This is a genomic window from Sphingobium yanoikuyae (assembly GCF_034424525.1).
GTDB classification, from domain to species: Bacteria; Pseudomonadota; Alphaproteobacteria; order Sphingomonadales; family Sphingomonadaceae; genus Sphingobium; species Sphingobium yanoikuyae.
Genome location: NZ_CP139979.1, coordinates 2,789,952 through 2,903,650 on the forward strand (window position 1 = coordinate 2,789,952; position 113,699 = coordinate 2,903,650).

The 113,699-nt window shown below is 64.8% G+C and carries 111 protein-coding genes, 2 tRNA genes and 1 other annotated feature (2 of these 114 cut by a window edge); of the genes, 46 read left to right on the plus strand and 67 right to left on the minus strand.

Annotated elements, in window-relative coordinates:
* On the plus strand, window positions 1–245 hold the 3' end of the coding sequence (locus tag U0025_RS12805; protein ID WP_004207782.1) for a glutathione S-transferase. The gene continues 412 nt to the left of window position 1, outside the view; only the last 245 of its 657 coding nucleotides appear in the window; its start codon lies off the left edge, out of view; its stop codon occupies window positions 243–245.
* 43 nt (window positions 246–288) lie between these two features.
* Window positions 289–1,956, plus strand: a complete 1,668-nt coding sequence (locus tag U0025_RS12810) for a M28 family metallopeptidase (protein WP_004207783.1) — start codon at window positions 289–291, stop codon at window positions 1,954–1,956.
* Between the two features lie 140 nt (window positions 1,957–2,096).
* On the opposite strand, the gene U0025_RS12815 is transcribed toward U0025_RS12810, so the two are convergent.
* Complete coding sequence (locus U0025_RS12815) at window positions 2,097–3,455, minus strand: glycoside hydrolase family 27 protein (protein ID WP_037490309.1); 1,359 nt, start codon at window positions 3,453–3,455, stop codon at window positions 2,097–2,099.
* A gap of 470 nt (window positions 3,456–3,925) precedes the next feature.
* On the minus strand, window positions 3,926–4,627 hold the full coding sequence (locus U0025_RS12820) for a glutamine amidotransferase (RefSeq protein WP_004207785.1): 702 nt from the start codon (window positions 4,625–4,627) through the stop codon (window positions 3,926–3,928).
* A 115-nt stretch (window positions 4,628–4,742) separates the two neighbouring features.
* Here U0025_RS12820 and U0025_RS12825 point away from each other — a divergent pair, with 115 nt between their 5' ends.
* The 3 genes from U0025_RS12825 to U0025_RS12835 all read left to right on the plus strand — a co-directional run bounded on the left by U0025_RS12825 (window position 4,743) and on the right by U0025_RS12835 (window position 8,642).
* Complete coding sequence (locus U0025_RS12825) at window positions 4,743–7,082, plus strand: GH92 family glycosyl hydrolase (protein ID WP_004207786.1); 2,340 nt, start codon at window positions 4,743–4,745, stop codon at window positions 7,080–7,082.
* Window positions 7,079–7,309, plus strand: coding sequence for a phosphotyrosine protein phosphatase (locus U0025_RS12830; protein WP_037491666.1), 231 nt, complete (start codon window positions 7,079–7,081; stop codon window positions 7,307–7,309). The genes U0025_RS12825 and U0025_RS12830 overlap by 4 nt, the downstream gene beginning before the upstream one ends.
* Window positions 7,310–7,400: 91 nt before the next feature.
* A complete protein-coding gene (locus tag U0025_RS12835; protein WP_004207788.1) occupies window positions 7,401–8,642 on the plus strand; it encodes a hypothetical protein in 1,242 nt (413 codons plus the stop codon).
* Window positions 8,643–8,889: 247 nt separating this feature from the next.
* On the opposite strand, the gene U0025_RS12840 is transcribed toward U0025_RS12835, so the two are convergent.
* A complete protein-coding gene (locus tag U0025_RS12840) occupies window positions 8,890–9,426 on the minus strand; it encodes a hypothetical protein (RefSeq protein WP_037490311.1) in 537 nt (178 codons plus the stop codon).
* Between the two features lie 367 nt (window positions 9,427–9,793).
* Here U0025_RS12840 and thpR point away from each other — a divergent pair, with 367 nt between their 5' ends.
* Window positions 9,794–10,351 (plus strand): RNA 2',3'-cyclic phosphodiesterase, encoded by a 558-nt coding sequence (gene thpR / locus U0025_RS12845; protein ID WP_004207789.1) that lies wholly within the window; start codon window positions 9,794–9,796, stop codon window positions 10,349–10,351.
* Between the two features lie 24 nt (window positions 10,352–10,375).
* Here thpR and U0025_RS12850 read toward each other — a convergent pair whose 3' ends face one another.
* The 11 genes from U0025_RS12850 to U0025_RS12900 form a co-directional block, all read right to left on the minus strand.
* Complete coding sequence (locus tag U0025_RS12850) at window positions 10,376–10,912, minus strand: superoxide dismutase family protein (RefSeq protein ID WP_004207790.1); 537 nt, start codon at window positions 10,910–10,912, stop codon at window positions 10,376–10,378.
* A 490-nt stretch (window positions 10,913–11,402) separates the two neighbouring features.
* Window positions 11,403–12,479 (minus strand): OmpA family protein, encoded by a 1,077-nt coding sequence (locus U0025_RS12855; RefSeq protein ID WP_004207791.1) that lies wholly within the window; start codon window positions 12,477–12,479, stop codon window positions 11,403–11,405.
* 182 nt (window positions 12,480–12,661) lie between these two features.
* A complete protein-coding gene (locus U0025_RS12860) occupies window positions 12,662–13,165 on the minus strand; it encodes a DUF2793 domain-containing protein (RefSeq protein WP_037490314.1) in 504 nt (167 codons plus the stop codon).
* 10 nt (window positions 13,166–13,175) lie between these two features.
* Window positions 13,176–15,368, minus strand: coding sequence for a phage tail protein (locus U0025_RS12865; protein WP_004207794.1), 2,193 nt, complete (start codon window positions 15,366–15,368; stop codon window positions 13,176–13,178).
* A 15-nt stretch (window positions 15,369–15,383) separates the two neighbouring features.
* Window positions 15,384–15,785, minus strand: coding sequence for a C40 family peptidase (locus U0025_RS12870; RefSeq protein WP_004207795.1), 402 nt, complete (start codon window positions 15,783–15,785; stop codon window positions 15,384–15,386).
* A complete protein-coding gene (locus U0025_RS12875; protein WP_004207797.1) occupies window positions 15,782–16,594 on the minus strand; it encodes a DUF2163 domain-containing protein in 813 nt (270 codons plus the stop codon). Before U0025_RS12875 ends, U0025_RS12870 begins: the two co-directional genes overlap by 4 nt.
* On the minus strand, window positions 16,591–18,957 hold the full coding sequence (locus U0025_RS12880; RefSeq protein ID WP_004207798.1) for a DUF2460 domain-containing protein: 2,367 nt from the start codon (window positions 18,955–18,957) through the stop codon (window positions 16,591–16,593). Before U0025_RS12880 ends, U0025_RS12875 begins: the two co-directional genes overlap by 4 nt.
* On the minus strand, window positions 18,954–19,505 hold the full coding sequence (locus U0025_RS12885; RefSeq protein WP_004207799.1) for a hypothetical protein: 552 nt from the start codon (window positions 19,503–19,505) through the stop codon (window positions 18,954–18,956). Before U0025_RS12885 ends, U0025_RS12880 begins: the two co-directional genes overlap by 4 nt.
* Before the next feature lie 195 nt (window positions 19,506–19,700).
* Window positions 19,701–19,922 (minus strand): phage tail assembly chaperone, encoded by a 222-nt coding sequence (locus U0025_RS12890; protein WP_004207800.1) that lies wholly within the window; start codon window positions 19,920–19,922, stop codon window positions 19,701–19,703.
* Window positions 19,919–20,233: a GTA-gp10 family protein gene (locus tag U0025_RS12895; protein WP_004207801.1), complete on the minus strand. Its 315-nt coding sequence runs from the start codon at window positions 20,231–20,233 to the stop codon at window positions 19,919–19,921. The genes U0025_RS12890 and U0025_RS12895 overlap by 4 nt, the downstream gene beginning before the upstream one ends.
* Window positions 20,230–20,637, minus strand: a complete 408-nt coding sequence (locus U0025_RS12900) for a phage tail tube protein (protein ID WP_004207802.1) — start codon at window positions 20,635–20,637, stop codon at window positions 20,230–20,232. The genes U0025_RS12895 and U0025_RS12900 overlap by 4 nt, the downstream gene beginning before the upstream one ends.
* A 56-nt stretch (window positions 20,638–20,693) precedes the next feature.
* Between U0025_RS12900 and U0025_RS12905 the strand changes: the two genes are divergently transcribed.
* The gene (locus tag U0025_RS12905) at window positions 20,694–21,020 is read left to right on the plus strand and encodes a hypothetical protein (RefSeq protein ID WP_004207803.1); all 327 of its coding nucleotides are present in this window, start codon (window positions 20,694–20,696) and stop codon (window positions 21,018–21,020) included.
* Here U0025_RS12905 and gp17 read toward each other — a convergent pair whose 3' ends face one another.
* The 11 genes from gp17 to U0025_RS12960 form a co-directional block, all read right to left on the minus strand.
* On the minus strand, window positions 21,021–21,431 hold the full coding sequence (gp17, locus tag U0025_RS12910) for a tail completion protein gp17 (RefSeq protein ID WP_004207804.1): 411 nt from the start codon (window positions 21,429–21,431) through the stop codon (window positions 21,021–21,023).
* Complete coding sequence (locus tag U0025_RS12915; protein ID WP_004207805.1) at window positions 21,428–21,634, minus strand: hypothetical protein; 207 nt, start codon at window positions 21,632–21,634, stop codon at window positions 21,428–21,430. Before U0025_RS12915 ends, gp17 begins: the two co-directional genes overlap by 4 nt.
* Window positions 21,631–22,164 (minus strand): head-tail connector protein, encoded by a 534-nt coding sequence (locus tag U0025_RS12920; RefSeq protein WP_004207806.1) that lies wholly within the window; start codon window positions 22,162–22,164, stop codon window positions 21,631–21,633. Before U0025_RS12920 ends, U0025_RS12915 begins: the two co-directional genes overlap by 4 nt.
* A complete protein-coding gene (locus U0025_RS12925; protein WP_004207807.1) occupies window positions 22,164–22,442 on the minus strand; it encodes a phage fiber-tail adaptor protein in 279 nt (92 codons plus the stop codon). Before U0025_RS12925 ends, U0025_RS12920 begins: the two co-directional genes overlap by 1 nt.
* Window positions 22,439–22,609 carry a hypothetical protein gene (locus tag U0025_RS12930; protein ID WP_004207808.1) on the minus strand — a complete coding sequence of 57 codons (171 nt, stop codon included), beginning with the start codon at window positions 22,607–22,609 and terminating at the stop codon, window positions 22,439–22,441. Before U0025_RS12930 ends, U0025_RS12925 begins: the two co-directional genes overlap by 4 nt.
* Window positions 22,596–24,422 (minus strand): tail fiber domain-containing protein, encoded by a 1,827-nt coding sequence (locus U0025_RS12935; RefSeq protein WP_004207809.1) that lies wholly within the window; start codon window positions 24,420–24,422, stop codon window positions 22,596–22,598. Before U0025_RS12935 ends, U0025_RS12930 begins: the two co-directional genes overlap by 14 nt.
* 123 nt (window positions 24,423–24,545) lie before the next feature.
* Window positions 24,546–25,664: a phage major capsid protein gene (locus U0025_RS12940; RefSeq protein WP_004207810.1), complete on the minus strand. Its 1,119-nt coding sequence runs from the start codon at window positions 25,662–25,664 to the stop codon at window positions 24,546–24,548.
* Window positions 25,665–25,769: 105 nt separating this feature from the next.
* Window positions 25,770–26,315 (minus strand): GNAT family N-acetyltransferase, encoded by a 546-nt coding sequence (locus tag U0025_RS12945; protein WP_037490318.1) that lies wholly within the window; start codon window positions 26,313–26,315, stop codon window positions 25,770–25,772.
* A 19-nt stretch (window positions 26,316–26,334) separates the two neighbouring features.
* A complete protein-coding gene (locus U0025_RS12950; protein WP_218916886.1) occupies window positions 26,335–26,517 on the minus strand; it encodes a hypothetical protein in 183 nt (60 codons plus the stop codon).
* A 315-nt stretch (window positions 26,518–26,832) separates the two neighbouring features.
* Window positions 26,833–27,258: an HK97 family phage prohead protease gene (locus U0025_RS12955; protein WP_004207812.1), complete on the minus strand. Its 426-nt coding sequence runs from the start codon at window positions 27,256–27,258 to the stop codon at window positions 26,833–26,835.
* Window positions 27,255–27,575, minus strand: a complete 321-nt coding sequence (locus U0025_RS12960; protein ID WP_004207813.1) for a DUF6127 family protein — start codon at window positions 27,573–27,575, stop codon at window positions 27,255–27,257. Before U0025_RS12960 ends, U0025_RS12955 begins: the two co-directional genes overlap by 4 nt.
* 45 nt (window positions 27,576–27,620) lie before the next feature.
* Here U0025_RS12960 and U0025_RS12965 point away from each other — a divergent pair, with 45 nt between their 5' ends.
* A complete protein-coding gene (locus U0025_RS12965; protein WP_004207814.1) occupies window positions 27,621–27,788 on the plus strand; it encodes a hypothetical protein in 168 nt (55 codons plus the stop codon).
* Window positions 27,785–27,922 (plus strand): hypothetical protein, encoded by a 138-nt coding sequence (locus tag U0025_RS12970; protein WP_004207815.1) that lies wholly within the window; start codon window positions 27,785–27,787, stop codon window positions 27,920–27,922. Before U0025_RS12965 ends, U0025_RS12970 begins: the two co-directional genes overlap by 4 nt.
* Here the strand turns inward: U0025_RS12970 and U0025_RS12975 are convergent.
* Entirely contained in the window at window positions 27,919–29,064 is a 1,146-nt protein-coding gene (locus U0025_RS12975) for a phage portal protein (protein WP_004207816.1), read from the minus strand. The genes U0025_RS12970 and U0025_RS12975 overlap by 4 nt on opposite strands.
* A gap of 195 nt (window positions 29,065–29,259) precedes the next feature.
* On the opposite strand from U0025_RS12975, the gene U0025_RS12980 reads away from it, so the two are divergent.
* The gene (locus U0025_RS12980; protein WP_004207817.1) at window positions 29,260–29,982 is read left to right on the plus strand and encodes a tetratricopeptide repeat protein; all 723 of its coding nucleotides are present in this window, start codon (window positions 29,260–29,262) and stop codon (window positions 29,980–29,982) included.
* Between the two features lie 60 nt (window positions 29,983–30,042).
* Here U0025_RS12980 and U0025_RS12985 read toward each other — a convergent pair whose 3' ends face one another.
* Window positions 30,043–30,381, minus strand: a complete 339-nt coding sequence (locus U0025_RS12985; RefSeq protein WP_004207818.1) for a hypothetical protein — start codon at window positions 30,379–30,381, stop codon at window positions 30,043–30,045.
* 134 nt (window positions 30,382–30,515) lie between these two features.
* The gene (locus U0025_RS12990) at window positions 30,516–31,148 is read right to left on the minus strand and encodes an NAD(P)H-dependent oxidoreductase (RefSeq protein WP_004207819.1); all 633 of its coding nucleotides are present in this window, start codon (window positions 31,146–31,148) and stop codon (window positions 30,516–30,518) included.
* Window positions 31,149–31,632: 484 nt separating this feature from the next.
* Here U0025_RS12990 and U0025_RS12995 point away from each other — a divergent pair, with 484 nt between their 5' ends.
* Window positions 31,633–31,857 (plus strand): DUF7660 family protein, encoded by a 225-nt coding sequence (locus U0025_RS12995; protein ID WP_037490322.1) that lies wholly within the window; start codon window positions 31,633–31,635, stop codon window positions 31,855–31,857.
* A 22-nt stretch (window positions 31,858–31,879) separates the two neighbouring features.
* Entirely contained in the window at window positions 31,880–32,194 is a 315-nt protein-coding gene (locus U0025_RS13000) for a hypothetical protein (protein ID WP_139278727.1), read from the plus strand.
* A 233-nt stretch (window positions 32,195–32,427) separates the two neighbouring features.
* Here U0025_RS13000 and U0025_RS13005 read toward each other — a convergent pair whose 3' ends face one another.
* The 6 genes from U0025_RS13005 to U0025_RS13030 all read right to left on the minus strand — a co-directional run bounded on the left by U0025_RS13005 (window position 32,428) and on the right by U0025_RS13030 (window position 37,545).
* Window positions 32,428–33,735: a DNA-packaging protein gene (locus tag U0025_RS13005; protein ID WP_004207820.1), complete on the minus strand. Its 1,308-nt coding sequence runs from the start codon at window positions 33,733–33,735 to the stop codon at window positions 32,428–32,430.
* Window positions 33,736–33,927: 192 nt separating this feature from the next.
* Window positions 33,928–35,244, minus strand: a complete 1,317-nt coding sequence (locus U0025_RS13010) for a M28 family peptidase (RefSeq protein WP_004207821.1) — start codon at window positions 35,242–35,244, stop codon at window positions 33,928–33,930.
* Between the two features lie 78 nt (window positions 35,245–35,322).
* Window positions 35,323–36,141: a phosphatase PAP2 family protein gene (locus tag U0025_RS13015; RefSeq protein ID WP_139278728.1), complete on the minus strand. Its 819-nt coding sequence runs from the start codon at window positions 36,139–36,141 to the stop codon at window positions 35,323–35,325.
* Between the two features lie 262 nt (window positions 36,142–36,403).
* Window positions 36,404–36,613, minus strand: a complete 210-nt coding sequence (locus U0025_RS13020) for a hypothetical protein (RefSeq protein WP_004207823.1) — start codon at window positions 36,611–36,613, stop codon at window positions 36,404–36,406.
* A complete protein-coding gene (locus U0025_RS13025) occupies window positions 36,610–37,179 on the minus strand; it encodes a hypothetical protein (protein WP_004207824.1) in 570 nt (189 codons plus the stop codon). The genes U0025_RS13020 and U0025_RS13025 overlap by 4 nt, the downstream gene beginning before the upstream one ends.
* Window positions 37,180–37,206: 27 nt before the next feature.
* Window positions 37,207–37,545, minus strand: a complete 339-nt coding sequence (locus U0025_RS13030; protein ID WP_004207825.1) for a hypothetical protein — start codon at window positions 37,543–37,545, stop codon at window positions 37,207–37,209.
* A gap of 357 nt (window positions 37,546–37,902) precedes the next feature.
* Here U0025_RS13030 and U0025_RS13035 point away from each other — a divergent pair, with 357 nt between their 5' ends.
* Entirely contained in the window at window positions 37,903–38,457 is a 555-nt protein-coding gene (locus U0025_RS13035; protein WP_139278729.1) for a hypothetical protein, read from the plus strand.
* Window positions 38,458–39,439: 982 nt separating this feature from the next.
* A complete protein-coding gene (locus tag U0025_RS13040) occupies window positions 39,440–39,631 on the plus strand; it encodes a hypothetical protein (RefSeq protein WP_037490329.1) in 192 nt (63 codons plus the stop codon).
* 72 nt (window positions 39,632–39,703) lie between these two features.
* Here the strand turns inward: U0025_RS13040 and U0025_RS13045 are convergent, their stop codons facing one another.
* Window positions 39,704–40,249, minus strand: a complete 546-nt coding sequence (locus tag U0025_RS13045; RefSeq protein WP_004207826.1) for a hypothetical protein — start codon at window positions 40,247–40,249, stop codon at window positions 39,704–39,706.
* A 552-nt stretch (window positions 40,250–40,801) separates the two neighbouring features.
* Window positions 40,802–41,443 (minus strand): glutathione S-transferase family protein, encoded by a 642-nt coding sequence (locus U0025_RS13050; RefSeq protein WP_004207827.1) that lies wholly within the window; start codon window positions 41,441–41,443, stop codon window positions 40,802–40,804.
* A gap of 181 nt (window positions 41,444–41,624) precedes the next feature.
* Here U0025_RS13050 and U0025_RS13055 point away from each other — a divergent pair, with 181 nt between their 5' ends.
* A complete protein-coding gene (locus U0025_RS13055) occupies window positions 41,625–43,424 on the plus strand; it encodes an FAD-dependent oxidoreductase (RefSeq protein WP_254792240.1) in 1,800 nt (599 codons plus the stop codon).
* Between the two features lie 116 nt (window positions 43,425–43,540).
* On the opposite strand, the gene U0025_RS13060 is transcribed toward U0025_RS13055, so the two are convergent.
* Window positions 43,541–43,765 carry a hypothetical protein gene (locus U0025_RS13060; protein ID WP_004207829.1) on the minus strand — a complete coding sequence of 75 codons (225 nt, stop codon included), beginning with the start codon at window positions 43,763–43,765 and terminating at the stop codon, window positions 43,541–43,543.
* A 317-nt stretch (window positions 43,766–44,082) separates the two neighbouring features.
* Between U0025_RS13060 and U0025_RS13065 the strand changes: the two genes are divergently transcribed.
* From U0025_RS13065 to U0025_RS13080, 4 genes are all read left to right on the plus strand, one after another.
* Window positions 44,083–44,268, plus strand: coding sequence for a hypothetical protein (locus U0025_RS13065; RefSeq protein WP_037490333.1), 186 nt, complete (start codon window positions 44,083–44,085; stop codon window positions 44,266–44,268).
* A 358-nt stretch (window positions 44,269–44,626) separates the two neighbouring features.
* Window positions 44,627–45,553 (plus strand): hypothetical protein, encoded by a 927-nt coding sequence (locus U0025_RS13070; protein ID WP_004207830.1) that lies wholly within the window; start codon window positions 44,627–44,629, stop codon window positions 45,551–45,553.
* A 158-nt stretch (window positions 45,554–45,711) separates the two neighbouring features.
* On the plus strand, window positions 45,712–46,236 hold the full coding sequence (locus U0025_RS13075) for a tetratricopeptide repeat protein (RefSeq protein WP_004207831.1): 525 nt from the start codon (window positions 45,712–45,714) through the stop codon (window positions 46,234–46,236).
* Between the two features lie 280 nt (window positions 46,237–46,516).
* Window positions 46,517–47,734 carry a calcium-binding protein gene (locus tag U0025_RS13080; protein WP_004207832.1) on the plus strand — a complete coding sequence of 406 codons (1,218 nt, stop codon included), beginning with the start codon at window positions 46,517–46,519 and terminating at the stop codon, window positions 47,732–47,734.
* Window positions 47,735–48,311: 577 nt separating this feature from the next.
* On the opposite strand, the gene U0025_RS13085 is transcribed toward U0025_RS13080, so the two are convergent.
* A complete protein-coding gene (locus U0025_RS13085; RefSeq protein WP_004207834.1) occupies window positions 48,312–49,910 on the minus strand; it encodes a M28 family metallopeptidase in 1,599 nt (532 codons plus the stop codon).
* A 108-nt stretch (window positions 49,911–50,018) separates the two neighbouring features.
* Here U0025_RS13085 and U0025_RS13090 point away from each other — a divergent pair, with 108 nt between their 5' ends.
* From U0025_RS13090 to U0025_RS13105, 4 genes are all read left to right on the plus strand, one after another.
* Window positions 50,019–50,813 carry a head GIN domain-containing protein gene (locus U0025_RS13090; protein WP_037490337.1) on the plus strand — a complete coding sequence of 265 codons (795 nt, stop codon included), beginning with the start codon at window positions 50,019–50,021 and terminating at the stop codon, window positions 50,811–50,813.
* Entirely contained in the window at window positions 50,765–51,496 is a 732-nt protein-coding gene (locus U0025_RS13095) for a GIN domain-containing protein (RefSeq protein WP_004207836.1), read from the plus strand. Before U0025_RS13090 ends, U0025_RS13095 begins: the two co-directional genes overlap by 49 nt.
* A gap of 105 nt (window positions 51,497–51,601) precedes the next feature.
* Window positions 51,602–52,873 carry an ammonium transporter gene (locus U0025_RS13100; RefSeq protein WP_004207837.1) on the plus strand — a complete coding sequence of 424 codons (1,272 nt, stop codon included), beginning with the start codon at window positions 51,602–51,604 and terminating at the stop codon, window positions 52,871–52,873.
* 7 nt (window positions 52,874–52,880) lie between these two features.
* On the plus strand, window positions 52,881–53,744 hold the full coding sequence (locus U0025_RS13105) for a glycosyltransferase family 2 protein (protein ID WP_004207838.1): 864 nt from the start codon (window positions 52,881–52,883) through the stop codon (window positions 53,742–53,744).
* Window positions 53,745–53,793: 49 nt separating this feature from the next.
* On the opposite strand, the gene U0025_RS13110 is transcribed toward U0025_RS13105, so the two are convergent.
* Entirely contained in the window at window positions 53,794–55,125 is a 1,332-nt protein-coding gene (locus tag U0025_RS13110; RefSeq protein ID WP_004207839.1) for an MFS transporter, read from the minus strand.
* A gap of 187 nt (window positions 55,126–55,312) precedes the next feature.
* On the opposite strand from U0025_RS13110, the gene cyoA reads away from it, so the two are divergent.
* The 8 genes from cyoA (at window position 55,313) to U0025_RS13150 (ending at window position 62,190) form a co-directional block, all read left to right on the plus strand.
* Window positions 55,313–56,428 carry a ubiquinol oxidase subunit II gene (gene cyoA / locus U0025_RS13115; RefSeq protein ID WP_004207840.1) on the plus strand — a complete coding sequence of 372 codons (1,116 nt, stop codon included), beginning with the start codon at window positions 55,313–55,315 and terminating at the stop codon, window positions 56,426–56,428.
* A gap of 5 nt (window positions 56,429–56,433) precedes the next feature.
* The gene (gene cyoB / locus U0025_RS13120; RefSeq protein ID WP_004207841.1) at window positions 56,434–58,434 is read left to right on the plus strand and encodes a cytochrome o ubiquinol oxidase subunit I; all 2,001 of its coding nucleotides are present in this window, start codon (window positions 56,434–56,436) and stop codon (window positions 58,432–58,434) included.
* A gap of 5 nt (window positions 58,435–58,439) precedes the next feature.
* The gene (cyoC, locus tag U0025_RS13125; protein ID WP_004207842.1) at window positions 58,440–59,063 is read left to right on the plus strand and encodes a cytochrome o ubiquinol oxidase subunit III; all 624 of its coding nucleotides are present in this window, start codon (window positions 58,440–58,442) and stop codon (window positions 59,061–59,063) included.
* Window positions 59,060–59,476 carry a cytochrome o ubiquinol oxidase subunit IV gene (gene cyoD / locus U0025_RS13130; protein WP_004207843.1) on the plus strand — a complete coding sequence of 139 codons (417 nt, stop codon included), beginning with the start codon at window positions 59,060–59,062 and terminating at the stop codon, window positions 59,474–59,476. The genes cyoC and cyoD overlap by 4 nt, the downstream gene beginning before the upstream one ends.
* Window positions 59,473–60,198, plus strand: a complete 726-nt coding sequence (locus tag U0025_RS13135; protein ID WP_004207844.1) for an SURF1 family protein — start codon at window positions 59,473–59,475, stop codon at window positions 60,196–60,198. The genes cyoD and U0025_RS13135 overlap by 4 nt, the downstream gene beginning before the upstream one ends.
* The gene (locus U0025_RS13140; protein WP_004207845.1) at window positions 60,195–61,529 is read left to right on the plus strand and encodes an ATP-binding protein; all 1,335 of its coding nucleotides are present in this window, start codon (window positions 60,195–60,197) and stop codon (window positions 61,527–61,529) included. The genes U0025_RS13135 and U0025_RS13140 overlap by 4 nt, the downstream gene beginning before the upstream one ends.
* Window positions 61,519–62,052 (plus strand): response regulator transcription factor, encoded by a 534-nt coding sequence (locus U0025_RS13145; protein WP_004207846.1) that lies wholly within the window; start codon window positions 61,519–61,521, stop codon window positions 62,050–62,052. Before U0025_RS13140 ends, U0025_RS13145 begins: the two co-directional genes overlap by 11 nt.
* 64 nt (window positions 62,053–62,116) lie before the next feature.
* Window positions 62,117–62,190 (plus strand) — tRNA-Gly (locus U0025_RS13150).
* Window positions 62,191–62,357: 167 nt separating this feature from the next.
* Window positions 62,358–62,443, plus strand: a sequence feature (AL1L pseudoknot).
* A 297-nt stretch (window positions 62,444–62,740) separates the two neighbouring features.
* On the opposite strand, the gene U0025_RS13155 is transcribed toward U0025_RS13150, so the two are convergent.
* The 13 genes from U0025_RS13155 to U0025_RS13215 all read right to left on the minus strand — a co-directional run bounded on the left by U0025_RS13155 (window position 62,741) and on the right by U0025_RS13215 (window position 80,926).
* Window positions 62,741–67,264 carry a beta strand repeat-containing protein gene (locus tag U0025_RS13155; RefSeq protein WP_004207847.1) on the minus strand — a complete coding sequence of 1,508 codons (4,524 nt, stop codon included), beginning with the start codon at window positions 67,262–67,264 and terminating at the stop codon, window positions 62,741–62,743.
* 161 nt (window positions 67,265–67,425) lie between these two features.
* Window positions 67,426–69,165 (minus strand): pectate lyase family protein, encoded by a 1,740-nt coding sequence (locus tag U0025_RS13160; RefSeq protein ID WP_004207848.1) that lies wholly within the window; start codon window positions 69,163–69,165, stop codon window positions 67,426–67,428.
* A 58-nt stretch (window positions 69,166–69,223) separates the two neighbouring features.
* The gene (locus U0025_RS13165; RefSeq protein ID WP_004207850.1) at window positions 69,224–69,607 is read right to left on the minus strand and encodes a GtrA family protein; all 384 of its coding nucleotides are present in this window, start codon (window positions 69,605–69,607) and stop codon (window positions 69,224–69,226) included.
* The gene (locus U0025_RS13170; protein WP_004207851.1) at window positions 69,604–70,599 is read right to left on the minus strand and encodes a glycosyltransferase family 2 protein; all 996 of its coding nucleotides are present in this window, start codon (window positions 70,597–70,599) and stop codon (window positions 69,604–69,606) included. The genes U0025_RS13165 and U0025_RS13170 overlap by 4 nt, the downstream gene beginning before the upstream one ends.
* Window positions 70,596–71,528 (minus strand): NAD-dependent epimerase/dehydratase family protein, encoded by a 933-nt coding sequence (locus U0025_RS13175; RefSeq protein WP_004207852.1) that lies wholly within the window; start codon window positions 71,526–71,528, stop codon window positions 70,596–70,598. The genes U0025_RS13170 and U0025_RS13175 overlap by 4 nt, the downstream gene beginning before the upstream one ends.
* 13 nt (window positions 71,529–71,541) lie before the next feature.
* Window positions 71,542–72,762, minus strand: coding sequence for a DegT/DnrJ/EryC1/StrS family aminotransferase (locus U0025_RS13180; RefSeq protein WP_004207853.1), 1,221 nt, complete (start codon window positions 72,760–72,762; stop codon window positions 71,542–71,544).
* Window positions 72,753–73,886, minus strand: a complete 1,134-nt coding sequence (rfbG, locus tag U0025_RS13185) for a CDP-glucose 4,6-dehydratase (protein WP_004207855.1) — start codon at window positions 73,884–73,886, stop codon at window positions 72,753–72,755. The genes U0025_RS13180 and rfbG overlap by 10 nt, the downstream gene beginning before the upstream one ends.
* Complete coding sequence (gene rfbF / locus U0025_RS13190; RefSeq protein WP_004207856.1) at window positions 73,879–74,688, minus strand: glucose-1-phosphate cytidylyltransferase; 810 nt, start codon at window positions 74,686–74,688, stop codon at window positions 73,879–73,881. The genes rfbG and rfbF overlap by 8 nt, the downstream gene beginning before the upstream one ends.
* A gap of 89 nt (window positions 74,689–74,777) precedes the next feature.
* The gene (locus tag U0025_RS13195) at window positions 74,778–76,439 is read right to left on the minus strand and encodes a glycosyltransferase family 39 protein (protein ID WP_004207857.1); all 1,662 of its coding nucleotides are present in this window, start codon (window positions 76,437–76,439) and stop codon (window positions 74,778–74,780) included.
* A complete protein-coding gene (locus U0025_RS13200) occupies window positions 76,426–77,736 on the minus strand; it encodes an O-antigen ligase family protein (RefSeq protein WP_004207858.1) in 1,311 nt (436 codons plus the stop codon). The genes U0025_RS13195 and U0025_RS13200 overlap by 14 nt, the downstream gene beginning before the upstream one ends.
* A complete protein-coding gene (locus U0025_RS13205) occupies window positions 77,733–78,863 on the minus strand; it encodes an acyltransferase family protein (protein ID WP_180275759.1) in 1,131 nt (376 codons plus the stop codon). The genes U0025_RS13200 and U0025_RS13205 overlap by 4 nt, the downstream gene beginning before the upstream one ends.
* 16 nt (window positions 78,864–78,879) lie before the next feature.
* The gene (locus U0025_RS13210) at window positions 78,880–80,052 is read right to left on the minus strand and encodes a glycosyltransferase family 4 protein (RefSeq protein ID WP_004207860.1); all 1,173 of its coding nucleotides are present in this window, start codon (window positions 80,050–80,052) and stop codon (window positions 78,880–78,882) included.
* A 1-nt stretch (window position 80,053) separates the two neighbouring features.
* On the minus strand, window positions 80,054–80,926 hold the full coding sequence (locus U0025_RS13215) for a hypothetical protein (RefSeq protein WP_004207861.1): 873 nt from the start codon (window positions 80,924–80,926) through the stop codon (window positions 80,054–80,056).
* A gap of 159 nt (window positions 80,927–81,085) precedes the next feature.
* Between U0025_RS13215 and U0025_RS13220 the strand changes: the two genes are divergently transcribed.
* On the plus strand, window positions 81,086–82,423 hold the full coding sequence (locus tag U0025_RS13220) for a lipopolysaccharide biosynthesis protein (RefSeq protein ID WP_157225187.1): 1,338 nt from the start codon (window positions 81,086–81,088) through the stop codon (window positions 82,421–82,423).
* An 89-nt stretch (window positions 82,424–82,512) separates the two neighbouring features.
* Here the strand turns inward: U0025_RS13220 and U0025_RS13225 are convergent, their stop codons facing one another.
* The 9 genes from U0025_RS13225 to U0025_RS13265 form a co-directional block, all read right to left on the minus strand.
* A complete protein-coding gene (locus tag U0025_RS13225; protein WP_072893652.1) occupies window positions 82,513–84,681 on the minus strand; it encodes a GumC family protein in 2,169 nt (722 codons plus the stop codon).
* A 253-nt stretch (window positions 84,682–84,934) separates the two neighbouring features.
* Window positions 84,935–85,669, minus strand: coding sequence for a response regulator transcription factor (locus U0025_RS13230; protein ID WP_004207864.1), 735 nt, complete (start codon window positions 85,667–85,669; stop codon window positions 84,935–84,937).
* A 250-nt stretch (window positions 85,670–85,919) separates the two neighbouring features.
* A complete protein-coding gene (locus U0025_RS13235) occupies window positions 85,920–86,603 on the minus strand; it encodes an HAD family hydrolase (RefSeq protein WP_004207865.1) in 684 nt (227 codons plus the stop codon).
* Entirely contained in the window at window positions 86,603–87,553 is a 951-nt protein-coding gene (locus U0025_RS13240; protein WP_257010918.1) for an ATP-grasp domain-containing protein, read from the minus strand. The genes U0025_RS13235 and U0025_RS13240 overlap by 1 nt, the downstream gene beginning before the upstream one ends.
* A 92-nt stretch (window positions 87,554–87,645) precedes the next feature.
* Complete coding sequence (locus U0025_RS13245; protein ID WP_004207867.1) at window positions 87,646–88,329, minus strand: PIG-L deacetylase family protein; 684 nt, start codon at window positions 88,327–88,329, stop codon at window positions 87,646–87,648.
* Entirely contained in the window at window positions 88,326–89,159 is an 834-nt protein-coding gene (locus U0025_RS13250; protein WP_254792241.1) for a methionyl-tRNA formyltransferase, read from the minus strand. The genes U0025_RS13245 and U0025_RS13250 overlap by 4 nt, the downstream gene beginning before the upstream one ends.
* Before the next feature lie 61 nt (window positions 89,160–89,220).
* Window positions 89,221–89,823 (minus strand): sugar transferase, encoded by a 603-nt coding sequence (locus U0025_RS13255; RefSeq protein ID WP_004207869.1) that lies wholly within the window; start codon window positions 89,821–89,823, stop codon window positions 89,221–89,223.
* The gene (locus tag U0025_RS13260; protein ID WP_004207870.1) at window positions 89,823–91,019 is read right to left on the minus strand and encodes a glycosyltransferase family 4 protein; all 1,197 of its coding nucleotides are present in this window, start codon (window positions 91,017–91,019) and stop codon (window positions 89,823–89,825) included. The genes U0025_RS13255 and U0025_RS13260 overlap by 1 nt, the downstream gene beginning before the upstream one ends.
* Entirely contained in the window at window positions 91,016–92,203 is a 1,188-nt protein-coding gene (locus U0025_RS13265) for a glycosyltransferase (RefSeq protein WP_051156878.1), read from the minus strand. The genes U0025_RS13260 and U0025_RS13265 overlap by 4 nt, the downstream gene beginning before the upstream one ends.
* 360 nt (window positions 92,204–92,563) lie before the next feature.
* Between U0025_RS13265 and U0025_RS13270 the strand changes: the two genes are divergently transcribed.
* From U0025_RS13270 to U0025_RS13290, 5 genes are read left to right on the plus strand one after another with little or no spacing between them, the layout of a single operon-like run.
* Window positions 92,564–94,615 (plus strand): nucleoside-diphosphate sugar epimerase/dehydratase, encoded by a 2,052-nt coding sequence (locus tag U0025_RS13270; protein WP_004207872.1) that lies wholly within the window; start codon window positions 92,564–92,566, stop codon window positions 94,613–94,615.
* Between the two features lie 12 nt (window positions 94,616–94,627).
* Window positions 94,628–95,842: a DegT/DnrJ/EryC1/StrS family aminotransferase gene (locus U0025_RS13275; RefSeq protein WP_004207873.1), complete on the plus strand. Its 1,215-nt coding sequence runs from the start codon at window positions 94,628–94,630 to the stop codon at window positions 95,840–95,842.
* Window positions 95,839–96,711, plus strand: coding sequence for a sulfotransferase family protein (locus U0025_RS13280; protein WP_254792242.1), 873 nt, complete (start codon window positions 95,839–95,841; stop codon window positions 96,709–96,711). Before U0025_RS13275 ends, U0025_RS13280 begins: the two co-directional genes overlap by 4 nt.
* Before the next feature lie 35 nt (window positions 96,712–96,746).
* The gene (locus U0025_RS13285; protein WP_004207875.1) at window positions 96,747–97,304 is read left to right on the plus strand and encodes a polysaccharide biosynthesis/export family protein; all 558 of its coding nucleotides are present in this window, start codon (window positions 96,747–96,749) and stop codon (window positions 97,302–97,304) included.
* A 35-nt stretch (window positions 97,305–97,339) separates the two neighbouring features.
* Window positions 97,340–98,569, plus strand: coding sequence for an outer membrane beta-barrel protein (locus U0025_RS13290; RefSeq protein WP_037490363.1), 1,230 nt, complete (start codon window positions 97,340–97,342; stop codon window positions 98,567–98,569).
* Here the strand turns inward: U0025_RS13290 and U0025_RS13295 are convergent.
* From U0025_RS13295 to U0025_RS13310, 4 genes are all read right to left on the minus strand, one after another.
* Window positions 98,566–99,690 (minus strand): glycosyltransferase family 4 protein, encoded by a 1,125-nt coding sequence (locus U0025_RS13295; protein ID WP_004207877.1) that lies wholly within the window; start codon window positions 99,688–99,690, stop codon window positions 98,566–98,568. The two genes, U0025_RS13290 and U0025_RS13295, sit on opposite strands and share 4 nt — an antisense overlap.
* Entirely contained in the window at window positions 99,687–101,078 is a 1,392-nt protein-coding gene (locus U0025_RS13300; protein WP_004207878.1) for an HlyD family type I secretion periplasmic adaptor subunit, read from the minus strand. The genes U0025_RS13295 and U0025_RS13300 overlap by 4 nt, the downstream gene beginning before the upstream one ends.
* The gene (locus U0025_RS13305) at window positions 101,078–103,243 is read right to left on the minus strand and encodes a type I secretion system permease/ATPase (RefSeq protein WP_004207879.1); all 2,166 of its coding nucleotides are present in this window, start codon (window positions 103,241–103,243) and stop codon (window positions 101,078–101,080) included. The genes U0025_RS13300 and U0025_RS13305 overlap by 1 nt, the downstream gene beginning before the upstream one ends.
* Before the next feature lie 642 nt (window positions 103,244–103,885).
* Window positions 103,886–103,960, minus strand: a tRNA-Gln gene (locus U0025_RS13310).
* A gap of 162 nt (window positions 103,961–104,122) precedes the next feature.
* On the opposite strand from U0025_RS13310, the gene U0025_RS13315 reads away from it, so the two are divergent.
* From U0025_RS13315 to U0025_RS13325, 3 genes are all read left to right on the plus strand, one after another.
* Window positions 104,123–104,632 (plus strand): MarR family winged helix-turn-helix transcriptional regulator, encoded by a 510-nt coding sequence (locus tag U0025_RS13315; RefSeq protein ID WP_004207880.1) that lies wholly within the window; start codon window positions 104,123–104,125, stop codon window positions 104,630–104,632.
* A 169-nt stretch (window positions 104,633–104,801) separates the two neighbouring features.
* Complete coding sequence (locus U0025_RS13320; RefSeq protein WP_004207881.1) at window positions 104,802–105,125, plus strand: hypothetical protein; 324 nt, start codon at window positions 104,802–104,804, stop codon at window positions 105,123–105,125.
* 387 nt (window positions 105,126–105,512) lie between these two features.
* Window positions 105,513–105,836, plus strand: a complete 324-nt coding sequence (locus U0025_RS13325; protein WP_270091006.1) for a hypothetical protein — start codon at window positions 105,513–105,515, stop codon at window positions 105,834–105,836.
* A gap of 194 nt (window positions 105,837–106,030) precedes the next feature.
* Here the strand turns inward: U0025_RS13325 and U0025_RS13330 are convergent, their stop codons facing one another.
* Complete coding sequence (locus U0025_RS13330) at window positions 106,031–106,597, minus strand: helix-turn-helix domain-containing protein (RefSeq protein ID WP_247594422.1); 567 nt, start codon at window positions 106,595–106,597, stop codon at window positions 106,031–106,033.
* A 27-nt stretch (window positions 106,598–106,624) separates the two neighbouring features.
* Between U0025_RS13330 and U0025_RS13335 the strand changes: the two genes are divergently transcribed.
* Window positions 106,625–107,527 carry a DMT family transporter gene (locus tag U0025_RS13335; protein ID WP_004207883.1) on the plus strand — a complete coding sequence of 301 codons (903 nt, stop codon included), beginning with the start codon at window positions 106,625–106,627 and terminating at the stop codon, window positions 107,525–107,527.
* A gap of 24 nt (window positions 107,528–107,551) precedes the next feature.
* Here the strand turns inward: U0025_RS13335 and U0025_RS13340 are convergent, their stop codons facing one another.
* Window positions 107,552–108,310, minus strand: a complete 759-nt coding sequence (locus tag U0025_RS13340) for an enoyl-CoA hydratase (RefSeq protein WP_004207884.1) — start codon at window positions 108,308–108,310, stop codon at window positions 107,552–107,554.
* A gap of 98 nt (window positions 108,311–108,408) precedes the next feature.
* On the opposite strand from U0025_RS13340, the gene U0025_RS13345 reads away from it, so the two are divergent.
* The 5 genes from U0025_RS13345 to U0025_RS13365 all read left to right on the plus strand — a co-directional run.
* Window positions 108,409–109,401, plus strand: coding sequence for a bile acid:sodium symporter family protein (locus U0025_RS13345; RefSeq protein WP_004207885.1), 993 nt, complete (start codon window positions 108,409–108,411; stop codon window positions 109,399–109,401).
* Window positions 109,398–109,913 (plus strand): phosphoribosyltransferase, encoded by a 516-nt coding sequence (locus U0025_RS13350; RefSeq protein WP_004207886.1) that lies wholly within the window; start codon window positions 109,398–109,400, stop codon window positions 109,911–109,913. The genes U0025_RS13345 and U0025_RS13350 overlap by 4 nt, the downstream gene beginning before the upstream one ends.
* 83 nt (window positions 109,914–109,996) lie before the next feature.
* The gene (locus tag U0025_RS13355) at window positions 109,997–111,250 is read left to right on the plus strand and encodes an aromatic ring-hydroxylating oxygenase subunit alpha (protein WP_004207887.1); all 1,254 of its coding nucleotides are present in this window, start codon (window positions 109,997–109,999) and stop codon (window positions 111,248–111,250) included.
* Window positions 111,251–111,276: 26 nt separating this feature from the next.
* Window positions 111,277–112,887 (plus strand): phytoene desaturase family protein, encoded by a 1,611-nt coding sequence (locus tag U0025_RS13360; RefSeq protein ID WP_037491684.1) that lies wholly within the window; start codon window positions 111,277–111,279, stop codon window positions 112,885–112,887.
* 54 nt (window positions 112,888–112,941) lie between these two features.
* Window positions 112,942–113,699, plus strand: partial view of an aspartate carbamoyltransferase catalytic subunit gene (locus tag U0025_RS13365; RefSeq protein ID WP_004207889.1) — the 5' portion only. It continues 238 nt past the right edge of the window; the window shows 758 of its 996 coding nt (coding positions 1–758); its start codon is at window positions 112,942–112,944; the stop codon falls past the right edge of the window.

Sequence of the window (113,699 nt, forward strand, 5' to 3'; positions counted from 1 at the left end):
TCGAGACGATCTGGACCGAATGCCTGGACGCCTATGGCGGCCCCTGGCTGTTCGGCGAAAAGCCCACCGTGGCCGACGCCATGTTCGCACCGGTGGCGCAGCGCTTCCTCACCTATGCCGTGCCACTCTCACCCAGGTCGGCGGCCTATTGCGACACCATCAACGGCTGGCCGCTGATGCGCGAATGGATCGACGCCGCCCGCGCCGAACCCGATGATATCGAGGAACTGGACATCGAGTTCTGAAACGGCCCTTTCCCCCGCCCTGTGCGGGGGTTAAGGCACGGGGATGAAACACGCCCTCCCCCTCCTGGCCCTTGGCCTTGCCACCCTGTCCTTCCCCGCCAATGCCCAGACCGACCCGGCGAAAACCGATCCAGCCAAGCTGGAACAGTCGGTCCGCACCATGGCGTCCGACCTGTTCGAGGGGCGCGCGCCCGGCACCGTCGGGGAGGAGCGCACGATCGGCTATCTCGTCGCCCGCTTCGAGCAACTGGGGCTGGAACCGGGCGGTCCGGACGGTCAGTGGGTACAGACCGTGCCGCTGCTCCATACCCGCCTTGGCCAATCGGAAAGCCTGTCGGTCGCGCAAAATGGCGCCGCCACCCCCTGGACCTTCGGCAAGCAGGTTTATCTCTCCACCCTTCAGCCCAAGGACAAGGTCGCCGTTGCCAACGCGCCGATGGTCTTTGTCGGCTATGGCGTCTCCGCCCCGGAACGCGGCTGGGACGATTTCAAGGGCGTGGACCTCAAGGGCAAGATCGCCGTCTTCCTGATCAACGACCCGGACTTTGAAGCCGCCAAGGGCGAAGACCCGTTCGGCAAGTTCGGCGGCAAGACCATGACCTATTATGGCCGCTGGACCTACAAGTTCGAGGAAGCCGCCCGCCACGGCGCGATCGGCGCGCTGATCGTCCATGACACGCCGGGCGCGGGCTATGGCTGGAACGTCGTCGTCAGCCCCGGCGGCGAGAATTACGACCTCGTCCGCCCGGCCAACAAGCTGACCAGCCTGCAGGTGCAGGGCTGGGTCGAGGGCGAGGCGGCAAAGGCCCTGTTCGCCGGCGCCGGTCAGGATCTGGCCGCTCTGCGCAAGCAAGCCCGCTCGGCGAAATTCAAGCCGGTCGAACTCAAGGGTGCCAGCTTCTCCGCCGCCTTCCCGGTGACCCAGGAAGTGGTCAAGAGCGCCAATGTCATCGCCCGCATCCCCGGTGCCAAGCGCCCGGACGAAACGGTCATGTATGGCGCCCATTGGGACGCCTATGGCAAGGGTGCGCCCGACGCGCAGGGCCGCATCTATCGTGCGGGCGCCAATGACGACGCGCTGGGCATGGCCGGCCTGTTCGAGATTGCCCGCATCTTCAAGGCCGGCCCCGCTCCCGATCGCTCGATCGTCTTCGCCGCCTGGACGGCGGAGGAGCGCGGCCTGCTGGGGTCGGAATTTTATGCCCAGAACCCGGTCTACCCGCTCGACAAGACGGTCGCGAACCTCACCATCGACGTGCTCCAGACCGCCGGCAAGGCCAAGGACGTGATCCTGATCGGCAAGGGCCAGAACGTCCTCGAGGACGATCTCGCCAAGTTCGCGGCCAAGCAGGGCCGCGTCATCACCCAGGAAAGCCTGCCCGAACGCGGCCTCTTCTACCGCGCCGACCATTTCTCCATGGCCAAGCGCGGCGTGCCCGTGCTGCTGATGATGGGCCTCGCTGGCGCATCCGACATGGTCGACGGCGGCCGCGCCGCCGGCCAGGCCTGGATCGATGCCTATACCGGCAAATGCTATCACCAGGCCTGCGACGCGGTCGACGATACATGGAAGCTGGACGGCGCCGCGCAGGATGTCGACCTGATGTATGACATCGGCCGCGACCTCGCCTTTTCGGCCCGCTGGCCCGAATGGAAGGCCGGCTCCGAATTCAAGGCCATCCGCGACAAGAGCGCGGCGGTCCGAAAGTAACGCAACATCCTCCCCTCCCTTTCAAGGGAGGGTTAAACGGAGACACGTGTCTCCGTTTAAGGGGTGGGTGCCTCCGCAGGAGGCTCACTTCGTTCGCTACCCACCCCTTGATCCCCTCCCTTGAAAGGGAGGGGAGCCACTTATGCAGCACTCAACCGATACAGCCCCGCCCCATGCGGCGGCAGGATCGCGGCGACTCGGTCGCCTTCCAGCTTCATCACCAAGCCCTGCCAGAGATCGCGCATCTTGGTCGCCCCTGTGATCCCCAACTGGCTCAAGCTGATTTCCACACCGCGCGTCTTTTCGCCCGTGTTGAATAGGGCGACATAGCGGTCTTTGCTCCCCTGGGCACGGGCAGACCAGATACGCGCACCATCCTCCATGAAATGAGGCTGATTGTCGTAACTCGCCTGATTGACCGCGATCACCTCCTTGTTGGTCAGCAGCGCCAGCGTCGCCGCATCCAGATGCCGCAAGTCGCCGCCCATGATCAGCGGCGACCGCGCGATCGCCCACAGGGTCATCAGCGTCCGCTGCTCGTCCGGGGTGAAGCGCGTATCCCGCTCGCCCAGCGCCAGCCGCCCCAGCGGCAGCATGTCCGCATCCGGCCATGATCCCGGCCCACGATAGGGCGTCCAGTTTTCCAGCCGGGTGAATTGCGCCTCCAGCATCGCCCAGTCATCCCAGAAATCGTCGGAGATGCGCCACATCTGCGCATATTTGCGGACATGATCGCCCCGGACCACCGGCGTCTCGCCGGGCGAGAGGCTCAGAATGATCGGCCGCCCGGTGGCAACGATGGCCTTGTGCGCCGCCTCGATCTCCGCCGCATGGGCGTCATAGGGCCGGCTCATATCGTCCATCTTGACGAAATCGACGCCCCAGTCGGCATAGAGGCGGAAGATGCTGTCATAATAGGCCTGCGCGCCCGGCCGCGTCATGTCGACGCCATACATGTCCGGGTTCCAGCTACAGATGCTCCTCCTGTCGGCAATGTCCGCCGCACGATATTTCGTCCCCAATATCGGCAAATTCTGTTCCACCGCCGCGCGCGGGATGCCGCGCATCACATGGATGCCGAATTTCATGCCCAGCGCATGCACATCCTTGGCAAGCTGGGTGAAGCCCTTGCCGCCGGCGCTGGAGGGAAAGCGATTGGGCGCCGGGATCATCCGGCCATAGCCGTCCATCGCCGGCCTGGGCTTGGCGTTATAGGTATAGCTCGACGCCTCGGGCTCATACCACTGAATGTCCACGGTGAAGATGTCATAGCCAAAGGGCAGCAGCTTTTCCGCCATGATCCCGGCGGTCTCGCGCGCCTGCGCCTCGGTGATGGTGGTGGCAAAGCTGTTCCAGCTATTCCATCCCATCGGCGGACGCGGCGCCAGCATCGCTTTTCCCGCTTCCGCCGGAACTGCCCCCGCCCGCACTGCGCCAGCAGCCGCAAGCCCCGCCACGCCACCTGCGAGCATATCGCGGCGGCTGGCCTTCCATGTCATCCTCATCATTTGTCGGAGTTAATAGGAAGGCGACAAAAATAGCAACAGCCGTTCGTTCCGAGCCTGTCGAGACATCTAGAGCCAAGCGGCCTGGACGAGTGCGCCCCCCGAATGGCCAAGATTGCCGGGGAATGGCCCCTTTTCGTTCGTCATTCCCGCGAAAGCGGGAACCCATCTCCCAACGATGCGTCGGGCGGCCAGGCCGGGAGATGGATCCCCGCCTGCGCGGAGGACGACAAAATGGGGTGGAAACAAGGCATGGCCTCTCCCTTCCAGGGAGGAGTTGGGGTGGGTTGCGAGCGCAGCGAGCTTCTGCCCTATCGACGGTAGACCGCCGCTACGCGGCGCCCCCACCCCCTCCCTGGAAGGGAGGGGAGTAAAAAACGTCCGCTTCTGGTCGTTCCATACAATCCGAACTTGTCCACTCCGCCCAATCAGGCGCCCTCTCGCAACCAACGGAGGTCAGCCCCTCACGCCCTGATCCCCGCCAGCCATTCGCCGATCATCGCCCGACCCGCCGCCACCGCGCCCGGCCCATGATCGTCATGATCCTGACGCAGCGCGATGCCGCATTTTCCGGCCACGTCCAGATCGGCCCAGAAATGGGTCAGCCAGTCCTCGAAACGCGGATCCTCGCCCATTTCGGCGTGGAATTGCAGCGCCAGCAGATTGGCGCCGCGCCGGAACGCCTGATGCGCATAGCGATCGGTCGACCCCAGCAGTTCGACCTGATCGGGCAGGTCGAACGTGTCGCTATGCCAGTGCAGCACCGGCACGCCGTCGATATGGCGCAGCGGCGAACCCGCCCCCGCCGCGTTGACGCTGACCGGCGCAAAGCCCAGTTCCATATGCCCGCCCGGATAGACCTGCGCGCCCAGCGCCGCCGCGATCATCTGGCTGCCCAGGCACACGCCCAGCGTCGGCCGGTCCGCCGCCAGCCGCGCGGAAAGCTTGCCGATCTGCACCGGGATCCAGGGATGCACATCCTGTTCATAGACGCCCATCGGCCCGCCCATCATGATGAGCAGATCGGGCTCGGTCAGGTCGATATCGGCGAAATCGGGGCTCGCCACATCGATCCGCTCGATCTGATAGCCGGCCGCCTCGATCGGCTGGAGATAACCTGCCGCACCCTCGCGCGGCACATGTCGGACGATCAACGCTCTTTTCATTACCTCCGATAGCTAGCCAGCCAAACCCGCCGACGCCAGCCCAGCCTTTCTTGGGGACAGAAAATTGCCGCTATCGGCTTGGCCCGGCCGCCCGGCCATGATTTAACCCAGCGCCATGATCCTGACCCGCATCGCCCGCCCCGTCCTGCTGGCCGCCCTGATCGCCGGCACCGCTCTTTCCGCCCAGACCAGCGAAGCGCCTTCCGCGCCGGTCGATGCGGTCGATCCCTTCATCGGCACCTCGGGCGAAGGCCATACCTTCCCCGGCGCCGTCGCCCCCTTCGGCATGGTCCAGCTCTCGCCCGACACCCATGTCGGCCCGGCCCGCCAGACCTATAACTGGGCCGCCGGCTATCGCCACGAAGACCCGGTGATCCTTGGCTTCTCCCACACCCATTTCTCGGGTGCGGGCCATAGCGACCTGGGCGATTTCCTGGTGATGCCGGTCAGCGGCGACAGCGTCCCGCTGGAGGCCGGCGACGACAAGACGCCGGGCTTCCGCTCGCACAAGGCCGATGAGGTCGCCTCGGCCGGCTATTATGCCGTCACCCTGACCGATCCGGGCGTGCGCGCGGAAATGACGGCCGGCACCCGCGTCGGCGTCCACCGCTATGCCTTCCCCACCGGCAAGGCGGCGCATCTGCTACTCGACCTGCGCTCGATCATCTATGATTATCCCGGCAAGATCCTCTGGTCCTCCATCCGCATCCGCCCCGACGGCACGATTACCGGATCGCGCGAGGTGCGCGGCTGGGCCACGCCGCGCCGCATCTTCTTCGCCATCCGCTTTTCCGCGCCGCTGACCGGCCACCGCTTCGTCAGCACCGAGAAGGATATTCTCTACAAGGGCTTCAAGGGCCCCGGTCGCGGCCCAGAGACGCTGGACTCCCTTTCCGGCCGCGCGCTGGTGGCGCAGTTCGACTTCGGCACGCTGACGAAACCGCTGGAGGCGAAGGTCGCGCTATCGGGCGTGGACGAGGATGGCGCGATCGCCAACCTTGCCAGCGAGCCGGGCGATTTCGACGCGATCCGCGCGAAGACCCGCACCGCCTGGAACGATGCGCTGGGCGCGGTGAAGATCGATGCGCCCAAGCCGATGCGCACCAATGTCTATACCGCCCTCTATCACAGTCTGATGGCGCCCAGCGTCTGGAGCGACGCCGACGGCCGTTGGCGCGGGCCGGACGATCAGGTCCATGCCGGGATGCTGGATGGCCGGGGCTTCACCATGCATTCGACCTTCTCGCTGTGGGACACGTTCCGCGCCGAACATCCGCTGCTGACGCTGATCCAGCCCGAAGCGAAGAATGCCGATTTCGTGAACTCGCTGGTCGCGGGGCAAAAGACCAGCCCCTTCGGCATCCTCCCTGTCTGGCAGTTCGGCGGCAAGGAGACCTGGACGATGATCGGCTATCATGCCGTCCCCGTCATTGCCGACGCCTGCCTGAAAGGGATCAGGGGCATCGACTGCGCCGCAGCGCTCAAAGCCATGGTCGCCAGCGCCGACTATGCCCCCTATGGCGGCCTCGGCGACTATATGAAGCTCGGCTATGTCCCCATCGACCACGAACCCGAAGCCGCGTCCAAGACGGTCGAATATGCCTATGACGACTGGACCATCGCCCGCCTCGCCCGCCAGCTGGGCGACACCGCCACGGCAGAGCGCTTCGAGAAGCGCGCCCAATACTGGCGCAACAGCTTCGATGCCAAGACCGGCTTCCTGCGCGCGCGCAAGACCGACGGATCTTTCCGCACTCCCTTCGATCCGACCGCGATCAACTATGGCAGCGACTATACGGAGGGCAATGCCTGGCAATATAGCTGGTTCATGCCGCATGATCAGGGCGGCCTGTTCCGCCTGCTGGGCGGCGACACGAAAACCGTCGCCAAGCTCGACGCCATGTTCGATTATGACAATAGCAAGATCGACTATAGCCATGCCGAGGATATATCCGGCCTGATCGGCCAATATATCCATGGCAACGAACCCAGCCACCATGTCGCCTATCTCTACAGCTATGCCGGCCAGCCCTGGCGCACGCAGGAACGCCTCAAGCAGATCGTCGACAGCCAGTATAAGCCCACGCCCGATGGCCTCGCCGGCAATGACGATCTGGGCCAGATGTCCGCCTGGCTGGTCTTCACCGCCTTGGGCTTCTATCCCGTGGCGCCGGGCAGCAACGAATATGTGATCGGCCGCCCCTTCGTCGATCGCGCCGACATGACATTGCCGAATGGCCAGCGCTTCACCGTGATTGCCGACGGCCTGTCCGACGCCAATCGCTATGTCGGCCAGGTGACGCTGAACGGCAAGCCGCTGGAGCGCGGCTATATCACCGACGCGGAAATCCGCGCTGGCGGCGAACTGCGCTTCACCATGCAGGCCAGCCCCAACAAGACATGGGCGACCGGCGTGAAGGCACGCCCCTTCTCCATGACCGGCTATGGCAAGTGAAGGCGCGGGACCGGCATTATCTCTTCGTCTGCAGCCAGAACAAGCTGCGCAGCCCCACCGCCGAACAGATTTTCGCCGACCATCCCGGCATCGAAGCCCTGTCGGCGGGCACCAACCATGACGCGGAAACGCCGCTGGACGATGAGATGCTGCGCTGGGCCGACACCATCTTCGTGATGGAAAAGACCCACCGCAGCAAGATCCAGCAGCGCTTCCGCAGCGCGTAGGCGGCAGGCCAGATCGCATTTCCGGATTGCGGTCGCCCCGGCGCAGGATCATAGTCGCCCCGACGGCCGCTGACACTCCGATGGAGGATCCATGCTGATCGCGATGATGATGGCCGCGCACACTGGCGCTGCCCCGCCCGCCTCCAAGTGGCCGACAATCATGGCATCCATGACCGTCTCTCGCCCTTCGACGCCCCCTGCACCATCGCCGGCCGACAACGAAGATACCATGCTGATCGTCGACGGCGTGCGCATCGATGCCAGCGCTGCGGCGCTGGCGGCCTGCCTCGCCCGCTCATGCCCTCCAGACGAAGATATGGAGGCCGCCACCGTCCACGCTGAAAATCAGTTGCTGGCAGGCGATCATCAGGGCGCGCGCGATACGCTGCGTCAGGCCCGCGCCCGCAACCACCGCCACCAGCGGGATTATCCGGTTCAGGTCGGCCAACTGCTCGACTTCGATGCCGACGTCGCGTCCTACAAGGGGCTGGCGGACTATAGCCGCACCGGCACCATCGATGCGCTCGACGCGCTCAAGGCCGGGCTGCCCCTGCATGATCGCCGCATCGCCATGCAGCGGATGCGCGTTGGCGACGTCTTTCTGCGTCAGGGCAAGATGCGCAGCGCCACCGGTTTTTACGACCGCGTAGCCAAGGAAGCGAGCGCCCAGGGCTGGCCCGAGATGGAAGGGTTCGCCCTGTTTCGCGGCCTCACCGCCTATGCGACTGCAGCCAGTGTCGACCCGGCCTATGATGACGAGGCGCAACGCCGCTACGCCGCATTGAAAAGCCGGACAGTTCCTTCCATCCGCCCCTATCAGGACGCTGCGCTAATCATGCTGGCGAAACTGGAACTGATGAAAAATGGCCTGTCCGAGGAGGAACTGACGCGCCGCCTGTCGGGCCTGCGTTCCGCGTCGCCCCTGCTGGTGGTCGGCCCGCGGATAGAAGCCCAGGGTAACAGCCTGGTCCTGTGGACCGACGACCGGCGCAAACATGCGCTTCTGCCCGCCAATCCATCGGGCCATTGGGCGGAGTTTCGCTATCTCATCACGCCCGACGGCCGGATCGACGCGATCGAGCAGGTGGGTAGAGGCCGAGCGACCAGCCATGTCAGCCCGGAAGCCTGGGCCGACCTGGTCGGCGAAGCGCTGGCCCAGCGCCGCTATTTGCCTCTCGCTCTGGCGGCCGGATCGCCGGGCCTGTGGCAACGCGAACGCTTCTTGCTGACAGCCGACCTGGAACTTCCGCAAAAAAGCCACACCCGCATCCGCCGCCCCGGCGAGAAACTGCACATCCGCAGCTTCCAGATTACAGAAAACGACGCCGACTGATGGGCCGAAAATGGCCGGCGAGGTTTCGACACGTTTTTGCCGTTCCTTCTCCCTTAGAGGGAGAAAGATGCCCCCCCCCCGCCCCTTGTGTAGTTGGAGGAAAGCGGGGGACGAAAACTGATCCCCCCCGAATGCTGCCCGTTCGGTTTCCACCCCCCGCGAATTCGGTCTGCGGACCGGCACTAAAGGGTGGTTAGCAGAACGGCGGCTTTCAGCCGACTGTTGGCAAAATCGGACACCAATTGGCTTATCCGACGCCTAATAGCATTTCGTAAAAGCGGCCGTATGTTCGCCCTCCTGCAACTTTCACACAGTCTTTGAGAGCCTCTTGTTGAAATGCTGTGCCTGCTCGATCGACGATCATGCACGCGCCCAGATATTCTCCCGCTATGGACAGGGCAGCGAGCAGACTCGCTCCGTTCCGCGCGCATTTCCATATCAGGTGATCTGGGTCAGCATGGTCACGCACTACCAGTTCTCCGGAGGGGGTCTCCAGAGTTAGGTAATCTGCTTCTACATCACCTATGATAAAACCGTTTTGCACTGGCTCAGGAAGGTCGCGGAAACGGACCATACCTATTTCGGTGTTGCTGGCGTCATAGCGCGCAAACAAATCACGCAACGTAGGGTCTGGGAGATTATTAGATTGCGCCATCGTTCGATCGAACATTTCGAAAGACGATGAAATATCAATAACCTCGTCCTTGCTGAGGCCGATGGTGGCAAAGGCTTCTGCGGCAGGCTTCGCGTTCCGAAGAGCATTCTTGAATGACAATGCGTCCACCGAGTTTCCTGTTCGCTTTGATAGGCAAGCTAGGTTTCGATGGCCGCTTTAATGCATTTCGGCAATCTCCATAAGCGGCAATAATTGGTCGCTTTCAGACCATCCTCCCCTGCAAGGGGAGTTCAAGGGAGACCCGTGCCTCCCTTGAACTGGCCGTAGACCAGACGGAGGGATCTCCCCCTCTCTATAGGGCGCGTGCCTCCACCACCTCATAGTCCCTTCCGCAGAGTTGCGTGCCTCTGCGGAGCCTCGCAGGGGAGGAACTTACCGCCGCAAATGATCGTCAGCCTTGAAAGCCCGACGCCCGCATTGCCCCCGCGCCACCCTGCCCCTATCCACCAGCCCCCTTTCTCCCTATCTACCGCCCATGTACCGCCTGTTCGTCGCCATCCGTCCGCCTGCCACGATCCGCAGCCAGCTTCTGGCCCAGATGGCCGGCGTTCCCGGCGCGCGTTGGCAGGATGATGGCCAGTTGCACCTGACCCTGCGCTTCATCGGGCAAGTGGATCGCCATCAGGCGGATGATATTGCCGATGCGCTCGCCGGCGTCCGCTTCCAGCCGTTCGCCCTCGCGCTCGCCGGCGCCGGCTATTTCGAACGGCGCGGCGTGGTCGACACCTTATGGGCCGGGGTGCAGCCGCGCGATCCGCTCGCCCATCTCCATGCCAAGGTGGATCGCGCCTGCATATCGACCGGCAGCGCGCCCGAAGCCCGCGCCTATCTGCCGCACATCACCCTCGCCCGCTTCAGCCGGCACGGCGGCGATATCGCGCCTTTCCTGGCGCTGCACGCCGGCCTTGCATCGCCCGCCTTCACCGTGGACGAATTCAGCCTCTATGAAAGCCGGCTCGGCCATGCCGGCTCGAGCTATCACGCGGTCGAAACCTATCGCGCAGACGGTCATCCCGGCGCCCGCGACGATTGACGCGGACGCCGGGGAAATCATGCCTCAGCCAACGCTCAGCACACCACAGGCGACGCGGCCGCCCGCATTGCCGGTCGGGTCGCTCTTGTAGTCGTCGGCCTGGGCATGGATCACGATGGCCGCGCCATCGGCATCCAGCAGCGGCGTCGCGCCGTCACTGATCGCGCCGCCCGGCACCACATATTCGATCTCTCCGCTGCCGTCCGGCTTGGCCTGCATGTTGGGCATGTCGCCCATATGCATGCCCTGCGGATTATCCTTGCCATGCTGATGGCTGGTCGGGTTCCAATGGCCACCCGCGCTGGTGAAATCCGGACCGGTGCAGACGCCGGTGGTGTGGATATGCACCGCGTGGATGCCCGGCGTCAGCCCCTGCGCCTTGACCACGACATGCAGGCCATCGCCCGCCTGGGTCACGACGGCGGTGCCGCGCGCGCTGCCATCGCCAGCGGCCAGCTTGGCCTTGGCGGTCGGCGCGGCGGGCGCGCTCTGGCTGGTCGCGGCACAGGCCGTCACGGCAGCGAGCAGAGGCAGGGCAAGGAACAGGGCGGCGGTCTTCATGGCAAACTCCCGATCACGGAAACAACTGCGCGAACGCGGCAGACGCGTCTTTGTTGCCGATCCGATCCGGTTTGTCATGACCCTTCTGCATATCGTTCGCAATAAAAGCAGGGAGATAGCATGGCATCCATGCTGACGCCCCTCCTTCACCGCCCCAAAGAGCCGTCCGGAGGCAATAGCCTGAGATCGCGATGTGTCATATGTCAGGCCGAAGCCCGGTAGCAATCCAGATCGCAGCGTTATCGGTTCGCCCCGGCAAATAGCTGGCCGGCCATGAGCGCAGACATGATCAACCGCCCATGCGCCGATCGTCTACGCTGCCCAGCACATGACATCCCGGACATATATCCGTTCCACCCGGATCGCGACAGACTGCAACGCACGACAGGTCAGCGCCCGACAGCCCAGCGCGCGCGACGCAGGACAAGAAAAAGGGGCCGATCTTGCGACCGGCCCCTCTTCATATTCCATCCCGAAGGACGGAAATTTCTTACTGACCCGAACCCGGACCGTAGCTGATTTCCACGCGACGGTTCTGGACTTCGCGAACGCCGTCCGCGGTGTCGACGCGCGGCTTCGATTCACCGAAGGCCTGGGTGGTCATCACGCCGTCAGGGATACCCTTCGAGGCGAGATAGGCCTTGGCGGCGTCAGCGCGACGCTGCGACAGACCGACGTTGTACGAGGCTGCGCCCGAACGGTCAGCGTGACCGGCAAGCATGACCTGGGCGTTGCCGCAAGCGCTGTAGGCCGAAACCGCGTTGTCCAGAATGGTGGCGGCGTCAGGCGTGATGTCCGACTTGTCCCATTCGAAGAAGACAATGTACGGCCCAGGCGAGCATTCCGGCGCCGGCGGGGGCGGCGGAGGCGGCGGCGGGGGCGGCGGGGGCGGCGGCGGCGGCGGCGGCGGCGGAGCAGGCTCAGCCGGAGCGCCGAAGTTGTAGGTCAGGCCGAGCAGCAGGCTGTGCGTACGCAGCTTGGTGCTGGCTTCCGAACCGGCGGGGCCACCGATGGTGGTGTAGGCCGGGATCAGCTTGATGTCGTCCTGGTTGAAGAAGCGATACTTCAGCGAGACGTCGACATTGTTGGTGACCGGGTAACGCACGCCGGCGATCGCCTGCCAGGCGAAACCGGTGTCGCTGTCGTTCACCAGGTCGTTGGCCAGCTTGCCACGCGACACGCCGACACCGCCGCCGACGAAGCCCTGCAGGCCGTCATCGGGACCGAAGTCGAGCAGGCCGTTCAGCATGAACGAGAGGGCCGAGGCCGCACCGCCGAAGCCGCTATCGTCGAGGTCGACCTTGGCGCGCTTGTAGGCAGCTTCGGCTTCGAGGCGGAAGCCGCCGAAGTCGTAGCCGATATTGGCGTCGAAATCATAACCCTTATGGTAGTCAGCCGCTACGGTGTTGCTGGCTGCGGTACCGTTACCGGGGGTGAAGGTGATGTCCTGATCTTCAACGATCATAACGCCGGCGTCGACGCCGACATACCAGCTGTTGTCGCGCGCCAAGGCCGGGGTGGCCAGGGCACTGGTCGCAAGCGCAGCCGCGAGGGCAAGCTTCCGCATTTGAATTCCCCTTTCAAAAGTGTCACGAAGGACTGCTGAAACCATGTATCGGCAAGAAGGTTTCATGGCAAGTCCACAATTCGTGAAACCGTTGCAAAAATAACGCAGTAGGGACATCCCCGAGGCTAGCCTCCAAGCTAATACCTACCCCTCTCCATGAAAAGATCGCCGATACTCCAGAATTACATGGAGATCAGGCCATGAGCCTGCAAAGCGGCCAATATCGCGGCAATTGCGCCACGACTCTCGACATCCACGGTCGTGCCACCGGCCGGCCCGGCGATCGCGGCCAGGCGCGCGCCGACAATTTGCTGCCCTTCGACATAAAATCCGTCGCCGCGCACAGCACTATCCCGCCAGGCCGTACCGTCATATGCCATGCCATGGCCGCGGTCCGCGACTTCCAACCGCAATCCAGGGCGTGGCGCGACAAAACGCCAGCCCCCATCCGTCCAGCCGGCAACATGCGCCTCCCGCCCGGCCCAGGCGCCGCTCGCCCCCGCCGCCACGATCCAGCATTGCCCGGCAACCGGTGCCGTCGGCGGCGCCGCCAGGTCGGCGCTTTCCACCACCCCGTGCAACAGCATGTCGATCCGCGCCAGCGCCTCATTATGCATGATTTCCTTCTGCGCCTGCCCGGCATGGAGCAGCGGCAGCGCCCAGCGATCGCTCGTCTCGTTCATCATCCTCGCCTCCTTACAGCAGCATCTCGATCGTCCCCGGCCGCCCCAGCGCCCGCGTGCCGACCTGCCGCACGTCCATGCTCAGCGGCCCGCTCGCGCCATCCATCGCGATCATCGCCGCATCATAGGTCCAGCCCGGTTCCGTCACCTCGGCCCGCCGCACCAGCCGCGCCCCGTCCAGCACCCGCAGCTCATAGCGCTCTTTTTCCTCGGCCAATGGCACCTCCCCACCGCTGCTCCAGCGCCACCCCGCCCGGCTGCGCCGGGTCCAGCCGATCCGCCATCCGCCCGCCCCGTCCGGCGCCGCGTTCAGATGCACCGGCGCCGGCGGCACCAGCGCCGCGCCGCTGATCGTGATTTCCGCCGTCGCGGGTTCCACGTCCCCGATGCCGATCGCCAGCAGCCGCATCGCCGCGCCGATATCCCCCTCCATCCCCGCCGCCGCCAGCGGATCGACCAGCCGGTCCGCCTCGATCAGCAGGAAGGGCGTGCCGGCCGCCTGCCCCGCCATCGCCCATTCCGTGCCGCGCAGCCCGCGCCGCAGCGCCTCCAGCCGATAGCTGGCCGGCCCGGTCCGCACTGCCCGGCCGAACTGGATCAGTTCCTGCCCCACCAGGCACAAATTGCGCCCCTGCGCCAAGGCCGCGCCGTCCGCGCTCGCCAGTTCCATATCCTCGGCCAGCAATGTCACCGACAGGCTGTTCACCATGTCGAGCAGCAGCGTGCTGCCCGGCGGCAAGGCCGCGTCGATCTGCCCCATCACCGCGCGCGACGCCGTCCGCCCGATCGGCTCTGCGGTCCCGCCCGCGTCCAGCGCATAGAGCGCCGCGCTGCGCCAGCCCGGCCCGCCGCTCGCCGCCGCCACCAGTTGCGGCCCGTTCGCCACCCCCTCGGTCAGGCGCGGCAAGTCCGCCAGCATCAGCCGGGTGGGGCCATGCGGCGCATCCAGCTGCCGCACGATCTGGCCGGATGACACGCTGCCCGGCGCATGCCCGCCGGCCCCCGCCAGCCGCCGCAGCGCCAGCCGCACCGCCATCGCCTCCCATTCCCGTTCCTCGATCCGCCACAGCCCCGGCGCATCGGCCAGCGCCACGATCATCCCCGGCTCCAGTTCCAGAGCCCGCCAGTCGCCGCGCACCATCATCCGGTCGCGCCCGGCCCAGATACCGTCCAGCCTTTGCCGCGCCACCGATCGCGCCGCCCCACCGCTCAGCACCGCCGGCAGTTCGATCCCGCGCTCGATCCGCCCCGGCCCCGGCCGCGTCACCCGCTGCACCCCGGCCTGATAGTCGCGCGCCGGATCATGATGCCGCACCGACAGCGCCAGCGCGACGCTGTCCGCTCCCGCATCGGATCGCTCCACCGGATCGATCGCCCGGCCATTGATCCGGCTGCACCGCATCGCCGGGTCCAGCAGCGCCACCGCCGGCCCGGCCTCCCCCACCAGCTGCGCCCCGTCGCCGCACAACCCCAGCCCATAGGCCTCGACCAGCGGCGCGATCGCTTCGGACAGGTCCGCCCCGCTCGCGGCAAAGCCCTCGACCTGGCTTTCCGCCGCGCACCCCATCTGCCCCTCGCTCAGCGCGCCAACGATCGCATCGATCGTCACCGCGCCCGCATCCGCCTCCACCTCGAAGGTCAGCGATGGAATGCGACTGCCATAATCGGACAGCAGCAGATCCTCGAACACCACATAGGCGATGCCGCAATGCGCCGGCGTCATGCCCGCTCCTTGCGCCGACGCGATCAGCGGATCGGGCGCCTGATCCTCGCCCCCTTCATGCAGGCGAAACGCCCCCAGCTGCGTCTTGAAATCGCCCGCCGCCCCGCGCAGCAGATTGCCGTCGGCCCAGATCCGCCCGATCGATCGCACGCCCCGCGCCGACAGCGCCACCGCAAAACTCGCCGAATAGCTGTAGCTCGTGCTGCTCCCCTGCCCCTTGCCACCGCCGCTTTTCGTGCGGATCTCGCGCAGGTCGGTCGCCCATATCACCGTGCCCGCCACCCGCATCCTGCCGAACAGCCGGGGCATCTGCGTGCCATAGCTCGATGTCTGCAACTGCAGGTCGCTCAGCCGCGCGCCTTCCCGCCCCTTCGCCTTGAACAGCACTTCCCGGTCCAGCACATTGCCGATCAGCCCACCGATCGCGCCGCCGATCGGCCCGCCCAGCGCCGTCCCCACCGCGGTCAGCACCATCGTCGCCATAGCTCTCCCTCCCCTTCACGCGCGCCAGATGCGCAGTATCGGCCAGGGCGGCACGCCCGGCGTCTCCACCACCCGCCGCAACCCGGCATGGGCATGGACGAAGCCGCCCGGCACCAGGATCAGCAGATGCCGGTGCAGCGCGCCCGGCCGCACCAGCATCATGTCGCCCACCGCCCCGGCCGTCACCGGCCGCAAACCCGCCGCCCGCGCCCACTCGTCCGCCCGCCGGTCATCGCCGAAGCGCAGCCCATAATCGCCCGGCATCATCGGTGCGTATCCCGCCGCCCGCATCGCCGCCCCGACCAGCCCGACACAGTCCAGCCCCAGCACCGGATCGCGCCCCTGCAGCCGGAACGGCACGCCCACCAGCGCGCGCGCCGCCGCCGCGATCGCTGCTCCGCTTCTTGGCCCGCTCATCCGCCGGGATAGCGGGTCAACAGGTCGGTGCCCGGCAGATAGGGCTCGCCCCGGAAATTGACCGCATTGCCAAAGCGCGCCGCGCAACTCGCCAATTGCCGGTCGCACCCCTGCGTCAACAGCGCCAGCGTCCCCGGCTCCACGCCAAAGGGCGGCGGATCGGCCAGCCGCAGCGCGCCTGCATCATTGTCGACCACCGCCTGGACGATCCCGGCATTGGCGCCGGTCAGCCAGCGGATCATGCCATAGGCATAGATGCCCGCCTCCAGCCCGGCCGCATCCACCACCATGTCCGCCACGCCCGTCACCGCCACGATCTGCCGCCGCCCGGCCATCGCCACCCGGCATTGCCGGTCGCCCAGCGTCGCGCGGCAATCGGGCGATGTCGATGGCGCCACCGGCTCGGCCAGCATCGCCGCCGCCGCGCCCACCAGTTCGGCGCTGAACGTGCCACCCTTGCGCGCCACCGCGCCGATCGTCCCGCGCGCCAGCAGCCGCCACAGCGCGCCCGGCGCCTCCCACTGGGTCAGCCGCAATTCCAGCGCCGCCCCGTCCCAGCGCCCGGCCATCAGGTCCGCCTCGTTGATCGCATCGGCCACCAGCGCACCGGCGACATCGCTGTCGCTGCCCTCCAGCCCGATGCTGCTGCGGATCGCCGACGGCGTCATGCCCGGCGCCGCGCGATAGCGCAGCCCGTCAATCTCCAGGTCGCGGTCATGGCTCGTCAGGCCTATCGCCACCCCGTCGCGCCGTTCCAGCCGCCAGCAAAAGGCCAGCGTGCAGAGCGCCTCCTCCAGTCCCCCGCTCATTCGCGTATCTCCACCAGCGGCACCGACACTGCTTCCCCCGCAGCGAAGGTCGCCCGATTAATCTCCAGCCGATCCTCGGCAAAGCGCACCGGCACGTCGAAGCGATAGCCGGCCGTGATCAGCGTGCCGTCACCCGGCGCCGCATCGAACGCGATCACCCCCAGCCCGACATGCTGCCAGCCTTCGGCCTGCTCCACCCCGTCGATCGCCACCCGGATCGTGCCCGCCACCGGCCGAGTGATGCGCCGCGCCTGCGCATCCGCGCCGCCGCCATAATGGCGTGTCAGCATAAAATCGGTCGTCACCCCGTCGCCGCTGCCCAGCCGCTGATCCAGCGGCCCCGGCGCGATGCCCGGCGGCCCGCTCCGGTCGTCATAGGGATCGCTGAAGCGAAAGCCGCGCGCCGCCCCGCGCCTTGCCCGGAAGAAGGCGATCAGATCGGCAATGTCCGCGTCGGACCGCACCCCTGGCCCGGCGTCGAAGGACAGGCGCGCGTCGGCCCAGTCGCTGCTGCGCCGCTCATGGCCCGACGGGCTTTCGGCCACCTGCGTCGAAAAGGCCGGCGCCACGCTCGCCTCCCGCCCGATCGCGATCGGAAAGCGCACATCGTCAAAGGCCTGCATCGCATCCTCCCCATCCAGTCTGAAACAGGTAAAGCCGTCGCGCGCGACCTGGGGCAGCGCCCAGATATAGGTCGCCGCCGTACCGCGCCCGACCGACGCTTGCGCCGCCGCCGCGATCGCGCGCCACTGGTCGGTCTGCTCGGGCAACAGCACGAAGCCGGAAAAATAATGCTGCTCGGTGACCGGATAGCCCAGCCGCGCGGTCGCCATCTCGATGCCCCGCTCAGTCAGCCGCGGCCGCCCTTGCGTCACCCAGTCATAATCTTCCAGTTGCAGCACATCGAACGCCGGCGCCGCCCAGCCGACCGGCATGTTCGCCCGCTTGGCCTCGGGCGCCAGCGGGTCCAGCACGGTCGGCAGATAGGCCAGAAGATGCGTCACTGCGTCCGGCGCCAATGCCCGGACCGCCCCGCACAGCGCCGCCGTCGACGCCGCCAGCAAAGCCCCCGCATCGTCCAGCAGATCGCATTGCGCCGCGCTCAGCGGGCCACGCACATCCGGGATCGACACCGGGCTCCCGCCCAGCGCCCCCCGCGCCGCATCGTCATAGATGCAGATCCGCCCATCCGCCGGCATCACCCACCACCAGGGTTCGCCGACCTGAAACAGGATCGGAATCTCCGCGTTCAAGGCAATGGAAACAAAGGCACCCGCCACCGCCTGCAAATAGCCCATCGCCCCGCCATGGGCCGGCGACAGCAAAGTCGATGGCGGCGACCAGCCGGTCAGCGCCGGGTCGCCATTTTCCGCCCGCTGTTTCCAGTCGTTCCAGCAATGGGCGTCGAACAATTCATAGGATAGCGACCAGATGACGCCCAGCCCCATCGCCTTGGCCCGCCGCGCAAAGTCCGCATGCCAGGCCGCACAGGGGGCATTGAGCACCCCGCCGGCCAGGCTGACATAGAGGCCCCCGCCCAGCCGTTCGAGCCGGAAATAATGGCTCATCCCGACATAATGGTTGATCGCCCCGCGATAGCCCAGCGCATGGATCGCCGCGACCAGCCGCTCGGGCGTCTGGTTGAAACTATCGTCATAGCCGGTCGCCATGCTGAGCCCATGCTCCGGCAGCATGACGTCACCCGCCGCCAGCACCGATCCCGCCCCGTCGCAGGCGATGTCGCTCAGTTCCGCCCAGCCTTCGACCGGCACGGCAAAGCCGGTATCGCCCGCATCATAAGCGGGCGGCACCAGCGATATGAACATCCGGTCGACATCGCCGGCCCAAACCGGATCGCTATCGTCGGGCAGCCGAAACCCGCCCTCCAGCGCAGCAAAATCCAGCACGATCTCGGCATCTTCCGGCCCGCCACTGGCATAGTTCCACAGCCGCACATACCAGGCACGCGGAGCACCATCGGCATCGCGCCCCTCGATCGTCAGCGTCGGCCCATGCGTCTCGTCCAGCCGCCGCAGCCCACCACTGCGCCAGCGAAAACGCAGCACGCACTGGCGGAAATCCCGCGCCGTCTCATAGGCCAGCAGCGGATGGCTCCACTGGTCCGCCGCGTCCCAGATCAGCCCCGCCAGATCGCCGGAGCCATAGAACACGGCATCGACGCGCAGGCCCTGTCCTGAGCCTGTCGAAGGGGCGTCTGGCCCGGTCGTCACCACGCTCGCCATCATCGGCCGGGGAAAATTCACCGTCCACCACATCGGATCGAACCGCTTGATGAAGCGGCTCTCCTGTCCCCGCCCATGTGCCGGGCCTCCATCGGCCAGCCAATAATCGATCCCGCTCATTGCAGCGCCCCCCGCACCGCCCGCGCCACCTGCCGCGCGCTGCGCGCTAGCAGCCGCGCCTCGCTCTCCTGCCCACGCCCCTGCACCGCGATGTTCACCCGCACGTCGCGCCCGCCACCACCGCCCGGCACCACCTGCCCGCTCGCCGTCGGCACGAAGAGTTCCGGCCCGCGCTCGCCCACCATATAGGCCCGCCCCGGCGCCACCGGCCCGCCAGTCGCCCGCCCCGGCAGGCCCAGCGCGCTGGTCAGCAGCGACGCCCCCAGTTGCACCAGCCCGCCACTATCACTGCTGCCGCCCACCGCCGACCGCAGCGAACTCGCCGCAATCTCGTCCAGCACCGACAGGGCGATCCGCCGCAGATCCTCGAAGCCGAACTTGCCGGTGCGCACCGCGCGCAACAGCCCCTGCTCGATCCGCCGCCCCGCTCGGTCGGCGCCATCGCCCAACGGCCCTTCCAGCCCCGCGCGCATCGCCTCGACATCGCGCGCCAGCCCCTGCGTATCGGCCCGCACCCGCACCACCAATGTCTCGATGTCCTCGTCCATTCCTCGGCCCCTTCTCCTTGGAAAAGCCCATCCCCTTCAGGGGAGGGGTTTGGGGTGGGGGCTATCCGGCAAGGCCGACATCAGCCTACGCACCGCCCCGACCTCCGTTCGTTTCGAGCGAAGTCGAGAAACGGGAAAAGCGGCGCCAGCCGCTTCTCGACACGCCCGAAGCGAACGGACCTTCTGCATTTGAAGTCAGTCCGGCATCGCCTGCATCAGCCGCGCCAGCGCGCCCGCATCCACCCCGTCGATCGGCGCGTCCTCGCCGCGCATCGCCGCCAGCACGGCGCGCAGTTCCGCCGGGGTGGCGCGCCAGAACTCGTCCGGCCGCCACCCCAGCAGCCAGCCGGCGATCCCCGCCAGCCGCCCAGCCCCCTGCGCGAAGCGCATCACTTCGCCTTCCGCAAAGCGCGTCATCGCCCCGCCAATATCTGTTGCAATATCGCCTTGAGCACCGGCGTCGCCCGCGCGAGGCCCGCCGCCAGCAGCGCCTCGCCCAGCGCCTCCCGGCTCAGCCCCTCGCGCTCGACCAGGCAATGCCAGAACAGCCCGACCAGTTCGGCCAGCGTCAGCTTGCCGTCCGCCGCTCGCTCGACCAGCGCGAACAGCGGCCCCAGCTCTTCCTCCGCCGCCACCAAAGCGGCAAAGCTCGGCCGCAGCGCCAGCGTCTCGCCGCCCAGGTCCAGCGCCGCTTCCCCCCGCACGGGGTTCACTGCCCCGCCGCTCATTCGCTCACCACCGCGCCGCTGCTTTCCAGGCTCAGCGCATAGTTGCGCTCGCCATTATAGTCGCCGGCATAGTCGAGCCGCGTCACCAGGAAGCGGCCGCGCATCCGCTCGCCACTTTCGAAACTCAGCTCATAATCTTCGATCGTGCCGGCCAGCGCATGGTTGCGCACCCGGATTTCGGCTGCCGATCCGGTGAAGATGCCGGCCGCCGACACGCTGACCGATCGCACCCCCGCGCCCGACAGCAGCTCGCGCCAGCCGCCCGAATCCTTGCTGGTGATGTTGACCGCCTCGCCATTCACCGACAGCTGCGTGGTGCGCATGCCGGCCACCGTCTCATATGTTGCCGGGACGTTGCCATTTCCCACCTTCAACAGAAACGCACTTCCTTTTTCGACGCCCATGGCGCATTCTCCCGTCAGACAAAGCGTTCTAAAACGCGGATTAAAGGAGAGGTCTGATGCTCGTGGTTGCTCCCCTTGTGATGATGCTCGCGGCCGCGCCGTCGGCCGACGCCATCGGCGCCGCTCGCAAGGCTTTTGCCGGCTGCCTCTCGGCCCAGGTCCAGCCCTCGCTCGACAAGAAGGTGCCGCTCGGCGAATTTCAGGGTCAGCTCAAAAAGACCTGCGCCGACAAGGAAGCGGCCTTCCGCGCCGCGATCCTCGCGCAGGACAAGGCCGACGGCATGTCGGACAAGGATGCGCAGGCCGATGCCGATGATCAGGTGTCCGAATATGTCGACAAGATCATCGGCGAATATGAGGAATATAATAAGCCCGGCACCTGATCAGGCGCCGATAGCCTCGCGCACCACGCGCATGCGGTAATCCGCCACCGCCAGCCAGCCGCCTTCGCCGCGCGCGCCCGTCCGGGCGATCCGCGACCGCAACAGGCTGGCGGTGACGATCCGCCAGCCGCTCGCCTGCGCCAGGCGGATGACCGGGTCGATCCGCGCCAGCAGCTCGCCCAGCCGCCCGGCCGTCTCCGCCATGTCATGCAGGCTGATCGACAGGCGCAACTCGCGCCCCTCGACATCCTTGGCGCCCCAGTCGCTGCCCAGGCATTCGCCGACCACGCCATAGGGCGCGCTCGCCCGCGCCGGCACGCCGTCGAACAGGCCGTTCAACCGGTCCATCAGGCCGCTATCGGCCTTCAGCGCCGCGATCACCGCGCTGCGTATCGCCACCTCCGCGCTCATGTCCTGCTCCTTCCTGCCTCGCGCAGGCTGAGGTCCGCCATCCAGCGCGCCTTCAGCCCCGGCGCCGACGCCCGCACCGCCTCGCCCTCGATCGCCGCCGCCACGCCCTGCGCGTCCAGCGCATCGACAATCGCCGCCCGCCGCCGCGCCGCCAGTTCCTTCATCCGCCGCGTCAGCGTCACTCGCATGACATCGCCCGTCACGAGAGGCGCATCCTGCGCCACGGCCGCCACAACGCGCTCACGACGGCCGGCGGCGCCGCGCCCTCGTCACCGCGCGCGACGAAATGCTCCGCCGCCAGCCGCATGATCCCCTGGCGCAGCGGCTCGGCCACGCCATTGAGGTCCGTCGCCATCCCCGCCTGATACTCCACCGCCAGCCGATTCCCCGGCCGCACCGCCCGTACCCAGCCATCGCCCGACGCATCGATGTCAATCGCATAGGCCTCGACCGGCAGCGGCGTGACCGCCCCCGCATCGTCGACCGCCGCAACCGCACCGATCGCCACCACCGGTCGCGCCGCCAGCCTGTGCCAGCGCCCGTCCGCCGGCACCGTCTCGCGCGCGCCGCGCCGGATCAGCCACTGGCCGACAAATTGCTCGCACAGCGCCGCCGCACTCCGCAGCAATCCCGCAAGCACCGCATCCTCGCCATCGCTCTCGATCCGCAGATAGGCTTTCAGCTCCGCCATCGACGCCGCCAGCTCCGCTCCATTGTCCGCTTCCGCCAGCATCAGCGCTCCTCCACCCGAAAGCCGATCGACCGCTCATCCACCTGCCCGTCGGACAGGGTGACGCGGTTGGTCAGCCGATAGACATGGCCGGCAATCCCGCCGCCCAGCCGCACGCTGCTGCGCTGGTCCTCGAACGCGTTCGCCTCGACGGCCATGCCGCCCGCCTCCACCGGCGCCACGCTCCACGCGCTGGCGACGATCACCTGCCCGGCCAGATAGGCGGACCAGTCGATGCCATGGTCGATCCGCGCCTGCGGATCCTTGATGTTCAGCCTCATGCCCTGTCGCTCCCCCTGTTCGCCTCCGGCCGCTCGGTCCGCGGCGGCGCCGGCACCCGTGCGCCTTGTCCCGGCCGCATCCCCGCCGCCCATGCCCCGTCCCAGCGCACCACTGCGCCGCGCGCATCGCCCAGCACCGCCGCGCCCAATGCCTCACCCGCCAGCATCGCCACCTCCCGCCAGTAGCGCCTCGATCCGGTCGATCCGCCGCCGCTGCCACGCCGCCTCCAGCGCCAGGCACTCCTCGTAGCGCAGCCCCCAGCGCTCCCCCGCCGCCCGCGCCGGGCGGATCAGCACGCCTTCCCCGTCGCGTTCTTCCGCCTCGGCCGGCCAGGCGTCGTGGCACAACAGCCCCAGCCGCACCGCCGCCCCCTCACCCATCCGCGCATCGATCGCATCGCGCACCGCCTGCGCCACCAGCCCGACATGCCAGCGCGCATCCTCGCCCTTGGCCGCCACCGCATCGACGAAGCGGAACTGGCGCCATTGCACATCGCCCCAGGCATCCAGCAGCGCCTCGGGCACCGCGCCGACATCGCATTTGGCCTGCGCATCCGACGTATTGATCGTCCCGCTCGCGGCATGGATCACCGACCAGCGCTGGCTCGGCAGACCCATCGTGCGCGCATTGTCGGTCAGCGGCGCCACATGGCCGTCGAACAGGCTGTTGCCGCTCGACCGCCGGACCTGCCACGCCGCGCCGATCGCCGTGCCGCTGTCGTCATGGCGGTGCAGCACCAGGTCCGACCCGGCATTGCTGCCGCTTTCGGCCGCATTCGACTTGCGCAGCGTCCAGCGCAGCCCGGTCCCGCTGCGCAGGCTGATGCCGGCATATTGGCCGGCCGCACTGTCGATCGTCAGGGCCGCCGCTGCCGCGCCCTGGGTCAGCCCCAGCGCGCTCAGGCCGGTGACGCTGCCGCCGCTGATCTGCGCATTGGCGCTGGTCAGGCCCGGCGCGCTCACCCCGCTGGCCGACACCGTCATCCAGCTGCCCGTCGACAGATTGGCATTGGCGCCCACGCCAAAGGATGTGCCGTCCCGGTTGCCGATGAACAGCGCCCCGGCCGTCGTGCGAAATTCCATCACCGAATTGATGTTGCTCGTCGTCCGATCCGCCAGGAAGGATGTGGTGCCGCTCCCCTGCCGCGCCACCGTGCCATTGACGCTCAGCCCGCCGGTCATCGTCACCGCCCCGCTGGCCCGCGCAATGCTCAGCGGCGTCGCCTTGTAGCTGCCATTGTCGGCATAGCTGGACAGGATGAAATCGCTGCCGGCATCGCTCCCGCTCTCCGCGCCGCTGCCCCGGCCGATCATCCAGCGTGCGCTGCCCGTTCCCAACGACAGGCCCGCCACCTGGCCCGGATCGGCCAGGATGCTGACCTGGGCGGCGTTCGCCTGGCCCAGCCGGCTCACCCCCAGCGTCGTCAGCCCGGTTGCCGCGCCACCAGCGATGGCGACATTGTCCGCCGCCTGGGTCGCGATGCTGCCCAGTTCCAGCGCAGCCCGCCCGGCCGCGGCATCGGCCCGCTCCAGCCAGCCGCGCCCGAACCCGGTGGTGGCAAGGCCCGCCAGCGCGTCCAGCCCCGCGCTCGCATCCTGCTTGCCCGCCAGCGCATCGCCCAGCCCGTCGATCGCCGCCAGCCCATGGCCATGGCCCTCGACCGCCGCGATCCAGCCGCTGTGCAGCACCAGCCCGACCCGCTTCTCGCCCGGCGCAAAACTGACCGCTCCGCCCCCGGCCGACGACGCCATCGGTTCGCGCACCAGCCGCCCCTCGCCATCCAGCGTGCCGCTGCCCGCCTCCCACGCCGCCGGATCATCGACCCCGACGATCATGTAGGGAAAGCGCGCGCCCGCCCCCAGCGCATCGGCAAAGGCGCGGTAGCCCACCAGCGCCCCGCCCAGCAGCAATGGCCCGTCGCCGACATCGAAACAGACCTCGCGCACCAGGTCCGCCATCACCCATTCGCTGATCACCACGCCCCGCTCCCCCACAAAGCAAAAAAGCCCCTCCCCTTCAGGGGAGGGGTTGGGGTGGGGGCTGTCCCCCACCCCCGACACCGTTACGAAGCAGCAAACTTCATCAGCTTGCCGCCGGCTCGTTTACGAGGCGGAAAACTTCATCAACTTGATCGCCTCCGAATTGGCCACCGCGCCGCCGATCCGCTTGACCGCGTAGAAATGGACGAACGGCTTGTTGCTGAACGGATCGCGCAGGATGCTGGTGTCGCTGCGTTCGGCGATGACATAGCCGGCCTGGAAATTGCCGAAGGCGATCGACAGGCTGTTCGCGGCGATATCGGGCATGTCCTCCGCCTCGACCACCGGATAGCCCAGCAGGGTCGCCGGCTGCCCCGCCGCCAGCCCCGGCTGCCAGATGAAGGCGCCGTCGCTGGTCTTCATCTTGCGGATCGCCGCCAGCGTCGCCGAGTTCATCACGAAGCTCGCCCCCTGGCGATAGGGCGCGCGCAGGCTCTGGACCAGGTCAATGAGCTTGTCCTGCGGATTGGACGCAGCAAAACCACCCGCCGCCCCCGACGCCACATATTGCAGCGATCCGAACGCCCGCACGCTGTCCGCCTCGCTGGTGGTGGTATAGGTCAGGAAACCCTTGGGCTTGTTCGTCCCGTTGCCGTTGACGAAGGCCGCGCCCTCCGCCACCGCGAACTCGCGGGCAATCTCGCCCGCCAGCCAGCCCTCGACATCGAATTGCGCGTCGTCCAGCATCGCCTGGCTCGCCGCCGGATTGGCGTAGAGTTCGCCCGATGGCGGCGCGATCTCGTTGAAGCTGGGCGTGCCGGTCTCGGCCCGCGCCCCGGTCTCGCTGGCCCAGCCCGACACGATGCCGCCCGCCGTCACCAGCTTGCGATAGCCCGCCGTCCCGGTGCGCACGACATTGGCGATGCCGCGGATCGGCGAAATGCCTTTCAGCGTCGCCCCGATCAGCTGGTCGATCTCGCGCGGCACCGCATAGCCGCCCGCCGCCCCGCTGGCGCCGGAAAAGCTCTTCAGCTCCACCCCCGCTTCCAGACCCTGCCGCAGATAGCGCTCGACAAAGGCCCCGCGCGCCGGGTCGACCTCGCCGCCCTTCACCCCATCGAGCGCCGGCCGCCCCATCTGCACCCGCATCGCCCCCAGCTGCGCCTCCAGCGCCGCAATCCGCTCGCCCTGCGCCACCGCCTCGAAAGCGCCCTCCAGCCCGTCCGTCACCACTTCCGTCATAACCATCTCCCGCTTGCCAAAACGAAAAAGGGCGGCCCCAATGGGACCGCCCTGATAAATTTTATGCCTCTTCAACGAAGGACACGAATTTTCGAAATTCGCCGCTTAAGCCGCGTTTGCGTCAATTAGATCACGCAAATCCATGAACATAAGTGGCGTTTGTTTATCCAAGTTCGCTTGGGTATCGAGCAGTCTGAAACCGAGTGATTTATAGAAATCGATCGACTTCCTCTTGGCATCTAAAATGATGAACCGGCATCCCGCATGCGGTACAATGGAAATGAGCACTATCCCAATTGCCGTCTCAACGAGTTGGCGCCCAATTTCCTCACCTCTACAAGAAGCCATGCGCGCCAATCTAGAAATTCGGACCGCCGGCTGATATTCGTAACGATCAGCTCCGATTTTATCGTCAATCTGATAGGCCTTTTCCAACGCGACTTCGGCGCACATGATGCTCACATAACCGATAACTTTTTTGTCACCTTCACGCTTAGCAACGTAGGTTTGAGTAAGGTTGGCTTTTGCAGAGTTAAAGGCATTAGAACGTATGAAAATTTCCAGAGGCTTATCATCCTCATGATCCATACGAAAACGGCTAACCTGATCTTGGCTAGCCGCTTCTAATTTTTTAATGATGATCCCAGCCATTTAGGCTGCGTAACAAAAATTAGGCCTTCTTTACAACCTTCACATGCCCGTTAGCGATGATAGCCTTCGCATTTGCGATACCACTGACTGCTGTAGCTTTCACAGCATCTGACCGATATGCTGATCGGACTTGGTTACGAAATTTCTTGGCATCCTCGCCGGAAAGCTGGAGGCCGCCAAATGTGTTCGAATGAACTGCCATGTGACCCTCCTCTTACGATGCGCGAAATTACGCGAGTCAACCATTGGTTGAATAGCACGTAGGAGATTAACATGGCGTGGACAACGAATCCGGCAATCGATCTATCAAATTACGATGCCAAAGGCTCGTAATTAAAATCGACCAAAATGTCAACATTTTCGCGCTCTTAAAAAAGACAAAAAATACAAAAATCCACAAAATAGGAAATTTCCTATCACATCCTAAACTTTCTTGCATGCCCTCTATTTCTTAAGCCATTTCCTATTTCATGAAGGGTTGAGTCAGCCCACAAGTCACGACATTCAAGTCTAAATTTCAGCTGCTGCCCCCCTCCACCCCGATCACCCGCGCCAGCGGCTGCATCGGGTGCGTGACCAGACTCACCTCCACCAGCTCCAGCGCCAGCAATTCGCGCGGCCCCCTGCCCCGCGCCGCCTTCACGCGGTAGCCGAAGCTCAGCCCATCGACCGCGCCGGCCGCCAGCATCGCCGCCGCCTCGCGCCCCGCTGCGCTTGCCCGCGACACGCGGCCGATCACCCGCAGGCCGCGCCGGTCCTCGCGCGCCATCTCGATCCGGCCGATCGGCGCGCCGGGCCGATGCTGCCACAGCAAGGGCACATGCGCCGCCGTCACCGCGCCGAATGCGCCCGGCCGCACCACATCGCCGCCCCGGTCCACCCGGTCGAAGATCGCGGCATATCCGGCAAAGCGCAGCGCGCCCGCTTCTCCCCGCCCGCTCATCCCTTCACCAGCCCGATGAGGCCCATCTTCACCGCCATCCCCAGCAGCACCAGCGCCATCACGATCCGCACTGCCCAACCGATCGCCGCCCCGCGCGCCGCCTTCTTCGCGTCGCGCCAGGCGCGCAGCAGTTCGCGCAATTCCCGCATGTCGGCCTCAGCCCGCCGGTCCTCCAGCCCCAGCCGCGCCAGCGCCCGCCCGGCGCCCAGTTCGCTCGCCTCCTCGATCAGCGCCCGGATCATGACGATATCCCCCCGCCCCGGCAGCCCTGCGCCCTCGGCCTGCGCCACCAGCCGCGCCAGCATCTCCTCTTTCATGGCCCCACCTTCCCTTGGGCGCCGCGCGCCCCTATCTGGGCCCGCATGAAGCGCACCCCTCGCAAATTGCTGATCGCCCTCGTCATCCTCGCGCTCGGCCTCATCGCCTGGCATTTCGGCCTGTTCCGCGCCGGCGACTGCCTGTTGCAGGGCGGCAGCTGGAACATGGACAACGGCTTCTGCCGTCTCGACAGCCTCGCCCAGCCCCTGTGAAGCGGGCGCTGCTTGGCGCGCTGCTGGTCCTGATCGCCGCCGCCCTCTGCCTCTGGCAAAGCGACTGGCTCGCCCAGGATCGCTGCCTCGACAGCGGCGGCCGCTGGACCGCGCAGGGCCATTGTCAGCGCTAGCCGATCCCCAGCAAGCCCTTCTTCTCCTCGGCGGTCAGGAAATCCGCCCCCGCCACCCGCTCCCACAGCGCCGCGCGCTCGTCCGACAGCGCCGGCACCGCGTCCAGATCCGGCACCAGGCTCAGCCCCGGCCACCAGCCCTGCAATCCCTGCGCCAGTCCCGCGCCGATCTTCCCCACCAGCGGCAATATCGTCTGCCGCCACAGCGCCTTGTTCGCCTCGCGATAATTGGCGTAGCTATTGTCGCCCGGCAGCCCCATCAGCATCGGCGGCACGCCAAAGGCCAGCGATATCTCGCGCGCCGCCGCGGCCTTCAATCCCACAAAGTCCATCTCGGCCGGCGACAGGCTCATCGCCCGCCAGTCGAGCCCGCCCTCCAGCAGCATCGGCCGCCCGGCATTGGCCGCGCCGCTGAACGCCGCCTCCATCTCGCGCCGCACCCGCTCAAACTGTTCCGGGCTCAGCACCGATCCGTCGCCCGGCGCATAGACCATCGCGCCCGAAGGCCGCGCCGCATTGTCGAGCAGCGCCTTGTTCCACACCGTGGCGGCATTGTGGATCGCCACCGCCCCCGCCGCCGCGCCGACACAGCCCAGGCCATAATGATCGTCGAGCGGATGGAGCGCGCGGATATGGAGCAGGCTGGTCCGCCCGGCGCCATCCTCGGGCGACAGCCGGGTCACGCTCTCCCCCACCCGATAGAGATAGGCCGCCGGCCAGCCGCGCGCATCCGCCTCCACGCTGACCCGCTCGGGCCGCAGCGCGAACAGCTCGGCCGGCATCCCGTCCGCGCCCGCAATCACCTGGACATAGCCATTGCCGTGCAGCAGCACATGGCTCGCCAGCGTCTCGATGAGGCCCTGCCCCGCAGACGCCCGCGCCACCAGCGCGCCGACCCGCGCCGCCGCGCCAGCATCCATGCCGGCATCCACCCCGCCAACCTTCAGCACGCACGCCCCCGCCCCCTCGGACACCAGCCGCATCGCCCGCTGTGCCACCGGATTGCCGATCACCCCGGCGCGCAACTGCGCCTCATAGCTGGCCGGCCATTCGCCCAGCGCCACCGCGCCCGATCCCCAGGCCCGCGCCAGCACCGGCCGCCCGGCCTCTCCCGCCGCCGCCTTCATCCCGAACCATTTCATCGGATCGTCCCCATATGCAAAAATCCTCGCCCCTTCGGGGAGAGGATAGTGGAGGTTGGCGGCGCCCAGCCGCCTACCGAGACTTGGAGAGGGGCACGCCCTTCGGACTCGCCCGCCCAAAATATTGCCACCCTGTTTCCAGCGCCGCCCCACCCTGCTAATCAGTCGCAATATCCAATCCAGAGATCTGCCCTGATGACCGCGCCCTCGCCCCTCCTCACCCAGACCGCCGACCAGATGCGCGAACAACTCGCTACCTCGCCGCAGGTCGCCGCCGCGCTGATCCGCGCCGGTGCCGATGCCGGCCTGCCCGACGCCCAGGCCTATTATGGCCAGTTGCTGCTCGACGGTCAGGGCGTCGTCGCCGACCCGGCCGAAGCCTTCCGCCAGTTCGGCCTCGCCGCCGCCTCGGGCCATGTGATGGCGATCAACATGGTCGGCCGCTGCCATGAAAAGGGCTGGGGCACGCCGGTCGATCCGGTCGCGGCCGCCGCCTGCTATCGCCGCGCAGCCGAAGCCGGCCTCGACTGGGGCATGTATAACTGGGGCAGCGCGCTCGGCCTCGGCGCAGGCGTGGTCCAGGATGAACAGGCCGCGCTCGACTGGTTCCAGAAGGCCGCCGCCCTCGGCCATGCCAAGTCGATCAATTTCCTCGGCGCCTTTCATGAGGAAGGCCGCCTCCTCCCCCGCGACCTGCCCCGCGCCGGCGAATGCTATCGCATCGCGGCGGAGGGCGGCGATTTTCGCGGCCAGTTCAACCACGCCCGGCTGCTGGCCGACGCCGGCGACATCGCCGCCGCCACCCACTGGATGCAGACCGCCGCGACCAGCGCCACCCCCGCCTTCCGCGCCATGATGCGCGACCAACTCGCCGCCTCGCCCCACGCCGCCCTGCGCGCACTGGCCGCCAGCCTCTGACGTCGCCCACGAAAAAGGGCGCGGAAATCCGCGCCCCTTTCGTCCGGCCTCAGGCCCGGATCATCTGTTCCGCCGCAGCACCTCGTCGCAGCGGGAATTGGTGCCCGATCCCTTGCCGATGATCCGGCCCGCCGCTGCGCCGCCGGCGCCGGCCAGCACCGTCTCGCCCACGCCGCCGCCGGCGATGATGCTCGCGCCCGCGCCCACGCCCGCGCCGATCGCGGTGCCCTTGTCGCGGCCCTTCTTGCCCTGGAGCAGGCAATAGCGCACATCGTCGCGGTCGCGCGGATCGGCCCGCGCCACCCGCGCCCGGTCCTTGCTGTTCAGGCTCGCCGCCAGCACCGGGGTTGCGACCATCGTAACAGCGGCCACCGCCGCGATCATCCTGACCATCTTCATGTCCGTCACTCCTGATCGGTGCGAAACGAAGCAGGAGAGCGCCTTGTTCCGGCGCCCATCCTCCTTGTTCACAGCCCCATATAGGGGCCGTCACGGATCGCCGCCTATTGCGGTTAATCCCTATCCCGGCGCCATCAATCGATGCGCGAGATGAAGTCGGCGGCCGGGCGGCGCACCTTCTTCAGATTGACCAGCCAGTCGCCCTCGTCCGCGCGATAGCCCAGCGGCATCATCACCACCGATCGCAGCCCGCGCGCCCGCAGGTCCAGTATCTCGTCCAGCGCCGCCGGGTCGAAGCCCTCCATCGGCGTCGCGTCCACCTCTTCAAAGGCGGCGGCGGTCAGCGCGATGCCAAGGCCGACATAGGCCTGGCGCGCGGCATGTTCGAAATTGGTCTGGGCGTCGCGCTGCGGATAGGTGTTGAGCAACATCTGGCGATAGGCTTCCCAGCCCTCGTTGCGGAAACCGCGCTCGTCATTGACCAGGTCGAACATGCCGTTGATCCGGTCGGCGGTATAATTGTCCCAGGCGGCAAAGACCACCAGATGCGACGCGTCGGTCACCTGCGCCTGGTCCCAGGCGATCGCCCGGATCTTGGCGCGGATATCCTTGTTGGTGACGACGATCACCTCGAACTGCTGCAACCCGCTCGACGTCGGCGCCAGCCGCACCGCCTCCAGGATGCGCTCCACCTTGTCCTCGGCCACCACCTTGTCCGGGTTCATCTTCTTGGTGGCATAACGCCAGTTCAGACGGTCGATCAGCATGAGAAATCCTTATATTGCAACGGCGCCAGCCTAAGCCCGGCCCATGACGCTTCGATGTAGCGCCCGCGCGCACAGGAATAAAGGTCTCACATTGAAACCAAATATTGTGCCACGCATCCATGGCCTATTCCGCCCCGGCATGGAGAAGATGGCCTGAAAGCCACCATCGCCCGTCATTGCGAGCGCAGCGAAGCAATCCATCTCGCGCCGGCGGATTGCTTCGCTACGCTCGCAATGACGATGGCGGGCTTTGACGGCTAACGACCATTTTCGGCGGTAAAATCCTCCCCTGCAAGGGGAGGGGGACCACGCAGTGGTGGAGGGTTGTCGCCCTATCGAGAGGGGGACACCCCTCCGTCTTGCCTTCGGCCATCCACCTCCCCTTGCAGGGGAGGATGGTCTTGAAGCGACCATTTCTTGCCTTATACGTCGGCAACTGAGCCTCCCGATTGCAGACATAGCGCTATTGAGGCATCGTGCTTCGATGGAACAAGATGACGTTCACGATAGGGCATCTTTTGCCCTGTTCGCGACCCAGCTACGGGCGGAAATTGAAAACCCGTCTTTGCAGGTGAACTGGGAGAACATTGATCTAGCCAGCTTTCTGGAGGCCATGGCCGCTTGGGCAAGAGACGCGCAGGAGCCAGAGGATTCAAATCCTTGGCGGCATGCTGCTGGCATTTTAGCAGCGGCAGCAGTTTATGAATGACCCAGCGCAGTCGGAAACGTTCATGAGCGAGCGCTGTTATCGAATTGTCATTAGGGAAGTCGGTCAACGGCCTCCCTTTGGCGAGGTGGTTAATCACCTTTATGGGGTCGGGTCCAACATCGACACCGATGGAGATAGCCACACATCCAACGCAACAGATTGGACGTGGCTATATATGTGCGACCGGGCAACGGTAAATGCGCCTGTTGTAGAGGCAATGTTGTCGGAAGATCGTGACGGCGAGATGATCGTGACATCGGCCGATATGCGGTTAGCTCGATTGGCAGCAGATTTTTTGGCAACGCGCTCGGGCGGCAAGATCGAAACTGTTTTATAGGAAAGGCCGCTTTCGGCTGCGGCTCGCCCCAAACACGACAGTCCGTTTCCCACCCACTTCGTCATCCCAGCGAAGGCTGGGATCTCACTTCCTTCTGGGTTCTGAGAAGAACAGAGAGATGCCAGCCTTCGCTGGCATGACGGGATAAGGACCTGTCCGCAACCCACCCTTTCCTTCTCCGCGTCTCCGCGTCTCCGCGCGAAAATCAATCACGCAGCACCCACCGCTCCCCCTCAAAGCCCCCTGACCCGCGCCTCGCCCTTCGGCCCCAGCATCAGTTCGCTCAGCCCCCAGACCAGCGCATCCGCCCGATCGGGCGAGCGCCCCGGCCCGACATAACCGCCCCCCGCCAGCAGCCCGCACATCTGGTCCTCCAGCTCGGGGAAAGCCCCGCGATGCGCCACCCGCCCGGCCTCATAGAGCGCCGCCACCGGCTCAGCCCGCGCCGCCTTGCCCCGGCTGGCATGGACCAGCCGCAGCGGCAGCGCCTCCTGCGCCGCGCGCAGCACGCTCGCCACCATGTCGCCGCCATTATTGGCCTCGGCCACCACCCGGTCGGCGCCATGGCCCTGCGCCGCCTGCGCCACCGCCCGCGCCCAGCCTTCGGGCGAGCAGCCCGCCACGCTCGCGTCCGCGATCACATAGCCGCGCCCGTCCCCGCCCAGGGCGACCACGACGATGCCGCACGCATCGCCGCCCGCCGTCGCCGGCGGATCGACCGCCACCACCACCCGCGCCAGCGCGCCCGGCACATGCCGCACCCGGCACGCCTCCAGCGCCGCGCGGGTCCACAGCGCCCCTTCCGCCTCCTCGATCAGTTCGCCGTCCAGTTCCTGCCGCCCCAGCCGCGTGCCGCCATAAAGCCGCGTCACATCCGCGACGAAGCCGGCCGCCAGATGCGCTGCATTGTCCGCCGTCCGCCCCCGCGTCAGCACCACATCGGCGCCCTCTCTTGCCACCAGCGCCCGCACCAGCGGCACCGGGCGCGGCGTCGTCGTCGCCACCACGCGCGGAACACGCCCCAGCCGCATCGCCATCATCATATTGTCCCAGGCCGCCTGCCCACCCGGCCATTTGCCGATCTCGTCGGCCCAGCCATGGCTGAACTGCGGCCCGCGCAGGCTTTCGGGCTCGGCCGCGCCGAACAGGCGCGCCTGCGCGCCATTGGGCCAGGTCAGCGTGCGCAACGCCGGGGCATAGGCCGGCCTCGCCCACCAGGGCGCCACCGCCAGCACCCCGCTCGCCCCCTCCACCATCACGCTGCGCGCCTCGCCCAGGGTCGCGCCGACCAGCGCGATCCGCGCCTCGGGATCACCCTCGGCAATGGCGCGCACCCATTCCGCCCCGGCCCGCGTCTTGCCGAAACCGCGCCCCGCCATCATCAGCCAGATGCGCCAGTCGCCCGCCGGCGCCAGTTGCGCCGGCCGCGCCAGGAAATCCCAGTCCTGCCCCAGCCGCTCGGCGGCATCGTCGCTCAGCCAGCGCGCCAGTTCGGGCCAGGCCGCCGCCTGCTCGACCCAGTCACAATCGGCCATCTGCATCCCCGCCCCCTCCGCTTCTTCGTCATTCCCGGGAAGGCGGGAATCCATCTCCCGACCCTGCCTCCCGCAGGAGCCGGCACCATGAAGCCGCCGCCCACCCCAAACCACGCGCAACAAAAAAGGCCGCCCGCAGGCGGCCCTCCCAGAAATCTCCGCGTCTCCGCGTCTCCGCGTCTCCGCGCGAACCAAATCCTATTTACGCGGCGCCATCCCGCCGAACGTCACCAGGCTCTCCGCCCCGTCCTTGGCCACCGCCGCGACGCCGATGAAATGATCGTCGACCACGATATCCTTCAGCACCGTCTGCGTCGCGCCAGTCACGACCCGGCTGTCGCTCCAGTCCTGCTTGTCCGCGCGCCGCCAATAGACCTTGTAAGCCGTCGCCCCCGGCACCGCGTCCCAGAAGACCCGCGTGTCCATCGACAGCGCGCCATCGAGCGACACCGTCGCCGGCGCCGCGGGCGCATCGGCCAGTCGCCGCAAGGTCGCGACATTGAGCGCCGTCACCTTCGCCAGATAGGGAAAGTCCATGCCGTCGACCGTGTCGCCATAGACCCGGCCATTTTCGGTGCGCAGGTCCTGATGCTGCCGGTCATAATTCTCGATCCCGACGGAAAAGCGCACCGCCGGAAAGCCCAGGTCCAGGAAGGGCGAATGGTCGCCGCCGCGCCCGAACCGGTCGAACCGCCGCACCGCCAGCACCTCCAGCCCGATCTTCGGGTCCGCCTGCGCAATGCCGTCGATCGCCTTGGCCAGCGCCCGCGACGGGCCGTCATCCTCGCCGCCGATCGCCCGGCGCGTCAGGTTCGCCTTGGCGTCGTCGCCCGCGCGAATCCCCTCGGAAAACACCCGCACGCGATCCGCCACCACCTGGCCATTCTGCCCCACGGTGTTGCCGACAATATCATTGTTCAGCATCGCCCGCACATGCCAGCCGCGCGCCTTGGCCGTGCTGGCAAGCAGCTTGCCACCCCACAGCCCCTGCTCCTCGCCCGACAGCAGCGCATAGACGATCGTGCCGTTGAATTTCTGCCCGGCCAGCACCCGCGCCGCCTCGATCACCAGCGCCGTGCCCGACGCATTGTCATTGGCGCCCGGCGCATCGCTGCTGATGTTCATGACATCGGTCACGCGGCTGTCGATATGCCCCGCGACGATCACCACCTCGTTGGGATCACCCGTGCCCTTCTGGATCGCCAGCACATCGACCACCTCGACGCCATCGGGCGCGCGCGGCCCGGTGAAGCGATCCGCCACCGTCTCGACGCTCAGGCACCCGCCACAGCCCTTGCCAATCTTCTCGAACTCGGCCTTGCCCCAGGCCCGCGCCGCACCGATCCCGCGCCTGGGGTCGGTCGCGCTCGACAGCGTATGCCGCGTGCCGAAGCTCACCAGCCTCTCCACGCTCGCCTTCAACCGCGCCGCATCGGGCGCAGCCGGCGCGGTGGGGGCCGCCAGCACTGGGGTTGCAAGGGCCGAAGCGGCGGCGAGCAGGATCAGTTTCTTCATCTGACCAGTCTCTTAGAGGCTTTTCCCATCAGGTAAAATCATCTGATCGTTCATCCTCGACAGGCCGGCCCGCCATCGTCAGGCAGATGCCAGCCCCGCTTCCCGTCGCCGGACCTGATGCCCGATCGTTTTCCAGTCCAGACGGATATCCTCGCCTCTTCCATGCACGGCAATCGCCGTCCCAATGGCGATGAGGGCCAGCATCAGACCGCCCAACGTATCCACCAGATAATGGCCGCCGACCGGCACGGCCGATGCGAACATCACCATGTTCAGCAGCAGAAACGGCCAGCGCAGCCAGGGGAAGGGCCAGAAGGCAAATATCAGAAGGATCGCCGATGCCGCATGAAAACTCGGCATGGTGATGATCCCCGTCAGCGCATCGCTATCCAGCGTGGCCTTGGCCCCGGACCGCAGTTCCTCCATCAACGCCTCCAAATGCCAGGAAGCCCAGGCGGTCGCACCCGGCATCTGCGCCGGATCGACATTATAATGATGGAATGCAGCCACCGCCGGAAAGAAGGGGAACATCACTATCGTCAGCAACAAACACATGCCCCAGGCGGTCATGAACCGATAGGCCAGCGCTGGATGCCCCAGCCCGCAAAGCAGCAATATATGGCCCAGCCGCTGACCGCTCCCTTCCCGCGCTGCCATGGCAGCATTCCCGGATGGCGTGCGGCGAAGAATATAAAGTCCGCTGGCCAAGAATATGATGATTGCAACATAGAGCGGCGCCAGATCCACGATGTCGACGTGGAAGGACTGCACCGTCGCGGCAGCCGCCAGCAGGATCGTCATCAGCATCGCAAGCAGAATTACCGGCCATGAATGCCGAAAATCGTGGAGACATCCCGCACACACGCTGCGCACGCGAACGACAATATTGCCGATCACCAAAACCCCCACAGATCTTTACCCCGCAGAGGCGGCTATAGCCAATCCATGTATGAAACATTAAGAAACAAATATTGTCATCATTGAAAACTGCACGTTCTATATTGTCCACCGCATAATATAGTGAGCGGCACACCGCGCGCCTTCATTCCTCCATCATCCGATGCGCCGACATCACCGCCGGATCGTTGTTGATCACATGCAGATAGGCGGTGCGTTCCGCCGTCCCACATTGGCGCTTTACCAGCCCGCCGCCTTCCGTTCAGCCGGCGTCCGCCGCATCGCGGCGCCAATGCACGATCGTCACCGCCATCAGCGACAGCACCAGCATCGGCAGCGCCGCCATCGCCTTCGCCACCCACGGATGCGCGACCAGCCATCCCATCATCAGCGCGACCAGCGCCGTCCCGCTCCAGAACAAGGCCCCGCACAAGGCCAGGCTGGCCAGGACGATCCCGATCCGCACCGTCATTCCTCCACCACCCGCTGCGCCGCGATCACCGCCGGATCGCTGTCGATCGCATGCAGATAGGCGGTGCGCTCCGCACTCCCGCGCTTCAGCTTCGCCAGCCCGCGCGCCTGGTCCTGCGTCAGCATGATCCGCACATAGCCGCGATCGACCAGGCACTGGTCCAGCGCCGCCTGCAATTGCGCGCGCACGTCGCTGCGCGTCATCGCTTCATATTTCGCGCCGAAATTCGCCGTCCGCCGCGCCACATTGGCGTCGTCATGATGCATGCCGATATTCGCCGCCGCCATCAGCGGGCTGGCATCGCTATCGCCGCCATAGGTTCGCAGGATCATCGCCAGGTCGACCATGCTCAGCGCATCCAGCGCCTGCGCCGTCTCCGGCCGCACCGTCACCGCCCTGTCCCGCGTCGCCTCCGCGCAGGCCCCCGCATCGCCGGCATAGTCGGCCAGCGACACGCCCGCCTTGGCCCAACTGGTCGGCGGCGCAGCGATCGCGCCAGCGGGCAGCATCATCACCATCGGCGCCAGCAGCATCAGCGCCATCCTGCTCCGGGTCACACGCCGCATCCTCGCCTCCTCAGCCCCAATGCCGGTTCAGTGCCGCGCCTTCGCCCAGCGCCCGATCATCCAGATATGCAGCGCATGGATCGCCACCATGCCCGCCGCGATCGCCAGCAATACCGGGATCACCAGCCCCTCCTGCCCGGCGCGCGGCGGCACCCACAAAGCCATCGCGCCCACGGCCAGGATCAGCATCGTCCCCAGCACCGGCATGAAGGCCAGCGCCACGGCCCGCGGCGCATGCCAGCTCACCGCCCCGGTCAGCGTCCATTGCATCGGCAGCCGGTCGATCGCCCGGAACCGCCGATCGGCGCGCACCGACAGCGCGATCATCGCCCCCACCGCCGCCAACAGGATCAGCCCAACCAGCATCGCCCGATCTCCAAAGCCCGATCTCCAAAACCGCGTTCCGATCCTACCAGAAGAACCGCGCACCAGCAAAAGCCCGCCGCACAAAGGGCGGGCCTCGACGATCTCCCGCCCTTGCTTCGCTACGCTGGCAATGACGATGCCGGACTTTGACGGCTCACGGCCAAGATGCGGCCATCGTCACCCCGGCCCCTTCGACAGGCTCAGGACAGGCTTGCGCCGGGGTCCCGCTTCTTTATCCGTTGCATCGAAAAGCGGGATGCCGGGTCAAGCCCGGCATGACGGATGTCCGTAGGGTGGCTAACGACCAATTGCAGACCTTTGCACTCTGCGGCATCTTGCCCGTAAGGAGCCGCTGAATTGAAAGAAGATCGGGGATACCGCTACGGCATGGCATTATTTTGCCTCATGCTGGCCATCAGCGGGGTTACTGTGATTTATGGCTCACATTGTTGCGCGGCCTTCCCGCCAGAAGATCAGGCTATACGAGAACATTTCGGCGCTCCTGAATGGCGAGGGATAAAGTGGCTGACTGCCGCGCTCATGGACTGGCCTATGGGCTTCCGTCTATGCCTGATGACATTGACGGCTTCGCTCATCGGTCTCGCAGTAGCCTTCTCCGGATTTCTGCTGGTTCGCCATGAGGGCATTGTTCATGTTCGTTTTTCTGCCGCTGTCCGCGCATTTTTGGCCGCCATATTAGTGGGCGTGATCTACATTCTGACGATCTATGCCGCAGGTTTCTACGGCTACCAAGGGTCGCTGATACTGGTGTCTTGGCTGGTAATTTCTCTTCTCGTCAGCTTGATGAATGTCCCAAATCGTTCGGGCGTTATTCTTGCGGTTCCCCTTACGGTGGCAGGATTTGGCTCTGCTGCGATTATTTCCATGCTGATGGACATTCCGTGGGATTAGCTCACGTCTGCTCATCGCAAATGACAGGCAAAACCCGACAGTCTGAAACCCACCCCTTATAGACGCTCATCGCACCGATCCGCGCCAGGCACACCCGATAGCAGTCGGTCCGTTCGTGGGCGGAAAAGCTGCCCGGCAGGAAGCGACCATTTTTTGCCATCCCGTTGATCGTCGGCGGCACTAAAACCGGCCGTCCATCCATATGGCAAGTCGAAGGCTTAGGGATCAAATCGTTCGGGAAGCAGTCATTCGCGGCGATAGCTTGTCGCAGGTTTGTCTATCCCCTGCTCAAAAATAAGAATCCGATCGCATTGAGGGCAGCGGTATGTGGCATGCCCTCGACTATGTAAGGCCCAATCCGCTTTATCTCCGGCAAACTCTGATGTCCAATCAAGCGCCTCCACTTCGTCGAGGGCCTCCTCGAAACCAGCTTCCGATATAAGCAGCCACTGGTAAGGACTCGGTATTTCACCATCGGAGAAGGTATGGCCGCCGGGGCAATGTATGGTTCCCATTCGGCCATCGTAGCTGATCGTTAGATGTCCGCAAACCGGCAAGTGTTGCCAAGCGTCCTTCTCCGCCAGCGTCAGATGTTCCCACTCACCTTACTGAAAGCAGACAGTCTCCAATCCACCCACTTCGTCATCCCAGCGAAGGCTGGGATCTCACTTCCTTCTGGATTCTGAGAAGAACAGAGAGATGCCAGCCTCCGCTGGCATGACCGGATAAGGACCAGTCCGCTACCCACCCATGACCGTCGCTCGCGGGATCAAATGGCGCCAGGCTTCCCGATAGCTGCCCGGCGCGAAGCGACCGGAAACAGGCCTCCCCTTCCAGGAAGAAACTATTCCTTGCCGCCATGCACCCGGCACGATTGTCGCCCGGCAATCCACCATCGCTCAACCACTCGCTTCATCGCCAAAAACGCTCCGCTCACCTTAATGTCATCGACCTGCCGCATCGATGACCTAAGCGCCTTGATATGAAGTATCGTCTTGATTTGCCACGCAATCGCGCGGTTGCCGACACCGATCAACGGTCGCTCTATGACGTCTGGGACACGGTCGAGCGCTACGGCCGCCGCGCACCGGCGCCCACGCCCGACCATCTGCTCATGGATCAACCGGCCGCGCCGACGACACCCGCCATGCCAGCGGACGAGCCGGCCAGCTGACCGCGGCCGCCCGATCCGCGGGCGATCGGCGCCCCCGTTCGCGCATTGTCGCGCGACCTTCTCGCCTTCCCCTCACGTCCCCGCCGCCGCGCGGCGCCGGCGTATCTCTGCCAGCACCCGCTCGACGCTGGCGATCGCTGCGGGACTGCCCGGTCCGGTCGCATCGCCCCGCGCCGCCCGGCGCGCGGCGACCTGGGCGGCATGCAGCTTCAGCAATTGCAGCCCGAGCGACGGATTGGGCGCGCGCTTGACCTTGCGCGTCTTCACCGCGCCCTCGCCATCCTCGATGATCTCCTCGCTCTCGCAGCCATGCAGCGCCAGCCGGATCAGCATCGCCTCGATCTCGCCATAGCCCTGCTCGATCGCCGCATCCCAGTCGCGCGCGAACTCCGCGTCGCGCTGCTTCAGGCCATAGGCCGCCTGCCGGCTCTTCCCCACGGTCCGCGCCGCCTCGCTGACATTGCAGGTCTCGGCCAGCTCCGCCAGGAAGCGCGCGCGGTCCTTCTGCGCCCAGCCATCCCTGCGCAACTGTCGCAATTGCGTCCGCACCCCCTCGCCCGCCGCCTGCCGCTGCGCCACGCGCTCCGGCCGCCCGGCCGCTCCCTTTCGCGCCGCCATCGCCCCCTCCCCAGATTGTCCCGAACCATCGCGCCGCCGCGCGACCACGCGCCGCACGCCGCCATCAGCAACAGCCCCGCGCCGCGCCATCGCTCGACGGCTCCCCGCACACCGCCCCGACAGCGCCAGCTTCAGCCTCAGCCTCAGCCTCAGCCTCAGCCTCAGCCTCAGCCTCAGCCCCGCGCGCTCGCCCAATGCAAAAGGGGCCGGCCCAACCGGACCAGCCCCTTTCGCCTCACCTGAAGGCAATATCCGTCAGCATCGCGGCGCGGCGCCGGCTTTCCAAAAGCTTCGCACCTTCAAGCACCAGCCCGCAAAACCGGACTGCAAATCCCGACTGCAAATCCCGACTGCAAATCCCGACTGCAAATCCCGACCTGGAAGACCCAGCCCCAAGGCACAGCCCCGAAAGCCGCCCTCGAAAACCCCGCCTTCCACAGCCCAGTCGCCCCATAGCGCCACCACCGACCGACGCCAGCGAGTCGCAATTACCGACTTTCCTCTTCTCTGCCCGATCAGCGTGACGATGTCAAGCAGAATGTTCCATATGGGTTATGCCGCCTTGCCCAGCATCCGCGCCTCCAGCGCCATCGCCCCGGCAAAGCTCGGCCGCGCCCGCAGCCCGTCGAGCCAGGCCTTCACTTTGGGCCAGCGGCCATCCTTCAACCCGCTGCTGCAATAGCAGACATTGATCAGCGGACAGGCCACGGCAATGTCGGCCAGGGTGAAGCGATCCTCCACCAGCCAGCCGCTGTCGGGCAGGACCGCCTCCAGATAGTCATAGATGCCCGGCATCTTCTCCGCCTCCGCCCGGTCGGCACGGGCCGGGTCATGCGGCATGTCGAGCAGCTTGCCGACTACCCGGTTGAAAAAGATGTCGACGCCCACCGGCTGGGCGATGGTGTCGGCAAATTCCTCATACCATATCGTCCGCGCCCGCGCCTTGGGTTCGGTCGGGATCAGGTTCGGCTCGGGATGCAGCGCATCCATATAGGTTATGATCGCGGTCGAATCGCTGATCGCGAAATCGCCATCGACCAGGGCCGGGATCTTGCCAAAGGGGGACGCCCGCTCGAACGCCTCGCCGCCCTTGCCGAACCCGGCCGGCCGCACCTCGACCGCGATCCCCTTTTCCGCTGCAAAGACAATGACCTTGCGCACAAAGGGCGACGGCCGCGCGCCATAGATGATCATGCACCCACTCCTGCTTTTCTGGTGGTGGAGCGCCGATCCTGCCAGACCAGTCGCATATTGCAACTGTCCACTCCTGCCCTGCCCGCCCCTGACCGCGCAATCCATTAGGTGTTCGACCGGAATTTCCACGCCCCCGCAAATCGGAAAGCCTTTGCAGGGGCAATCCGGGATGGGGGCGGTCATGGACAGACGCGCGTTTCTGGCAACGATGGCGGGCGCAGCGGGTGCAGCCGGCCTGGTCAGCTGCCATCAGGCCAGCGGCAAGCCGGCCGCCCTCATCCATCCGCGCCGCACCGCGCTCGCCGGGGAGGCCTGGGCCGATGCCGATGTCGTCGTCTATGGCGCCACCCCCGCCGGCGTCATCGCCGCGGTCAGCGCCGCCAATCTGGGCGCTTCGGCGGTGCTGATCGGCGGCTGGCGCGAAATCCAGCCCGGCGGCATGCTGGCCGGCGGGCTCAGCTGGACCGACATACGCGATATCGATGCAGTCGGCGGCTATGCCCGCACCACCATGGCCACGCTGGCGGCGTCCGGCGGCATGCCGGGCAATCGCTACGCCTTCGACCCGGCCGTTGCCGCCCCCTATTTCCGCGACCTGCTCGATGCCGCCGGGGTGCCGGTCCTCTGGTCGGACGGGGTCGAGACCGTCGACCGGACCGATCGCGCCATCCGCGAGATCATCACCCGCTCGGGCGTGCGCGCCCATGGCCGCATCTTCATCGACGCCTCCTATGAAGGCGACCTGATGGCCCGCGCCGGCATCAGCACCAGGGTCGGGCGCGAAGCCGCCGACCGGGCCAATCCCTATAATGGCTATCGCGGGTCACGCTATGAGCTGCTGACCCGCACCGATCCGCCGCAAAAGGACAATATCCTGCCGATCGACCCTTTCGCCGACCAGCCGTCGGGCCGCCTGATCGCCGGGGTCGATGCCGCGCCGAACCGGCCGGTCGGCGCCGCCGACGATGGCGTGCAGGCCTATTGCTTCCGCCTGACCATGACCGATCGGCCCGAACTGCGGCTCGACCTGCCCGCCACCGCGCCCGATGGCTATCGCGAGGCCGACTATGAACTGCTGTTCCGCGATTTCGATCGGCGCCGGCGCGCTGGCCAGCTCTATGGCCGGGACTGGCATTTCGCCCGCGATCTGGTGAAGGCGGACGAGGTCGCGCCGGGCATCTACGACATCAACAATCGCGGCACCATGTCGCTCGACGCGGTCGGCCTCAACCGCGCCTATCCGGCGGCCGACTATGATGCGCGCGAACGCATATGGAAGGCGCATGAAAATTATATTCGCGGCTGGTTCCACGCCATGGCCCATGGCCGCGATCCCCGCATTCCCGCCGGGCTGCAACGCGATGTGCGCAACTGGGGCCTGGTGCGCGGCCGCCACACCGATTGCCATCCCGCCGACACGCCCGGCTGGTCGCCCCAGCTCTATGTGCGCGAGGCGCGGCGGCTGGACAATGGCCTTGCCTGGTCGGGCCGGGACGTGTCGGATATTGATGGCGTGCCCCCGCGCCTCCCCTCGATCGTCGCCATGGCCTCCTACTGGCAGGACAGCCACGCCGCCAGCCGCATCGCGGTCCGGGACGAACGGGGGCAATGGGGCATCGTCAACGAAGGCCATTTCATGCTGCCCGCCGGCGGCAAATATCAGCGCTCGCCGCTGCCCTTCGAACTGATGGTGCCGCATCGCGACCAGTGCACCAACCTCATGGTGCCCTTCTGCGTCGCGGCGACCCACCAGGCCTTCTCCACCATCCGCATGGAGCCGACCTCGATGGCACTGGGCGAAGCGGCCGGCACCGCCGCCGCCCTGGCCGTGATCGACCGCGACCGGGTCGATATCCAGGATGTCGACACCTATCGGCTGCAACAGATGATCGTCGCCAATGGCGGCGTGATCCAGGGCGTGACCAACTGGGAATTGCTGCAGAGGAAGCTGAAGCACCGCCTCGACCGCCTGCGCGGCTGACGCCCCTCAGAAACAGGCGCCCATCCGGCACAGGCCGCCCGTCAGCGCAACGATGATCCGAACGCGCCACGCACGACGCGGGCCACGATCACAGCGTCACGATCACAGCGCCAAAATCACAGGGCCATATCCATGCCCAGCATCCGCGCCAGCATGAAGGTGAGGGACAGGAGGCCCACCAGCGCAAGCAGCAGGGCCAGGCTGATCTTGCCGACCGCGCTCAGCACCGCCCCCTTCTGCGCCTTCCTGTCCTGTTCATAATGCCATCGGACGGCAAAGAACATGCCCGCCCCCAGCACGACGACCTTGAACAGGATGAAAACAACAGGAAACCAGTCCATGATCTTGAACACATCCGGGCCAACAAGAAACCATGTTCTTCAGGATCGCCGCGACGGCAATCGAACGCCCCCTCCTATGTCGGGAACAGGGGGATGACCATGGGACATTATGCCCGCCCCGGACAGGCTCCGGCCATGCACTGCCATCGGTTTATTCGATCGCCGCTCAGAAAAGCTGCCCTCGCCGTTCCGTCATCCCGCACTTGATCCGGGATGACGCCCATGGAGATTGGCAGGTTTCGACCAATGTTTGCCTTTCGCTTGTCTGATGTTGCTTGCCAATTGCGGACATTACCCGTTGTGATATTTTCAGTTCTATGAAAGCACGCGATAAGAAGCAGCGACTGACCGAAGCGACTGCCCACTACCTCCGGCAGATCGGGCGGAAGGCGCAAAAAGGCGAGGAACCGAACGATCGCCGTTTTGATCACAAACTAGATGAAAAACTAAAGCGAATGCGTCCCGAAGACGTCGATGCTCTTTTTCGTGACGAAGATGGCTAGGGAGACGGCTCGCTGCTCGCCACCCGTCCAAGTCAACCGCCAACAACGATCAGAAGCGGACGTTTCCTGCTCCCCTCCCTTCCAGGGAGGGGCCGGGGGTGGGTGCGCCGCGTAGCGGCGGTCTACGGTCGATAGGGCAGAAGCTCGCTGCGCTCGCAACCCACCCCAACCCCTCCCTGGAAGGGAGGGGCTATGCCTTGTTTCCACCCAAAGCTGCCGCCCCACCCCAGTTCGCAGCCCCCTCGCCACGTCCTCTTCGCGAAGCAGGCGCAATGCCGGCCCCTCTGGCCGCGCCCCGGCTTTTCGCCTATTCTTCGCCATGGGCGCGCACGCGTGACGCCCCATGGCGGGAGAATTCATGGCAGGGCATTGGGCATTCCCCTCATTCTCGCTGCGCTGCGGCCTGTCGCTCGCCCTGCTGGCCGCCATCCCGGCCCGGTCGCAGGACCATCCGTCCGCGCCGGTCGCCGCCTCCCCCGCCGACAATGAGATCGTCGTCATCGCCCGCAAGATGCGCCAGGTGAAGATCGATTATGCCGCGTTCGGCACCGACCTGCGCCAATGCGTCATCACCCGTTCCAGCGGCGACGCCCGGATCGACCGGATCATGTGCGCGATGCTCAGCGCCTGCGTGCGCGAAGGCGTCAGTGATCCGGCCGGTGGCAAGGCCTGCATCAATGCCAAGATCGCCAGTTTCGAGGATGAGGTCGTGCCGGTGCCTGCGCCCCCGCCCGCGCCGGCCGTCGTCGCCGCCATGGCCGGCCCGCCTCCAGCCGCCCCGTCCCCGACCTCGCCAGACCAGCCGCCCGCCCCGCCAAAGGGGCCGCCGATCGTCGTCACCGGCCGCCCCAACCCGATCCTCGCGGGCCAATGGGCGTTCAGCCAGCATCAGACCGTGATCCGCGATTTCAGCACCCGCACCCTGCCGATCCGCACCTGGAACCTGTGCATCCCCGACGGCACGATCGACGCGACGATCGAAACCATGCTGGACGACAGTTTCGCCGGCCCCGGCACGTCCAGCTATTGCCGGCAATGGAAACTGGACGGCGACGGTGCCGCCATACACGGCAATCAGCGCTGCTGGCTCGGGCCGGGGGTGCGGATGCAGGGCAAGCTGGAAGGCGCAATCGGCCCGCGCAGTGTCGAGATAAAACGCAACATCCGCCTGTTCGAGGTCAATAGCGCGCCCGCCCGCGATCTGGGCAGCCCCATGGGTGGCGACGCAGAATTTCTCATGTCGATCACCGGCACCCGCGTCGGCAATTGCAGGCCCCGGCGCTGAGCGCGGCTCGGTGTCGAGCCGATAGCCATGTGGCTGGAGAAGGCATCGGATATCGAACAATTGGCCCGGATTGCCGGCAACAGTTCCGAATTGAAACCAAAATTGACAGGGCCCTGCTGTCACCATAACCTCCTTTCGTCTAGCGAAGGAGTGCCCCGATGCGTTTCGCGTTTCTTCTACCGGTAATCGCTTCCGTACTCGCCGCCCCGGCGACAGCCCAGTCGCCCGATCAGGCCCGCTCTTACGAAGGGCTCCGTCCCAGCTGGGACAATCTCTACAACGTCGATTCGGGCGTCTATGGGGATTTTCGATCGCCGCAATATGGCCAGGTCCGCCATTTGATGCAGCAAGGCCATTATGCCCAGGCCGACAAGGCGCTGGACAGGATCATGAGCGGATCGAACGATCTTGAGGCGCGCTTCCTGAAAGGGGTGACGGCGCTGGCGCTCAACAATCCCGAAGGCGCACGGCGCTATTTCGAACGGGCATTGCCCCATGGGCGCAGCGGCCATCCCGGCGCCATGTCGGGCCTGGCGCTGGCCGAAATCCGCCTCGGCAATCCCGATGCAGCGCGCGACCTGCTCCAGAAGCTGGAATATCAGAAGGGGAAATGCGCCGCCAACTGCGATCGGGCGCAGGCCATCGATCAGGCCATTGGTGTCGTGACCAAGGCGCTAGGCTGACCAGCAGGCCCGGCAACCATTCCCTGCCGGGCCAGTCGTGACTAGGGCGCCTCCATGGATGGCGACATGGAATTTCTCATGTCGATCACCGGCGCCCGCGTCGGCAATTGCAGGCCCCGGCGCTAGCCACGCCAGACCACGCCAGCACCATAGGGCAAGCCCTGCGCAATTGGCCGCCATGCTTTCCAAGCCCGGCGGATCGATATAATATCGCGCGCACAAATCCGCCGTCCCGTCATCGGTCCCGCGCCAATATGGGACTGGAGAAGGATCGACCGTCATGGCCAATCGCTACGGAACCAAGAATAACAATATTCTGAGCGGCACCACCGGTCGCGACCGGATCGTCGGGCGCGGCGGCAATGACATTCTCTATGGCCGCGGCGGCCGGGACGTACTGCTCGGCGGATCGGGTGGAGACCGCATCCATCTCGGCATTGCCAGCCGCTATTCGGACGTGTTCGGCAGCCGGATCGACGGTGGCGAGGGCACCGACCTCGCTTATCTCTACCTCAGCGAAATGACGCAGAAGCTGAAGATCCTGCCCAATTTCGAACGCATCACCGCCGATGCGGGCGACGGCACAGCCCCCCGCACCCTGGTCACGATCCACGGCATCGAAGTGCTGATCGCCTATCTGGGCACGGGCGACGATTATGTCCTGCTCGGCCCTCGCGAGGCGATCATCCGGGCCGGCGATGGCAGGGACAGGCTGATCGGCGGCGACATGCACGACGATTTCAGGGGCGATGGCGGCGATGACGTGCTGTTCGGCCGGGGCGGCGGCGACAGCCTGGATGGCGGCGCGGGCACGGATCTCATCCTTGGCGGCGCCGGCGCGGACGACATTGTCGGCGCCGACGGTGCCGATCGCCTATATGGCGGCGATGATCGCGATACGCTCTCGGGTGGCAACGGCGATGATCGCATCCATGGCGATGCCGGCGATGACATACTCTATGGCGGGTCGGATGCGGACATAATGTTCGGCGATGATGGCGCCGATATCCTGTGGGGCGAATGGGGCGACGACCGGCTCTATGGCGGCAGCGGCAATGACCAACTCGATGGCGGTGAAGGCCGCGACATAGTGGACGGAGGCGCCGGGGACGATGCCGTCGCCGGCGGCGCGGGCAATGACAGGATCTATGGCGGCCTCGGCGCCGATCGCCTGCTCGGCGGCGCCGGCAAGGATCGCTTTGTCTGGCGCGACCTGGCCGAAGGCGGCGATACCGTCCGCGATTTCGAACAGGGCGTGGATCGGCTGGTCGTGGCCGGCCGCGCCGTTGGTGGCCTGACCAGCGTGGACGACAGCAATTTTTCCAGCAATGCCAACGGCGTGGCAATCGATGCCAATGATCGATTCCTCTATGCGCAGGACAGCAGGATGCTGTTCTTCGATCCCGATGGCAACGGCGCGGCCCCCGCCATGCTGATTGCCCAAATTCAGTTCAGCGTCGGCATCCAGCTTTACGCCAGCGACATCGTCATTGGATGAAGCCGGCGTCGCGCAGGCGCACCCGCCAGCAAAGTCAAACCCATAACCAATCGATTATCTTATTTCGTCCATCTGTTCCCTGGCAGCTTTGGCTTCGGCGCAAAATAACTTCGCCTCCCGGCAGCGCCGCTCCATCTTCTCGACGGCCGCCTTCCATTGCTGCAGGACATAGGGGTCTCCCGCGATCGAGGGAGAGATTATCCGTCGGCCCGATGGCGGCGATGCCGGCCCGCCCGACGGCACGGCAGAAGGCGGCGTCTCCTGCCGATGCGCCGCGCGCTGCGACACCCCTAGGGCCGGTCGACATTCAGATGATGACGTGACGAAAATGGTGGTTTTCCGTGACCCTTGAAACGAGTCACGTGCCTCGTTTCAACGCAGCGTACTTAAAGTACGTGAGCACCGGAAGCGCGGAAGGCCGCCATTTGCAGGCCGTCAGGGCTGAATGTCGACCGGCCCTATGCCCAGCAGGAAAAAGCCCGCCGCCCCCAGCACCAGCCCGCATCCGGTCAGCATGCGCCTGGCCTGGCTCATGATCGTCCCCGCCGCTCGCCCTGCGCCCTATTTCACGAACCGCCTATTTCACGAACCGCTTGAAGAAGCTGTCGCTGTTCCAGCTCGGCCGTGTTTCCGCATTGGCGACCCGCAGCGTCACCGCGGTCACATAATCGTTCAGCTTCGCCGTCTCGGCCGGCATCACCGGCTGGTTCGCGTCGTCGAAGGGCGAATGATAGATGTTCGCGCGCCACGCCTTCTCCACCGTCGCTTCCGGCGTCCCGGCCTTGAAGCCATATTTGAAGAACAGCGCCGGTATCCCCTCGCGGATGAAGGCATATTGGTCGGACCGGATGAAGACGTTGCGGTCGGGGAAGGGATCGGGCGTGATCGGCAGGCCCATCGCGTCGCTCACCGCCGCCGCATCCTGGCCCAGGCTGCTCTGGTCATAGCCGACCGGGGTCACGCTGGTCAGCTTGAAGATCGGCAGCGCCATGTCGAAATTGAGGTCGGCGACGATGCTCTTGCTCGGCACCGTCGGCCGCCGCGCGAAATAGCGCGATCCCAGCAGGCCCTTTTCCTCGCCGGTGACGATGGTGAACAGGATGGATCGTTTCGGCTTCACCTTGCCAGCCTTCAACGCCTTGGCGATCTCGATCAGGCTGGCGACGCCCGACGCATTGTCCAGCGCCCCATTATAGATGGCGTCGCCCTTGATCGGCGTGCCGACGCCATAGCCGTCCAGATGCGCCGACAGCACGACATAGTCCTTGGCCAGCTTGGGGTCGCTGCCCGGCATCACCGCCACCAGATTGGGCGAGGACAAGGTCACCCGCTTGGCCGCGACCGCGGCCTTGAGCCGCAGCGTCAACGGGAAGCTGGCAACCGGCTTCGACGCATCGGCCGCCGCCGCGATCGCCGCGAAATCCTGGCCGCTGCCGGCGAACAGGTCGGCCGACCGAGCCGGATCGAACTGGGCATTGAGGAAGGGCGTCTGCGTGTCGCGCATCGCCACATCCTCATAATAGACCGCCGGCGCGCTCGCCAGCGCCTTGCGCCGGTCCCAGGGAATCTCGACCTGCCCCGGCGTCACCAGGCTGATCATGCCGACCGCCCCCTGCGCCGCCAGCCAGTGGCCCCGTTCCGATCGGGCATGGGATTTGAGCGCGCCGCTGATCTCCGCCGGCCCGCCCGAAACGACCACCACGATCTTGCCTTTCAGGTCCAGCCCGGCAAAATCGTCATGGCCCACTTCGGGCAGATGCAGGCCATAGCCGGCAAACACCATCGGCGCGTCGATCGCGCCGGGCACCGGGCCGCCGCTGCCGGAAAAGATGATGTCGCCCGGCACCGCCAGCGCCGTCTCGCCACGCGCGCCGACCAGGCTCGCCCTGCTCTCGCCCGACAGCACCGTCTGCTCGACAAAGGCGATCGGCTGCTTGTAGCCCTCGACCCCGGCGGGTTTCAGCCCCAATGCCTGAAACTGGCCGATCACATAGTCGGCCGCCTTGTCATAGCCCGGCGTGCCGGTGCCGCGCCCCTGCATGTCGTCCGCCGCCAATATCTGGACATGGCGCCACCATGTCGCGCCGCGCGCCGCCAGATCATTCTCAGCCGGCGCGGCGCTGGCCGCCGCTCCCATCATCGCGACCAGCGGCAGGGCGGAAAACAGCTTGCGCATCGGTGGAATACCCTTCTTTTATCCTGCAGATATCATGCCTTATCCTGCCCGACGAACAAGGGGGCTTGGAACCGCCACGGCAAGAGTGTATTGTAAAGATAATACAGCATGGAGATAATGATGCCGCGCCTGCCCCTGTCCCATCACCTGCCCCGTCACCTGACCCTCGCCACCCTGCTCGCCATCGGCCTTGCCACCAGCGCCTGCTCGCGCGGCAACGATCATCAGTCCGGCGGTGGCAACGGCGAATCCCCGGCCGCCGCCAGCACCCCGCAGGACTGGGCAAAGCTCAGCCAGTTCAGCCGCATCGACGTGACCGGACCTGACAATGTCGTCGTCACCATTGGCCCCAAATTCTCGGTCACCGCCGATGGCGATCCCAAGTCGGTCGCCCTGCTCGACATCCGGGTGAAGGCCGACACGCTCCAGATCGGCCGCAAGTCCGAAGGCATGTGGAACAAGGTCGACGGCGGCAAGGGCGCGACGATCCATGTCACCCTGCCCGCGATCCGCGCGATCGACGTCACCGGCTCGGGCGACTTCACCCTCGACAAGGCGGAAGGCGGCGACCTGGCCCTCTCGCTCACCGGTTCGGGTGACCTCGACATCGGCCAGGTGAAGCTTGGCAGCCTCAAGGCGGAAATCACCGGATCGGGCAGCATCACCCTCGCCGGCACCGCCGATCAGGGCGAATTGTCGATCACCGGCACCGGCGACATCGACGCCGCCGGGCTGAAGCTCGGCCGCGCCGAAGCCGATATCATGGGCACCGGCGACATGGACTTTGCCTCCGACGGTCCGGTCGCTATCAAGATCATGGGCACTGGCGACGTCAAGGTGAAGGGCAAGGCGCAATGCACGACGAACACGATGGGACCGGGCGAGGCGCATTGCGGCCCCTGATTCTGGCAACGGCGGCGGCACTGGCCGGGGCTTCCCCCGCCGGCGCCGCCACCCGCGGCTATACCATCACCAGCTTCGACCAGATCCGCGTCGACGCCCCGGTCACGGTCATCATCACCACCGGCACCGGCGTCTCGGCACGGGCGGAGGGGGACCAGCGCGCGCTCGACCGGCTGCGCGTCGATGTCTCGGGCCGCCTCGCCATCATCTCGATGGAACGGCCCGAACCGGGCGAAAAGGGTCTCGGCCCCGCGACCATCCGCCTCTCCACCGGCGAAGTGAACCGCGTCGTCCTGACCGGCGGCGGCGCCGTCGCGGTCAGCGCGATGAAGGGCCTCAATGGCGAGATCGTCCAGGGCGGCAATGGCGATGTCAGCGTCGCCTCGCTCCAGCTCGACAATCTCCAGGTCACGCTCGCCGGCGGCGGCCGCACCACGCTCGCCGGCACCGCCGGCGTCGCCAATCTGCGCATCAGCGGCCCCGGCGCGATCGTCGCGGACCATCTGGTCGCGCGCCAGGCCGCGATCCTCAACGACGGCTCGGGCAATGTCGCCCTCACCGCCAACGGCCCGGTCAGCATCCGCTCGACCGGATCAGGCGATGTCAGCGTCGCCGGCAAGCCGATCTGCACCGTCGAAAATGAAGGCACCGGCCGCATCCAGTGCGGCACCGAGGGCTTCTGAACGGCGCGGCGGCGGATCACCGCGCCGGAACATTGCCATGCTTATGGAAGTCTTTACCCTGCCCGCGCTAGTCAGGGCGACCTGACCCCAACCGGACCTTCCTCCATGCGCCCAGCCCTTGCCCTGCCCGTCCTTGCCGCCCTGTTGCTGGCCCAGCCGGCCACGGCCCAGGTGGCGGCACCCGACAGCGGCGACACCGGCTGGATGATCGCCTGCGCCCTGTTGCTGCTGCTCGCCGCGCTGCCGGGCCTGATGCTGCGTCATGCGGGGCTCGCCAATGTCCGCCACGGGCTTGCCGCCATGGCCCAGACGCTGGTCGCCGCCGCGACGATCCTGCTCGGCTGGGGCCTTGCCGGCTACAGCCTTGCCTATGCGCCGGGCAGCGAATGGCTGGGCGGCGGCAGCAATCTGCTGCTCGCCAATCTCGCCCCGCTGCGCGACGGCCTCACCGTGCCCGAATCCGCCTTCGTCCTGTTCCAGATGGGCTTTGCCGTGCTGGCCGGCGCCATCGCCGTCGGCGCGATCGCCGGCCGCGCCCGCCTGGGCTGGGTCGCCGCCTTCGCGCCGCTCTGGCTGCTGCTGGTCTTCGCCCCGATCGTCCACTGGATGTGGGGCGGCGGCTGGCTGGCGCAGCTTGGCGCGATGGACTTTGCCGGCGGCCTGGTCGTCCATGTCCTCGCCGGCTTCTCCGCCCTTGCTCTGGCCCTCGTCGCCGGGCGCCCCCGCGATGCCCAGGGTGGCGGCCATGCCCATATCCTCGCCATCGCCGGCGGTGCGCTCTTCTGGGTCGGCTATGCCGGTGCGGTCGGCGGCTGGGCGCTGGGCGCCACCGACGATGCCGCCACCGCCATCCTCAACCTCTTCTTCGCCGCCTGCGCCGCCAGCCTCGGCTGGGCACTGGTCGACCGGCTGCTCGGCGCCCATGCCAGCGCCACCGGCCTGCTGTCCGGCGCCATTGCCGGCCTCGCCGCCATTTCCGCATCGGCCGCCCTGGTCGGCACCGGCGGGGCGATGCTGATCGGCCTCGCCGCCGCGATCATCGCCCGCATCGGCGCCGGTTTCGCCAGCGCCTGGATCGACGATCCCGCCCATATCTTCGCCGTCCATGGCCTGGGCGGCGCGACGGGCGCGCTGCTGCTGCCTTTGTTCGTGCTGCCGCTGCTCGGCGGGGTCGGGTTCGACGCCGGCATCACCGCCACCGCCAGCCTGCTCGCCCAGGCGATCGGCCTGGTCGTGATTGCGCTGTGGGCGCTGGTCGGCACCGCCATCGCCGCGCTGATCGTCTCGATCCTGGTCCCGCTGCGCGCCACGCCCCAAGCCGAAGCCGATGGCCCGGATGCTGTCGAGCATGGCCAGCAGGGCTGGGACTTCCGCTGATCCCGCCATGGCCGTCGCCGTCGCCATCTTCGCCCATCAGGAGGAACGCCGGATCGCCGGCTGCCTCGGCTCGCTGCCGCTCGACCGCCCGGACACCATCTTCCATGTGCTGGTGAACGGCACCACCGACCGCACCGTGGCGCGTGCCCGCGCCGCCGCCGCCGGCCGCGCCCATGTGATCGTCCATGACATCGCCGCCGGCGGCAAGTCGCGCACCTGGAACCATTTCGTCCACCACCTGCTCACCGACACGGAGGACGCCGTCATCTTCCTCGACGGCGATGCCCAGATCGCGCCCGGATCGATCGACGCGCTGGTGGCCGACCTTGCCGCCCACCCGCAGGCCAACGCCGCCGCCGGCATGCCGGTCAATGGTCGCGAAGTGGAAACCTATCGCCGCAACCTGCGGATCGAGCGCGGCATCTTCGGCGATCTCTATGCCCTGTCCGGCCGCTTCGTCGCCGCCATCCGGGCGAGTGGCCTGCGCCTGCCCGACGATCTGGTCGGCGACGACGGGCTGGTTGCCTCCTGGGCGCATACCGATCTGGCAAGCGATGCCGACTGGCAATTGGAGCGGGTGCTGGCCTGCGAGGGCGCGGGCTTCGCCTGCGAACCGGTCGGCCTCACCCGGCCGCTGACCTGGCGGATGCATTACAAGCGGCTGATCAACTATTCGGTCCGCTATTATCAAAACCGCATCGTCTCCGACATCATGAGCCGGGTCGGTCCCGCCGGCCTGCCGCGCGAACTGGTCAGCCTCTATCCCGACTGGCTGCCGCGCTGGCGCCCCCGTCCCGGCCCGATCGGCTGGTTCGACCGCAAGGGCCTCGCCCGGATGAAGGCACGGGTCGCCGCCACAAAAAAAGCGTGACCGGCCGGGCCGATCACGCTTCCCGTTTTGCCAAGGCCGTCGGCCGGGATCAGCGATCCCGCGCCGCCAGTTCCTTGTTGACGTAGAGCGCCACCATCGTCGCAATCGCGCCCGACAGCAGGTAGATGCCCGACGCGGCCAGGCCGAACTTCACCGACAGCAGCAGCGCCAGCAGCGGCGCAAAGCCGGCACCGACCAGCCAGGCCAGATCCGACGTCAGCGCCGAACTGGTATAGCGCGCCTCGGTCGCGAAGTTGGAGGCGACCACGCCCGACGACTGGCCAAAGGCCAGGCCCAGCAGCATGAAGCCCAGGATCATGAAGGCGACCTCGCCCAGATCCCCGCCATTGAGCAGCAGCGGCGCCACCACCGCGAAGATCGCGATGCCCAGGGCCGACCAGCCGAGCAGCGAGCGACGACCGATCTGGTCGGCGATGAAGCCCGACACCACGATCGCCAGCAGGCCGACCGATGCGCCGATCATCTCGATCACCAGGAAGCGATCGATCGGCTGATCGGTGAACAGCACCACCCAGCTGAGCGGAAACACCGTGACCATATGGAACAGGGCAAAGCTCGCCAGCGGCGCGAACGCACCGATGATGATGTTGCGCCCTTCCGCCTTGACCGTCGGCAGCACCTGCGACGGCACCAGATCCTTCTGCTCGAACAAACGCTCGAACTCATGCGTCACCACGATGCGCAGCCGGGCGAACAGCGCCACGACGTTGATCGCGAAGGCGACGAAGAAGGGATAGCGCCAGCCCCAGTCGAGGAAGTCCGCTTCCGACAGCGTCAGCAGGAAGAAGGCGAACAGGCCGCTCGCCACCAGCAGCGCCAGCGGCGCGCCGAGCTGCGGCACCATCGCATACCAGCCACGCTGGTGCGGCGGCGCGTTGAGCGACAGCAGCGACGCCAGGCCATCCCATGTCCCGCCCAGCGCAATGCCCTGCGCCGCGCGCAGGATCACCAGAACGACAGCGGCATAGTGGCCAATCGTCGCATAACCGGGCATAAAGGCGATCGCCGCGGTCGACCCGCCCAGCAGGAACAGGGCCGCCGTCAATTTGGTCCCGCGGCCATAGCGCCGGTCGATCGCCATGAAGATCAGCGACCCGATCGGACGCGTGATGAAGGCGACGGCGAAGATCGCGAAGGAATAGAGCGTGCCCGTCAGGGCATCGACATAGGGAAAGACCAGGTTCGGAAAAACGATAACCGAAGCAATGGCGTAAACGAAGAAGTCGAAAAATTCGGAGGTGCGGCCAATGATCACACCAATGGAGATGTCTCCCGGTGCAATGCTGTGGTCGCGTGCATTGATTTTGCGCGCATCATCCTCAAGCGAACTGGAGGTGAAGGCAATGGCCTGTGAAGTCATAGGCATCCGCTCCCTGGCTGGGCCGACGGTGCCTGTTTTGGGTCTCCCGACGGCCAGAGAATGGCAACATAACAGAAAACCCACAGAGTCTAAGCAGTATCCCACATGTGAAACATTTTTTGCGTCCGCACATAATTGGACAAATTGCCCACTATCGCATGGCGTGCGGAATCGGTAACCGCGCGCCATGTCACACCCTCTCTCACCCAACTGGAGCCGGCTTCTGCGCTGGTCCTCCGCGATCCTTGCGGCGCCGCTGGCGGGCTGCAACTGGGTCGTGATGAACCCGTCGGGCGACATTGCGGTGCAGCAGCGCGATCTGATCCTGATCTCGACCGCGCTGATGCTCCTCATTGTCATCCCCGTCATGGCACTGGTCGTCTATTTCGCCTGGCGTTACCGCGCCGCGAACAAGGCGGTCGAAAAGGAATATGACCCCGACTGGGATCATTCCACCAAGCTGGAGCTGCTGATCTGGTCGGCCCCGCTTCTCATCATCATCTGCCTGGGCGCGCTGACCTGGGTGAGCACCCACAAGCTGGACCCCTATCGTCCGCTCGACCGCATCGACGCGCAGACCGCGATCGACCCCAAGGTCAAGCCGCTGGTCGTCCAGGTCGTGGCGCTCGACTGGAAATGGCTCTTCATCTATCCCGAACAGGGTATCGCCACCGTCAATGAAATGGCGCTGCCGACCAATGTTCCGGTCCGTTTCGACATCACTGCCTCGACCGTGATGAACAGCTTCTACATCCCTGAACTCGCCGGCCAGATCTATGCGATGCCCGGCATGAAGACGCAGCTCCACGCCGTCGCCAACAAGTCGGTCACCGGCACCGGCTTCTCCGCCAACTATTCGGGCGCGGGCTTCACCCACATGCGCTTCGCCTACAAGGCGCTGGACCAGGCCGGCTTCGACGCCTGGGTCGCCAAGGTGAAGGCCAGCAATGCGTCGCTCGACCGCAATGTCTATCTGAACCTGGCCAAGCCCAGCGAAAAGGCGCCCGTCGCCTATTTCTCGACCGCCGATGCCAAGCTGTTCGACGCGGTCGTCAATCTCTGCCCCAAGCCCGGCCAGCGTTGCATGGGCGAGCTGATGCACATCAACCAGATGGGCGGCGCGGGCAAGGAGTCGGCCAAGGAGACCGAAGGTCTCCAGTACGACTTCCCCAACAGCCATGTGATCGACCAGACCGATCGCAACGAGGGCAAGGAAACCGCCCCCGATGCGCCCGGTGCCGAAAAGGCCCCGGCCGATCACTCCTCTCACAGCGGCGCTGACGCGCACGCGCAGCATCGGTAAGAGACATGACCGGTACACTCACAACAGCACAGATGATCTTCGGTCGTCTGACATGGGACGCGTTCCCATGGCATGAACCCATCGTCGTCGCGACATTCTGCGCGGTGGTGCTGGGCGGCGCGGCCGTCGTTGCGGCGCTGACCTATTTCAAGCTCTGGGGCTATCTCTGGAAGGAATGGTTCACCAGCGTGGACCACAAGAAGATCGGCATCATGTACATGGTGCTGGGCCTCATCATGTTCCTGCGCGGCTTTGCCGACGCCGTCATGATGCGCCTCCAGCAGGCGCTCGCCTTCAACGGGTCCGAGGGTTACCTCAACGCCCATCACTATGACCAGGTGTTCACGGCCCACGGCGTGATCATGATCTTCTTCGTGGCGATGCCGTTCATCACCGGTTTGATGAACTATATCGTCCCGCTGCAGATCGGCGCCCGCGACGTCAGCTTCCCCTTCCTGAACAATTTCTCGTTCTGGATGACCACGGGCGGCGCGGTGCTGGTGATGGCCTCGCTGTTCCTGGGCGAATTCGCCCAGACCGGCTGGCTCGCCTATCCGCCGCTCTCGGGGATCGACTATAGCCCGGCCACGGGTGTCGACTATTATATCTGGGCCCTGCAGGTGGCAGGCGTCGGCACGACATTGTCGGGCATCAACCTGATCGCGACCATCGTGAAGATGCGCGCGCCGGGCATGTCCCTCATGAAGATGCCGGTGTTCACCTGGACCTCGCTCTGCGCGAACATCCTGATCGTCGCCTCCTTCCCGATCCTGACCGCCACTTTGGTCCTGCTGTCGCTCGACCGCTATGCCGGCACCAACTTCTTCACGAACGACTTCGGCGGCAACCCGATGATGTACGTGAACCTGATCTGGATCTGGGGTCACCCGGAAGTCTACATCCTCATCCTGCCGCTGTTCGGCGTCTTCTCGGAAGTCACCTCGACCTTCTCGGGCAAGCGCCTGTTCGGCTACACCTCGATGGTCTACGCGACCTGCTGCATCATGGTGCTCTCCTACCTCGTGTGGCTGCACCACTTCTTCACCATGGGCTCGGGCGCCAGCGTCAACAGCTTCTTCGGCATCACGACGATGATCATCTCGATCCCGACGGGTGCGAAGCTCTTCAACTGGCTCTTCACCATGTATCGCGGCAAGATCCGTTTCGAGCTGCCGATGATGTGGACCGTCGCCTTCATGCTGACCTTCACGGTCGGCGGCATGACCGGCGTCCTGCTCGCCGTTCCGCCAGCGGACTTCGTGCTGCACAACTCGCTGTTCCTGATCGCGCACTTCCATAACGTGATCATCGGCGGCGTGCTGTTCGGCCTGTTCGCGGCGATCAACTACTGGTGGCCCAAGGCCTTCGGCTTCAAGCTGAACGTGTTCTGGGGCAAGGTCAGCTTCTGGTGCTGGCAGGTCGGCTTCTGGCTCGCCTTCACCCCGCTGTACATCATGGGCCTGATGGGCGTGACGCGTCGCATGCGCGTGTTCGACGATCCGTCGCTGCAGATCTACTTCGTCATCGCCGCGATCGGCGCCGCCATCGTCGCGGCCGGTATCGGTGCGATGCTGCTTCAGTTCGCCATCTCCATCTGGAAGCGCGACGAACTGAAGGTCGAAGGCGATCCGTGGGATGGCCGTACCCTGGAGTGGGCGACCAGCTCGCCGCCGCCGGAGTATAATTTCGCCTTCACGCCGGTCGTCTATGACGCCGACAGCTGGGCGGACATGAAGAAGAATGGCTATCAGCGTCCGCTGACCGGCTATCAGGCGATCCACATGCCCAGCAGCACCGGCGCCGGCGTCATCCTTGCCGCCCTGTCGACGCTCTGCGGCTTCGCGCTGATCTGGTACATCTGGTGGCTCGCAGGCCTCAGCTTCATCGGCATCGTCGCGGTCGCCATCGGCCACACCTTCAACTACAAGCGCGACTTCTACATCCCCGTCGAGGATGTGACGCGCACCGAGGAAGAGCGCACGCGAATCCTCGCCGCTGGAGTCTGACTGACATGAGCAGCGCAACTGCAACCACGGAACCTCGGGCATATCATTTGCCCGAGGAGCCGCACCTCCACGAAGGCCACAGCACCATGCTGGGCTTCTGGATGTACCTGATGAGCGACTGCCTCATCTTCGCCATCCTGTTCGCCACCTATGCCGTGCTCGGCGGCAGCTTCGCCGGCGGCCCCGGCCCGAAGGATCTGTTCGACCTGCCGCTCATCGCGCTCAACACCGCGATGCTGCTCTTCTCGTCGATCACCTACGGCTTCGCCATGCTGGCGATGGAAAAGAACCGGATCAGCGCCACCCAGGGCTGGCTGTTCGTCACCCTCCTGTTCGGCGGGGCGTTCCTGTTCATCGAACTCTACGAATTCTCGCACCTCATCCATGAGGGCGCGGGTCCGTGGCGTTCGGCCTTCCTGTCGGCCTTCTTCACCCTGGTCGGGACCCACGGCCTGCACGTCACCTTCGGTTCGATCTGGCTGATCACGCTGATGGTGCAGGTGGCCAAGAAGGGTCTGATCCCGGCCAACAAGCGTCGCCTGATGTGCCTGTCGATGTTCTGGCACTTCCTCGACGTCATCTGGATCGGCGTCTTCACCTTTGTCTATCTGATGGGAGTCCTGCGGTGAGCGACGCTGTCCATAGCCACAACGCCCACGGACATGGGCACGATCATCACGATGACCATCATGAAGAAGGATCGCATGGCAGCTTCGGCAGCTACATGATCGGCTTCGGCCTGTCGGTGATCCTGACGGCCATTCCCTTCTGGCTGGTGATGTCGGGCGTGCTAGGCAATCCCCAGCTGACCGGCATCGTCATCATGGCCTTCGCCGCGGTGCAGGTGATCGTCCACATGATCTACTTCCTGCACATGAACACCCGCGTCGAAGGCGGCTGGTCGTTCATGGCGATGATGCTGACCATCGTCCTGGTCGTCATCGTGCTGTCGGGTTCGATGTGGGTCATGTTCCACCTCAACGCGAACATGATGCCGCACGCCGACATGTCGGCGATGCACAATATGAGCGAGATGCCGTGACATCCGCGAAGATCGGGGGGCGCCGCCGGCGCTCCCCGGGCTTTACGATCGGCCTGACGCTGATCGCCCTCATCCTGTTTTCCGGTCTTTGCGCGCTCGGCAGCTGGCAAGTCTATCGCCTCGCCTGGAAGCGCGACCTGATCGCACGGGTCGACGCCCGCATCCATGCTGCGCCCGTCCCCGCCCCCCGCAGCATTACCAGCGACGACGAATATCGCCGCGTCACCGCATCGGGCCGTTTCCTGCATGACAAGGCAGTGCTGACCCAGGCCGTCACGGTGCGCGGCCCCGGTTTCTGGGTGATGACGCCGCTGGTGACCGACGCCGGCTTCACCCTGATGGTCAATCGCGGCTTCGTGCCGCAGGACAATCGCACCCGCTACAGCCGCCCCCAAGACACGGTCCAGATCCTCGGCCTGCTGCGCCTGACCGAGCCCAAGGGTGGTTTCCTGCGCAGCAATGATCCCGCCGCCGGCCGCTGGTATTCGCGCGATGTCGCCGCGATCGCCGCCGCGCAGCATGTCGCCCCGCCGGTCGCGGACTATTTCGTCGATGCCGGCGCTAATTGCGCGCCCGACACTGCGCCGGTCGGCGGCCTGACCGTCGTCCGCTTCCCCAACAACCATCTCCAATATGCCATCACCTGGTTCATACTGGCGGCGATGGTCGCAGGCGCCTACATCTTCCTCATGCGTCGGGATCCAGAAGACAGCGCCGAATGAGCGAGACCCAAGCCGTCAGGCGCCGCTGGCTACCCAGCCAGTGGCCTGCCGATGCCGCCGGTCGCAAGAATATGGCGCTGCTGATCCAGCTGCGCTGGATCGCGATCGCCGGGCAGCTGGTGACGATCCTCATCGTCCAGTTCCTGATGGGGGTGCGCCTGCCACTCGCCCCGATGCTGCTGGTCGCCGCCGTCGCCGTGCTGGTCAACGCCGCCAGTTTTGCGGCGCTGCGCCCCCGGACCGACATCACCCGCGCCGAACTGTCGGTGTCGCTATTGTTCGACGTGCTGCTGCTGACCGCCCAGCTCTATCTGTCGGGCGGCGCGACCAATCCCTTCGTCTCGCTCTATCTGCTCCAGGTCGCGCTCGGCGTGCTGCTGCTCGACCGGGCGAGCGCCTGGGGCATCACCGCCGTGTCGGCGCTGTGCGCCGGCCTGCTGGCACTCGACTATCGCCCGCTCGACCTGAGCGACCGGCTGGCGGGCCGGCTGTTCGACCTGCATATCATCGGCACCTGGATCTGCTTCACCATGATCGCGGTGCTGCTGGTGCTGTTCATCACCCGGATCAACCGCAACCTGCAGGCGCGCGAAGCCTATCTGGCCAGCATGCGCCAGCATGCGGCGGAGGAGGAACATATCGTCCGCATGGGCCTGCTCGCCTCGGGCGCGGCGCATGAACTGGGCACCCCCCTCGCCCAGCTCGCCGTGGTGCTGGGCGACTGGCGCCGCATGCCCGAAATCACCGAGCATCCCGCCCTGGTCGAGGAAGTGGGCGAGATGCAGAGCGCGGTGCTGCGCTGCAAGGCGATCGTCACCGGCATCCTCCTTTCCTCGGGCGAGGCGCGGGGCGAGGCACCGGCCGTCACCAATGTCCGCGACTTCATAGAGGGGATTGCGGCGGAATGGCGCCGTGCCAATCCGGGCATGCCGCTGCGCTGCGACTTCGGCCCGCATGACTATCCGCGCATCATCGCCGACCCGGTAATCCGCCAGGCGGTCGGCAATCTGCTCGACAATGCGCGCGAGGCCGGCGCCACCTATATCGACCTGCTGGTCGGACGCGACAGCGCCTCGCTCAACATCGCGGTGCGCGACAATGGCAGCGGCTTTTCGCAGGCGATGCTGGAGGATTTCGGCAAGCCCTATCGCTCCAGCAAGGGCAAGGAAGGCCATGGCCTCGGCCTCTTCCTTGTGGTCAATGTCGTGCGCAAGCTGGGCGGCAGCGTATCGGCCAGCAATGGCGCCGATGGCGGCGCGCTGATCCTGCTGCGCCTGCCGCTCGATACGGTCGCACTGGAAGAGGAAAGTGACAGCGAAGATGACGGCTGAACGGCTGCTGGTGATCGTCGAGGATGACGAGGCCTTTGCAAAGACCCTCAAACGTTCGTTCGAGCGGCGCGGCTATGAGGTGCTGACCGCCGCCAGCCATGGCGCGCTGGAGGACGTGCTCAAGGACAACCGCCCCGGCTATGCCGTGGTCGACCTGAAGCTCGGCCCGGAATCGGGCCTGGTCTGCGTCCAGACGCTGCACGCCCATGATCCCGACATGCTGATCGTGGTGCTGACCGGCTTTGCCAGCATTGCCACCGCAGTCGAGGCGATCAAGCTCGGCGCGACCAACTATCTGGCGAAACCCTCCAACACCGACGATATCGAAGCCGCCTTCGCCCGCTCGGGCGGCGACCCCGCCGCACCGCTGGCGCCGCGCCCGACATCGATCAAGACGCTGGAATGGGAACATATCCATGAGGTACTGAAGGATTGCGACTTCAACATCTCCGAAACCGCCCGGCGCCTGGGGATGCACCGCCGCACCCTCGCCCGCAAGCTGGCGAAACGCCAGGTCGGCTAATTTCGCGCGCGTGCCCCAAGCCCCGTTGACCGCGCCCCATGGCCATGCCATGGCCGGTCCAGACGCGGGTGTAGCTCAATGGTAGAGCAGCAGCTTCCCAAGCTGACGACGGGGGTTCGATTCCCCTCACCCGCTCCAAAATCCTGTTTGGCGCAGGCCGCAGTTGATTGAAAAATCCCTTGATTTTCGCCATTTTCAGGATGGCCGCTGTTTGCCAGTGATTGACCTTGCCTGTCTGGAATCGCGCAGGATGGAGGCCTAGGCCGCGAACTGTGGCCAGCCAATGAGATCTTGCGTAAAGCGTCGGCATATTTTGCTCAGGCGGCGCTCGACCGCCCGTTCAAACGATAATCGCCCTTATCGACGAGCATCGCGATGCATATGTCCGCCATGATCTCGACCAACGCAACCGACACCGCCTCCCCCCCTGCGGGATGCACACGGATACAGATCTGGAAGCCACTCTGTCCTGCCTGACCGGACGTGTGGCGATTGCATGATCTACTGTCCCGTTCTCACCGTAGACACGCCTGATTTCGATAAGCCGGCCGGCTCTGCATGTGCTCACCTTGCCGCCGACGGATGCAGCATTCACGCCGTGCGCCCGCAGCTTTACCGGACCTGGTGCTGCGCCGGCAATGCCGCAATAAGCGGCGCTGCATCTCCTCCCCCCCTTGTCAGACGAGTGCTAGGCCAATCCGAAATTCTGGGCCGTCAGCGTCGGCTTTGTGCTGAGGAAGGCGACCTGGACCATTGCCTGGGAGCCGGAGCCGTCGGCGTCGTAATAAAGCGCGCCGGTCGACTTGTTGTAGATGAGATACTGGTCCGGTGCGGTTGCCGCGGTTCCGGCATAGAAGGCCGATGACGGCAGGCTTCCGCTAGGCATCGAGGCAAAGGCGGTGAAGATGCTGCGCGCGAAAACGAGCATGTCCTCGCCCGGCGCAAAGTCCTTCACCGTGTCGCGATCGGCCGATACGGTCAGCGAATCGAACAGGAAGCTGTCCGCCCCTGCCCCGCCGGTCAGTTCATCGAGGCCAGCGCCGCCGACCAGCAGATCATTGCCGTCATTACCCTGCAGGAAGTCGTTGCCGTCTTCGCCATAGATGCCATCATCGCCGCCCATGCCAACGATGAGATCGCCACCCAGGCTGCCGCGCATCAGATTGTTGCCGCCATTGCCGGTCAGGGTATTGGCGAAATCATTGCCGACCACCGCGATATTGGCCGAGCCGGTCTGCGTCAGCTTTTCGAGATTGTCTTCCATCGTAAAATCGACGCTGGCATAAGCAATGTCGGTGCCTTCGCCATAATATTCGACGATCCGGTCGCCCAGATTATCGACATAGAAAATGTCGTTGCCGATGCCGCCATAGAGCATATCGGCGCCACCAGCGCCGTCGAGCGTGTCATTCCCCGAACCGCCGTAGAGGATGTCGCTGCTGGCATTGCCGGTCAGCACATCGGCCCCGCCCAGCCCGTTGATTGTCCACAGATCGTTGGTGGCAGCGGTGAAGATATTCACGCCATTGTCGCCGATAAAATATTTCGGCTCTGGCATGTTGTTGAGGCCGATGGTGAAATTCGATTCCACATAGGCACCCTGGCTGTCGGTCACGCGGCCGACCACCTGGTAGGAGGTCGCCGTTTCATAATCGAGCAAGCTGCCATTGGCGACCGATATCAGCCCCGTTGCCCCATCCACCGAAAAGCGTCCGCCCGCCGTGTTGGTCAGGCTGAACGTCAGCACATCGCCGCTATCGATGTCGCTTGCGCTCAATGTGCCTATGGCCGTGCCGTTGGCCGCATTTTCATTCACCATGTTCCCGGTCAGCGCCAGCGTCGTCGGCGCATCATTGGCGCCCATCACTGTCAGCGTCACGGTGGCGCTGGATTGCATGCCGGCATTGTCCTTGACCGTATAGGTGAAGGAATCGGTGACGCTCTGCCCGACGGCCAGTGACTGATAGGCCGAACCGGGCGCATAGCTGATCGTCCCGTTCGACAGGGTCAGCGCGACACCGTTGGCGGTGGTCGCCGGCAGGGCTTGCAGCGTCAGCACATCGCCCGGATCGGGATCGACATCATTGGCCAGCAAGGTGGCCGACGAGAAGGTGGAGCCATCCTCCGATACGCTGACAGTGTCGGCATTCGCGGTGGGAGCGTCATTGACGCCGGCCACGACCACGCTCACCCGCCCGGTCGCATCGACCCCGACGGTGTTCACCACCTCGTAGGAGAAGAGTGCCGTGCCGCTGAAATTGGCATAGGGGGTGAAAACGATATTGCCGTCGATATCGAGGCTGATCGTGCCGCCGGAAATCGCCGATGCACCGACCAGCGAGATGGGCAACCCCTCCGCATCGACATCATTGGCGAGCAGGGTCGAGGCGAGGATTGTGATGCTCTGATCCTCCACGCCGGCCACGGTGTCCGCCGTGGCGATCAGCGCGGGTGGGCCACCTTGCGGGCCGAGCGGTTCAAACAGCTTATATTTGACGGATGTTCCCAGATTGTCGCCGCCCTGGCCGCTATAATCGGTCCATACCAGCGCGAAGCCGCCATCGGTGCCACCGGCGACCGCCGGATCGGCCTGAGCACCGAGGGATTCGGTATTGACGAGAAACTCGCCACCAATGCGGGCGCCGTTGATGTCGAAAATCTGCCCCTTGATCCCTGCGGTACCATTTTCTGTGGCCGCGCCGCTATAGTCGGACCAGCTGACCATGATATTCCCGCCGGCCATGGCGCTGATGCTGGGCGCCAACTGGCCGCCGGCTACGGTCGTGTTGACCAGTTTTTCGCCGCCGACCTTGGCACCGCTGGCGTCGAATATCTGCAGTTTCAGGCCATAATAGTCATTGTCGCCGCCAACGCCGCTATTGTCGGCCCAGACAATGGCGAAACCGCCATTGGCAAGGCCGATGATCGCCTGCTGCTGCTGATTGCCGGCGGTCGTCGTATTGACGAGAAATTCGCCGCCAACCTTGCTGCCATTGGCCGAGAAGATCTGGGCCTTGACCGCGTCCTTGTTGTTGTCGCCGCCCAAAAGACTGGAATCATGCCAGCTGACAACGAATCCGCCGTTGGACAGTGCAGCCACCACCGGCGTATCCTGCGCGTTGGCGGTGTTGGTGTTGGCCAGCAATTCCGTGCCCAGCCGATTGCCAGCGGCATCATAGACCTGCGCCTTGACCGATGTCGAACTGGCGTCTCCACCCTGCAGGCTGGAATCGGCCCAGGTGATGACGAAGCCGCCCGAGGAAAGCGCGGTGATCGCGGGTGTGCGCTGGGCGTTGGCGGTGGCCGTGTTGACGAGAAATTCGGTGCCGGTCGCATTGCCGCTGGCATCATAGACGCGTGCCTTGATGCTGGACACCGAGGCATCGCCGCCCGTCAGGCTGGCATCGACCCAGCTGACGACGAAACCGCCCGACGCGAGCGCGCCAACCACGGCACTGTCCTGGCCGTTCAGGGTCGCGACATTGACCAGAAATTCCGATCCAACCTTGACCCCATTGGCGTCGACGATCTGCGCCTTGATACCGCTGCCGCTGGTATCCGTTCCCTGCGCGCTGCCATCGCTCCACACCATCACGTAGCGGCCATCGGCAAGACCGACGACCGAAGCCTGTTGCTGGCTTCCGGTGGTCATGCTGTTGGCAAGCTGTTCGGTGCCGCCGGTATAGCGCTGTTCATTGACGGCATCGGCCAGGTTGAGCGTCACCACCTTGTCGAAGCTGTTGCCGAACGTATCGGTGGCGCGGATGGTCAGGGTCGCCTGGGTGGACGTCTCATAATCCAGCAACAGGCTGTCCTGCACCACCAGCTTGTCCTTGTAGACCGCAAAGGCGCCGCCGGTGGAATCATCGAGTATCTGGTAGTTATAGACTGCATTGGATGCGCCATTGGCGCTGAGACTGCCGATGCTGGTATTTTCGACCGCAGTTTCCGACAGGGTCGTATTGGACAGGGTCAGATCGCTGATCGCGGCGGTGGTCGGGGTCAGTATCCGCGCCTTGATCGATCCATCGCTGTCGCCGCTCTGGCCGCTATAATCGGTCCATGTCACCAGCAGCGCGCCGGATTGCAGCGCGACGATCGTCGGCATTTCCTGATTGCCTGCGGTGATGCCGTTGATCTGGAATTCGCCGCCGAGCCGATCGCCAGAGGCATCGAATATCTGCGTCTTGATGCCAAAGCCGCTTGCGTCCGATGAGAGGATGCTGTTGTCGCGCCAGCTGACCGCAAAGCCGCCATCGACCGTGGCCGTCACCGTGGGCTGGTCCTGCGAATTGAGCGTGGTGCTGTTGACGAGCATTTCGGTGCCGACGCGATTGCCGGCGGCGTCATAGATCTGCGCCTTGATGCCCGACGCGCTACCGTCTCCCTGAAGGCTGAGGTCGCGCCAGACGATGACGAAGCCACCGTTCGAGAGGGACGTGATGACCGGCTGGTCCTGGGTCGCTGCCGTCGCGCTGTTGACCAGGAATTCGCCGCCGACCTTGGCACCGCTGGCGGTAAAGAGCTGGGCCTTGATACTGGTCGCCGAACTGTCGCCGCCCAGCGCGCTGTAATCGACCCAGGTCGCCACGAAGCCGCCCGAGGCCAGACCGGTTATCGCGGGTGAGAGCTGGCTGTTGGTGATGGTGTTGTTGACGAGAAATTCGCCGCCGACCTTCGCGCCGCTGGCATTATAGATCTGGGCGCGGACGCCCGTGCCCTTGTTGTCCGGCGCGGTGGCGCTGGCGTCGACCCAGCTGATGACAAAGCCGCCCGAGGCCAGGCTTGTCACCACCGAATTGGACTGTCCCATCTGGGTGGTGCTGTTGACCAGGAATTCACCGCCGACCTTGGTACCATCGGCGGCGTACATCTGCGCCTTGACGCTGGTCTTGTCGGCATCGCCGCCCTGACCGCTATTGTCGGTCCAGGTGACGATGAAGCCACCCGAAGCCAGCGCCGTGACGGCGGAGGAATCCTGTGCATTGAGCGTGGAACTGTTGACCTGGAATTCGCTGCCGACCGCCACGCCATTCGCATCATAGCGCTGGGCCCGGATGCCGGTTCCACTGCCGTCGCTGCTTGCGTCGGTCCAGGTGACGATAAACCCGCCGGAGGACAGCGCCGCAACCGAAGCATCGGTCTGTATGCCGCTCAGAACCGAATTGATGCGGAACTCGCTGGATCCCAGCAAATAGGCTCCCGTCGCCATGGCCCGTGGCACTCCTCTCACCGATTGCGGTTGGACAGGCGCGCTTCCCAGTCCGCCCGCCATCGCGAAAGGCTAACGCAGCGCAGAAGCCGACGACATGAAAATTCCGGGTGGAATCATGCCATCGGGATAGGCCCACCCTACCCCTTTAGGAGATTTACTTAAGGACCGACCCGCACCACCACCGTATCGATCGCATCGCCCCCCTGGGGGCCGATACAGGCAATCTGGTAGGTCGTGGTCCGGGCCGCCGTCACCTGCCGCGATCCGTTAGCCGGAACGCCCAGCCCCAGCAGCTTGCAGCTCTTGATGTTCTGGCCGGTCCAGCTGAGCGTCGTCGTCCCCGCCGCCGCCAATTGGCTCGGCTGCGCCTTGATGCTGATTTCGGGCAAGGGGCCGACATCCTTGATCGCAAAGCCACAGGTCGGATCGGGCAGCATGGCCGAAGGCGCGCGCTGCACGATATCGTCGCCTGCCAGAGAGGAGAGATAATGTTCGAGGTTGGAATAGCCGTCGGAGGCGATCTGTGCGCCATCGCGCCCGTCCGCCGGCGACAGGCCATGCGCGCTCTCCCAATTGTCGGCCATGCCATCCTTGTCCTGATCCATTGGCGCGGCGCCACCCGGCAGGACCGGCCAGCCACCGACCTGGGACGGCGCGTTGAGAATTTGCCCCTTGCAGACCGCCATGTCGTTCAGGAGCCTTTTATCGGCGGTATCGCGAACCGGCCTGGTCGCGCCGGCAAAAGCCAGGATGTCGCGATAGGCCTGCCCCGGCCCGGTGATGGCCGCAGGCGACAGCGACACCGGAAAGACTGGTGCAGCCCGGATATATTGCCAGTCGCGCGAAGGCATGACGAGCCGCTGATCGCCACTGTTGGCAGGACGGTGGATGTCGACATTATCCCGGACATAGATATCGAACGGCGCGGGATAATCGCGAAAATAGGCGGCCAGATAGAGCTGATTGGTCTTTTGCGACGATGGTCCCACGACCGCAACGTTACCGATCATGTTGATCGCGAGTGCCCCGAAGCGGGTGTAAAATTCGCCATTATATTGCTGCGAATTGTAGATCACATTGTTGATCATGTCGAAATTGCCGCGCAGGTTGACCAGCGGGTTGCGCCGCACATTGCTGGCGATCAGATTGTGATGGAAGCTGACATTGCGGGCGCCATAGCCGAAATAGCTGCCCCGGCTGTGCGGCCCGCGATTGGCGTCATTCAGCCCTTCGGACAGGATCGACCATTGCACGCTGATGTCGCGCGTCTCGCCGCAGGGAAAGGGTACATCCCCCGATCCGACGATGTTGATACCCTCGTCCGTCGGCCAGGAGGTCGACAGATGATCGAGGATCACGTCATGGGCCGCGCCGCTGATCTGGATCGTGTCGACATTATCGGAGGCCTTGGCCGATGCGCCGGGACGCAGGCGGATGTGGCGGATGACGACATCATGCGTCTGCACCAGCATCGGTGAATTGAGCGAATTGCGGATGCGGATGGCGATGCCCCCCGGAGAGGTCTGTCCGGCGATCGTCAGATAGGGCTGCATCACCTTGATCCAGTCGTCGACGACGATCGTGCCGCTGACACGAAAGACGCAGGTCCGCGGCCCCGACGCCTCGGCACATTCGCGCAGCGTTCCCGGTCCCCTGTCCTGCAGGCTGGTCACCAGATAGACCAACCCGCCGCGTCCGCCCTTGGCAAAGCGACCAAAGCCTTCCGCCGTGGGGAATGCCGCCTGCCCGCTCGTGCGCGGCACGGTCTCTTCGCAATTGTCGCTGTTGAAGGAGGAGGATTGCGCGCCCGACTGGCCAGTCGCCTGGGGGCCTGGCAGCATCAGCGCGGTTGTGACGGCAAGGCCGGCGGCAGCAGCGGCAGCGGTCATGATCCACATCGTGACTTTCCCTCTTGCCGCCCCTTCTTCCCGTCGCGCCATCGCATCGCTCCCGCCGTCATGATCGGCCGGGCGCGGCGAAGACGAAGAGGCGCGATACCAGGAAATTGAGACAGAGCGTGGCGCAGATGGCCAGGCCCTTGGCCGGCACCGCACCGATCGGCGTCGCGAACAGCCAGACCAGAAGCGTCGAAAGCACCAGCCCGGCCAGGACCATCAGCACGAAACGCCCGCCCTGTGACAGCAATACCCCTTCCCGTGCCCTGAAGGTCCAATGGCGATGGAGCAGGAAGGCAAGGATCGCCGAACCGCCATAGGACAGGATATTGGACAGCCGCGCATCCAGCCCCTGCCCCGTCAATCCCAGATAGAGCAGGGCATCCGTCAGCGTCGCGCCACCACCGGCGAACAGGAAGCGCATGGCCTGCCATCGCGCGCTCATGACGGCGCGATCCCACCTGCCGCTTCCCGGGCCGATCGTGGTTGCAGGTTGAGGGCGAACTCGACCGGCGGCGCTGCGGTGCGCTTTACCTGCAGGAATATGCGGCCGACATATTCGCCGAGTATGCCCAGGAACATCGCATTGAGCGTGATCGACATCAGAAGCAGTACCGTCGTCGTCGCGAAACCGGCCGGCCATCCCGCGCCGATGGTCAGGCGCCAGAGCAGATAGACGAAGGTCAGGAGGAAAGTGGTGCTGCCCACCAGCAGGGCAACGAGCGAGGCGATCCGCAATGGCAGCAGCGAATGGTTGAGCAGACCATCCACCGCCAGCCCGATCATCGGCCATAGCGAGAATTTGCTCTGTCCGGCCTGACGCATGCCACGGTCATATTCGATGCCGACCTGCGAGAAGCCCATCGCGCTGATGAGCCCGCGCACATAGGGCGTGGTGTCGGCGACGGCGGCCAGTTCCTGCAGGATGCGGCGATCCACCAGGCGGAACTCGCCGGCATCGATGGGCAGATCATCCTCGCTGACCGCATTGATGATCCGATAGAAACGGCGCCGCGCCCACTGGGTCGCCGGGCCATCGCCCAGCGAGCGGCGGATACCATAGACGACCTGATGCCCCTCGCGCCAGCGCGCCAGCATCTGCGGTATCATCGCAGGGGGATCCTGAAGATCGCAATCGAGCTGGATTGCGCATTCGCCGCTTGCATTCTTGTAACCGACCAGCACCGATCGCTGATAACCGCAATTGCGGGAAAAGCGGATGACCCGGACGTTGTGATCGACGGCCGCTATCCGCGCAAGAAGCCCGAACGTGCGATCCGTCGAATGATTGTCGGTGAAAATGATCTCATAATCATAATCGGGCAGCCCAACGAATACATCGACGATCGCCCGATAGCAGCGTTCGACATTATCCTCTTCATTATAGGCCGGCACCACGACCGAGACCAGGGTTCGCAAGGGCCCTTCCATCTTCATGCCTGCACCGCCTTGCTGGCGCGGACGGCGGAGATGGTTCTCTCCAGCCCGTCATCCAGCATGATGCGCGCCCGCCAGCCCAGGTTCATGGCAAGCGCCTCCACGGCGAGGCGCAAGGTGACCGGATCATCGATCGTCTCGCGGCGGACCAGTTGCGGATTCGCTCCCGTCAGGCCGACCACGCGATCCGCCAGGTCACCGACAGCCACATCCGTGCCTGAACCGACATTGAGGATTGTTCCGCCGCGCACATTGCTTTCCGCGATACACAGCAGGGCATCAACGGCATCCCCGACATGGATCAGGTCGCGTCTGTCCGTCGGCCGGCTGAGGATGATCGGCCGGCCGGCGATGCAGGCCCCGATCAGGGCGGGAACCAGGAAGTCGGCGGCCTGACCCGGCCCATAGACCAGCGCCAGTCGCGCGGTCACAATTGGGAATGGCAGGTTGCGGGCCAGTGCCTGGGCATAATAGGTGGCGGCGGTGAGCGATGCGGCATAGGCCGTCAGCGGCCGCTCCCGCTGATCCTCGCGGAACGGCACCGCCTGCGCGCCATATTCCGCGATCGATCCCGTCCGAACGACCATTTGCGGTGGTCGCCCGGTCCGTGCCGCGGCTTCGAGCAGCGCCAGGAACCCCGCCAGCGTCTCGACCGATGCGCCGGCCTGCGTCACCGCACCATCATGACGCCACGCGGTATTGCCCACCAGCCAGAAGATATGGGTCGGCGCGCTATCCGCGATACAGGCCTGCAAGGCCGGACCGTGCGAGAGGGCGAGCCGGTGCTGCGTCACGTCGGGCAGCGTCCCCAGTCGCCAGCCATCGCTATCCGGGCGGAGCAGGACATGCACCTCCCACCCCTCGGCGAAAAGGCGTCGTGCCAGATGCGACCCTATAAAGCCTGCTCCGCCGACCAGCAGGGCGCGCATGGGCCTGCGCTCCTCAAGCGACCGCAGCGGAGCGCGCGCGCGGCCCCGCCTGCTGATCGGCAAAGGCAGCGAAGGTCTGTTGCAGATAGTCGATCTGCGCCTCGTCGAGCCCATGATGGCAGGCCAGCAATATGCCGCCGCGCATCACGGCATCGGCAACCGGATAGCCGCCCTCTTCCGTACGGCAGGTCACGCCACGCATGGCCGGCTGGCGCAGGATATTGCCGGTGAAGACAGGGCGGGTCTGGATGTCCCAGCCCTCCATCCACATCTGCATCTCGCGCCGCGTGAAAGGCGCATTTTCCCGGACGGTCAGCGGGAAGGACAGCCAGCCGGTGACGGACTCATCGAGCTGACGGGGCAGTTCGAACCAGTCTTCATATTGGGCGAAGAACGCATATTGCCGCGCAAAATTGGCGATGCGGGCGGCAATATTCTCCTGCAGCCTGTCGAGCTGCACGAGACCGAACGCCGCGCCCATTTCGGAAGGTTCGATGTTGAAGCCCAGCGCTTCGAACAGGAATTTCGCATCATATTCGATGCCATCGACCTGCACACCGAAGCGGTTTTCCGCGGCTTCGGAGTCGACGAACAAGGACGAGGTGCGTCCCCAGGAGCGCAGCAGTCGCGCCCTGCGTGCCATTTCGGCATCGTTGACGCAGATCATGCCGCCATTGCCCGCAGCGTTGATGACATGCGAGCCATAGAAGCTGGTGGTGCTGATATGCGATCGCGTACCGGTGCTCTTGCCGCGCAATGTGGCGCCCAGCGTGTCGGCGCTATCCTCCACCAGCATCAGCTCGTGGCGTTTGGCGATGTCCATCAGCACATCCCAATCGGGCAGATTGCCGATCAGCGAAGGGATCATCATCGCCCGGGTCTGGGGACCGATCATCGCTTCGATGTGCGCGACATCGATATTGTAGGTTCCCGGCTCTGCATCAATGAACACCGGCACCAGCCCGGCCCGGACGATCGGCGCAACGGTGGTGGCAAACGTCAGGGCCGGCGTGATGACTTCACTCCCGGCCGGCAAGCCGAGCAGTTCGATGGCCAGATAATTGGCCGAAGAACCGGAATTGACCATCAGCCCGTGATGCTTGGCAAACAGCGCCGAGACGCGTGCCTCCATCGCGCGCACCTTCTCGCCCATCTGCGTGGAGGACCGCAAAACTTCCACCACGGCGGCAATTTCGGCCTCGCCATGGACGCTCTTTCCGTAACTTACGTGCATTGCAGAAGCTCCTCCGAATGGGCGGCGGTACGCAGATCGAGATAGGCCGCCAGTTGCGCGCACGAGAAGGCGGCCATATCGGCGTCTCCCCGCAGATAGTGCGTGTACCAGTCGGCGGTCAGGCGGATGGTGCTGGCCATCGAAAGGCAGGCGCGCCAGCCGAGCACATTGGCCGCCATGCTGCTGTCGAGCCGCAAGGTACGCGCTTCATGCGGGGCGTTGCTGTCGGCGGAGAAGCGGATCGGCAGGTCCAGTTCCGGCGCACTTGCGATCAGCGCACGCGCCAGTTGCTCTACCGTCACCGCATCATTGTCCGACGGGCCGAAATTCCATGCGGCTTCGGCGGCGGCAGAGGTGCGGGCCAGCATCTGTTCCGCAACCAGCAAATAGCCCGAGAGCGGTTCCAGCACATGCTGCCAGGGACGGATGCTCAGGGGATTGCGAATGATCATCGGATTTTGCGCGGCGGCGGCACGGATGATGTCGGGTATCAGTCGGTCCTCCGCCCAGTCGCCGCCGCCGATCACATTGCCGGCCCGCACGGTCGCCAGCATCGGCCCATCCGGATCGGAGAACCAGCTGCGCCGATAGCATTGCGCGACCAGTTCAGTGCAGGCCTTCGACGCGCTGTAAGGGTCGGTGCCGCCCAGTCGGTCATTTTCCCGATAGGGCCAGGACCAGTCGTGATTTTCATAGCATTTGTCGCTGGTAACGACGATCACCGCCTTGAGCGAAGGCATGGTCCGCGCCTGATCCAGCACATGGGCGGTGCCGGTGACATTGGTCGCGAACGTATCGGCGGGTGCCGCGTAGGATCGGCGGACAAGCGGCTGTGCCGCCAGATGGAATATGACCTCCGCATCGAAGTCCCGGGCGGCGGCGCGCAGGGCGGCCTCATCCCTAATATCGGCGAAGCGGCTATCGATACGCTCGGCGATGCCCGCCGCCGCATAGAAGGAGCGCGATCCCGTCGGTGGCAGCGAAATGCCCCTGACGATCGCCCCGACATGCGCGAGCCAAAGGCACAGCCAGCCGCCCTTGAAGCCGCTATGCCCGGTGACGAGGACGCGCCGACCGACAAAGGCGGTGGCGATCCGATCGGAAATGCCGGCAGGATCAGGCATAGATTTTCGGCCGCAGTTCCGCGCCATGCGCATTTTCGAACTGAAGCCAGGGAGGCGTGCCCTCAGCGCTCAGCCTTTCGAGCTGATCGCGATCGCGTATGGTGTCCATCGGGTGCCAGAAACCGCGATGCTTGTAGGCAAACAATTCCCCATCGGCTGCGAGCCGGGCAAGCGGAGATTGTTCGAGCGGCTCGGTATCGTCGCCCAGATAGTCGAAAATGCCCGGCTCGAAGACGAAGAACCCGCCGTTGATCCAGGTTTCGTAACTTGTCACCTTCTCGGTGAACCGGGCGACGCGATCATCCTCCAGGTCCAGATTGCCGAAACGGGCTGGCGGCTGGACCGCCGTCACCGTCGCGATCCTGCCATGGGCACGATGGAATGCGAGCAAGGCGTCGATGTCGACATTCCCCACGCCATCCGAATAGGTCACCATGAACGGCTCGTCGCCGAGCCAGTCGCGCAACCGGCCAATGCGTCCACCGGTCATGGTGGTTTCGCCGGTGTCGACGACCGAGACGTTCCAGTCCATGCTGCGGCACGGGCGCAGGTTCATCTGCCCGGTGCCCAGCGTGACCGTGAAATCATTGTTCATCAGATGAAGATTGTTGAAGAACGCCTTCATCGTCATGCACTTGTACCCACAAGCCAAGACAAAATCCTTTTGTCCGAAATGGCTGTAGATATCCATGACGTGCATCATGATCGGGCGACCATTCACCTCCACCATCGGCTTTGGGATGCGGACGGTTTCCTCGGACAGACGAGATCCCAGTCCTCCTGCCAACAATACGGTTTGCATCGTCGCTCCCCCTTCCTTGGCGTCAGGCCCATATCGGCCCACCCCGCCATGATATCCTGTTGCGGCACCGCCGCGCGTGCGCAGGTGGGTTAGTCGGCGGTCCGTTCGGACAGGGCGGCACCATTATGGGAAACGCCCCTCTCCAAAAGGGCTAGACCGTCCGCGTCCGGCCGCACGAACAACCGGGTTTCGTCGCCGCCGATGGGCAGCAGCCGATAGCCGCGCAGCCGGGCATAGCTGGCAAAAGCGGCATCGAGTTCCCCTTCCTCACCGACGAGGATCGCCGCTGGCGGATCGGCGTCGAGAAAGGCTGGCAGGCCATGCGGAGTCGTCGTGGTGAAATAGGGGCGATCGGCAGCCGGCAGATATTGCGCGACGCGGTAGAGGAAAGGTCCGGCGGCAAATTCGCGATAAATCGGCAACCCGCCTTCCAGCACCGCGATCGGCGACAGGGTTGCGACCCTGCCCCGTGCCCCTGCCCTGTCCAGCACTGCCCGGATCTGTTGGCCCTGTTCATGTGTGACCATGCCCGTCCAGCGAACCGGTTGCGCCACGCCCGGCACGGCCGCGGCAAGGCGCGGCGTCACACTGATGACCGCAAGCGCCCCTACGCTTCCCAGCACGGCCGCCATCCAGTGCCGCGCCTCGGCATCGAGCCGGCGGTAGAGGAGGATGAAAAGGAGAATGAAGAAGGGCACCGGCGGTTCATAATATTGCGGGAAGGCCGGCGTCGGCACGAATGCGCCGAGCGCGCCGAAGGCCGCCAGCGCGGCCGCGAGAGGGATCGGCCACCAGGCCAATATTGCTGCCCCTGCCCTGCGCACCAATGTTCCCGCAAAAACGCCCGCGAGAATAAGCGCAAGCAGCCCCGATCCGGCCAGCCACACGCCTTCGGCCACCATGATCTTTTCGGGAAAGGACATCGCCTTGGCGGCGGTCGACTGCTCCCAATAGGCAAGATGGCCGTGCGAGAAATAGCGGACCGTGTGCGCAAATAATCCGTAGGGATCGCTGATCAGAACGACCAGCGCGGGCGAACAGCCGACCAGGCCGCCGATGATCAGCGGCACGAACACCTGCCGCACTCTTTCCCCAAAAGGCAGAGCGCGTGGCAGCAACAGCGCCGCCAGCGCGAAAGGCGGTCCCAGGAACACATAGCTGACCTTCAGCACGGCCGCGAAGCCCATGGCCAGCCCGGACAGGAAAAGCAGGCCCGGACGGACCCGGCCTTCGTCCAGCCCGCGCAAGAACAGATCGAACGAAAGGATCGCGAACGGGACGGGCAGGAAATTATTGGTGACCAGCATTCCTGCCGGGCCCATGAGCACACCCGCCACCAGCACCAGCAAGGCCACCAGGGCAACATGCCGATCCCCCGTCTGCCGCAGCGCAAAGCGATAGAGCAGCAGCCCGGTGGCGATCCAGCACAGGAAGATGAGCAGACGCCCCTTCAACAGCAGATAGCTGTCGCCGGTCAGCGCATAGAGCGTGTGCAGCAGCAGGGGCAGGCCCGGCAGATGATTATATCCCAGCGCCTGATACAGCGGCGCCTGGAACAGCAGCCGACCGGCACTGACATGGATCTGCTCGTCATGCCCCAGCGGAAAGGTGACGATCCGTCCGAACAGGCCGATCAGCACGAAGGCGAGGATCGCATAGATCAGGAACCTGGCCGGCGTCAGGGCATGCCAGCGCTTGGGCACCCATCCCGACGACGGGCGCCAGAGCGCCGCACGGCTATCCCCGTGCATAGCGCAAGGCTCGCATCCGCCTGGACGAAAGCGCACGCCCACTGCGTCGCCGCAGGTCGGCCTCGCCGCCATGCAGCGCGATCGCCAGTGCCAGCAACACCGGCACCGCCCACAGCCGTGCGTACATATGCGGGCTCGCGGCGGAAAAGAGCAGGAAGGTCGCCAGGACGGACAGGGCAAGCGCCCCGGCCAGCCTGTCCCGCTTCAACGCCGTGAACCCAATCACGCCGCCAACGCCAATCATCGCGATCCAGCCGACAAGGGCGAGAAAGCCGCCTTCCACCCAGAGCAGCAGATACATGTTGTGCACCGGCGCGCCGGCCGGGCTGATGACGCGATCCTGATCCACACCGACACCGACGAACATATGATCACCGACGCGTTGCCACGCATCCTTGGCCAATCCCAGCCGGTCTTCGAACGTGCCCGCCTCCGCTATGTCGCCGGCCTCCAAGGCGTTCGCGACGCGCTTCTGGAACACGGCGGGCAAAGTGACATTGGCGGCGTTCAGAACGATGCCCAACGCAACGATACCGACCAGCCCGCCAAGAACATAAGCGCGAATGCGACGGTCGCCGAACAGGACGAAGAACAGGATCGCGACAACCATGCTGCCAAAGGCGGTTGCGGACGCGCTCAGCAGCAAGGCATAGAACAGGACGCCTGCGATGACGAGCATCTGCCAGAGGCCGATGACCCGGCGTGCGCGCAGGTAGAAGGCAAAGGGCAAGGCCATCGAGATGGTTGCGCCATTCCAGTTCGCGTCGGTCGCGAAAGCCCCCAGCCGCCCGCTGCCGGACAGGAAATCGAGGCCCAGCGTGGCGCGCGCGTCTTCGAACGAGCCCGAATAGGTAAAATAGACGATGATCCCGATCAACTCCATCAGGAACACGCCGAACAGCAAGGCGCAGGCCAGCCGGTTGGTGTTGGCGGCACCATGCCCCATCAGCAGGAAAGGCAGCACCGCCCAGGCCACGCTATATTGCAGGGCGACGATGATCCAGCGCGTGGGATCATGGCAGAAGAGCGAACTGACGAGCAGGCCGCCCATCATCAGGGCGAAGGCCGCGAACCAGAGCGGCGACAGCAGGCCGAAGGGTTCAAGCGGAATATGTTTCCGGACCAGCAACTGCGCGCCCCCGATCAGCAGGCACAGGTCGCTGACCGTGAACATGATGTCGATCGACGGGCGCCATGACAGATAGGCCGCCAGGAATATGCCGACCATGATCGCCGTTGGCGGGCTGTCTGCCATCGCCCGCGCATCGGCCACGGTGCCTTCAGACGCACTGCTCATGCCTCGCCTCCCGCTGGCTGCGCCTGGGCCGTCGCGCTGCTCTTTTCCCGATAGATACGCTGCCCGAAAAAGCGTTGATAGGGCCAGATTTCCAGGCTGATATGGACGAGATGGGTGAGCGGCATGGTCACGGCCACCACGACCGCAGCGAAGATCGCGATCGATCCCAGCACATTGTCGGTGAACCAGCCGAAATGGTCGAATATCCTGCGTATCCCGTAATAGCTGTAGGGATGCACGAGATAGAGGCTGTAGCTGACGGTACCGAGATAGCGGAACAGCGGATTGTCGAGCGCGCGGGCGGTCAGGCTGCCCGGCTGGATCGCGCAATGGAAATAGAGTCCGGCCGACAGGATGATCGGCACCAGGACCGGATCGGCAAAGTCGCTCCAGCTATATTCGAAATGGCCACGGCTGGCGAAGGCGATCATCGCGATCAGGCTTGCAAGCTCCAGACCGCGCGCCGGGATGGGCCAGCGCCACGGCCTGGCACTGGCCAGTCGGATTGCCGCGCCGATGACAAAATAGATGGCGATCGGATGGGTCAGCAGGAAGATCAGTCCGACCATGATTGCGACGGCGGCGCCCGCGCGGTTACGATGATGCACCGTAAAATAGACGATCCCGTACATCAGCAGGTAGAAGATCACCTCGTAGGTCAGGCTCCACGCATTGGGCGTAAGCTGCTCGGTGCCAGTGAAAAGGTTGATGAACAGCAGGCCCGAAATCACCGCTTTCGTCGAATTGAGCGCAGGATAGGCATTGGTAATTGCGTTCAGCGCGATGAAGAGCAGCGAAAGCACGAAAAACAGCGGATAAAGCCGCAGGAAGCGGCGCAGCGCAAATTGCTGCGCGCCATAACGCATTGCGCTTGGCAGGATGACATAGCCGCTGATGATGAAGAACAGTTCGACACCAAAAGTGCCTAATGCCCAGGCGCCTGCAATGCCCTGCACATAGGCATCATTCTGGGCATAGATATGTTTGGCGGTGCCGCCCAGAATATGCGCCAGCAGCACCATCATCGCTGCCAGGCCCCGCAAGCCGTGCGCCGCGACATTGAACCCGCCCCCGGCTGTGTCGCGCGGCGAAGCCGGCCGGGTCGGACCGGATGAGCGCGCCAGCAAGGCAGAGGTCGCCTCGCTAGCGATGGGGCGTCTCCTGCCCGGCGCCAGCATGGAGCATGTCGTCATAGATCGCCATGATCGCATCGGCATGGCGCGCTTCGCCGAATTTGAGCAAGGCATCGGCCCGCGCAGATTGGCCGATGCCTTCCATCATCGCAGGATCGCGTAACAGGGTGGCGCAGGCATCGGCCAGCGCCTGAGCGTCCTCTGGTGGAACAAGACGCCCCGTCTCACGGTCTCGGATAGCTTCGATATTGCCACCTGATGCAGTCGCGACGACCGGCGTTTCGACCAGCATCGCCTCGATCAGCGTTCGTCCGAAAGGTTCGTCGATCGCCGGCACCATCAGTAAATCGCACCCCGCCAGCCAGAAGGCGCCGGGAGTGCGAAAACCCATCAGATGGATCGCGTCGCCGACGCCTTGCCGCCGGGCACGATCCGCAACCTGGGCGTCCATGCCGTCAAGCGCCTCGCCGAAGAGCACACCCCGCGCATCGAGTTCGGGCGCGACACGGCGAAGCGCAGCAATTGCATCGACGAACAGCAATGGCCGTTTGCGGTCGATCAGGACGCCCGAGAAGCCGACAAGATTGGCGGTGGGCGGTGCATTGATGAGTTCGAGTATCGCCTGCCGGGCCGCCCATCGATCGCATTGGATGGATGTATCGAAAGGGCTGTGTACCACATCGGTACGCAGCCTGCGGCGCAGGCCGCCTGCCTGGTCGCCGGCGAAGTGCGACACCGCAACCACCCGGTTGGCCAGCAGCGGCGCAACCATCCTCAATCCCAATGCATCGGGTGAACCACGGTGATGCCAGAGCAATTGGGCTCCTGCCAGCCGAGCGGCCAATGCCCAGGTCGCATGGGTGCGCCCGTCATTGCTGTGGACGATGGCAACCTGGCGTTTGCGCAGGAACCGGGCCAGAGGAATGGCGCCTCGCGTCAGCTGCAGTGCCCGCAACGGGCCGACCCTGCGGCCGTGCTGGAGAGAAATGGAAGCGGGAATGGCCTCGACAGCAATACCCCTGTCCGCAAACAGCCGGGCGATGATGCCCTGCGGGTTCTGGACGATGACGAGCGGCGCGTAACGCTGCTGATCGATCTTGGCGATCAAGCTGCTGGCAGAGATATGGCTGCCCCCCACCAGGTCTCCCACGAAGGGAAAGCATATGGTGACGGCCGACGGCATGCTAGATGGCCCATTGCTCGGGCAACGGGGTTTCAAGCATCAGCCATTCCACTTCCGACCCGCCGCAGAAACGGTCCACGACGTCCAGAAAACGGCCATTAGCAGAAACCTGGAACAGCGTGCCGACATGGCATCCCCGAGCAGAGCGGGCGATCAGCAGGAAGGCCCCGGGCCCGGTCAGATAGCGCACGATGTTGGCCATCGCCCGGCGCAGCGCCTCTTCATCGAAATAGCCGCGATTTAGGATGTTGCAGGCCCGGATGAAGTCAAACCGATGGCGGAACGCGGGGGTATCGACAAAGATGTCATTCTTCTCGATCTGCACGTTCGACGCGGCCTTCAGCCGCGGACTGATGAGGCGCACGGGCGTGACGTCCCCGTCCCCCTGCTTTATGAGGCGCTGGGCACGTCCGCCCAGCCAGGCATTTGCCAGAGCGCGCACCGCGAGCATGCCGGTGGCATAGTCGGCCCGACGACCCCAGGGGCGTACCACCCGGCCCAACACATCATATTGCAACGGATGTCCCGCCTCGTCGGTCAGCACCCGCACGCCCGGATAGGCCTTCACCAATCGACCGTCGATGGCGATGTCGGTGCCGACCACGGCCGGCATATGCCCACAGGCCAGCAATCGCTCATAGAGGGCAAGCGTCGTCGCACCGGACGATATGCCGATATCAAGAACCTGCCCGATGGTGGCGCCACTCAATTCGAAACTTTCCAGACAACGAGCATCCAGGTCATGGAAGCGATCGCTTGCTGTCCGTTTGAAGGTCGAGTTGCGCGTGCGCAGATCCGAAAAGAAACGATCTTCGACATCGGTCGAAGTCGGCTTTCGGGCGGGATGAAAAAAGGCTTTGGCGGTGATGGACATAACGTCTCCCCTGCCTGTTCCTTATCATCCAGCGTCGCTGCGGTGATCGGCAATTTGGGATTACATCTACAGGAAAGCTGCGCTTTTATCCTGATTGGTTCCATGAATTAGCGACGATCATGGTGGAGGGACATGGCTATGGAGAGGGCGCACCCGCTATTGTCGTTCATCATCTCGACCCACGCATGGGGGCTTCGAGCCATGTCGCACCGGCGCGTGCGCGCCGTCACCCACCTGCTGAGCGGAACGGCGGCGACACTGGGCATCACGCTACTTTCCATCGCCCTTACGGCTCGACTGCTACATCCCGCGGCCTATGGCATCCTGGCAATGATCCTGACACTGGGACAGGCAAGCGAGCGCTTGTTGAGTTTCCAGTCTTGGCAACCGGTCATCCGCTATGGCGCCAGCCTTGATCACGAAAAGGATTCCGCAGCGTTTTTCGCGCTGCTCAAATTCGGACTGTTGCTCGACCTGGGCGGCGGCGTTGCGGCGTGGGTGGTGGCGAACGGGATTGCACTGACGGGGCAATGGCTGCTCGGCTACAGCGACGAAACCCTGCAAATGGCCCTCATCTTCCTGGTGTCGCTGCTGTTTAGCTATAATGGCGTGGCCACGGCGATATACCGCCTGACCGACCAATATCGCATGATCGCACGCATTCAGGTCGCCAATGCGCTGCTGAGACTGGCGCTGATCGGCATCGCCTTCGTGATGGATGCAGACCTGTTCGAGATGGTGCTGATCTGGACATTTACCCAGATCATCATGTCGATTTCCAATTTCATCTTTGCGATACGCCTTCTGCCCGCGCCAGGCCTGCGCGCCATTTTCGACGCCAGCGTCGAAGGCATCAACGAGCGCTTTCCGAAGGTATGGCGCTTTGCCCTGGGATCCAATTTTTCCCTGACCGTCTGGTCGAGCGCCCAGCAGGTCGACACGCTGATCGTCGGCTGGCTTGCCGACCCGGCAAGCGCGGGCCTGTTTCACATCGCCAAGCGGATCAGCCGCGTCGTGCAACAGATCGGCAGCCAAGTGGAATCGGTCGTCTATCCAGACCTCAGCCGGCTGGCGGCGGCCGGCAATCGCCGCGCCTTCGTGCGGGTGGTGATACAAACCGAGCTAATCCTGCTCGCCTTTGGCATGGCCTGTTTCCTCACCATCCTGATCGCCGGCGCGAGCCTGATGCGCCTGATCGTTGGAGCGCGATTTGCCGGGGCGGTACCGCTCCTCATCGTCCAGATCCTGGCGGTGACGATGACGATCAGCGGCGCGGCCAGTCGCGCCGGGCTGCTGTCGCTGGGGGAACAGCGGGGCGTCCTACGTACCGTGGTGGCCTGTGCCATGGCCTTCTACTGCTCGGTCGCCCCGCTGATCATGGAATTCGGTGCCATGGGTGCCAATCTAGCCCACCTGGCCTTCGGCATCGTCTGGCTCGGCGGTCTCAGCTTCAACCTTCGCCGCGCGATCAAGGTCGCCCCCTGGCAACAGCGATAGGGCCACAAGGCTTTTCCGATCACACGCAAAAAGGACCGATCAACCCATGCGGTTCACCGGTCCTGTTTTGGTCCTGCTGGGACGGCACCTCAATTGAAATGCAGCGCTTCCACCACGCGACGCTTGGAACGGCGCCAGCTGCGCAACAGGCGCTTGTGCATCGCACCAGCCTCCGCCGGATCATCGGCATCATAATATTTGGTCAGTCGAGCGATATGGTGGATCGCATCGCCATAGCCGCGTCGTGCATGGGCCGGATAATCCACCATGTTGATGACCGCTCCGGTAATCGGCCGCTCGAACATCTCCATCGCCACCCGCGCGGCTTCGGGACTGGTCATGCCCCAACGCAGTACCAGGATCGTCGAATCGGCATATTCGGTGAGCGTCTTGGCATCGCGCACCGGCAGGATCGGCGGCGCATTCAGGATCACCAGATCATAATGTTGTCGCAGCGCATTGACCATGCGTGGCAGACGAGGCGAGGCGATCAGCGCACCCGGGTCCATGGGCGTATCGCCGACGGCAATTACCGAAAAATGGCTGTCTTCCTGGATGACGGGCAGATCCTCCAGGCCAGCACGACCAGTGAGATAGCCAACGACACCATTGCCCTTGCAATCGGCCTCGATATTGGGGCGCCGCAAATCGAAATCGACGACGACCGCGCGCCTGCTGACGGCGCCAGCCGCAGCCGCCAGACTGGTGGCGATGGTGCTCTTGCCCTCGCCATCCAGCGGAGACGTCACCACCACCACCTGAGAGCCGGGACCATGGCGCGATTCCAGTTCGATCAGCAGATTGCGGATCGCCTCGGCAAAGCGGGACCGGGGTTTGGATTCTACGACCGCATGAACCGGTTCATCTTCGCGCCCATCACTGAGATCGGGCACCATCGCAAGTGTGGGAATGCCAAGCAGGCGCCGGACCTGCGCCGCCGTGCGGATCGTCGTATCCATCGTATCGACCACGAAGGCGACGATCAGGCCGAGCAGAAGAAAGGCCAGCATCGCCACCGCCAGAACCCGTTGCGGGATCGGATAGCTGGGCACCGCTGGCAGAGAGGCGCGAGAGATGATCGAGATGTCGGGATCCACATCGACGGGCGCCGTGATCTTTGCGTTCAGCGCGGCGACCAACGACATGTACAGTGTGTTGGTGGCCTCCGCCTTGCGCTCCAGCCCCCGCAGCGCGACCGCCTGCCCTCCCGACGCCAGGGCCTGCGAACGGATGCTGCTGATGCTGGCGTCGATCGCGCCGCGCCGGGCGGCGCTAGCCGCCGACACGGCCGACAATTCGCCCTGCAACCGCGCCGTTTCCGCCGCAATGCGCGGGCCGATCGTGGCCAGTTCCGCCTTGGTCTTGACGACATCAGGATAGCCCGGACCGAACATCGCACTCAGTTCACCCAGACGCCGCGACAAGGTTGCCTCCTGCTGTCGCAGTTCGATGAGCAGCGGGGATGTCGCCGTCGCCGGTCCTCCACTGAGTTGGGCAAGCCGGCTGGCATAAGCGCTTTCCGCACGGGCCTGGGCCAGAATGCCGGCCGACTGGTCGACCTGGGCAGCGCCGCTGACTTCGGGATTGGATGCCAATATGCCATGGGCCGCGCGGAAACTGGCGGCGGCGCCATCAGTCTGCTGCATGGCGGTACGCACCTGCACGACCCGCGCGGTCAGCGCCTGGATTTCCTTATCGCGCGATTCCTTGGCGTTCTTCAGTCCACCTTGAATATAGGTTTCGACCAGCCGATTGGCGATCAGGGCCGCCTTTGCCGGGTCTTCCGACGAGGCGGTCACCTTGATCGTGCTCGACCGGCCGACGCGCATGATGTCGACCTTGTCGAGCAAACGATCGACCACTCCTTCGCTCCGCGAGCGTTCGGCCGCCTCCGCGCGCAGGCTGGGGTCCACTTCCACGGGGCGATTGCCCAGGATCACTTCCCGGACCCAGGATCCGACGCCCCGGGCTTCTCCCGGCTTGCGGGCAAATTCGGGATCATCATCCAGATGCAGCGTCGTCGCTGCCGCCCGCGCGAGACGCCGGGAGCGCAGCATTTCGACTTTCGTCTCGATCTGCGTTTCCTGGTTCGGGCTGAGGATGGTCGTGCCGGTGACCGATGTTTCCGCGTCGGGCGGCTGGACCACGACGGTCGCAGCGCTGCTGTAGATGGGCGTGATGTTGATCAGGACCATGATCGTCATCGCCATGCCGAGCACGGTCAGCGTGGCAATCAATATCCATCGCCGTCGGATCATCCGGAAAAAATCGTGAACGCCAAAATAGCCCGTACGGGTGCTTGGCTGCGGTGCCCGCGCCGCTCCCATAAATATATCGCCAGGGGTAAAATTAGAAGGAACGATGAGGGCGTCGCCTGAAGACATAGGATATCCCCTTCCAACAACGATATCATTCGAAGGCGGAACTGGAGCAGACAAAGCTCGCTTCAACAGTCGCCCACAGCACGAAACGCCGACGCAGCCTTGGAAAATCCGACTGGCTAGTCGTCACTCAAGCCACGTCGGCCAGCCTTAAAGGGAAGCGTGGTACCACGGCCGCGCATGGCGACTGCTCGCCGTTCTGCTGAACTGGTTCACCCAGCAAACCGCGGCTTAATGCCCAGATTGCGGCCTGCGTCCGATTAACAACGTGAAGCTTCCGGAGAATGGATTTGACATGAACCTTCACCGTGGCCTCGGTAATGTTGAGCCGGCGGGAAATGATCTTGTTGGGTTCACCCCGGATCAGACCCCGCAATATTTCCACCTCACGGTCCGACATCTTCACATCTTCAATGCGACCGTCATTATCGTTCCAGCGCAAATTGGTATCGAGCCCCGCAAGTTCAAAAATGATGCGAGAGGGCACGATCTTTTCGCCGAGTGCCACCAGATTGATCATTGCTGCAAGGCTAGCGCAGGAAGTGTCTTTGCCAATATAGCCGGCCACACCCGCCTGAAACGCCTGGGCAACCATCGCGCATTCACAATCATGTCCCAGCATGACGATCAATGCCTCGTCCTGAAGTATATGCGCCTCCCGACACATTTCGAGCGTCGCTTCATCGGACGAGGAGGCCATCACCAGAAGGTTGTTCACGCCGTGGCTGCCAGTTTCCAGCGGAATATCAGCCAAATTTCGGAAAACGCCGACGACATCCAACGATCTTTCCGTCAGAATACGTCGCAGACCTTCGCCTTCGATCTCATTTTGCGTGACGATGATCACTTGCAGTTGATTGCTCAAAGTCGCCTCCGAGAAATTAGGAGCGCCTTCGCTTTCACGCAGCGAACTCGACTATGGCATCAACTGCCAGAGAGCGAGGAACCCCTTCAGAGGGAAAGCCTGCTTTTTGCAGCATCCGGCTCTCCGATCGCGACCCTTCCCTGCCTAAGAGCTATAGTAATCGGAAAAACAATCAAGCTTTTCCAATAGGTGCATTTGAAGGGCAAGCTCAAAAGTATTAGTAAATTTTGTAAATTCCTTTGAAGGAAAATCATAATTCACCAAGGTTTTCAATAACCCTTTGTGCATCGCAATGCCGTGCAGGATGGTCTGCATGGTCGATCCGACCCGGCCGCACTATCCTTATGGTATGCCAGCCCAGCGCCTTCGGAGCGATAAAATCCTTCACCGGGTTGTCGGCAACATAAGTGAAACAGCGATTCGCCAATCCGAAATATTCCTGCATATGCAGGAAGGCGCGCCGATCCGGCTTCCAATGCGCACGCCCCCAACGGTCAGTACAGATACCTAGACTGACACCACGCCGGTACAGATCCAGTGCGCGGATCTTCCGTCGCTGGGCATCCAGATATCCGTCGGTGATGACGCCGATCGCAATATGCGGCGCGATATTCGTCAGGAAGTTCGCGGCATCTGGCGCCAGCTCGATAATCGGTCGATGCTGTCGATAGACGGCAAGCATCCGCCCCACCAGGGACGGCGTAGGATCAATGTCCAAGTCGCGCAGGCAGTCATCGAATAACTGCGTCCTGGCGCCCGCCTCGAACTTTCGGCGCAGAAAATTCCCGTATTCGACAAGGCCCAGGCGTTCGCGCGCCCATGCACCGACAGCGCCCAATCCGCTCAGCACATAGTCCCGCTCCAGATAGAGTGTGTCATCAAGGTCGAAGACAAGCACGTGCTCCGGCGCGCACTTCACCCGCGGCCGGGCCATCAGACGAACACGGCATCATCGAACCGGAGCATCAGCATATCGGACTGCCATTCATCATTGGCGGTACGCGGCAAGTTCAGACATTCCTCCAGCATCCATGTCGTGAACTGCGCGCCGGCATGATGCGTCAGGGGATAACCGCCGCCGAAGCGGGCATTGATCTCGAACACGAACGGCATTCCATTCTCGGCCAGGCGCACCTGGAAGCACAGCGCCCCGCGTGCGCCCTTGCATGCAACGGCGATCTGGCGGGCCATGTCCGCCAGCGGCTGGCTGCGCAGCGTGACCCCTTTTTCCACTTCGCCTGCGCGGACCTTCAACCGTTCATGCGGCACGGCACATTTCAGTCGCCCTTCGGCATCGAAGTAGAGATTGACCGTGAATTCCCGTCCCGGAATGAACTGCTGGACGATATAGGGTTCCTTTGCATCGAGCGTGAGCAATTCGTTCAGCGTCTCGACCATCATGATACCGCGGCTCGAACTCCCGTGGCGCGGCTTGGCAAGCAAGGGAAAGACCATTTCCTCGCGCCCGCGCAAGACATCCTTGGCCGATGCCGTCCGGGGCGTGTGAACGCCTGCGGCGGAGAGGAAGCGGGCTGTCGCCAGCTTGTCGCGCGCCATCGTCACGACCTGCTCGCTACTGACGGCAACATGGCAGCCAAGCGCCGCGAACTTGTCCCGGGCACGGGCAAAGGCAATCAGTTCGGTGTCGATGGTCGGCACGATCAGGCCGATATTTTCCTGCTCGCATATTTCCAGCATCGCTGGAATGAATGCGGTGCTTTCCGCTGAAGGCGCTGCGAATGCCTTGTCCGCCTCGATACAGGCCGGGCTCCATTCCGGCTGCAAATCACAGCCATAGATACTGAGATCCGCGCCCAGTTGTGCAGCCGACTGGCGAAAGCTGCGCAGCAGACTGACCCGGCGGCCGGCCGAACTCATCATCATGCGCAAGGACCGCCGGGAAGACGCGCGTCGTCCTGAATTTGCCACCAGGGTGATCGCCCCCTCTTGAGTAGGTTCGAAAACGACCGGCATGTTCATGCTACCTCCCTTATCAGGGTGAAAGCCTCGGCCGCCGCGCAGGAAACGCAGGATCCTCTCACCATTGCCAGTGCTCTCAATGTTTCTAGCGACCGTTCATTGGGAAACGGTCGAACCTGCGACCGGAAGCAGGCAAACGCATCCAATTTCTGATCCAGATGGCTGGAGATGTCGATAAAGACATTGGGCTGGAACGCGGGACCAAGATAGGGTGCGGACCAGTTGGTTTCCGACACCGTTTCATAGGCGAGGATGCGCCGGGGATAATCCGGCCCCAACGGACGCGCCGCCACCATGGCCGCATCGAAGACCAGCTTATGATCGAAATGCAGATCGCCCACAAAGGGGACCAGCAACATATCGGGCCGGCTCGTCATAACCGATTTCGCAATGGCGGCATTGAGCGCGGCGCGCGATACGCCGTCCAGACCGGCTGCCGGAAAATCCAGAAACTGCGTCTGGGTGACGCCCAGCAGCCAATGCGCCTGGCGGGCCTCATCGCGCACCTGGTTAGCCTGATCCTCGTCGAACAATGGCGCCATGCCGCGCGTAACCACCAGGATTTCAACCTGGCACCCCATCGAGACCAGTCGCGCGATCGTGCCCCCACAGCCTAGAACCTCGTCATCGGGATGCGGTGCGATGACCAGCGCCCGCTGTACGGAATCGAGAGCCGTCATCGCGTCATCGACTCCCGTCCCAGAATGGCGTGGACAGGCAAGGCGCCATCCGCCGGGCAGGACCATTGCGTGACCTGCAGCCCGCCGTCATCGCCGCAGCGCACCGTAAAGCTGCTGTCGGTGCGCTCGACAATCTGCCCCGGCATGGACGCTCTGTAGCGCGACAGGGACACGGGATACGCCGCGGCGATGACGACCTTGCTGTCGTTCAATATCGTCCAGGCGCCCGGATAGGGCGCACCACAGGCGCGCACCATGCGCCAGATATCATCCACCGGCGCCGTCCAATCGATACGGGCATCCTCGGGCCGTCGGCGCGTGCCATAGCTGCTGTACCGTTCGTCCTGCGGCACCCCGGGCGCACGCCCATGGGCCAGGTCGATCAGCATGGGCGGCAATATTTCGGCCAGCATCGTCATATGCCTGGCATAGAGAGATTCTGCCGTCTCATCCGATGCGACATGGAAGAAACGCTGTGCCAGGATCGGGCCACTGTCGACCCCGTCGTCGATCCTGAACAGGGTAGAGGCGGAAATCGGCTCATCGAGCAGGATGGTCCATGGGATGATCGCGCGCCCGCGCAACCGGGGCAGCGGCGCGGGGTGAAAACCGATCAGGCCGCCCGGTGCGCTGGCCTGCACGCGCGCGCCGCACAGTTGCGACCAGCCGATGACGAAGATGTAGTCGGGCGCGAGATCCTCGATCAGCTCGAGACTGGACTGTGCGTTGATGTTCGACACCGTGACGAGCCGCGTCGCCAGCGCCGCCGCATCGCCGGACAAATCCACGAAATCGGAATGACGATGGCCAAGCGTGACCGGCAGCGTCAAGACCGCCGCCAAATCCCATGCCGGCGAAGCCGCAAGGCATTTCAGCGCAACGCGCGTGCTCTCAACTGCGCCAACGAGCACCGCTCTCATAGGCCCTCCTTATGGATGCTGGATCGGTTCGCTCCCCCGTCAATGCGACGAGGACGGTGCGCCAGAGTATGTTGATGTCGAGCGACAGGCTGCGATGATCGATATACCAGAGATCGAGCGCCATCTTGTCGGCATCGCTCAGCAGCGTGTTGCCGTTGACCTGCGCCCAGCCGGTGAGCCCGGGCCTGACGGCGCACCGTGCCTGACCAAGTTTTCCGGCCGCCACGATCGTTGCAGGCAGCAACGGTCGCGGCCCGATCAATGCCATGTCGCCCGTGAAGATGTGCCACAATTGCGGCAATTCATCGAGCCGCACCGCCCTGAGCGCGCGACCGACCGGCGTCGTCCGGGCCGCATCGGGGAGCAGATCACCGTCCGCATCGTGCACATTCGTCATGGTGCGGAACTTGACCAGCGTGAACAGCCGCCCGTCCCGCGTCACACGGCGCTGCCGGAACAGGATCGGTCGGCCATCGGTCAGGGCGATCACGCCTGCCACTGCGGCCATCACCGGCACGGCCACCAGCAGCCCGACAGCCGATATCCCCACATCGAGAAGCCGGATCGATGACATCAGCCTCCTCCCGTCGCAAACGCCCGCACAGGTGCAGCGGATCGATCGGGTTGAACAGGGACGCCCGTCGGCTGGGCAAGCAGGCCCATCGTGTCGAGCAGCATCGCATTCACCTTCTCGACCGAGAAATGCTCCTCCACCGTCCGCCGTGCCGCCGCACCCATGGCGACGACCAGCCCCGGATCGGCCGCGATACGCAACATCGCATTGGCAAGTGCCTGGTGGTTGCGCGGCGGGACCAGAAAACCATTCTCCCCCTCGACCACGGGCTCCCTGCAGCCGGGCATGTCGGTGGTGATCACGCCTCGCCCGGTTGCCATCGCCTCCAACAGCGTGCGCGGCAGCCCTTCACGATACCAGCTGGGCAATACGAAGACGCTCGCCTGGGCAAGATGCGGCCGGACGTCCTGCGTCTCGCCGCAATATTCCAGCAGGCCATCCCGGTTCCATTGCGCGATCGTCTCACGAGAAATGGCGGCAGGATTGCTGTCGAACGGACCGAGCAGGCGGAAACGGATGTCAGGCCGCTCCGCCCGGACCAGACGCGCTGCTTTGGCATAATCATCAAGGCCCTTGTTGCGCAGCAGCCGGGCGATCATCAGGAAGCTCAGCCCCACTTCGGGGAGCGGCTGGCAAGCATAATGATCGAGGTCGACGCCCGATCCGGGCACCTGAATGACCTGGGCGCCCTCATCGATGATGCCATGGGCCAGCATTTCGTGCCGATCGTCGCGATTGAACACGAACACGGCCCGGGCGTGCGCCAGCGCGCGACGATAGAGAAAGGAAACGAGACGCCGGACATGGCGCAGGCGGCCGGACATGTCGTCGCTGAACACATGCCCCAAGCCACTCACCATCGCATAAAAGCGCGTCCTGCCGACACAACGGGTCGCCAAACCGCCATAGATGATCGGCTTTTGCGTATAGGCGAGCACGATATCTGGCCGTTCGCGCCACAGCATCACCAGCAGCCAGGAAAAAGTTTGCACGTCGCGAAACGGATTCATCCCCGTGCGCGCCATCGGCATGTGGCGGAAGCGCACGCCCAGCGCGGCGAGCCTCGCCTCGACCGCCGCATCCCGATCAGGAGCGCAGGCGATGACCTCATGTCCGTTCGCCACCATCGATGCGAGCAGGCGCCCGCGAAAATTGATCAGCGAGAAAGTCAGGCTGGAGACGACGACGATCTTCATAGCGCCTCGCACTGCATGGCACGCGCCGATGGCCCCGGCTCGTCGCTCTCGATCCGTCCCGCAACCTGTCGAAACAGCGCATCATAGCGCTTCACGACCTGATCGATCGCGAACATCTCGCTGATGCGCTGGCGCGCGGCACCGCCCAGCATCACCCGTTCCTCCGGCCGCAAATGGCATAGTTCCATCAACGCCAGCGCGAGGGCTGTCGGATTGCGCGGCGGCACGGTGCGGCCCGTCGCTCCGATGACCCAGCCCGTGTCGCCGACATCGGTGCCGACACAGGGTATGGCCTTGGCCATCGCCTCACCCACAATATTGGGAAATCCCTCGCCCCAGGCCGAGGGCAAGGCGAGGATATCGACGCCGCCGAGCCATTGCGCGACATCGCTCCGTTGCCCCGAAAGCGTCCAGTACCCGGTCGGCAAGGCCGAGAGCGCGTCCGCGATCTCCGGCGTCGGCCGGTCCATCCCCTCTCCCACGATCAGCAGATGCGCCGGCATACGGGCGGGATGCAGCCGGGCGAAGGCCGATACCAGATTGGCGGCATCCTTCATTGGATGCGCCCGCGCGACCATCGCGATCACGATGCGGTCGGGCGCGATGCCGAAAATCCGGCGAAGCCGATCCTGGGCCTCCGCCCGCTGCCCGTCCGCGTCCAGATCGAACCCATTGGGGATGACCATCGCCCGCGTGGGATCAAAGCCTATGGCCCGATATTGCTGCATCGCCACCCGGGCATTGTAGATGATCGCCTGCGGCCGCCGTGAAAGCAGCGCCTGGGTCCGCAGGACGAGGCGGGTCAGCCTCTTTTCATGCACATAGCCACCGCCAAGCGAATGACGAACATTCCAGATGACCGGCGCGCCGGTACGCGCCAGCATCGTCGCGCACATGGTCGCCAACTGGGCATGGTGCATCCACGCCATGATCACGTCGGGACGCTCGCGCCGGACAAGCGCAGCCAGCCGGAGCGTCGCCGGCAAGGCGGTCGCAACGCTGGTCATCCCCAAGGCATGGACCCGCACGCCATTGTCCTGCAGTCGCTGGCCGACAAAGCCTGGCGGCATCAGCGAGGCCACCACCACGTCCTGGTCCTGCGCGGACGAATGGTGGAGCAGGCGCATGAGCATCGCCTCGGCTCCGCCCACGTTCAATCCGGTTATGACATGAAGCAGCTTCATGGACGTGCCGGCCCCAAAAAATCGCCCGAAGATGGCTTCGCGACGTGCCCCTGATGGAAGCGTCCCTATTAGATCGAAGCGCAGCGCCAGCCTGCTCGCTATTTTAGGCCCTATCCATGGGGGCAAGGCGCCGCGACCGGCAGCACTACTTTTGAGCATGGTAGGGCATTTGGGGGGAGGCGCCCCACCACAAGAGCCATCACCGTACCCCTCTTCGGGATGTCCCTATGCCCAGCTTACCGCAGGCGGCCATCGACCTAACCTGTTCAAGGAGGCCGTGTTCGGATGGATCTCGTGGCCTGAGCGCCCGGGCGCTCAGGCGGTCACCGAAACTTGGCTTGCATCGACAAGGGGAAAACCATGCCTATAGCCGGTGAACTTCGCGCCCTGTTTCGCAAATGGCGCACACCTACCTATATGGCCTATGATTCATGGGCGATAGCAACCTCGCTCGGCATCGCCCTGATCCTGCGCATGAACGGTGCCGTCCCGGAGCATATGGTCGACGGCGCGTTGCACAGCCTGCCGATCTTCATCCTTGTGGGCCTGGTGACCTTTCATTGGAGCGGGCTTTACAACCGCATCTGGCGCCTCGCCTCCCTGCCGGACCTGATCCGGCTGGTCGAGGCCGCGATCCTGGCCATCACCGCAACGATGATCGTCCTGATGCTGAGCCAGGGACAGCGCTGGATGCCCACTTCGGTGCCGTTCATCCAATGCCTGGTCCTGATCTCGCTCCTGTCCGCCGGGCGCCTGTGGCGCCGCGTGCTGCGCAACATGACGCGCGGCCTGAACCGCATCAACCTGCCCGGCATGCGCGACAATGCGCGACGCTCCGACATCGCCGTCAGCCAGCAGCGCGCCCTGATCGTGGGTCATCCCGAATATGTCGAAACCATCCTGCGCCATCTGGAGATGCTGCCGACGCCCCCCTATCTGCCCGTCGGCATTCTCGACCTGGACAGCGGCGAGGCGCATTTGCGGCTACGAGGCGTGCCGATGCTGGGCGGGGTCGAAGCGATCGACCATGTCGTGTCGCACCTCACCGCGCGCAATCAGCGGCCCACCTGCATCATCCTGGCCACAGGTCCCGAGGACGTGGTCGGCCCGCAAAAGCTGAAACTGGTCACGGCGGCGCAAACGCTCAACCTGTCCGTCTTGCGTGCGCCGCCGGCAACGGAGATCAACAAGCCGCTCGACCTCCAGCTGATCAATCTCGCCGATCTGCTCGACCGGCCCCAGACCCAGCTCGACGCGCAAATCGTCCATCGGGCGATCAAGGGGCAGCGCGTGCTGATCACTGGCGCCGGAGGATCGATCGGTCGGGAACTGGCACGCCAGGTTGCCGTCTTCGAGCCGTCCGAACTGCTGCTGCTCGATTGTGGCGAGTTCAATCTTTATTCGGTCGAAATGGAAATCCGGGAAAATTATCCCGCCATTTCCTGCCATGCGCTGCTCTGTTCGGTGCGGCAGCGGCAACATGTGATGGCCGTATTTGCCGAATGGAAACCCCATTTCGTCTTTCATGCCGCCGCGCTCAAACATGTGCCGTTGGTCGAGACCAATGTCTGCGCGGGTGTGCAGACCAACGTGCTCGGCACATGCAATGTCGCGGACGCGGCCAAGCGCCATGGCGTCAGGGCCATGGTTCAGGTGTCGACCGACAAGGCCGTCAATCCGGTCGGCGTGATGGGTGCCACGAAGCGGCTGGGCGAACTTTACTGCCAGGCGCTTGACCTCGAAGGCGCCGGAAACCCCGGCGCACCACGCTTCATGACCGTCCGCTTCGGCAATGTGCTGGGCTCCAGCGGCTCGCTCATTCCCCTGTTCCAGCGCCAGTTGGAGAGCCGCTCGCCGCTCACCGTGACGCATCCGGAAATCACGCGCTTCTTCATGACCGTGCACGAGGCCGTGCAACTCATCCTGCACAGCACCGCGCGCGCCATGGAATATGGCCTGAAACGCGGGCGCATCATCGTGCTCGACATGGGCGAACCGGTAAAGATCATCGACATCGCCCGGCGCATGATCCGCCTGGCCGGCCTCGCCCCCGAGCGAGACGTGCCGATCAAGATCGTCGGCCTTCGCCCCGGCGAGAAGCTGTATGAGGAATTGTTCGACGAACGCGAACGCCAGTTGCCGTCCGACCTTACCGGCGTGTTCGAGGCCGAACCGGTGCCCGTACCGCCGGCACGGCTGCAGGCCGGCTTTGAGCAACTGGAACGCGCCGTCCTGGCCCATGATCAGGTCGAGGTGCGCCATCTGCTGTTCGAGATGCTGGATGCCGTGACCAGGGAAGCCCCGCTGCCGCCCCGCCCCCTGGACAAGGAAAATTGCCTCACGGCCATCAAAAAATCGCAGATCGCCAAGCCGACATGGCCGCAGGACGGCGCCGTCCGCCAGATGCAATAAGGGAGGGAAAGGATGCTGGCTCGCCCCCATCATGACGCCATCCCGCAGCGCTCCATGTCGATCGTGTCGCAATGGCCAGTCTATGCGCCGGACGAGATCGCCGCCGTAACCGGGATATTGGAAACCGGGCGTGTCAACGCCCTGCATCATGGCGAATGCTGTGCGGCATTGGAGCAGGGCTTTGCCGAACTGTGCGGCATGCCCCACGCCATTGCCCTGGCCAACGGGACGCTCGCGCTGGAAGTGGCGCTCAGGGCGCTGGGCATCGGCCCTGGCGACGAGGTGATCGTCCCCGCACGCAGCTTCATGGCTTCGGCGAGCTGCGTCGTGGCCTGTGGCGCCACCCCCGTCTTTGCCGATGTCGATGAAGTGACCCAGGGGCTCAGCCCCGACACGATAGCCGCCTGCCTGACAGCCCGGACCCGCGCGATCATCGTCGTCCATCTGGCCGGCCATCCCGCCCCGATGGAGGAAATCTGCGCGCTCGCCGCGGCCCGGGACATCCGGATCATAGAGGATTGCGCGCAGGCCCATGGCGCGACGCGCCACGGCCGGGTCATGGGCGGGTTCGGCGACGCGGCCGCATTTTCATTCTGTACCGACAAGATCATGTCGACTGGCGGCGAAGGCGGACTGCTGCTGCTGCGCGATCCCGACATATGGAAGCGGGCCTGGGCGTTGAAGGATCATGGCAAGGATCCCGAACTGATGGTGCAGGGGGGCAATGGCGTGTCCTTCCGCTGGCTCCACAATCATTTCGGCAGCAACTATCGGATGACCGAGATGCAGGCCGCGATCGGCGTTGCGCAGCTCAGGAAGCTGCCAACCTGGCTTCGGCAGCGGCGCGACAATGCCCGGATATTGCGGCACATATTGGCAGACATTCCAGCGCTCCGCCTGATCGACCCGGAACCCGGGATCGACCCTGCCTATTATAAATTCTATGCGTTCCTGCGGCTCGAACGGCTGAAGGATGGCTGGTCGCGCGATCGGATCATCGAAACGGCGCGAGAGCTAGGCGTGCCGTGCCAGTCGGGCAGTTGCCCTGAAATCTATCTCGAACGCGCGTTCACCGACGCGGCGATGGGCCCGTCAAACCGACTGCCCGTCGCCAGGCGACTGGGGGAAACCAGCCTGTTGCTGCCTGTCGATCCCAGCCTGTCCGCCGCCGATTGCGTCTATATGGGCAATATCCTGCGCACAGTCATCGAACAGGGAGCCCGATGATGTTTCCGGACGGCCGTCGCCCACATTTCATCATCATCGGTGCGGTCAAGGGGGCGACCACCTGGATCGCCCATCAGTTGCGCTGCCATCCCAATCTGTGGCTGCCCAAGACCGAACCCCATTATTTCAGCAGTGACTATGCCCGCGGCACGGACTGGTATGCCACGCTGTTCGACGAAGCGCCGCCGGACCGCATTCTTGGCGAAAAGTCGGCTGACTATCTGGCGCATCCCGATGCCGCCGATCGCCTGTTCCAGACGCTGCCCGGAGCACGGTTGATCGTGCAATTGCGCGATCCCGTGCAGCGCGCCTATTCCGATTACTGCATGCTCTACCGGCGCGGGATGGTCGGCGGCGATCCCCGCAAATATCTGCAGGGCCAGCGCAGTGCCGAGCGGCGGTTCCTTGCAAGCGGTCTTTATGCGCGACACCTCGATCGCTTCCTGAAGCTGTTCCCGCGCGAGCAGCTGCATGTGCTGCTCTACGAGGACATGGCCCATTCCGCCGAACAGATGATCGTCGACATATGCAGACATATTGGCGTCCCTGCCCATATTGCTCCCGATCAGCTGGACAGCCGGAAGAACGACAGCAGCACGCCGCTATTGCCGTTGACGCTGCGACGGCTGCTGCGCCCCATGCGACCGGCCCTGGACCCGCTGCGGAGCAACCCCGTATTCGCCCGGGTACGCGCATCGCTGGCATCACCGGTGCGCTATCCACCACTGGATGGCGAACTGCACAAGATGCTGAGAGCTTATTATCGTGACGATGTTTTGCGGCTGCAGGACATGCTTCAACGGGATCTGAGTATGTGGCTCGGCGGCGGCATTTCCACGCCGGCGGGCGCCACGCGTGCCCGCGCCTAAAGCGGCAACCAAGGCCATGAAGACGGGAGGATAGCATGGAAAAGCGCTTGTTGATCTCGATAGCCCTTGCCCTGTTCGCCACGGGACCGGGTGGCTGCGCCGGACCGGAAGCCAAGCTGACGCCGCTGGCCACTGCCGCCCCCACCCCCTATCAGCTCGGTCCCGGCGACCAGGTCCGCCTCAATGTCTATGGGCTGGACATGATGAGCGAGACCTATCTCATCTCGGACACGGGCATGCTGTCCTTGCCGATGGTCGGCAACATCCCGGCTTCGGGCAAGACCGTCGACGGACTGCAGGCCGATGTCGCCGCCGCCTTGCGCGCGCAACAATTGGTACTCGATCCCAAGGTCAGCGCCCAGATCATCGCCTATCGCCCGTTCTTCATTACTGGCGAGGTGCAAAAGCCTGGCCAATATCCCTTTGTCCCGGGCATGTCGGTCATGACCGCCGTGTCGGTCGCCGGCGGCTTCACCTTCCGCGCCAACACGAAGACGGTGAAAATCACGCGTGCCAATATGGCCGGCAGTGCGACCCAGACCAGTCCGGTCCAGCCCGGCGATCTGATCGAGATTCGTGAAAGCTGGTTCTGAGCGTGTGCCAGAACGGGTCTGGTCGCGCAGCGCGTTTGCGCTGGCGCTATCGTCGCCTGCCGCTCGTGATCGCGTTCGCGCTCGGCGGCTCGCCCCTGGTCGCGCAGGATATCACCCGCACGACCCCGATCGACGATCTCCCGCGCCCCGGCTATGAGCCGCGCACCATTCAAACCGGCGGCTTTGTCATCGAACCCCGGTTGGACCTGGGCGTGCGGTTCGACAACAATATCTTCGCCACCGACGAAAACCGGAAATCCGACACCATTTTTCTGGTGCGGCCAAGCGTGGAGGTAAAGCGCGACACCGACACGTCGATGTTCTTCCTGCGCGGCTACGGCGAATTTTCGCGCTACGCCAAGACCTCACAGGAAAATACCGATCAGTTCGGCATTCGCGCAAGCTATCGCAAAGGGTTCGGCGACCGGCACTGGGTGACGGCGACAGCATCCTTTGACCGGACCTTCGACAGACGCGGCGCGCCCGAGGCCAATCCCGACCTGACGCAATCGCCAGCGCTTATCAATGTGACCAACGGCGATCTGGAATATCGCTATGATGGTCCGCGCATCGGCGTGACAGCCACAGCCGGGGTGACGAAGCTCGACTATCTCTCGCTCGAGGATTCCGATCGCGACATGCTGACATACCGCGTCGCGGTGAAGGGACAGGTCAAGCTGTCACAGCGCGTGGCCGTTTTCGTCCAGCCCTATCTCAACGATCGCGAGCCGCGCCTCAAGACAGACCGCAACGGCGTCGATCGCTCGACCACGACCTATGGTGCATTGGCCGGCGTATCCTTGGAACTGGGTGACAAGCTCAACGGCAATATTGGTATCGGCATATTTCATTCCAATCCTCGCGACCTTGCCCTTGATGCGTTTACCGGCCTGTCCGCCAACGGCCAGCTGACCTGGCGCCCGCAGACCCGTACCGCCGTCCGCCTGGATATTTTCCGCGGTGATGTGGCGACAATCCGCGCCGGCGCAATGGGACGCATCGACACGCGTATCGACCTGGGCATCGACCAGGAGGTACGGCACAACCTGATTGTGCGCGGGTCTGTCGGGATGCGAAACGTCCATTATCGCGAGAGTTTCGATGCCGATCAGCGCTATTGGACCGGCGAAGGCGGCGCACGCTATCTGCTCAACCGCCATATGTGGATCGAGGCGGTGGCGACCTATACCCGCCGGACAGCCGATACGGCGGCCGACGAATTCAGCAAATGGCAGGGCATGATCCGGTTGGGCCTGACCTATTAGGCGCCGGCGACAGCGCGCACATCGTCGACCAGCCTGTCCCATTGTTCGATGATCGCCGGCGACGCGAAACGGGTTGCCGATTGCCGGGCCGCGATGCCGAGGCGCATGCGCAGCGCAGCATCTCCCATGATCCGGTCGAGCGCGGCCGCCAGCGCGCCGGCATCGCCATCGGGCACGAGCAGGCCATCGACGAGATTATCGACCATTTCCGCAGGGCCGAAATCGCAATTGAAGGCGACGACCGGCAAGCCCGCCGCCATCGCTTCGCCCAGAACATTGGCAAAGCCTTCATAGCGGGACGACAGAACCATCGCATCCGCCTTGGCCAACCAACCGCCCGGCGTCTCGCTCTTTCCGGGTAGTTCGATACGATGGGAAAGACCAAGTGAGGCGACCTGCCGTTCCAGCATGCCGCGCATTTCCCCCTCTCCCCAGATACGCAGGTTCCAGTCCGGATGCAGGCGCGCGACCTTGGCAAAGGCCTCGATCAGGAGATCGAACCCCTTTTGGTGGGTCAACCGCCCGACACCCACCAGGACCCGCTGCGCACCAGCCGCCGAGGCAGGCGGTGCGATGGCCTCGATCGGGTTGTGGATGACGCGCGCAAGCGACCGCGCCGACTGAGGCAGACAGTCCAGGCTGGCCCGGGTCTGCATCACGATCCCCGCCGCCCACGGATACAGCTGTGCCAGCAGCGCATTCCAGGCATTATTGGCATTCTGCGCACGGGGATTATTCCGCTCCGAGACGATGATTTTCCGTCCGGTGCCGATCGCCGCCGTCAGCGTGAGGACGTTGATCTTGGTCAGGAGCGAGATCACGACATCGGGCCGCGCGTCCTTCAGTTGCCGGCGGATAGCAAGAATGCGTCGCCCTTGCGCCATCAGGGTCGAAGCGGGGTTGCGTCCGGGCGGAATGTCAAAGCGCCGGATTTCCACTGCGGGGTCGAAGCGGTGATAGACAGGATCCTGTGGCCGATCGAAGGCCATGATCGTCACCCGCCAGCCGCGGGCAACCCAGGCGGAGGAGATAAGGCTGACAACGCGTTCTGCGCCGCCCGCGCCCAGTCCCGCGATCACGAACAGGACATGGCATGGCCGCGCGGCCGGAGCGGCGCTCACCGTTCCCGTCCCGCTTCGTCACGCACCGCCTGGAGCGGGCTCAGCAGATAGGAGCCGACGCTGCGCCGACCGGTGCGGATATCGGCCGTCACCTCCATACCCGGCACCAGTTGGACCAGCCGACCGTCGCGGGTATGCCATTGACGGTCCATCGTAATCCTGGCGGTATAGACGAGGCCGAGCTTTTCGTCCTCGACCGCATCGGTGCTGATGCTTTCGATCCGCCCCTCGACCACGCCATGGCGTGTGAAGGGAAAAGCCGCGAGCTTGACGCCCACATCCTGTCCGGCGCGCACAAAACCGATATCCTTGTTGAATATCTTGACCATAGCCACCAGTTGCCCGCGCGCCGGGACGATCAGCATCAGCGGCTTTCCGACTTCCACAACCCCGCCCACCGTGTGCACCGACAGCTGGGCTACCGTGCCATCGATCGGGCTGACCAGCCGCTGCAGGGCAGAGCGCCGACTGGCCTTGACCATCTCCTCGCGACGCAAGCGGGCCTCCACCTCGGCCTTGGTCAGATCCTCCAATATCCTGGCGCGGCTCGTCCCGACGGACTGGGTACGGCTGGCACTGGCCTGCGCCATCTGCGCGCGTGCCTTGGCCGCGGTTTCGAGCGCGATCTGCCGATCCCGAGCCAAGCCAAGCCGCTGTCGGCGCATCTCGATCACGCGCAATTTGGAGACATAGCCCTTGGCGAGCAATTTCTGGTTGGCTTCGATCTGTTCATCCACCAGCGGCAGGGTTTCGGCCAGCTTGGTGGCCGACAATGTCGCTTCGGCATAGGTGGCCGAGGCAGCTTGCCGGTCGGCATCATGCGCTCCGGTCTCGCCCATGATGCCCTCCAGCTGCGCCCGGGCGAGTGCGATCTGCAGCTCCGTCATTTCCGGCGAGGTGCCCGGCGGCGGCACGAAGCGCAGGCCGTGGCCGTCGAGCGAGGACAGCATGGCCCGCCCCCGTGCCGCATCCAGCTCGGCCGCTTCCAGTGCCCTGCGCGCCTGGATCGCGTCGGCCGAGGACACGGTCGGGTCCAGTTCGAGCAGCGCCTGGCCGGCATGAACCGACTGGTTGTCCCGCACCAATATGGAGCGCACCACCCCCGCATCCGCAGGCTGTATCAGCTTCACATTATCGGCCGGGATCAACTGCCCGGGGGCCGAAGCAACCACGTCGATCTGGCCGAAGATCAGCCACAACAAGGCGATGGCCAGCCCCAACATCAGCAACCACGCCGTATAGCGCGCCGTGGGTGACACCGGCCGTTCGACGATCTCGATAGCCGCGGGCAGGAAATCGACCTCCTCGGATCGGACCAGCGTGCGCGCCCGCACCCTTTCGTCACGCCATGCCTGCCGGCCCGTCGCCCATATGCCCTGCGCGCCCATCACACCGCCCGCGCCATGCCGGTCCGCGTCTGGGTCCGATAGAGTTTGGCATAGCGGCCATTGCGAGCGATCAGTTCCTCATGCGATCCGCGCTCGACGATATGGCCCTGTTCCATCGTGACGATGCTGTCGCAATCCCGGATCGCGGACAGGCGGTGGGCAATGATGATGACCGTGCGTCCCGCGGCCATCGCCTTGAGATTGGCCTGCACGATCTCCTCGCTCTCGGCATCGAGCGCCGATGTCGCCTCATCGAAGATCAGGATACGGGGCTTGCTCATCAACGCGCGGGCAATCGCAATCCGCTGGCGCTGGCCACCCGACAAATTGACGCCACGTTCTTCAATCATGCTGTCATAGCCGAGCGGCAACCCCATGATGAAGTCATGGGCACCGGCCAGCCGGGCGGCGGACATCACCTCCGACAAAGGCGCGATCGGGCTGGAAAGCGCGATATTTTCGCGCAGGGTGCAGTTGAACAGCAGATTTTCCTGGAGGACCACGCCGATCTGGCGTCGCAGCCAGGTCGGATCGATCTGTGCGATGTCGATATCATCGATCAGGATGCGCCCGGCTGCCGGGAGGTAGAGGCGCTGAAGCAGCTTGGCGAGTGTGGACTTGCCGGAGCCCGAGGATCCGGCGATGCCCAAAGTCCCGCCTGCAGGCAGGCCCAAATCGATATTCTCCAGCGTCCAGGGGCCTTCATCGCCATAGCGGAAGCGAACGCCCTCGAAGCGGATATTGCCTCTGATCGACGGCAGCGTCGTCCGCGAGTATCCGATCCGCTCGATCGGCGCATCCAGCACCAGCCCCAGTTGCGCCACCGACAGCCGGACCTGCTGAAAGTCCTGCCACAATTGCGCCATGCGGATGACCGGAGAAGACACGCGTTGGGCAAACATGTTGAAGGCGACGAGCGCCCCCACCGTCATCGTGCCCGCGATCACCTGCCCTGCCCCGAAAAACAGGATCGTCGCCGCCCCCAGCTTCGAGATGAGCTGAACCAGCTGGCTGCTGTTGTTGGCAAGGTTGATCGCGCGCTGATTGGACGTGCTGTAAGCCGCCAGCTGCAATTCCCAGCGATGATTCCATTGCGGCTCGACGGCTGCCGCCTTGATCGTCTGCATGCCCGATATGCTTTCGATCAGCAGGGCATTATTGGCCGCGCCTCGATCGAATTTCTCGGCAAGGCGCCGACGCAGCGGCCCTGTCACCATGATCGAGACCGCGACATAGGCCGGTATGGTGAGCAACACGATCCCGGTCAGCAGCGGCGAATAAAGCCACATGGCCAGAAGGAAGACCAGGGTGAACGCCGGATCGATCAGCACCGACAGCGAGGCATTGGTCAGAAATTCGCGGATCGCCTCCAGCTGTCGAACGCGCATCACCGTATCGCCGACACGCCGCCCCTCGAAATAGGTCAATGGCAGGCGCAGCACATGGCGGAACAGGCGCACGCCCAGTTCGACATCGATCTTCTGGCAGGTCTCCGAATAGAGGCGGGTCCGCAACCAGCCAAACCCCACTTCCCAGAAGGACACCAGCACGAAGCCCAGCATCAGCACCTGCAGGGTGGCCAGCGTATTATGGACCAGCACCTTGTCGATGACATTCTGGAAAAAGAGCGGCGCGGCAAGCCCCAGGAGATTGATGCACAAGGTGATGAGCAGAACCTCGCCCACCAGGCGGCGGTAACGCACAATCTGGGGAATGAACCAGCTTATGTCGAACCGCTTCATCTCACCGCCGGTGCCGGCGCGGGTGGCAAGCAGGATCAGCTCTCCGGACCAGATTTCATCCAGCGCTGCCCGATCCAGCGTCTCCACAGGATGCCCGGGCCGCTGGATCAGGACGCCATGCTCCTTGATCCTGCCCATGATGAACCATTGCCCATTGGCCGCTTGCGCGAGCGCCGGTAGCGACAGACGCTGCAGGCGATCATAATCGGCCCGAACGCTGCGTGCGCGCACGCCTGGCTGACGCTTGCCAAGGCGCAGCAGATCCTTGCTGTCCAGTGGATTTGAATGCCCCAGCTCCTGCCGCAATACCTGGGGATCGACGACGACATAGTGCATGGCGAGCAGGGTCGCGAGCGCCACCAGCCCGGTTTCGTCCGGGGGGATCGGGCGCTTCCTGTCTGGATCGATCGTCGCTGCGTTCATCCTCGCCGGCGCCTCATTCTCACTGTCTCGACCGCCGCCTCGCACCGCGCGGCGCCCCGATCCTGCGCCGAAACTAGCATGGCGGCGCGGGATGGCAGGGGCGATAAAGTCCGATTTGCGATTAGAAGGTATTACCGCTTCGGGAGAGTGCCCGCCCGTATTGTCTTCGCACGGCCTTGCAGGTTTCCGGCAAAATTCGACCATCGCAGCCATCTTCTCGGCTGATCGTCAGCCCATATCCGCGTCGAACCAGTCTCTGGCCATTCTCGAACCCAGCGACGGCGCTTGCAGCCGAAACATTCGGCTGCCGCGCACCGCGACAGCCCGCCATCAACCGCCGCGACAACCCGAAAACGAAGTGCCTCCGAAATCGACCTTGTCATGCCAGGCTGGCCTCCTCGTCCAGCTAGCATGTTGAATCGGATTTCCAGGCCCAAGGGAATCCTCAACGATCCTGTCAGATCGGATGAAGCGCTAGAACGCCGCAATCAGTGCAGTCCGCGGCGCGCCCGCGCATACCCCATTTGCCAAGTCGGCTTCCAAATACCGACAAGTCGCAATGGCGAGATTGCGCCATTTGGCACGGCAATTGGCAACGTATCGCGAGCGAAACGAAATAAATTAAATTATGTCAATGCATTATGGCTGGGGCGGCAGGATTCGAACCTGCGCATGGCGGCATCAAAAGCCGCTGCCTTACCGCTTGGCGACGCCCCAGCAATGCGCCGATCCAAGTCAGCGCGGGACCGCCATATAGCGGCTGATGCACGAAAGAAAAGCCCTCCTGACGATGGACTTCGCCTTTCCCTTTCCTTCCCGCCCAACCCATCTTAGGGATCAACGCCACGCCCCCTCCCCTCCAGCCGGAAACCCGCGCCGATGTCCGTCCAAGCCCCCTCGCCCAGCCAGATCGCACCGGCCTCGCCGCTGTTCCTGCGCGAGGACGAAATCCGGCGCGGCATCGAGATGCTCTATTTCGGCTATTCCGCGCTCACCCGGTCGATCGACGAGGGGCTGGCGGCGCAGGGCCTGGGCCGCGCCCATCACCGCGCCCTCTATTTCATCTCGCGCCAGCCCGACCTGACGGTGAAGGATCTGCTGCGCCTGCTGGCGATCACCAAGCAATCGCTCGGCCGGGTGCTCAATGACCTGATCGAGCGCGGCTATATCGAGACCCGGCCGGGCAGCAGCGACCGGCGGCAGAAACTGCTGCGCCTCAGCGCCGCCGGCCGCGCGCTGGAGGCCGAGCTTTTCCGCGCGCTGCGCGAGAAGATGGCGGCCGCCTATGCCCAGGCCGGACAGGGGTCCGTCACCGGTTTCTGGCGGGTGATGGAGGGCCTGATCCCCGATGCCGACCGGTCGATGGTGTTCGGCCTCAGCGGCGGCTGATCGCGAAACCACGCAACCTTATGGCCGCTGCCGCGCTTTTAGGAGCGTCGTGCGGAAAAGTGGGAACCGGTTTTCCGCTTAAAACGATGCGACAACAAGAGATTAGGCAGCGCCGCGTCAGATATGATGCGGCGCTGCCCAAGCCTTGCCAACGCAATGAGGAGACATCATGCGCGCACCCCTTGTGGCCATCACGGCCCTGTCCGCCCTGGGCCTCGGCCTGTCCGCCTGCTCGGAAAAGGCATCGGACAATCTGGAAAATGCCGGCTCCGCGATCGGCAATGACGTCAGCAACGCCGTCGACGATGCTGGCGCGAAGATCGACAACGGCCTCGACCGCGCGGGCGCCGCGATCGACAATGGCGCGGACCGGATCGGCGCCGCGACCGACCGGGCGGCCGACGACGCCAAGCGCGAGGGCAAGGAAGCCAAGCAGGATGTCGGTGCCTCGCTGGAGCAGGCCGGCAAGGATCTGCGCAACGACAGCCATTGAGACGTATCGGGCCTCCCCATGGGGAGGCCCGGCCTCAGGCCGCGAGGCTATATCCGGACGGCCTGGACGCGACTGGAATTGGCTATTTCCATCTTCGTCATCCCGGCCCCTTCGACAGGCTCAGGCCCGGCTTGATCCGGGATCGCTTCAGCGCTCCCTATCCGCCGTAGTGCAGAATGGATCCTGACTTTCGTCAGGATGACGTCTGTGGAGATTGTCGGATTTCGATCAGAAGCGGCCATCGTCACCCCGGCCTTGAGCCGGGGGCCCGCTTCCTAATCTATTGCGAAGAAAAGCGGGATGCCGGGTCAAGCCCGGCATGACGGATGTGGGTAGGGCGGCTAACAACCACTAGCGGACATGCTTCATCCGGCGCATGATAGGGTCATGCCGGTTGCCCTTATCATCCCGCCATTATTTACCATTGGCCTTGGTATGTTGCTGGGCGGGATTTTTGGGCCAGCTTACCCTTTGCGGTGGTGGATACTGCGCTTGGGGCTCATCCCAATGCTTTGCCTCGGGGCGGCCGCCTATATTGCCGTTTATCCGACGCCAATTCCCACGAATTACGATCCAAATGTTCACGGAAATCCCGGCCGTAGCGATTTCGCCGCCATGTTGGTGTGGGGATTTGTTTTTCCCAGTGCATATCTCTTAGCGGCTGTACCAGTCTCGCTCGCCTATGCCATTTGGCGTCGACGTAAACCTTAGCGAACGTTCCGCTTTCCACCCAACTCCGTCACCCCAGCGAAGGCTGGGGTCTCAGGCGGCAGCAGAAAGAGGCCAGCCGTCTAGCGCTATCCGTTTATGTCGCGTTCGCCTGCCTGAGATGCCAGCCTTCGCTGGCATGACGGGATAAGGGCCAGCCCCTTCCCCCACCCATCCCGGCCATTCGTCCGCGCTGCCTAGAACACCACGTTGCGCACGAAGCGCAGCAGGTCCGTTCCGCGATTGACGAAGACATAGGGGCGGTCGCTGCTGAAGATGAGGAAGTCGCCCGCCGCGATCGTGCGCGTGCCGGCATCCATCTCGACCGTCAGCACCCCTTCCACCACATAGAGCATCTCGTGCCAGTTGGCGGCGTCCGCCTCGGCCGGGTAGCGGTCGCCCGGCGCCAGCGACCAGGTCCATAGCTCCGCCTCGCGCGCGGCCGGCACGGTGCCGAGCAGGGTCGCGCGGCTATGTGCATCCTCGCCCTGCCAGGCAAGGGTATCGATCCGGCTATTGTCGGGCATGTCGGGCGCGCGCACGACGTGGGAGAAACTGACGTCCAGCGCCTGCGCCAGCCGGTCGAGCGTCGACAGGCTGACATTGGCCTCGCCGCTCTCGATCCCCACCAGCATGCGCCGGCTGACTCCGGCCGCGCTGGCCAGCGCATCCTGGCTCAGCCCCTTGGCGGCGCGCAGGCGGCGGATATTGCCCGCGACATGGGAAAGAACGTCCGGGCGCGGGACTTCGACTTGACTGTGCAATATATTGCTCATAACGCGATGTGCATTATGTTGCACAATGCCGCCCTCGACAAGAGCCCAGCGCCCCGGCTGATCATCGGCCGTCCCGAATTCGCGCTGATCGGGATCACCGTGCTGTGGGGCGCGACCTTCCTGATCGTGCATCATGCCATGCAGCAGAGCGGGCCGCTCTTCTTCGTGGGGATGCGCTTCGGCACGGCGGCGCTGCTGGCGCTGCCGCTCGCCTGGCCGGTGTTGCGCGGCCTGACGGGGCGCGAACTGCTGGCCGGGTCGATGATCGGCCTTGGCATCTTCTGCGGCTACACGCTCCAGACCTGGGCGCTGCAGACCATATCCAGCAGCACATCCGCCTTCATCACCGCCGCCTATGTGCCGCTGGTGCCGATCCTCCAATGGGCGATATTGCGGCGCCGGCCGCGCTGGACCAGTTGGGTCGGCGTCGCGCTGGCCTTTGCCGGCCTGATCCTGATCGCCGCCCCGCGCGAAGGGCTGTCGCTGGGCAAGGGCGAGGCGCTGACGCTGATCAGCACGCTGGCGATCGCGCTGGAAATCATCTTCATCAGCCTGTGGGCCGGCAAGGTCGACATTGCCCGCGTCACGCTGGTGCAACTGGCGGTCACGTCGCTGCTCGCCTTCGGCCTGATGGCGCCGATGGGTGAGGCAATCCCGCCCTTTTCCTGGACAGTGATCCTGTCGGCCTGTGGCCTGGGCGCGATGACGGCGCTGATCCAGTTCGTGATGAACTGGGCGCAGCGCACCGTATCGCCGACCCGCGCGACCCTGATCTATGCCGGCGAGCCGGTCTGGGCCGGGATATTGGGCCGGATCGCGGGCGACCGCCAGCCCGCCACGGCGCTGGCCGGCGCGCTGCTGATCATCGCCGCCGTGATCGTGAGCGAACTGAAGTTCGAGCGCCGGGGCAAGGACTGATCCCTTCCCCCGGCCGCGCTTCGATCAGGCCCGCTTGAAGACCGGCGCGCGCTTTTCGAAAAAGGCCATGAACGCCTCCTGCGCCTCGGGCGAGGCCAGTGCTTCGCGGAACAGCCGGGCTTCCTCCGCGATCCGGGCCTGCAAGGCGGCGGGATCGCCCTTCATCAGCCGGCGCGTCGCCATCAGCGCCTGGGGCGGCTTGGCCATCAACGCCGCCGCCTTGGCGCGGGCATGGTCGAGCAGCGCCTCCCCTGTCACGATCGCCGTCACGAAACCGGCGCGATCCGCCCCTTCCGCATCCATCGGTTCGCCCAGCATCAGCATCGCGGCCGCCCTGGCATGGCCCATGATGGCGGGCGCGAGCAGGCTGGAGCCGGCCTCCGGCACGATGCCCAGATTGACGAAGGGCATGACGAAGCGCGCGTCGGGCGCAGCATAGACCAGGTCGCAATGGAACAGCATGGTGGTGCCGACGCCCACGGCCAGCCCCTGCACTGCCGCGACGATCGGCTTGTCGAAGGCAGCGATGGCGCTGATGAAGTCGAAGGCGGCAGCGCCGCCCTCCGGACCGGCCATGAAGTCCTTGAGGTCATTGCCGGCGCAAAAGGCGTCGCCCCGCCCCGCGAACAGCACCACGCCAATCTCCGGCCGGCTCGACGCATCGGCAAGCGCCGCCGTCATCGTCCGGTACATCGGCCCGGTCAGTGCATTCTTCTTGTCGGGCCGGTCGATATGGATTTCGAGCACGCCGTTCGTCTCGATGATGGCGATATGGTCGCTCACGCAAATTCTCTCCCGATACTCTGTGTCAAGGCTGTTGGCCCAGAGGATGGGGCGGCGTCTATCCTTTTCCAAGCCCCTTCCCTATGCCCGGAACCATGATGACTCGCCTGCGCCTGATCCTCGATCCCTTCCTCGTCCTGCTGCTCTGCACCGTTGCCCTAGCGTCGGTCCTGCCCGCCCGCGGCCAGGGCGCCCATCTCGCCTCGATCGTTGCGGATGCCGGCATCGTGCTGCTTTTTTTCCTGCATGGGGCAAAATTGTCGCGCGAGGCGATCTGGGGCGGCGCCAAGGCGTGGCAACTCCATCTCGCGACTCTGGGCACGACCTTCCTCTTCTTCCCGCTGGTCGGCATCCTGCTGCAACAGATCGGCGCGATCCCGGAGAATATGCGCGCGGGCCTGCTGTTCCTGGCGCTGCTGCCATCGACGGTGCAAAGCTCGATCGCCTTTACCGCGATTGCGCGCGGCAATGTCGCCGCGGCGGTGGTCAGCGCCTCCTTCTCCAACCTGCTCGGCATCGTGCTGACGCCGCTGCTGGTGGCATTGCTGATGCAGCGCGGCGGCAGCAACCTCATCTCCCTTTCCTCGGTCGAGGGGATCATGCTGCAATTGCTGCTGCCCTTCGTGCTGGGCCATCTTGCCCGCCCCTGGATCGGCGGCTTCGTGTCGCGGCACAAGACGCTGGTCGGCCGGGTCGATCGTACATCGATCCTGCTGGTGGTCTATTCCGCCTTCAGCGCGGCGGTGGTCGAAGGGCTGTGGCACCGGGTCTCGCGCGCGGAGCTGGCGCTGCTCGCGCTGCTCTGCATCGCCATGCTGGTGATCGTGCTGCTCTTCACCTGGGGGCTTGGCCGGCTGCTCGGCTTTTCCCGCGAGGATGCGATCGTGCTGCAATTTTGCGGCTCGAAGAAGAGCCTCGCTTCGGGCGTGCCGATCGCCGGTGTCCTATTCCCCGCAGCGGCCGTCGGGCCGATCATCCTGCCGGTCATGCTGTTCCACCAGATTCAGCTGATGGCTTGTGCCCTGCTGGCACGGCGCTATGGGGCGCAGGCGGCCGATAGGGCCGATTCGCAGATGGCAACCATATCATGACCCAACCGATCCTGACCGACATTCCGATGGAGAGCTTCCTCTCCCACATCGACGCCGTGGCCGGCGCGATCGCCAAATCGGACTGGCGGCCCGACTATATTGTCGGCGTCGGGCGCGGCGGGCTGGTGCCGGCCACCTATCTGTCCCACGCCATCAGCCAGCCGATGCTGTCGGTCGACCTGTCGGCCCAGGTCGTGGGCTTTTGCGACGAACTGCTCGACAAGCTGGTGGCGATGGCGGTCGAAGGATCGCGCCTGCTGTTCGTCGACGACATCAATGACAGCGGCCGCACGATCAACCAGTTGCGCGCGGCGCTGGCCGGCGCGCCAGCCGATCATCTGCGCTTTGCCGTGCTGATCGACAATGTCAGCTCGGCCGCCAAGGTCGAATATCGCGCGACCACGATCGACCGTGTCGTCACCAAGGACTGGTTCGTCTTCCCCTGGGAAGCGGTTGCCAGCCGCGCGTCGATCCTGTCGGACTGGGGCGAAGTGCCCGAACGGACCAGCTGAGAATAGCTGTCACAAAAATATAATGGAAATTCCCCGCCCGCTCGTTATACGAGCGTACAACTGCAATGGGGCATGCGGGGTAGATGGGCGAGACGGGATGCGGATCGGATCCGGACGCGGGCTATAGCCTGCCGGCATGGACCTATAGCGATCCCGAATTTTTCGCCGTCGAGACCCGCCGCATCTTCCGTCCGAGCTGGCAGATCGTCGCCCATGACAGCGACCTGCCGGCGCCGGGCGATTTCCATGTGCTGGACTATCTTGGCGAGAGCATCATCGTCATCCGCGGGGATGACGGCGAAGCCCGCGCCTTTACCAACGTGTGCCGCCACCGCGGCGCGCGCCTAGTGGACGGGCCCTCGGGTCGCACCAGAAAGCTGGTCTGTCCCTACCATGCCTGGACCTATGGTCTGGACGGATGCCTGACGGGCCTGCCAATGGCGGGCAGCTATGGTAGCCTCGACCGGTCCAGGCATGGACTTGCCGCGATCGAGATCGAAAATTTCCACGGCTTCCTTTTCGTCCGGCTGGAGGATGATGGCGGGCCGTCGGTGGCGCAGATGATGGCGCCCTATGTCGACGAGATCGCGCCCTATCGCTTTTCCGAACTGCGCGCGCTTGGCCGCGTCACGCTGCGCCCGCGTGCGGTGAACTGGAAGAATATCGGCGACAATTATTCCGATGGCCTGCATATCGCGGTCGCCCATCCCGGCCTCAAGCGACTGATGGGCGATGGCTATGGCGTCGAAGCCAGCCCCTATGCCGACAAGATGTGGGGGCCGATCCTCGACCGTCCGTCCGCCAACCTGTCCGAGCGCGCCTATCAGCATTTCCTGCCGGCCGTCCCGCATCTGTCGCCCGATCGGCAAAGGCTTTGGACCTATTTCAAGCTCTGGCCCAATTTCGCCTTCGACATCTATCCCGACCAGGTGGATTTCATGCAGTGGCTGCCGGTGTCGCCGACCCAGACGCTGATCCGCGAGATCAGCTACGCCCTGCCCGATGACCGCCGCGAGATGAAGGCGGCCCGCTATCTCAACTGGCGCATCAATCGTCAGGTCAATGCCGAGGATACCGAGCTTGTCGCCCGCGTGCAGGCGGGCATGGCGTCGGACAGTTTCACCGTCGGCCCCTTAAGCGACCAGGAAGTCGCGCTGCGCCATTTCTGCGCACGGATGCGCACCATCATTCCGCAGGCGCGCCAGCATCGCGCGCCGAAAATGGGATGGTCTTTCGACTATCATGATTCTCGTCATTCCCGCGCAGGCGGGGATCCATCCCCCGACCTCACCTATGGGGAGATGGCTGGAGATGGATCCCCGCCTGCGCGAGGATGACGGCGCTTTTCGGGGAGGGATATGTTGTGACCAAAGCCTATGACGCCGTCATCATCGGCGCGGGCCATAATGGCCTCGTCTGCGCCTTCTACCTGGCCCGTGCCGGCTACACGGTGCGCATGGTGGAGCGCCGCGATGTCGTCGGCGGCGCGGCGGTGACCGAGGAATTTCACCCCGGCTTCCGCAACTCGACCGCCAGCTATACGGTCAGCCTGCTCAATCCCAAGGTCATCCGCGACATGAAGCTGGCCGACCATGGCTATCGCGTGATCGAGCGGCCGATCAGCAATTTCCTGCCCCAGCCCGATGGCGGCTATCTGAAGCTGGGCGGCGGGCTGGAGCGGACCCAGGCCGAGTTTGCCCGGTTCAGCGCGCGCGACGCCGCCACGCTGCCGGCCTATTATGACGCGCTGGAAGTGGTCGCCGATGTGTTGCGCGACCTGGTGCTCAAAAGCCCGCCCAATGTCGGCGATGGCCTGACCATGGTGGTCGAGGCGCTGAAACAGGGCCGCCGCGTCGCCGGGCTCGATATCGAGCAACAGCGCGACGTGCTCGACCTGTTCACCAAGTCGGCCCGAACCTTCCTCGACAGCTGGTTCGAGAGCGAGGCGGTCAAGGCCGCCTTCGGCTTCGACGCGGTGGTCGGCAATTTCGCCTCCCCCGACACGCCGGGCAGCGCCTATGTGCTGCTGCACCATGTGTTCGGCGAGGTGAACGGCAAGAAGGGCGCCTGGGGCCACAGCGTCGGCGGCATGGGCACCATCACCCAGGCCATGGCGAAGGTCGTGCAGGCGATGGGCGTCGAGATCAGCCTGGAGGCGCCGGTCGAGCATATATTGGTCGATGGCGACCGCGCCGTCGGCGTGAAGCTGGCCAGCGGCGAGGAAGTGATAGGCGCCAGCATCATCGCCAATGTCGGCCCCAAGCTGCTCTATGAGCGCATGATGCAGCCGGCCGACCTGCCCGCGGACTTCCTGAAACGGATCAAGGCGTTCAAGGCGGGATCGGGCACCTTCCGCATGAATGTCGCGCTTTCCGCCCTGCCCGACTTCACCTGTCTGCCCGGCATTGGCGAGCATCACCAGTCGGGCATCATCATCGCGCCGACGCTCGACTATATGGACCGCGCCTATCTGGATGCGAAGCGCGACGGCTGGTCGAAGGCGCCGATCGTCGAGATGCTGATCCCGTCCACCATCGACGACAGCCTGGCGCCCGAGGGGTGCCATGTCGCCAGCCTCTTCTGTCAGCAATTCGCGCCCGAACTGCCCGACGGGCGCAGTTGGGACGATGAGCGCGAGGCGGCGGCCGACCATATCATCGCCACGGTCGAGGCCCATGCGCCGGGCTTTGCAAAGAGCGTGATCGCCCGCCAGATCCATTCGCCGCTCGACCTGGAACGCAAGTTCGGTCTGGTCGGCGGCGACATCATGCATGGCAATCTGACGCTGGACCAGATGTGGGCGGCGCGGCCTGTGTTGGGCCATGGCGCCTATCGCGGGCCGGTGAAGGGCCTCTATATGTGCGGCGCGGGCACCCATCCGGGCGGCGGCGTCACCGGCGCGCCGGGCCATAATGCCGCGCGTGAGGTGCTGAAGGATCGCGCCCTGTGGGGGAAATGGCGCGGCCGGGCCTGATCGGGTCTTTCCCCGCCTTGCCCCAACCGAAAGCCTGGCCTAAAGACCCGGCTCATGCCCGACATCTTCATTCCTGATGCAACGCCCGAGCTGACTGGCCGGGCGCTGTTCCCGCACCGGCACCTGCTGTCGATCGCCGACCTCAAGCCCTGGGAAATCCGTTTCCTGCTGGACGAGGCCGAACATTGGGCCCGCACCAACAAGGGCCAGGCGCGCAAGCATGACGACCGGCTGGCGGGCATGACCCAGATCAACGCCTTTTTCGAGAACAGCACCCGCACCTTGCTGTCGTTCGAGATCGCCGGCAAGCGGCTGGGCGCCGACGTCGTCAACATGGCCGCCGCCACGTCCAGCGTGAAGAAGGGCGAGACCCTGATCGACACCGCCATGACGCTCAACGCCATGGCCGCCGACGTGATCGTCATCCGCCATGCCAGTTCCGGCGCGGTCGCGCTGATCGCCGACAAGGTCGACTGCCCGGTGCTGAACGCGGGCGATGGCTGGCACCAGCATCCGACGCAGGCGCTGCTCGATGCGCTCACCATCCGCCGCCGCAAGGGCGGGTTCGAGGGGCTGGTGGTCGCCATCTGCGGCGATGTGCTGCACAGCCGCGTTGCCCGATCCAACATGCTCTGCCTCGCGGCGCTGGGCGCACAGGTGCGTGCGGTCGCCCCGCCCACCCTGTTGCCGCCCGAGGTCGAAATGCTGGGCGCCACCCCCTATAGCCGTATGGAAGACGGGCTGGATGGCGCCGATGTCGTCATGATGCTGCGCCTGCAGAATGAGCGGATGGACGGCGCCTTCATCCCGTC

Excerpts from the sequence above, each read along its gene's own strand:
- U0025_RS12810 (WP_004207783.1), top strand. The coding sequence starts at position 289 with ATGAAACACGCCCTCCCCCTCCTGGCCCTTGGCCTTGCCACCCTGTCC.
- U0025_RS12815 (WP_037490309.1), bottom strand. The coding sequence starts at position 3,455 with ATGACATGGAAGGCCAGCCGCCGCGATATGCTCGCAGGTGGCGTGGCG.
- U0025_RS12820 (WP_004207785.1), bottom strand. The coding sequence starts at position 4,627 with ATGAAAAGAGCGTTGATCGTCCGACATGTGCCGCGCGAGGGTGCGGCA.
- U0025_RS12825 (WP_004207786.1), top strand. The coding sequence starts at position 4,743 with ATGATCCTGACCCGCATCGCCCGCCCCGTCCTGCTGGCCGCCCTGATC.
- U0025_RS12835 (WP_004207788.1), top strand. The coding sequence starts at position 7,401 with ATGCTGATCGCGATGATGATGGCCGCGCACACTGGCGCTGCCCCGCCC.
- thpR (WP_004207789.1), top strand. The coding sequence starts at position 9,794 with ATGTACCGCCTGTTCGTCGCCATCCGTCCGCCTGCCACGATCCGCAGC.
- U0025_RS12850 (WP_004207790.1), bottom strand. The coding sequence starts at position 10,912 with ATGAAGACCGCCGCCCTGTTCCTTGCCCTGCCTCTGCTCGCTGCCGTG.
- U0025_RS12855 (WP_004207791.1), bottom strand. The coding sequence starts at position 12,479 with ATGCGGAAGCTTGCCCTCGCGGCTGCGCTTGCGACCAGTGCCCTGGCC.
- U0025_RS12860 (WP_037490314.1), bottom strand. The coding sequence starts at position 13,165 with ATGATGAACGAGACGAGCGATCGCTGGGCGCTGCCGCTGCTCCATGCC.
- U0025_RS12865 (WP_004207794.1), bottom strand. The coding sequence starts at position 15,368 with ATGGCGACGATGGTGCTGACCGCGGTGGGGACGGCGCTGGGCGGGCCG.
- U0025_RS12870 (WP_004207795.1), bottom strand. The coding sequence starts at position 15,785 with ATGAGCGGGCCAAGAAGCGGAGCAGCGATCGCGGCGGCGGCGCGCGCG.
- U0025_RS12875 (WP_004207797.1), bottom strand. The coding sequence starts at position 16,594 with ATGAGCGGGGGACTGGAGGAGGCGCTCTGCACGCTGGCCTTTTGCTGG.
- U0025_RS12880 (WP_004207798.1), bottom strand. The coding sequence starts at position 18,957 with ATGAGCGGGATCGATTATTGGCTGGCCGATGGAGGCCCGGCACATGGG.
- U0025_RS12885 (WP_004207799.1), bottom strand. The coding sequence starts at position 19,505 with ATGGACGAGGACATCGAGACATTGGTGGTGCGGGTGCGGGCCGATACG.
- U0025_RS12890 (WP_004207800.1), bottom strand. The coding sequence starts at position 19,922 with ATGACGCGCTTTGCGGAAGGCGAAGTGATGCGCTTCGCGCAGGGGGCT.
- U0025_RS12895 (WP_004207801.1), bottom strand. The coding sequence starts at position 20,233 with ATGAGCGGCGGGGCAGTGAACCCCGTGCGGGGGGAAGCGGCGCTGGAC.
- U0025_RS12900 (WP_004207802.1), bottom strand. The coding sequence starts at position 20,637 with ATGGGCGTCGAAAAAGGAAGTGCGTTTCTGTTGAAGGTGGGAAATGGC.
- U0025_RS12905 (WP_004207803.1), top strand. The coding sequence starts at position 20,694 with ATGCTCGTGGTTGCTCCCCTTGTGATGATGCTCGCGGCCGCGCCGTCG.
- gp17 (WP_004207804.1), bottom strand. The coding sequence starts at position 21,431 with ATGAGCGCGGAGGTGGCGATACGCAGCGCGGTGATCGCGGCGCTGAAG.
- U0025_RS12920 (WP_004207806.1), bottom strand. The coding sequence starts at position 22,164 with ATGCTGGCGGAAGCGGACAATGGAGCGGAGCTGGCGGCGTCGATGGCG.
- U0025_RS12925 (WP_004207807.1), bottom strand. The coding sequence starts at position 22,442 with ATGAGGCTGAACATCAAGGATCCGCAGGCGCGGATCGACCATGGCATC.
- U0025_RS12930 (WP_004207808.1), bottom strand. The coding sequence starts at position 22,609 with ATGCTGGCGGGTGAGGCATTGGGCGCGGCGGTGCTGGGCGATGCGCGC.
- U0025_RS12940 (WP_004207810.1), bottom strand. The coding sequence starts at position 25,664 with ATGACGGAAGTGGTGACGGACGGGCTGGAGGGCGCTTTCGAGGCGGTG.
- U0025_RS12945 (WP_037490318.1), bottom strand. The coding sequence starts at position 26,315 with ATGGCTGGGATCATCATTAAAAAATTAGAAGCGGCTAGCCAAGATCAG.
- U0025_RS12950 (WP_218916886.1), bottom strand. The coding sequence starts at position 26,517 with ATGGCAGTTCATTCGAACACATTTGGCGGCCTCCAGCTTTCCGGCGAG.
- U0025_RS12955 (WP_004207812.1), bottom strand. The coding sequence starts at position 27,258 with ATGAGCGGGCGGGGAGAAGCGGGCGCGCTGCGCTTTGCCGGATATGCC.
- U0025_RS12960 (WP_004207813.1), bottom strand. The coding sequence starts at position 27,575 with ATGAAAGAGGAGATGCTGGCGCGGCTGGTGGCGCAGGCCGAGGGCGCA.
- U0025_RS12965 (WP_004207814.1), top strand. The coding sequence starts at position 27,621 with ATGAAGCGCACCCCTCGCAAATTGCTGATCGCCCTCGTCATCCTCGCG.
- U0025_RS12975 (WP_004207816.1), bottom strand. The coding sequence starts at position 29,064 with ATGAAATGGTTCGGGATGAAGGCGGCGGCGGGAGAGGCCGGGCGGCCG.
- U0025_RS12980 (WP_004207817.1), top strand. The coding sequence starts at position 29,260 with ATGACCGCGCCCTCGCCCCTCCTCACCCAGACCGCCGACCAGATGCGC.
- U0025_RS12985 (WP_004207818.1), bottom strand. The coding sequence starts at position 30,381 with ATGAAGATGGTCAGGATGATCGCGGCGGTGGCCGCTGTTACGATGGTC.
- U0025_RS12990 (WP_004207819.1), bottom strand. The coding sequence starts at position 31,148 with ATGCTGATCGACCGTCTGAACTGGCGTTATGCCACCAAGAAGATGAAC.
- U0025_RS12995 (WP_037490322.1), top strand. The coding sequence starts at position 31,633 with ATGGAACAAGATGACGTTCACGATAGGGCATCTTTTGCCCTGTTCGCG.
- U0025_RS13000 (WP_139278727.1), top strand. The coding sequence starts at position 31,880 with ATGAGCGAGCGCTGTTATCGAATTGTCATTAGGGAAGTCGGTCAACGG.
- U0025_RS13005 (WP_004207820.1), bottom strand. The coding sequence starts at position 33,735 with ATGCAGATGGCCGATTGTGACTGGGTCGAGCAGGCGGCGGCCTGGCCC.
- U0025_RS13010 (WP_004207821.1), bottom strand. The coding sequence starts at position 35,244 with ATGAAGAAACTGATCCTGCTCGCCGCCGCTTCGGCCCTTGCAACCCCA.
- U0025_RS13020 (WP_004207823.1), bottom strand. The coding sequence starts at position 36,613 with ATGACGGTGCGGATCGGGATCGTCCTGGCCAGCCTGGCCTTGTGCGGG.
- U0025_RS13025 (WP_004207824.1), bottom strand. The coding sequence starts at position 37,179 with ATGCGGCGTGTGACCCGGAGCAGGATGGCGCTGATGCTGCTGGCGCCG.
- U0025_RS13030 (WP_004207825.1), bottom strand. The coding sequence starts at position 37,545 with ATGCTGGTTGGGCTGATCCTGTTGGCGGCGGTGGGGGCGATGATCGCG.
- U0025_RS13040 (WP_037490329.1), top strand. The coding sequence starts at position 39,440 with ATGAAGTATCGTCTTGATTTGCCACGCAATCGCGCGGTTGCCGACACC.
- U0025_RS13045 (WP_004207826.1), bottom strand. The coding sequence starts at position 40,249 with ATGGCGGCGCGAAAGGGAGCGGCCGGGCGGCCGGAGCGCGTGGCGCAG.
- U0025_RS13050 (WP_004207827.1), bottom strand. The coding sequence starts at position 41,443 with ATGATCATCTATGGCGCGCGGCCGTCGCCCTTTGTGCGCAAGGTCATT.
- U0025_RS13055 (WP_254792240.1), top strand. The coding sequence starts at position 41,625 with ATGGACAGACGCGCGTTTCTGGCAACGATGGCGGGCGCAGCGGGTGCA.
- U0025_RS13060 (WP_004207829.1), bottom strand. The coding sequence starts at position 43,765 with ATGGACTGGTTTCCTGTTGTTTTCATCCTGTTCAAGGTCGTCGTGCTG.
- U0025_RS13065 (WP_037490333.1), top strand. The coding sequence starts at position 44,083 with ATGAAAGCACGCGATAAGAAGCAGCGACTGACCGAAGCGACTGCCCAC.
- U0025_RS13070 (WP_004207830.1), top strand. The coding sequence starts at position 44,627 with ATGGCAGGGCATTGGGCATTCCCCTCATTCTCGCTGCGCTGCGGCCTG.
- U0025_RS13075 (WP_004207831.1), top strand. The coding sequence starts at position 45,712 with ATGCGTTTCGCGTTTCTTCTACCGGTAATCGCTTCCGTACTCGCCGCC.
- U0025_RS13080 (WP_004207832.1), top strand. The coding sequence starts at position 46,517 with ATGGCCAATCGCTACGGAACCAAGAATAACAATATTCTGAGCGGCACC.
- U0025_RS13085 (WP_004207834.1), bottom strand. The coding sequence starts at position 49,910 with ATGCGCAAGCTGTTTTCCGCCCTGCCGCTGGTCGCGATGATGGGAGCG.
- U0025_RS13090 (WP_037490337.1), top strand. The coding sequence starts at position 50,019 with ATGGAGATAATGATGCCGCGCCTGCCCCTGTCCCATCACCTGCCCCGT.
- U0025_RS13095 (WP_004207836.1), top strand. The coding sequence starts at position 50,765 with ATGCACGACGAACACGATGGGACCGGGCGAGGCGCATTGCGGCCCCTG.
- U0025_RS13100 (WP_004207837.1), top strand. The coding sequence starts at position 51,602 with ATGCGCCCAGCCCTTGCCCTGCCCGTCCTTGCCGCCCTGTTGCTGGCC.
- U0025_RS13105 (WP_004207838.1), top strand. The coding sequence starts at position 52,881 with ATGGCCGTCGCCGTCGCCATCTTCGCCCATCAGGAGGAACGCCGGATC.
- U0025_RS13110 (WP_004207839.1), bottom strand. The coding sequence starts at position 55,125 with ATGACTTCACAGGCCATTGCCTTCACCTCCAGTTCGCTTGAGGATGAT.
- cyoA (WP_004207840.1), top strand. The coding sequence starts at position 55,313 with ATGTCACACCCTCTCTCACCCAACTGGAGCCGGCTTCTGCGCTGGTCC.
- cyoB (WP_004207841.1), top strand. The coding sequence starts at position 56,434 with ATGACCGGTACACTCACAACAGCACAGATGATCTTCGGTCGTCTGACA.
- cyoC (WP_004207842.1), top strand. The coding sequence starts at position 58,440 with ATGAGCAGCGCAACTGCAACCACGGAACCTCGGGCATATCATTTGCCC.
- U0025_RS13140 (WP_004207845.1), top strand. The coding sequence starts at position 60,195 with ATGAGCGAGACCCAAGCCGTCAGGCGCCGCTGGCTACCCAGCCAGTGG.
- U0025_RS13145 (WP_004207846.1), top strand. The coding sequence starts at position 61,519 with ATGACGGCTGAACGGCTGCTGGTGATCGTCGAGGATGACGAGGCCTTT.
- U0025_RS13155 (WP_004207847.1), bottom strand. The coding sequence starts at position 67,264 with ATGGCGACGGGAGCCTATTTGCTGGGATCCAGCGAGTTCCGCATCAAT.
- U0025_RS13160 (WP_004207848.1), bottom strand. The coding sequence starts at position 69,165 with ATGTGGATCATGACCGCTGCCGCTGCTGCCGCCGGCCTTGCCGTCACA.
- U0025_RS13165 (WP_004207850.1), bottom strand. The coding sequence starts at position 69,607 with ATGAGCGCGCGATGGCAGGCCATGCGCTTCCTGTTCGCCGGTGGTGGC.
- U0025_RS13170 (WP_004207851.1), bottom strand. The coding sequence starts at position 70,599 with ATGAAGATGGAAGGGCCCTTGCGAACCCTGGTCTCGGTCGTGGTGCCG.
- U0025_RS13175 (WP_004207852.1), bottom strand. The coding sequence starts at position 71,528 with ATGCGCGCCCTGCTGGTCGGCGGAGCAGGCTTTATAGGGTCGCATCTG.
- U0025_RS13180 (WP_004207853.1), bottom strand. The coding sequence starts at position 72,762 with ATGCACGTAAGTTACGGAAAGAGCGTCCATGGCGAGGCCGAAATTGCC.
- rfbG (WP_004207855.1), bottom strand. The coding sequence starts at position 73,886 with ATGCCTGATCCTGCCGGCATTTCCGATCGGATCGCCACCGCCTTTGTC.
- rfbF (WP_004207856.1), bottom strand. The coding sequence starts at position 74,688 with ATGCAAACCGTATTGTTGGCAGGAGGACTGGGATCTCGTCTGTCCGAG.
- U0025_RS13195 (WP_004207857.1), bottom strand. The coding sequence starts at position 76,439 with ATGCACGGGGATAGCCGTGCGGCGCTCTGGCGCCCGTCGTCGGGATGG.
- U0025_RS13200 (WP_004207858.1), bottom strand. The coding sequence starts at position 77,736 with ATGAGCAGTGCGTCTGAAGGCACCGTGGCCGATGCGCGGGCGATGGCA.
- U0025_RS13210 (WP_004207860.1), bottom strand. The coding sequence starts at position 80,052 with ATGCCGTCGGCCGTCACCATATGCTTTCCCTTCGTGGGAGACCTGGTG.
- U0025_RS13215 (WP_004207861.1), bottom strand. The coding sequence starts at position 80,926 with ATGTCCATCACCGCCAAAGCCTTTTTTCATCCCGCCCGAAAGCCGACT.
- U0025_RS13225 (WP_072893652.1), bottom strand. The coding sequence starts at position 84,681 with ATGATCCGACGGCGATGGATATTGATTGCCACGCTGACCGTGCTCGGC.
- U0025_RS13235 (WP_004207865.1), bottom strand. The coding sequence starts at position 86,603 with ATGGCCCGGCCGCGGGTGAAGTGCGCGCCGGAGCACGTGCTTGTCTTC.
- U0025_RS13240 (WP_257010918.1), bottom strand. The coding sequence starts at position 87,553 with ATGATGATGAGTTCGGCCGGCCGCCGGGTCAGTCTGCTGCGCAGCTTT.
- U0025_RS13245 (WP_004207867.1), bottom strand. The coding sequence starts at position 88,329 with ATGACGGCTCTCGATTCCGTACAGCGGGCGCTGGTCATCGCACCGCAT.
- U0025_RS13255 (WP_004207869.1), bottom strand. The coding sequence starts at position 89,823 with ATGTCATCGATCCGGCTTCTCGATGTGGGGATATCGGCTGTCGGGCTG.
- U0025_RS13260 (WP_004207870.1), bottom strand. The coding sequence starts at position 91,019 with ATGAAGATCGTCGTCGTCTCCAGCCTGACTTTCTCGCTGATCAATTTT.
- U0025_RS13265 (WP_051156878.1), bottom strand. The coding sequence starts at position 92,203 with ATGAAGCTGCTTCATGTCATAACCGGATTGAACGTGGGCGGAGCCGAG.
- U0025_RS13270 (WP_004207872.1), top strand. The coding sequence starts at position 92,564 with ATGCCTATAGCCGGTGAACTTCGCGCCCTGTTTCGCAAATGGCGCACA.
- U0025_RS13275 (WP_004207873.1), top strand. The coding sequence starts at position 94,628 with ATGCTGGCTCGCCCCCATCATGACGCCATCCCGCAGCGCTCCATGTCG.
- U0025_RS13280 (WP_254792242.1), top strand. The coding sequence starts at position 95,839 with ATGATGTTTCCGGACGGCCGTCGCCCACATTTCATCATCATCGGTGCG.
- U0025_RS13285 (WP_004207875.1), top strand. The coding sequence starts at position 96,747 with ATGGAAAAGCGCTTGTTGATCTCGATAGCCCTTGCCCTGTTCGCCACG.
- U0025_RS13300 (WP_004207878.1), bottom strand. The coding sequence starts at position 101,078 with ATGGGCGCGCAGGGCATATGGGCGACGGGCCGGCAGGCATGGCGTGAC.
- U0025_RS13305 (WP_004207879.1), bottom strand. The coding sequence starts at position 103,243 with ATGAACGCAGCGACGATCGATCCAGACAGGAAGCGCCCGATCCCCCCG.
- U0025_RS13315 (WP_004207880.1), top strand. The coding sequence starts at position 104,123 with ATGTCCGTCCAAGCCCCCTCGCCCAGCCAGATCGCACCGGCCTCGCCG.
- U0025_RS13320 (WP_004207881.1), top strand. The coding sequence starts at position 104,802 with ATGCGCGCACCCCTTGTGGCCATCACGGCCCTGTCCGCCCTGGGCCTC.
- U0025_RS13325 (WP_270091006.1), top strand. The coding sequence starts at position 105,513 with ATGCCGGTTGCCCTTATCATCCCGCCATTATTTACCATTGGCCTTGGT.
- U0025_RS13335 (WP_004207883.1), top strand. The coding sequence starts at position 106,625 with ATGTTGCACAATGCCGCCCTCGACAAGAGCCCAGCGCCCCGGCTGATC.
- U0025_RS13345 (WP_004207885.1), top strand. The coding sequence starts at position 108,409 with ATGACTCGCCTGCGCCTGATCCTCGATCCCTTCCTCGTCCTGCTGCTC.
- U0025_RS13350 (WP_004207886.1), top strand. The coding sequence starts at position 109,398 with ATGACCCAACCGATCCTGACCGACATTCCGATGGAGAGCTTCCTCTCC.
- U0025_RS13355 (WP_004207887.1), top strand. The coding sequence starts at position 109,997 with ATGGGCGAGACGGGATGCGGATCGGATCCGGACGCGGGCTATAGCCTG.